This is a genomic window from Syntrophotaleaceae bacterium, assembly GCA_041390365.1.
Taxonomy (GTDB): Bacteria; Desulfobacterota; Desulfuromonadia; order Desulfuromonadales; family Syntrophotaleaceae; genus JAWKQB01.
The window spans coordinates 575,870-691,212 of sequence record JAWKQB010000003.1 but is presented as its reverse complement, the minus strand read 5'-3'; the positions used below and the strand labels follow the sequence as shown (position 1 = coordinate 691,212).

The following is a 115,343-nucleotide window of genomic DNA, read 5'->3' as shown; positions in this document are numbered from 1 at the left end:
TCCGCACGATATCCTCGAATATCTCTTTTGGAAGGTTTACCGGCAGACCTTCAAATATATTCCCTGTCACTGGTTTTTTGATCAAAGCGAGAAGGCCTTACTTATTCATGACCAGGTATCCAATGTCGTTCTCGGCAAAGCAGCCATAATGTAACCGATAAAAAGGGTCAGAGCGGAAACAAGCACAGAAACCAGGGTTTTCACGGGGATTCCACCACCACCGAATTCCTGCCCTGCCCCTTGGCAATGTAAAGGGCCTTGTCCGCCCCGACCAGACACTTATCCACTCCGGCAGCCCCGTCGTACTCGGCCAGGCCGATGCTCATGGTCACATGACACGGCTCTCCGCCACAAATGAATTCATATGCCAGGATTGCGGCACGGATCTTTTCCGCCAGGATCCGTCCTTGCCTGATGTCCGTGTCCGGCAGAAGCAGGAGGAACTCCTCTCCGCCCCACCTGCCCACCAGGTCCTCCCGCCTGACCGAGGAACGAAGCAGTTCCGCGACTTGCAGAAGAACTCTGTCACCCTCGGCGTGGCCATGCCTGTCGTTCACGGATTTGAAATGGTCCAGGTCCCCCAGCAGGAGGCAGAAGGGCCGCCCATGCCTGATCACCCTCGCCACATGGTATCCCATGTGCTCGGTCATGGCCCGCCTGTTGAGCAGACCCGTGAGCGGATCGGTCCGAGCCGCCTCGGCCAAAGCCTCCTGGGCCTTGGTACGCTCTTCCACCTCATGCTGCAGTTGCCGGTTTGCCTCCTCCAGCTCCCTGGTCCTCTCGGCAACCCTGATCTCGAGATGCTGCTTGGCTGATCGCAGCTCATCCTCGGCCAGCCGCTGCTGCGTCCGGCTCTCCAGGAGCCTGTCGGACATCGAGTTGAAAGCCCTGATCAAATCGTCCAGTTCGTCCTTGGAATTGGGCTCGATCCGCTCGTCCAGCCTTCCCTGGGCAATGGCCCTGCATTGGGCGATGAGCAGACTTACCGGGGCCGTGAAGTGTCCTGACAGGATGCGGCTGAACGCGAATGCCAGGATCACCGACGCGGCCAGTGACAACAATCCGGAGAACCTGAGATGTCTGAACTTCCTGGCCACCTCGTCTGCGCGCATGTCGATGCCTACGAGGTAGGCACCCTTGCCGTCCGGCACCGGTGCATAGCCGGAGAGGAATGTCCCCCATTCGTCCTCGTAGACTTCTTCGTCGGCTGATGGCCGGGCAAACCCTTCCATCAAAGCGGGAACCACAGAGGTATATTCCTGTCCGGGCTTTGCCTGTTTCTCGGTTGGGTCCGAATCGATAACGAACTCCACCCGCTCCCCCGTCAACCGCATCACATAGAGGTAGGCGATGTCCGGGTTGGTCTTCCGGAACTCACGCAGCACCTGCAAGGAATGGAGATAGGCCGGGCGCTCCATGTCCTCCGGGGATTGCACATGGTCCAGATCGGAAACATCGACGGCCGTACTGACCAGGGCAACGCTGTTCTTCAGCCTTTCCCGAAGACTGGACATAAGGGATTCAGCGGAGGAGAAATAGAAGTAGGTGCCGATGCTGCCGGAAACCAGGAGCACGGCGAGAATATGGCTGAAGAATAATCTGCGCTGAATCGTGACGAAAAGCATGTGCATTTTCCTGAGGTGCTGAAGCTGGCGATTGAGGCGAGGCTCTCGTTAAACCAAAGACTTACAATTGCACAAGTTCGGACCCTGGTTCAACCTGATCCACATTTTAATCGGCATCTATTTGACACTCCATGACTGCAGAGCTGTTTTATTGACTCCTCTTTCCTTTGCCTTTGCAACAGGTAGCCGAAATATACCAATACAGGCGTAAAGGGCGATACCGAGAGAAAAAACCCCGCCGATAAATGTAATATATCGCCAACAAATTCACGAGGTGCTTCGCCGTTTCCTCCCAACATCGACCAATGCGAGTTAAACGCTGCAAGTCCGATACCAAGGCAAATCAGAACCATGCAGGAAAAGAGCGCAGCCGATCCTCCGTCAATCTAGTGAAAGACCGACAACCGTAAGTTTTTAAAAAGCCGTCTGCCGGATTGATATTCGGGCAGACGGCTTTTGGCTGTCTGGTTCTTCCCCAGCAGGTTCCCTCCGATAATGAAACACAGCTCAGAATTAAACCTCGACTTCCTCTTCTTCTTCGTGTTTGGGGCCGCGTGGCAAGTGAACCAGTTCGGCATCAGCCGCATCGGCGATGAATTTCAATTCGCTCATGCGCAGATGATGCCCCTGAATTTTCATGTCCACACCCAATACTCCTATAAGCTGATAACGCGGAGTTTTGGAGCCATCCACGTACTTTTCGCGTTCCCTGTAAAAAATCTTCCCTGTCATATCGGTCTCCTTTCCGGGCTGAGAATCAGCCCTGAAATGGGTACATAGTCAACCTTATACCGCGCCGGAGACAAATCAATATGAACCGAAATTAAAAGAGGATCCTATGAAAAGACACAGCCGAGAGGACTTATGCTTTCGTACTCGATGCTTCCTTTCTCAATTTACAATTCCCTTCAATCTGAGCGCTTCCATGGTGATTTCCTGCCTGAAGCGGGCGTCTTTCGGTTTGGTGATGACCATATTCATGGCAAAAAACCAGACGCCGTCATTTCTCTCCACGTAACCGACATACCAGCCGATCTGCGGCGTAACCCGCTGGCCCCAGCCGGTCTTCGCCCATAGCGTGTACGAAGGGGCCTTTTCCATTAGCATGATACGGCTCAGGGTATCGAAGGATTCGGAACCGAAGGGGAGTTCCCGGCGATAGACCTTTTTCAAAAATGCTATCTGCTCCATGGCACTGATCCGCAGGTCCCCCTCCAGCCAGAAGGTCGTCACTTCAGGTGCTGGTTCGGCGTTTCCGTAGCCGATCTTCCCCAGGTAGACCCGGTAAGTATCAGTGCCGATGCGTTGCGCCAGTTCCTGAAAAAACCAGACGCATGAAGCCCTGAAGGCCGATTCCAGGGTCTGGTCCCGATTCCAGTCGGCCACCCCCGTATCCTTCCCATCCCACTTCAAGGTATCCTGCTCGGTAATCACCCCCTTGTCGAGGGCAATGAGCGTATTGGGTATCTTGAAGGTCGAGGCCGGGATAAAAGGAGTATCGGCGCGCTCCTGGTTGTGAATAAAGGTTTCGGTGCCCTCGAAATTAGTAATGACAATGGTTCCTGTCACATTGTTTTCATCGAAAAGTCGGGAAAGGGCGGCATCTTCGCAAAAACCGTCGGAAGCCGTGGCGAGGACGAAGGGGAGCAGAAGCAAAAAGGCGGGAAGTCTGATATTCAAGGACTACTCCTCCATAAGTAGTGGCATGTTGGCATCGGTGCAGTCATGCACCTTCATTCCTTCAATCGCTTTCGCAACAATATGACGTCCGGTTACTCATGGCCGAGTTCGACTTGACCGTTGCCTTCCTTACTACCTCGGCAATGAATGCAGACTTCGCGTCCGTGTACTTCTCGCGATTCGATCTGTGGGTGGCGGCCAGCCGCCGTTTCATTTCTGCATAGCGGGCCGCGTCATCAGGATGAGCCCTCAGGTAGTCTCGAAAGGCAAGGCGTGCAGTCACTCCCTCCCCGCTCTCCATGATATGCACGTGGTGCGTTCGCACTCCCTGGAGTGTCTTCCTCTTGACGAAAGCCATATGTTGCCCGAGCCACCAGTATTCCCATGTCTTCTCAATGAAACGCGGTAACATTCGTGGCTTCGCCTGTTCCAGGGAGGGCACCTCGACGAGAACATCGATTACCGGTTTTGCGATCATTCCGGGGATCGCAGTGCTGCCGAAATGCTCGACGCGGCAGACGGTGACATCCCCAAGGTGGTTGCGGAGCCATTCCGCGAACAGGCTGAACTGCTCCGGCCATGCTTCGTCATAATCCACGAGTTCGACGCTGTCGTCGCATCCGGCTTGGCCTGGTGCAACGTATGCGTTGCCAGTCATCGAGAAAGGGCAGTCCATTGGGACGGAAACCTGAGTCCATTCTGCAGGGACGCGAACGATAAACTCGCCAGTGACATCTCGGCCACAGGATGAAGAAGAATGGTCGAGCCAGAGCCACGATACCTCCCGTTGCCACGGCAACGGATCTCTCCTGCACCTGCCATCCAACACGGTGATCTTCTTCTCGTCCAGTTGCCATGCGACCATTCCGTCGGGAACGCCGTCGATTCTGTCGACCTCGATGCCTAGGAAGGTGATCCGAGCCCCATCCGCAAAGCAGTCGAAAGCCACATATCTTGTGAGCTCACCGGTGTTCGGCACTTCCCGCGCCATTCGCGAGAACAGGTCCGCATAGAAGCTGTAGTCCCCGGCAACGGGCGACCCGATCCTCATCCCACCCACAAGCAATATCTTGATTGGACTTCCTGATGGATGCATCCAGCACTCCCAAATCGAGCCTTTTTTAGCCTCTCGTTTTTTCAAAAGTTGAGACGCGACACTTTCTCTGTTTCCCTTGCTTTTAGAAACATCACAAGCTCAGAGGGAGATTCGAAAACAAAATCAGACGCTGCCGCCTCGATCTCGCCCCGGGTTCCATAACCATAGGAAACGATTCCGGTCTTGATGCCGTTTCTTTTCCCGCCAATGACATCATGCACGCGATCTCCCACGATAAGGGTCACGCAGGGATCAAGATTCCATGTCTTGATGATATGGGCCACCAGGTCAGCTTTTTCACACAAACTGCCATCCAATTCGCTGCCGTGGATTCCATGGAAAAACTGCGTCAGGTCGAAATGATCGAGAACCCGAATGGCAAAAACCTCCGGCTTGGAAGTAGCCAGGAACAATCGGAAACCTGATTCTCGAATTTTACGAAGGGTTGGGACAATATCCGGAAAGACATTGTTTTCGTAGATTCCAATTTCCGAGTATCTTTCCCGGTAATGGCGCAAAGCCAATTCCAATAAACCAGTTTCATTGCTTTCGAGCAATTGGCCAAAGGAATCTTTCAGAGGCGGGCCGATGCACCATAAAAGATCCTCTTCAGATGGCGCTTTCCTGCCCAGCCGGGTAAGAGAAAATTGAATACAACGCGTTATCCCCTCTTTAGGGTCAGTCAAAGTACCATCCAGATCGAAAAGCACGTTATGAATCATGGAACTATCTTCCTCCTCAACAATCCGGAATTTATGATTTTTCCGCAACAACAATCAGCCTTCGGCTCGACTCCCTGTCATACGGGGTCATTTTCCAATCCCCGAAGAATGCGACTTTTTCAAAACCCGCTTCGCCCAGCATTTGCCACCACGAATCCTGAAGCCGGATTTTTACACGAATGGTGGAATGGAAGAAATCCGTGCTCTGTTCCGTGTGAATGAAGTCAAAGATATTGATCGTCTGAATGTCGCCGGCGTAATCGATGACAAAGAATCTCGTGTAGTCCCGATTATTGACAACCGGATCGAAACGCAGCGAATTGCGCATGGAAACGTCCGACTGCCCTTGGTCGAAAACAAGGATGCCCCCGGAACGCAGCACCGATTTCATGCTTAAAAGCGCCCGCACGGTCTCGGTATCTTCGAGGGGTTCGTTGATCGCGTTGCTGAGACAGACCACAGCATCGAACTCTGTCTGGAAATGCTTTGGAAGTTCCCGGTAATCGGCTTTCAAAAGGGGGATTTCGGCCTTCGCTTCAATTATTTTTTGCCGGGCCCGCGCCAGCATTGCATCTGAAAGGTCAGACCCCCAGAGGGAGTCAGCCATCCGGTGAAACATGAGCAGATCCTCGCCCGTACCACAGGCACAATCAAGGACCCTGGATACCCCGTATTTCTTGAACAATTCCAGAAAAAAGCGTTCCCGAGCGGGGTTGTTCGAGCTCATCCAATCGTAACGGGCGGCTAATCCTTCATAGGCATCCGCTCCCATTTTTCCTCCTGAAAAAGGGCGCCTATATTTTCCTGGCTCTCCCTTCGGACTGGTTCACTTCCCGGCCTGTTCATGCTTTCTGTTCTCTTATCATTCTCAGCAACCGGACGACCTCCTCCCGGTTTGCCAAACGGTACTTTGTCCCCTGAAAATTGTCGAAAAGCAGCCGGTGATACTTCCTGGAGGCCCTGCTGTCGCGCACTGCATAACAGGATGCCCATTCGAGCAAGGATCGAAAGTTCCGCTCAGCCGACACCGGGTCGAGTTGTTGCGAACTTTCCGAGCCTCGCTTTTCCAGATTTTCCCGACATTCCTCCCACGACAAGTCCATAAAAATCAGGGTGTCTGCGAAGGAAACGAGAGCGTCCGCCAAATGCCCGAACACTCCCTCGACAAGCCAGCCGGGTGAGTCCTGAATTTCTCGAAGACGGGCTTCACATTCATACAAGCTACGGCTGCGATTGTAGCCGCCCGGTTCCCAGAAAATGGCGTCGAGCGCGACATAGGGAATCTCGAGAGCAGCAGCGGCCCTCCTGCCGAGCCAGGTTTTTCCGGAGCCGGAATTACCAATTATGATGACCTTGTTCATGGCCCTGCCGCTCTCTCCGGCCCGAATGGCAGGTCATTGCCTGTTGCAAGGACTCACCAGTTTAGGATTTGTCAGATGGGCCATCGGCAAATTTGACCCCGGCCTGACCCCTCGGAGCCCCCCTTGCTCCGCCCCTCACACGAGCCCACCCCCAGCCAATTTCCCATCCAGTGACCCCCCACTTCAATGGGTGCCTTTGAGCAAGCCTTGTTCTTTTGCCTTCCAGCCGCTAAAACTCACTATCACGAGCAAGTCCCCCTGAGACGGCTTGGCAAATGCACGTACCAAGGCATCCTCATGCGACGTGGCGATTTCTATCCTGCTTTGGTCGACCCCGCCTTTTTTGAACCCGCTCGCCAGAAGCTTGGCAACTTCCCCAGGCCCACGCCCACGCAAGTCTTCCCAGTCGGTGCTGATGTAGCTGTCAAACCTGCCCGAAAGCGCCAGCGCCGTCTCCACGATGAAAGCGTCCGGGCGATTTCCCATAGCCGCGAGCATCAGATGCTTTTTCCCTGAAACTGGGAATAGGGACACAAAACGAGCGATTTCACATGCCGCCTCCGGGCCGTCTGCCCAGGTGATCAACAATTTGTAGGGCAGATGGTCATAAAAATTCATTCGGCCCGGGTTCCCGGCCTCATCTGACCGAAAGCTGCCCAAGCCCGCTCGTATGGTTTGCGCAGAAACATCCAACCCGTAAGTAATGGCTGCAGCAAACATGGCATTGTTGATTGCCGGCCGATATCGACCTCCCCAACTGGCCGGAATATCCAGCGCGGCCATGGCGAGGAGCATTTGGTCGCCCTCATACAACCTGATCATCGCTTCCGCCCCGCTGCCTTCCAGACGAACAGCAACGCCCCCGCTCGACATGTGATCGCGTACAACGGGGCTGTCTGCAGTCATCGTGATCAGACAGGTGCGGGCGGCACGAATTTCCTCCTTTACACCAAGACAAAAAGGATCATCCGCGTTCAAAACCACCATTTTCCGGGCATTGATCACCACCTGTTTTTTTACTTTGGCCAGATCGGCACGAGACTCAACCCCCTTCAGGCCGAGGTGATTGTCGTAAACATTCAGCATCGCGCCGACGTCGTAGCCGGAAAACAGCATCCCCTCATCGATGAGACCGCCTCGTGCAATTTCAAACACCGCTGCATCAACCTGGCGCTCAACCAACAGCCGACTGCCGCGGCGGCCATTAGAAGAATCGCCGAAACGCCGTGGACTGTCTCCCACATAGGTACCCTGAGTCGTGCTCAGCGCGACCGTTTTGCCTGCTTCCCGCAAAATCGATGCAACCATTCGGCAAGTCGTTGTTTTTCCCACGCTGCCCGTTATGCAAGCGGTTGAAATGTGTGGCTTGATCTTCAACGGGAGGCCCAGTTTGCGCGCAAACAGAACCCCTTTTCTATGAATATGTCGAAAAAAACTTTTTTTGGTGGAGTGACTCGCCATGAGTACGACCGTTCGAGACAGATGCAAGATGTGTCTGGGGATTGAACTAAACCAACCCTCTGATATTCAGGCGCCTATAATTTCCTGGCTCCCCCTTCGGACTGTTTCACTTCCCGGTTCACTATCCGATAAAACTCTTCCTTTCCGTATTTCTCCTTCCAGGGAGAGTGTCCGCATCTGTCAATCGCATAACATTTCAAATCGGGGACCACCCCTCGCAGCGGCTCGACCACTCCCTCGACCGGAGTGGTGTCGTTCTTACCATGGATGATCCTGACCGGGCACCTTATCTCACCGGATATTTTCCTGAAAAACCCTTCTTCTCTCAGGCGGTGCGCCTGGGCAAATACCTGCTGGTATTGCCTGCCGTTAGTGCCCACCGCGCTTTCGCTGTTTTCCTCCGTACTCTCGACGCAATAATTGTCAGCCTTTTCGGCCAGCGCTCCCAGGCGGGCAAGATAACTGTCACTGCTTTCTGAAGGTTTTTGCAACAATTTGATCACTTCCCGGTATTCCGTCTGCTCCTCGATCGACAGGGCTCCGAGCCGTCTTCGCTGCAGCTCCGGCAGATATGCCACATCAAAGGCACCGGCGCCGATCAGGAACGCAATTTTTACCACCTCGGGATGCTTATAAGCCAGAAGGTACACGAGCCACGCCCCCCAGGAATGTCCCAGTGCGAACACCCTGTCCGTGCAGTTTTCTTGAATCTGCCGATACAGTTCCTCGACCTGGCCCCACACGCTGATTTCGGTCTGAAACGGCTCGAGCACGGAGCATTTCTCCGACAGCTTTCTCGCCAAGGAAGAAACACTCCCTGGCGCCCCTGGGCCACCGTGCACCACTACATACTCGCAAGGACCTGCTCCGTATTTCCGAAAGTTCATGCTTTTTACTCTCGTACTCCAGCAAAAATGGCGATAATGTCCTGTTTTAACAGTGCACCATTAATTCGCTCAGTCCAGAATTCCCTTCACCCTGAACGCTTCCATGGTGATTTCCTGCCTGAAGCGGGCTTCTTTCGGTTTGGTGATGACCATGTTCAGGGCAAAAAACCAGAGAGGTTTCGGTGCCCTCGAGATTTGTAATGACAAGGGTTCCCGTTACATCTCTTCCTTTGAAAATTGCAGACAGAGCGGCATCGTCACAGAAACCGGAAGAAGCCGAGGAGAGGAGGAAAGAAAAGAGCAGCAGCAAGACGGGAATATCGATCTTGCCGTAAATTCTGTTGTTCACATCCTTGGTCATCCGGAATCTCCTGCCAGAACCATTTGATTCGGGTACAAGTTCTGGAAAAGAAAGCCTGCAAAATAAGTTGGAAAAGTCAGCCTTACCGGACCCTTGGGCAGATCGGACACCAGAAGGCCTTCTTCGATCAGTTGAGAAAGTACTTGGCGGCCGGTACGTTCAGCCAGCCCTGAGACGCGGATGAGATCGCCGCGCGACACTTCACCTCTGGCCAGGACCTCAAACAGCATGTGGGCGGCTTCCACCTTCAAAGGGTGGCCGCCGGGCTTGGGCGGGGGAATGAGTTTTTCGGTTCGCAGGCGGATATAACCTGCGATCCTATCCCTTAACCCGTCAAGATCGAGCAAGCCACCCATATAATCGATCTGGTCCAGACTGGTCTCGAGAAAAAACCGACAGAACTCTACCAGACCCTCTCTGGAGAGATTGCCGCGGCCATCGAGATCGTTTCGTCTTGGCGCGTCAGCGTGGCTCAGACAGGTCATGTAATCATCGCGGCGTCGCGCCAGTCCTCGGCTGATATTCCACAAACCATATCCCGGAAGGGGAAGGCATTTGAGGTAGGCATCGGTGAATAGCCGTGCCGCACGGCCATTGCCATCCAGGAAGGGGTGAATCCACATAAGGCGGTGGTGAGCGGCGCCGGCAGCAATGAGGGGGGTCAAACCGTGATGCTTCGAGATATTGTAAAAAGTTTCGAAGCGGTCGAGAAAAAGACCGATGCTTTCAGGCGGCGGACCGACGTGGCGCCCAACTTCGACATAGCGGGTTCTTAACTGTCCTCCATATACTCGAACCCGCTCTCCTTCCTTTTTGTCCGTCACCCACGTGAACTCTTCAGGCAGTTCCTTATAGAGCTCTTTGTGAATCCAGCAGATGAATTCCCGGCTGGCAGGATTGGTTTCCGGCTGATCGGCGAGGACTTTATCGATCTTTTTCTGGCAGGCGATATGTGCAAGACTTTCTTGCTGCAATTCTCTTTTGGCCGGATCTCTGGAGTAATCCTGCCGCATCGCCTGTTCGATTTCGACAGGATGAGTGCTATGCCCCTCGATAAGATTGGAATAGTAACTGTTGACGATCCGCAGCAAGTCGACAACCGCTGCCTGAGTAAGCGGGTGTAGCCGGCCTCCCAGGGCTGCCGACTTGGCCAAAACACCCCTGGCCATATCCTCCAGAATTTCTCGTTTTTCTGGAAGGAGGGGTTCCATGAGATGAGGGCCGAAAGTCATTTTCCGTTCTTCCTTGCCGATATTAATGACGACTTAACAATAATGCAACTATACAGCATTTCATAATAAACTGAAACACTAGTCTAATAGTATCTCCCTTTTCTGCCGATGTTGTTGCCGATCTTTTGAAGGACAATATCGCCAGCGAAAGCAGTTGAAGCGAAAACTGCATATGCGGCCAGACCTCCAATTAACCCCCGAAGCATTTCGTTTCCTTTCATCAATTTACTTCGTCGAATGAGAATGGTAATCGACTGCGTCGCGCCCGCCAAAAACTAGGTGGATCTTCGTAAAAAGCACTCGACGACCCGTTAGCCCCCATTTCGGGGTCAAAATGCCGGCTCTAAGGGCAAAATAGGGGCTTTATTTGGGATTTTTTCTTTTTAAATCAGCGACCTGCCCAGGTCCGTCCCCAGAAACACAGCTGTGGGACGCTGGTAAGTTATGTAAGTTTTTTAAAAGCTCAGAATTACTTACATAAATTACCAGATGTCCTGCCGATGCCCCCTTCGGTCATGCACTTATTTTTGCTCCTTTTGAAATTTGTAGGTCTGACCCCTCGTGACCCCTGCAAGACCCTCGGCGTCGAGTGAAATGCGACCCAGGACGAGATCAAGCGGGCTGAACGTAAGCTGACCCGCAAGTACCATCCGGATGTGAGCAAGGAGACCGATGCCGAGGAAAAATTCAAGGATGTGGGCGAAGCACTACTCCTTCATAAGTATTGGCACCCAAACAAAAACTTAGGTTTGGCCGCTGATGCAATCTGATCACTTCTGACAAGTTCTAAAAAAAAGATTATCCGCTTGTCTGGGTTTAACATCAGAGGCTTTCAGGTTTAAATGCGGCTACTTATGCAGTAGAAAGGCTGCTGGCTCCTCGTTTTTTTAAATTGCTGAGTCGCGAAAAAAGGCAGCAAGGGTCTGCTGCCTTTAAGGCTACCGCGAAGCGGTTTAATTCAACTGGTTTTTAATGACCGCAGCCAGGTTCAAGGGGCGGCAATGGGATTACGGTAAGCAAAGTATACGGCATTATCACGCATATACACCATTGCTACACCGGACATGTTCACCGACGAAGCCGCATTGGGGTACGAACCTGCATCTATCAGCTCATCGGTGAATGTCAGCCCGTCATCCATCGAATAAGTGATATGAATCTGGCTGTCGGAGGCGGCAGTGCCCACCCGATAGATGGTGTTGTCGCCGTCCACCGTCATGGTCGACTGCAAGGACAGTGAAGAGGTGCCGACGGTGTCCGACTCGCTCCAGGTGCCGGTATTCATATCCCCGATCACCAGCTTGCCGTCACGGGCGATGATCACAATCCGTCCCAGGCGGTCAAAGCAGTAGCCCGCGTGAGAAACTGTGTGCCCCGAATCCACCGCCACTTCGAAGGTTTCCCCGCCGTCGGTGCTGCGTACGTAGAAGACATCTGTCGGTTCATTGACACCTGTGGGTTCCGTTCCCAGGATATAGATATCCCCGTTGAGCGGGTTGATCAGCAGGGCATGCAGCGGATAGCCCATCAGACCAGTAATCGGCGTTTCAAAGGTGACGCCACTATCCGTGGAGCGAATAAAAGTATTGCCACCATTATCCACCGAAGCGGATTGCGGGGCGTCGCCGTCATTGGCAGAGATGTAGACGTTGGCGCCCATGGCGGTGATGTGCTTCTGCTCAGACAGGGTGCCGGCCTCGCCGATCACCACTGGCGTCTGCCAGGTATCCCCGCCGTCGCTGGAACGAGTCACTTCCATCTGCCCGTTGGCGTTGGGGTAAGCGATGAAGACATTGTCTTCACCGCTGCAGCTGATTTCTGGCTCAATCTGGTTGGCGACATTCACTGGCAGGCCGGCGGCCGCGCGCACCAGAACGCTGGGTTCGAAGCTAGCGCCGCCGTCGGTGGAGCGTGAATAGTAGATGCCGTCCTCCGCCGCGGGGCTCGCCGACATGATCGCCGGAACCTTCCAAACCTCATGAATCACCCCCGTTTCACTGACAACGATGTTGTTGGACATGTCGGTCCTGCCGATGGAGGCACCGGCAATATCGCTGACCAGAACGCCGGTGCGCTCGACAAATTCGATCTGGATGGTGGTAAAGGTGATGACGGTCTCTTCATCCACCCCTTCAATGGCCCCCGCGGGGAGGGTCAGGGTGTACTCTCGAGCCTTCTCCAGCAAGGGCACCGGGTCGACCAACATATCATTGCCGCTGACACTGACGGTGACCGGAACATTCGTTACACCGGTCATCAGGGTTACGCCGCTGATGTCCCCGAGGACCGCCGTCTCGGCACAGGTGACGATTATGGTCTCAGTGATGGGAACGTCCATATCGGCGTCCGCCGGCGACACGCTGACAATACTATTGCCAACGGTTGGCGTATCGCTTCCATCGCCGTCGCTGCTGGAAGAACCACCGCCGCAACCGGCAGGCAGTAAAAGCAGACCCAAAAGCAGACTGACACCGGCCATTCTCAATAGCGTGCGAAACTCCCTCATCTCTTACCTCCTTTTTTGATTAAAGTCACCGGAGGGGACAAGTGCCTGAATAGCCCTTAAGCCCCACTTGGTCTCATTAATACGAAGCCCTTTTACCACTCATTTATTAAAGCGTCAACAGGATATAATCTGTCGCAGCAGGAACGCCGTTTACTCGGCGCCCCCTGCACAGATTCCGGCGTGGGGCTTTCCCGCACCGGGCCCGCACCGGTGGACCGACGCCGTTCTTGCGCTTTCGGGTTACCGAGGGAGCCTCGACATCGGCAAAATCCGAACATTGAAGTTCCACACCCTGGGAGGTTTCATAAGCCATCACCGCCTGGCGGTCGGTAAGCACATAGAAACCAAGCAAGGGGGTCAAACCTACAAATTTCAAAAATATTCGGCTCGCTCTTGATCCTTTCAATCGTTTTTCCAGGCTGGATCAGATCCCATCCGATCTTGCATCCATTGTGCTCCGTTTGAAATTTTTAGGTCTGACCCCTTGAAAGGGACCCCGCGAATCGAGAGGGGCATAGATACAAAATCTGCCTCCATGCGAATTGCGGCGGAAATAGACGGACGGTCAGCGTAAGCGAAAACAATGATCGGTTTGGAACTGACAATATCGCCGGCGAAAGCAGTTGAAGCGAAAACTGCATATGCGGCCAGACCTCCAATTAACCCCCGAAGCATTTCGTTTCCTTACATCAATTTACCTTGTCGAATGCGATGGGAATCGGCTGCGTCGCGCCACCAAAAACTAGGTGGAACTTCGAGAAAAAGCACCAGCGACCCGTTAGCCCCCATTTCGGGGTCAAAATGCCGGCTCTAAGGGCAAAACAAGGGGTTATATTTCCAAATTTCTTTTACAAACCAGCGACTTGGGCGAGTAGACCGGTTTCTTCCGATGCTATAGGTTGATGTTTGTTTTCTCTGTTTTCCGCCTGGTTTCCCGGCGGTGCCACATCATCTCAACCATACACCGGTTGGCCCCGGCCCCTCTCAGAACCGTGCGTGCGCTATTAACGCACACGGCTCCTCACATGGCCGGCTTCACTGAGTGTCCGAACATCCTGACCTTGATTCTCGGCTGAGGTAGCGGGAACCGCTCCAGCATCTCGCAGAACTTTTCCCAACTGAGACAGCCTCTTTTGCCGCGCCGATTGAGCCACTTGAACAGAAGCTTCTTCACTTCCTCTTCGAATCTCTTGATCCCTCGAAGATTATCCGTGACGCCGTAATAGGCGTAGTGGCCTTTCACTTTGGCTTTGGCTGTCTCCCACAGGTCCGCAGTCTTCAGGGGTCTGGCTTTCTTGAGCCATTCCTTGAAGGCTTTCAGCTTGGCGGTGAACCTCTTGCGGGCTGTGTCCCGCTTCATCCGGAATCCGGTGCCGTTCCTCTTGGTGCCGCAGTAGTGGGTGAAGCCGAGAAAATCGAAGGTGCCCGGCTTCTCCCCCCTTGCTTTGGCGTTCTGAACGGCGTACCGCCCAAACTCCACCACTCTGGTCTTGGTCGGCTCCACTTCAAGGCCGAACTTCGCCAGTCGCATTCTCAGCTCCCGCCGAAATCTCTCCGCATCCAACTGGTATTGGAAGCAGACGACGAAGTCGTCGGCGTAGCGGATCAGGCGCGCTGTGCCGGTGCAGCTCTTGCGAAAGACCTTTTCGAACCAGAGATCGAGTACGTAATGAAGGTAGATGTTGGCCAGCAGCGGTGAGATGACGCCGCCTTGCGGGGTCCCCTGGTCACTGACCGTCACGTTTCCATCCTCCGCCACACCCGCCTTGAGAAAGCGCCTCACCATGCGCAGGACACGCCGGTTGCCGATGCGATGCTCCAAGAATTTTATCAGCCATTCCTGGTTCACGTGGTCGAAGAAGCCCTTGATGTCGGCCTCGACGATGTGATTCACCGCGCCGTGCTCCACTGTGTCGCTCAAGGCTCTGAGCGCCTGGTGACAGCTGCGGCCGGGCCGGAATCCATAGGAATCGTCTAGGAAGTCCTGCTCATAGACCGTTTCCAGGATCCGGACGAGTCCCGCCTGGACGAGCTTGTCCTCCAGGCACGGTATCCCCAAGGGGCGTAGTTTGTCGCTGCCCGGCTTCGGGATGTACTTGCGCCGGACAGGCTGCGGTCTGTACGCCATGTGGTGCAGCCTCTCGACCAGCTCTTGCAGATTGGTGTCGAGGTTCTCAGCGTACATCTCCTTGGTCAGATTGTCGATGCCAGCAGCGGCGTTCTTGCGTAACCGCTGAAAGCACCCCCGCAGGTGTTCCTCGTTCATCAGGTGATAGAGGCTGGTGAATCTGAACGAGGGCTCCTTGCGGGCCTTCTCCGCTATGCGACGCAATTTCGTTATCACCGCTTCCCCGCTGCTGTGAGCGGTCGGTGTTGCCTCACGCCGCGCTTCCATGTGTGGCCCCCTTCCCTCCGACGGCATTACCCGCCCTCAACGGTACTATGGAGCCATCCGACTCCCTGCGCTTCGTTTGCCTTCCTCCCTCTTCGGTTGTCCGGCATACTCCCTTTCCGGAAGAAAGCACAGGGCCTCCCGGGTTGCCACATAATCCCAATGTCAGACATGCCATGGTCACTGACCCCGGGGAAGTGAACACACCCTTGCCATTAGCGGTTGTGCCCATATTGACTTCCGTCACCAAGAACTGCGTCGTCCTTCCCAATGCGTCGTTTACGGGGCTCAATCCCTTCAACCTTTCGGCTTACGGCCTGCCTGCTTGCTGTCCTACGCTTAAAGCAGGGTGTTACCACCATGCCTCCAAGGACTCGCTACCCGGTGGTTGGCCAACCTTCCGGGGCGGGCATCCCACCCGCTGGATTATGCGACCTTGCCCGGCCGCACTCCAGGTCCGACCCCAGAGATCCTCAACCTACCAAACCCGACATTAAGAATCTGGGATTCCGGATCAGGTTCACTCAAGGAGTAGCTAAAGGCTAGAGAGTCTTCGCTAAAGGTGAAGATATCGCTGGAGCTGCTGGTCGGTTCAGAAGAGTCAGAACCCCCTCCTCCGCCACCGCATCCGTTGAGAATAGAAATTGACAAAAGACCGATAAGGCCCCATTTCAAAACACTGAACACACTACTTTTCACTGTTCCCCCCTTAGTGGACGGGAAATACCCACCGAAACCAAAAACAAAAGCCGCCCGCCGGATAGAAATCCGACAGACGGCTCATGGCTGTCGATTGGGCCTTCCCCAACATGTTCCCTCCGTTAATTGATATCAAATAGAAACAACGGATCATCGCGCCTTGTCTCCCGACAGGCCGACGGACTCGGCTATTCCGGCCAGTTCATCAACCAGGGCGGTGTTCCGTCCTTCGACGGCAGGCCCGGTAAACAGCCATAAGGAAAAAAAGGGGACATCCATGATAAGTAAAGTCAAGTAAAAAAACGAAGATTTCCCTTAACCTCGCGGAAGCCCTCCGGCTCATTTCGCCCGGTGTCTACTCCGACGCCTTTAGCACAGTCGCCCAAACATGAACGTGACTAAATTCCGAAGCCGACGACTCTATGTAATCGTCAATCGTTACCAAATTTCCACCCATCTTGCAGGCCTTATCGCGCAATTCAACATAAGCATCTTCCAGAGAAGCACGCCCGCCGAAAAACAGATTCCTTTGAACATGCGTTTCCAACTTCCCTAGAGTCTCGCAGGGGACATTTGGCGCGTTCGATTTTTCAGTAATTCGAACTACACATTGCTTTGGATTGATCGGGTCTGCGGACCCGAGATTGGTGACCTTGGTTTTAGTGCTGCAACCAGACAGAACGAGCAGCAAAAGTATCCATGTCGCCAACAAGGCAACTCTCATCTTGACCTCCAAGAAAACAGATATCGAAATGGAGCGAGTGCCTTGATATGCCACCCGCCCTCGAATTTATTTGGAAGCCATGGCCACTATCTGATCGATTATCTGGCATGACCACGCCTTTTGCCCCGCACCACCTACAAAACCGGTCTTAGTGGCAGCCGTGACAAAGGTCCTGTTGCCCGGGATTTCTTGCAGTGTAATGAAGAGTTCTTCTCCTCCGCTCCCCACAAAAAGGCCTACGTGCCTGTTCCGCTGTGCCTTCAGGAATGTGTCTTTTTCCTCAATTATGGTCGAATCTAGGGCCGCCAGGACCTTCATGCTAATTTCTCTCGCTTCTACAATATTTTTGTCCAACAGAACTGCCGCGTCGTAGCACCCCTCGGCATTGGTGGATATGTTGGCCGTATAAGTATCATTGTAAGCGTAGCTACTCTCTCGGACCCCGGCACAGGATGCAAGACTGATTGCGACGCCGATTGCGGCCCCGACATGAAACAACCTCCTGGTTGATTGCATTTTTTTTCTCCTGTTTCAATGAGTTGATCAACTTAAGAAGCACTTCTCTCGAAAACTTTTTGTGTTATGGTGTCTGGGGTCAGACCACGCCAATAGTTCTATTTGAGCTTGATTACTTAAACAAGGTGAATTCCTTTTTCTTTTTTTGTTGAAAGACTAAGTTCGATCGAACAGTTTCCCCGTTTGGAAATGCCTCAATGATCATTGTGAATTGTTTACTGGTTGAAATGAAACCACCGCAAGCCCTCATGCTGCCATTTGTTATTTCGTATGTATCAGCTATCAGTCTACCGTTAGAGTCCGTCCAAAAGGATCCCCGAAACTCTGCACCTTTGCTAATTGTTAACTTTCCGTTATAACCGGTTAGTATTACTTCAACCAATTCGTTGGGCATATTTGTACTGAAATAAAATTTAGTATCAAAACCTTTTGCTTCCACAAAATCAATCTTATAATCACTTGCATGGCAATTGAAACAAGTTAAGATCAGAATAAATACCAAAAAGAAAGTTTTTGATTTCATAGCTCCTCCAGTTTTAGCTTCTTTTGTTTTAATTTATAAGTAATTGAACTTAAGGGATAAATATTGATGAATACCTGCAAAAAATACTTAATATATTGATTAAAGTATGGCAACCCACAGCTCGTATCGCAACCGGAATGGCTGCCCATCCTTCACGTTTTATACAATCTGGATAAAATCCGAAAACCAACCCCAAAATACAAAAAAGCCGTCTCCCGAATAAATATCCGGCAGACGGCTCCTGGCTGTCGACTGGGTCTTCCCCACCATGTTCCCTCCGGTATTGATACCAAATAAAAACAATGGATCATAAATACCGGCAAATAAGAACTGCTGTCAAATATTTTAATGTTTTCGGATCCAGGCTTCCTCAAACAGCACCTTGCGGTTCTTAACCTTTTGTATACGCCGCAGGACTCCTCTGGACCGAAACCATGAAAACTCTTCCCTCCCAGGATCAAAGCCGCCCTTTGCGGCGCAGCCACCCCTGATAATCCCGCCCCATCTCTTCGATATCCTCGAGCTCGCGCTTGGGGATGCGCTCCTGGCGCGCTTTGGCGAAAAGTGCCGCTACCCGTTCGGCTTCGGCGCACGCGGTAAAGCCGGTATCGAAGGTTGAATTGATGTCCATACCCCCGTCGCCGGTCATTTGACGCACGCAGTAACCGCCGAAAATGACGTCACCGACGCCGTTCTTGCGCTTTCGGGTTATCGAGGGGGCCAAGACATCGGCAAGATCCGCACACTCGAGTTCCACGCCCTGGGTGGTTTCATAAGCCGTCACCGCCTGGCGGTCGGTAAGAACATAGCTGCGATGGCGCGCCCGGCGCACCGATAACCATGGAAAAATGATGAGCAGCACGAGGTTGAAGGCAAACAGGAGCAGAATGGCGAGAATCGGCAGGGTCAGGATAAAACCCCACAGGCTGAATTTTCCGTTCTGAATATCGCTGCCTATCCCAACGACCATGATCAGCAGCATCCATGTCAGCACGTACAACCCCATCCCGGCGGATAACGTGTATAGAATAGCTTGCGCCCAGGTGCTTTGTATCGTCGAGGGCATTATGTCCGCCCAGGCCGCACGGGGGATGGGCTTGCCGGCCCACAGCACCCGCTCTCCCGGATACAGAATCGGCTTCAGCGCCTCTCGTACCGAACCGGAAAGTATGGCGAGCTTTTCGTCATGGGTGGTTGGGACGGAAGCATTTGTCATCTGCATGTGCCTTGCTTTCAATGTCAAATTTTCACAATTTCAAAGGCCGACATCTCAAACGAGCAAGAATCATGCGATGTTCGAAATATTCGTGATTACACTGCTCCTCGTGCTTGACGGATTTCACCTTTTACCGATGAGCCGCAGGAAATCCTCGAAGGGGCTGAAACCGACCAGGATTCTCCCCTCGCAGAGGTGGGTCGGGACGGCGGTGATCCCCATCTCACCGGCCCGACGCCAGTCGGCCTTAACCGCCGGCGCATGGCTCCTCGTTTCTAGAACGTCGCGCGCCTTGTCTCCCGGCAGGCCAACGGACTCGGCTATTCCGGCCAGTTCATCGACCAGGGCGATGTTCCGCCCCTCGACAAAGTAGGCCCGGTAGACCGCCCTGCGGAAAGGATCGCCCTGTCCCTGTTCCTCAGCCCACTTGCCCAGCTCCTGGGCCCGCAGGCTGTTGCAGGTGCGGCTTCGCTCCGCCAGCGGCAGTCCTTCCTCGGCGGCCAGGTTCAGCAGTCTCACCTGCATGGACCGGATCATCTCCTCCCGTCCCGGAAAAAGCTCGAGCAGCTCCATCCCTTCTTCCGGAACTTCCGGATGGAGCGGAAACACCCTCCAGCGCAGCTCGATATTGTATTCGCACTGCAAACGATCGGTACGCACGGTACCGAGATAGCACCAGGGTCAGATGTAGTCGAAAAAGATTTCCACAATGGCCTGTGTCATGACCTCTCTCCACGTCTGCTTGGTATAGCCCAATTAATCATTTTCAATCGTCAAAGAATCAATAAATCGGAGTATTTAGGTACTTCCCCTTCCCTTAAGGGGAAAATCTTCTGGCCATGTGCTTATTGTAGAAGAAATTTCCTCGCGTCCAAGTACCACGCAAAGGGAATTCGTCAAAAGGCGACGAATTTAATGCCTTCGCCTTGATAGGGGGGAAAAATGGTTTATCCATAAGGCTAATGAATTGGTGAACCCGCCTGAAAAAATTCACTATTTCTAACTTTTAATACTGTGACAGCCATCATTTCCAGTCGTTTCCGGGGCTGTTTGATTTATCTGCTTTTTGGAGGCCAACCGATGCAACACCCCCTGCGAGAATTGAAAATCCTCTTCGTAATTCTGGCTCTAGCCCTGGCCGTGACAGGATGTGGAGGCGGAGGCGGAGGATCCGATGACCCCCCACCCGCTACCGATCCCGATCCGCCCCCGGTGACAACAGCTATCCCCACCGCACCCACAGGGCTTCCTGCCTTGGTGCCGGATGCTGGCGGCCTCTCAACAGGCTTTAATGTTTCACCACTCAGTGGAACACCAGCGCCGGCGGGCGTGGGTAGCCGCGTCGCCCCCGTTCCGCAGCCGGTCCCCGAGGCCGGAGCATTTACCATCATCGATCAGGATGCCGCCATTCGCCTCGGCAAGGCACTTTTCTGGGATGTACAGGTGGGAAGCGACGGGCAGATGGCCTGCGCCAGCTGCCACTTCAGTGCCGGAGCCGACAACAGGAGGACCAATACCGTTCATCCTGGCGTGGATACTGTTTTCGACATAGTCGTAGCGCCCGGGCAAACCCTGAGCAGTTTCTTCACCTTCAGTGCAGACACGCTCCTCGCCGGTTTTGATGACAGGGTCGGTTCCGGCGGTGTTTTCAGTCAGGATTTCATCAGCCTGCCTGCCGATCTTGACGATCCGGTGGAGGTCTGTGAGCCCATAGTGCATCCGGATGCCGCCCAGGCCACTTTCGGCACTGCCAACCGGCTTGTGACAGGTCGCAACGCTCCTACTGTTCTTGGTGCCGTTTTCTACCTTGACAACTTCTGGGATGGCAGAGCCAGTCAGGATTTCAACGGGGAAAACCCTCTCGGTAACGGCTCCCGGGTCGCAGCGCTTTCCAGCCTCGCCTCCCAGGCTACGGGACCCCCCTTATCGGATGTCGAGATGTCCTGTGCAGGCCGCGATTGGGACGATATCGGCGCCAAGATGGTCCTTCGCACCCCGCTGGCCTTTCAGCTGGTGGCTCCCACGGACAGTGTACTCGGCCCGCTTTCCAATGCTCCCGATAACGGCCTTACCGCCGGCTTCCCCGATCGGGCGCTCACCTACGCCGACCTGATCGCCGCCGCCTTCGGCACCAACGGCCTCACCGGCACTGAAGCCGTCGATTTTTATATCGACGAATTTGCGAATATCTGGGGACAGGCCCTGCAGGCCTACCAGGCAACCCTGATTCCCAATCGCACCCCCTATGACCTTGGAACCCTCTCCCCTACTCAGCTCGTCGGGCTGGACGAACTACGCAATGGCAGCAACTGTTTTGATTGTCATGTCGAACCGGAATTCAGCGATGCGACGGTCCGTGTCATAAACTTGAGGGGCGGACCGAATACACCAAAGCAGATCGGGGGAAATCCCGCGGGAGATCAGGGCTTTCACAATATCGGCGTTTCTGTCACTGACGATGATCTCGGCCGATCGGACAGCCCGGGAGGGGTTTACAACTCCTCGGAATTCAACGACGGCGCTTTCAAAACGCCGGGTCTGCGGAATCTGATTCTTACCGCCCCGTTCATGCACAACGGTTCCATCGCCACTATTCTCGACGTGCTCGATTTTTATGATGGGCAAGACCAGGTGGCCAACCCCGAGATCAATCCGCTCTCTCAGGACGGCGTCAGCGGTGGCCGTGAGGCTGAAGTCGTCGACTTCCTGACCAACGGTTTGCTCGATTGCCGTGTTGCGAACAACGTCGCCCCTTTCGATCATCCGGAACTGGTCATCCCGAACGGATCGACTTTACCGGCAGTTGGGGCAGCAGGCAACGGTACGATTTGCCCGTAACATCCATCACCGCCCCTAGGGCAAGGGGCAGGCTGCTGAGCCTGCCCCTCATTTATGCGAAAAGCCCCGTCGGGAGAAATCCCAACGGGGCTTTTCGCATTGCAGCTATCTGCTTGATACCATTAATTGATCTGGACGATGGCTCCGTTTTGAACCTGCAGGAGGAACAGCACCTTGCGGGCATCCCCTTCGAGGTCGAAAGAGGTGGCTCCGGTGACTCCGGGGTAATTCCGCACGATACTCAGGGCATTCCGCAAGTCTTCGCGGGACCGGGTATTCGACCGGCCGGCCAGGGACAGAATGATGCCGGCGGCGTCATAGCCCTGGGCCTCGAGAATGCTCGGTTCTTCACCATAGGTTTCGAAGTAGCGGTTGACGAAATCCTTGACGAAGGGGTAGTCGCTGTGCGGGAAAAAGCCGTCGACGAAAACGGCTCCCTCGATAGTGCGTCCGCCCCGGCGAAGCAGTTCCGGCGAATTCCAGCCGTTGATGCCCAACAGCTGTACACCCCGCAGTCCGTAGAAAGGCAGCTGGGGCACGATCAATCCGACCCGCTCGGCTTGATCGGGAATGAACAGGGCCTCGAAGGGGAGTTTCGGGTCTTCCTCCACAGGTTGTTTGTCATCACTCCCGCGCTTTTCATCGGGAGCGTTCGGGTCTTTCCCTTTGAGCAGCTTGATCTGGCGGCGGAAATCGGTTGCCGTTTCGGGGTAGGTCTGCTGCGCCACGACCCGACCGCCATGGGCCTGGACCTCACGGATGAAGCTGGCGGTCAGATCCTGGCCCAGCCGGTTTTCGGGTGCGAGAATGGCAAACCTGGTCAGGTTGCGCTCTTCGACAGCATAGCGGGCCAAAGCCAGGGCCTGCTGCTCATTGGTCAAAGAGGTGCGAAAAACATAAGGACCTGTTTCGGGTAGCCCCCTGTGTTGCGAAAGGGTGAGCAGAGGGACTTTTTCAAGTTCGGCCCGTTCGGCTGCGGAGGCAGCGGCGTGTCCGGTGAGGGGACCCAGTATCCCCAAAACCTGCTCTACGTTGGCCAGTTCGGAAACGGCCCGGGCACTGGCTTCGGGATCGGCGGCACTGTCTTTGAAAATCAGCCGGACAGCCTGTTCGCCGTTCACCTGCTCGCGTGCCGCCAGTTCGATGCCCCGTTGCACCAGCTTGCCGAAGGCGGCATATCGTCCGGACAAGGGCAGAATGACTCCCACGGTGCGGTTCGGCATCTCGCTTCCGGCCAGGCGTTCACGCAGCTGCACAGCCCTGTCCCGACCTGGGAAGTCGCCGGGCTCCTGCAGCACCTTGACCACCTCGCTCAAAGCCTGATAGGTCTGTCCGGCCCGGAAATAGCGCTCCGCCCTTTCCAGTCCGACTTGCTGGGCAAGGGGCGACCCCTCGAAGAGAAAGGCCGCTTCAGCGAGCTGGTCATCGCTCAATTGATTGGCTATGAGATCCCCGGCCTGCTGCAGGTAGTGGGCCGCCGAATCCTCGTCGGCCGCGAGCGGCAGGGCTCGAAAATAGAAAAACAGGGATTCCATCCACCGTCCCAGATAGCGATGACCATCGGCCAATGCCTCAAGGTATTTGACTCGGTCCCGCGGCGCCAGTTCCACTTCCTCCAGCGCCTTGAGCTGGGCGATCCCCTGTTCGACCCGTCCGACCTTTATTTCGGCCATCCCCTGAAGCAACTTGAATTCAGGGCCGCGGCGGTCAGGGGGAATTCGTTTGAGAAGGGCAAGGGATTCCTTATGCTGTCCCCTGGCTGCATGGATTCTTGCGAGAACCAGGACCGCCTGCGCGGACCGGGGGGAACTGGAATCGGTCGAAACAAACCGGGTCAGCGCATCGAGAGCCTGTTCCTCCTCTCCCGACTGGTACAGGGACATACCACGGGCAAACAGATCGCCCGTCGTATCCATGGAAAGTTCGGCAGCAAAGGCGGCCATCGAGACGAACAGGAATGCAGCGAGAATGCCGAGGATCGGCAGAAAGATCCGCCAATTCACCTGCGAACCGGCGGCACGTTGAACCTGGTTCAATTTTGCCAATACGCCCTCCCCCCTGGTTTCGAAACCTGCACGAAACCGGTTATATCATTCAAACAATTCCTTGACCTTTTCCAGAAAGCTTTTACCCATCGGGTGAACATCCTCGCCCCCCTCCCGGGCGAACTCTTCGAGAAGCTCCTTCTGTCGCGCGGTGAGACGGGTCGGCGTCTCGACTCTCAAAACCACCAGTTGATCTCCCCGGCTGTAGCCATGAAGAGATGGAAAACCGATGTTGTTCAACTGGAGCACCTTGCCCGACTGGGTTCCGGCCGGAACCTTGAGGGAGATCTTTTCCTCCAGAGTCGGGACTTCAAGTTCGCAACCCAGTGCCGCCTGGGTAAAAGAGATCGGTATTTCACAGATGATGTTCTGACCATCCCGCTGGAAGATCGGATGGTCCTTGACGGAAACAACCACGTAGAGATCGCCGGGCGGTCCGCCCTGAATCCCGGGCTCCCCCTCGCCGGTCAGTTTGAGCCGGCTGCCGGTTTCCACCCCCGCGGGAATTTTCAGGGATATCGACTTCTTCCCCTTGATCCTGCCCGTGCCCCTGCAGTCCGTGCAGGGCTGATCGATGATCTGTCCTTCACCGTGACACTCGGGGCACGGCCGGGTGAGGGAAAAGAAACCCTGCTGATACCGGACCTGGCCGGCTCCACGGCAGACCGGACAGATCTTGGGAGAGGTCCCGGGTTTGGCACCCGAACCGGCGCACGTGCCGCAGGGCTCGTGGCGGGGGATCTGAATGGTTGTTTCCACCCCGAAGGCCGCCTCCTCGAAGGCTATGGTCAGATTGTAGCGCAGGTCGTCTCCCCTGCGCCCCCGGGTGCGCCGACCGGTCCGGCCGCCGAAGATGTCGCCGAAAATATCGCCGAAGATATCTTCGAAGGGGCTGCCTCCGAAACCGCCGGAGGAAAAGCCTCCGCCACCCAGACCGGCGTGACCGTACTGGTCATAGGTCACGCGCTGCTGGGCGTCGGAGAGGACCGCATAGGCCTCGCTGAGCTCCTTGAAACGGTCTTCGGCCTCATTGTCCCCAGGGTTCTTGTCAGGGTGATACTTCAATGCCAGGCGCCGATAGGCCTTTTTGATTTCGGTTTCGCTGGCATTGCGATGAACCTCGAGCACTTCGTAATAATCACGTTTTTCCAAAACCCGGTTCTCCCCGCGGTGGTCTGCCTGCCCTGCTGCACGACCTGTAACAACGGCAAAAGGAGCCGGGGTTTTCCCCGGCTCCCGACATTATGGATATGGTTTATTTTACGAGATCAATCTTTTTTGTCGTCGACTTCTTCAAACTCGGCATCCACGACCCCTTCTTCGGAAGGACCGGCAGCGTCGCCCGCTGCACCAGCTTCCCCGGCAGCGCCTTCGGCGCCCTGCGTCTGCTTGTACATGGCCTCGGCCAGCTTGTGGGATGCGGACGCCAGAGCTTCAATCTTCTGCTTGATCTCTTCGGCGTCGTCCCCTTCCACCGCCTTTTTCAGGTCGTCCAGCGCCTTCTGGATATTCGCCCGAGTCGCTTCGTCGACCTTGTCCCCGTGCTCCTTGAGGGACTTCTCAGTGGTGTAGATCAAGCCATCGGCCTGGTTGCGTGCCTCAACCGTCTCGCGCTTCTTCTTGTCTTCGGAGGCATGGGACTCGGCATCCTTGACCATCTTGTTGATCTCTTCCTCACTGAGACCGGAAGAGGCGGTGATGCGGATCGACTGCTCCTTGCCGGTGCCGAGGTCCTTGGCGGAAACATGGAGAATGCCGTTGGCATCGATATCGAACGCGACCTCGATCTGCGGTACGCCACGGGGAGCGGGCGGTATGCCCACCAGTTCGAAGCGGCCGATGGTCTTATTGTCGGCGGCCATCTCCCTTTCACCCTGCAATACATGTACCGAGACAGCCGGTTGATTGTCGGCCGCAGTGGAGAAAATCTGGCTCTTCTTGCAGGGAATGGTGGTGTTTTTCTCGATCAGCTTGGTCATGACGCCGCCAAGGGTTTCGATTCCCAGGGAGAGCGGAGTGACGTCGAGCAGCAGGACGTCCTTGACCTCGCCTTTGAGAACGCCGCCCTGGATGGCCGCACCGATGGCCACCACCTCATCGGGATTAACCCCCTTGTTGGGAATTTTGCCGAAGATCTCCTTGACCTTGTTCTGAACCGCGGGCATGCGGGTCATGCCGCCGACCAGCAATACTTCATCGATATCGGAAGCGGAGAGACCGGCATCCTTCATCGCTGTTTTGCAGGGTCCCACCAGTTTTTCCAGCAGCTCGCCGACGATGCTTTCCAGCTTGGCCCGGGTCAGTTTGATGTTCAGATGCTTCGGCCCGGACTGGTCGGCCGTAATGAAGGGCAGGTTGATGTCCGTCTCCATCGAGGTGGACAGCTCGCACTTGGCCTTTTCACAGGCCTCCTTCAGACGCTGCAGGGCCATTTTGTCCTTGCGCAGATCGATTCCCTGGTCTTTTTTGAACTCGTCGGCCACGTAATCGATGATCCGCTGATCGAAGTCCTCGCCGCCGAGGAAGGTGTCGCCGTTGGTCGACTTGACCTCGAACACACCGTCACCCAGTTCGAGAATGGAGATATCGAAGGTCCCACCGCCAAGGTCGAACACGGCGATCTTTTCCTCGCCCTTTTTGTCCATGCCGTAGGCCAGGGAGGCAGCAGTCGGCTCGTTGATGATGCGCAGCACGTTGAGGCCGGCGATTTTACCGGCATCCTTGGTGGCCTGGCGCTGAGAGTCGTTGAAATAGGCGGGCACGGTGATGACCGCATCGGTCACCGGTTCGCCCAGGTAGTCCTCGGCGGTCTGCTTCATCTTCTGCAGAACCATTGCGGAGATTTCGGGCGGGCTGTACTTTTTGCCGCGCACCTCGACCCAGGCGTCGCCATTATCCGCCTTGATGATATGGAAAGGACTGATCTGGATATCCTTTTTCACCGCCTCGCTGTCAAACTTGCGCCCGATAAGACGTTTGATGGCGAAAAGAGTGTTTTCCGGATTGGTCACCGCCTGGCGCTTGGCCTGCTGGCCGACCAGCCGTTCACCGCTCTCAGTAAAAGCCACCATGGAAGGGGTGGTACGGGATCCTTCGGCATTGGCGATGACGACAGGTTCTCCGCCTTCCATTACCGCCACGCAGCTATTGGTGGTTCCCAGGTCTATGCCTATGACTTTGCCCATGTCTCTCTATCCTCCTTTGAGTATCCTTCTCGTATTTCTTTATTTTTGTATCTGGTTATCCTCTTCGCTCCGATGAATTTCATCAGGGTCGCTATCGGTATCGACGTCGAATCGGGCTTTTCGATTTCGACCCCATACCGATCGCGAACGAGGAAGCTTGATTCCAAAGATTCGCATCAACTCGCGTAAAGGGAACCAGATTTTGATTTCTTGGCAGAACCGCTATCCGCCGCTGCTTATTCTCCCGGCGGAGCCTTGGCTACCAGCACCAGAGCCGGGCGCAGCAGCCGATCGTTCAGAGTGAAGCCCTTCTGCATCTGCTGAACCACTGTATTCGGCGCATGCTCGCGGCTTTCCAGCTGGCCCATCGCTTCATGCCAGGCGGGATCGAAAGGCTTGCCGACAGACTCCACGGGGACGACCCCGAACTTCTCCAAAACCTTGTGAAACTGATCCAGCGTCATTTCAACGCCTTTGAGCAATCCCGCTGCATCGTTTTCCGCGCTTTCCTTGGAATGGGAAACCGCCCGCTCCAGGTTGTCAAGGATCGGCAGAATTTCGCGCAGCAGGTTTTCGTTGGCAAAGCGGGCAAGGTCTTCCTTTTCCCGCTGCATACGCTTGCGATAGTTCTCCAGCTCCGCCCGCTCCCGCAAATAAAGGTCCCAGTTCCTGGCCGACTCGGCCCGGGCGGTTGTGAGGGCTTCTTCGAGATCCGCCGTCTTCTCCTCCGCGGCCTTCTCCGCCGCCTCCTGGGAAACCGGAGTTTCCCCCTCGGCGCCTTCGGGGCGGGGATCTTTCTGATCGTTCCTGTTATTCTGTTCCACCATTTATTTCTCCTATTCCTAATCAGTGCTCAGCATGTCGCTTACCAGGCGTGCAGTATAGTCGACCAGCGGGATGACCAGCGAATAGGGCATTCGGGTCGGTCCGATGATTCCCAGGGTGCCGGTGGTACCATGGTGATTCGAATACGAGGCAGTGACCAGACTGCATCCTTCGATTTCACTGTACTCGTCGTGACTGCCGATAAATATCTGTACACCTTCGACCTGCTGGGTTTTGTCCAGCAATTCGATCAGCAGGCTTTTTTGTTCAAAAGCTCTCAACAACCGCCGCATCTTTTCGAGGTCGGCGAACTCGGGCTGTTCCAGAATATTTGATGTGCCCTCGATAAAAACCTGGCCACCGAACTCTTCCTGCAAAGCCTGACTCGACAGCAGCAGGGCCCGGCGCCGCAGCTTGTCATAAACGGCCCGTTCCTGGCGAATTTCTTCGGCAATCCTGACCTTTATCTGCTGAATGGTCAGGCCGGAAAATGCTTCGTTGAGGTAATTGGTCGCCTCATCCAGCTGACTTCGATTGAGAGGCTCGTTTACTTCAATCAGCTTGTGCTGGATAATTCCCGCCTGTGTCAGGAACACCACAAGCAGACGCGTGGGCCCCAGAGAAACGAACTCAATCCGACGAAAAACCGTGCTGGTGAAACGGGGCACCATGACGATACCTGCATATCGGGATGCCGTGGACAGGAGACGCCCGGCCTCCCGAAGTCGCTCCTCCGTCTGGAGATCACGAAAATGATAATGTTGGCGTATCTGCTCCCGTTCCTCGAGGGTCAGCTCCCTGACATGCAGCAGGCTGGCCAGATAAAAACGGTAACCTTCTTCAGTCGGTACCCGCCCGGCCGAAGTGTGGGGCGAGTAGAGGTACCCCATTTCTTCCAGGTCCGCCATAACGTTGCGCACGGTGGCAGGAGACAGGTTTATCCCCTGCCGACGGGCAACCGCCCGGGAACCTACCGGTTCTCCAGAAGAGGTGTAGTCCTCGATGATGGCCTGGAGGATCTGGCGACTTCGCTCGTTCATTTCACCGCTCATCGCTGTTCAACCTCAAACCGAAACCAACCTTTTGTCGATACATGCCATATCCGACCGGAACAAACCGGTCTCTTTCGCATGTTAGCACTCCTGCAACCGGAGTGCCAACGGAGCACAACATAACAACGGCCCCCCCCTTTGTCAAGGGCGCCCAGGGAAGAAAAAAGGCTAGAGAAAAGCCTCGATTAGATGATCGTAGATGAGCCAGCCGGCAAGATCCAGACACCATCTTCCGTCCAGAAAAACCAGGTGCGAACCGCAACGGGCAACGGCTTCCGGGAAGGCGCTGGCAACCCCTTGGCCGAACTGCCGCATGAAATCGGCTTCCCCTATCCCCTCGGAGGTTCGCAGCCCGAGATAAATTGTTTCGGCCATCGCCCCCTGCCGGTCGAAGTCCTCCAGCTTCTCGGCGGGATCTTCGCCTCGGTCCAGCCTCAGGGAATATTCATTCAGGTCGGGGGGCGCCGCCCAGCGCTGTCCCCATCTTTCCGCATCAAAGGAGTGAGCCCCCGCCCCGATCCCCAAATAGGCTCCACGCCGCCAGTAAACCAGGTTGTGTCGGCATTCGTGCCCCGGCAGGGCATAGTTGGATATTTCGTAGTGCCTGTATCCGGCCGCGACCAGACGATCGTGGATGGCGAGGTAGAGCTCACGGGATTCTTCCTCGTCGGGCAGGGGGAGACCGCCGCGATGGTGCAGGTGATAAAAAGGGGTGTCCTCCTCTACCGTCAACCCGTAACAGGACAGATGCTCCGGCTCCAGAGCCAGTATGGCGTCCAGTTCGTCAAGCAGCTGCCGGCGCCGTTGACCGGGCAGACCGAACATCAGGTCACAGGAGAGGTTGGCGAATCCGGCCCGGCGGGCATCCCGAAAAGCCGTCACCGCCTGCTCGGGGGTATGGCGGCGTCCCAGTCGGTTCAAAAAGGTGCCGTTCAGCGATTGTATTCCGATCGAAAGCCGGTTGAGGCCTGCCGACCTGAACCCCTGCAGCTTTTCCAGATTGACCGTTCCCGGATTGGCTTCAAGGGAGATTTCGGCATCGGCGGAAATCCCGGGCGCCCGACTCAGGGCAGCGATGATGGCTGCCAGGGCTTCAGGGGTCAGCAGAGAAGGCGTGCCCCCTCCAAAAAACAGGGTGGAAAGCCGATTCTGCAGCAGGCCTCGGTCGATAGCCAGGGCCAGGTGCCGCAGCAGAAGCTCCGGATAGCGGCGTAGCTCCGTTTCATGTTCAGCCAGGGAAAAAAAATCGCAGTAAGGGCACTTGCTGAGGCAGAAAGGGACATGGATGTAGAGAGAGGAGATGGCGGCCGGCGGCAAGGGTCGCCCGTTGCGGCACGGCTCCTGCGCCTCGAGGGAAGGGTTACCGTTCAATCGTCCACCACCCATATGGTCATGCCTTCGGCTTTCTGGATCAGATCCCGGGAAACGCTTCCCAGAACCGCCTGCTTCATCTTGGACAGTTTTCGCTTGGCGACAACGATGGTGTCGCACCCGAGCAGGGTTGCCTGGTCGAGAATGTCCTGCGCAATTCCCCGCTGCAGCGGCCGGGATTCGACCACCACCCGCTCTGGCGGAAAGCCGCGGACGGTCAGGATGCGGGAGGCCTCGTCCATGAACTGCCGGACCTGCGCCACCTCCTGTGAGTGGTCCTCGTCACCATGCAATTCAACGCTTTCGGGACCCATCAACTCCTGAAATGCATTCTCGTTGCAGGGGACTCCGGTCAGCACGGCAAAAAGAAAAACGCTGCAATCGGGCAGGCGAGGGACAATAGCGGCGGCATATTCGACCGCCTGCTTCGACGGCAGGGAACAATCCAGGGCGATCAGCAGCTTTTTCACTCATTCCTCCCTCCGGAATGTCAGCGTCTGCCCTTATATTTTCACAACGGAAATCCTTCAAGTCCAGAGGGCTACCCCAAGAAAAACAGCACGGTCATAAGGGACAGAAAGAGGACGGCCAGCAGAACACCGACGCCTATCGGGTAGCTGCCGCTGATGCTGCGCTGCAGAATCCGCCTTTGCACTTCCGGCTGGACCGGTCCGGCTCCCGCGAGCCGGTTTATGAGCCGAAGCCCTGCCAGCTGAAAATGTCCTCCGGGCTCCTCGAAAAACCGGGCCAGCAGGCTCGGCAGCCGTTTTCCCAGTTGTCTCTCGCTCCAGGCGTTCAGGCTGTTGAAAAACCAGTCTGTCAGCGAATAGGCGAGGCGGGCGCCGCGACGATAAAACCAGTCCACATCGAGATTGATGGAGCGGCTCTCGAAGGGGTAGAGCTTCCATCGCAGCAGAAGTACGAAACCGACCGCAACAAAGAACAGCTGCTGCAGCTTTGCCAGCACGTGCGCCGCCGTATAGGGATGCAGCGACATCGGATACGGCATTATGCGGGACCAGAGAGCGGGCCAGACCCCCAGCAGAATGCACAGCAAGGCGGCGCCTCCCATGGCCAGCAGCATGTGAGGCGGGGCTTCCTTGGGACGCAGCCCGGCATCTCGGCGGAAAAAGGCGACATAGGGGATTTTTATCCCCGCGTAGAAGATGGTTCCCGCTCCCGCCGCCAGCAGGGCGAGGTATACCCAGCTCTGCTTGTGGCTATGAACCAGCGCATCGAGCAGCATTGACTTGGTGATGAAGCCGCTGAACAGGGGAGCGGCGGCAATCGATGCGGCGCCTATCAGGTAGAAGACCGCGGTCAAAGGCATGGTGCGCCAGAGACCGCCCAGATCGGTCGCCTCGATTTTTCCGGTCCGGAACAGCACGGCGCCCATGGCCATGAACAGCAGGCTCTTGTAAAGGATGTGGGCCCAGGCGTGGCATACGGCACCGTTGATGGCCAGTTCGGTGCCGATGCCGATACCGACAACCATGTAGCCGACCTGGCTGATCAGGCTGTAGGAGAGAACCCGGCGCAGGTCGTTTTCCATGATGGCGTAAAAAACGGGAAAGACAGCCATGAGGGCGCCGATCCAGATCAGCGCCTCGGTTCCGGCGAAAGTCCGGGCCAGCACGTAGACCGCGCTCTTGGTAGTGAAGGCGCTCAGAAAAACGGTGCCGGCAATGGTGGCCTCGGGATAGGCATCGACCAGCCAGGCATGGAGCAGAGGCCAGGCACAGTTGAGCCCGAAGCCGAGAAAGATGAGCAGGGTGCCCGGCGCGCCGAGACTCATGGCGCCAAGAGCGATATCCCCGGTGGCGCCATAATGACTAATGATGCCGGTCAGCAGGCAGAGGCCTCCGGCGGCATGAACCAGCAGGTAGCGGAAGGCCGCCCCCCGGGACCGGGTGGTGCGGCGGGCGGCGATAAGGAAGGTGGCGGCAATGGTCAGCACTTCCCAGCAGACGAACAGGGAAAACAGGTCTCCGGCGAAGACGACACCCTGGGCTGCTCCGGCATAGAGCAGGGCCACCGCGTAATGGCCGCACTCCTTGTGATGCAGGGAAAAAACAAGTCCCAGCAGGGTGATCAGGTGAAAAATGGTGCCGAAGGAGCGGGACAGGGCATCGACTTTTACAGGCACCAGGTCGAGCCCGATGAAGGCGATACGGCCGAAACTGCCATCGGGCATCGCCCAGAGCAGCAGAAGCCCCGCTACAGGCACCAGCAGGGCCGCGGCCTTGAGAAGGCGTCCTCGCAGACCCGACAGCAGCAGGCATCCGGCAACGTAGAGCAGCACCGGAGGTATGACAACATCAGCGATCATAGTAATCCTCGTCCCTCCTCAGCAGAGGGCGTACCAGGCATCTGGCGGCCAGCACCAGCAGCAGGCAGGAAACCAGGCCGATAGCGGCATTGAATCCGAACCATTCGTCCCAGCCGAAATAGCCGTGCAAATGGAGCGGAATTTCCAGTGCCAGCAGAGCAGCCAAAAACAATGCAAAAATTGTCAGAAGAGGCCGGAAACCCGGTTTTTTTCTCTCTTGTTGCATCGATCGACACCGTTTCTTGAAAATTGATCGGTCCAGACCACAAGCGCCGGCCCGGTCGAGCTCCCGCTACCCCCCCAGGGCCTGCCGCACCAGTTGGAGAAGAATGCCGGGAAAAAAGAACAGCACCAGAGACAGCAGTGCCGTGATCACAAGCGGGATCAGGCAGAAGAGCGGCGCCTCCCGGACTTCCGCTATGCTTTCGCTCTGCGACTCGGCAAAAAAGCCCCGATAGACGATGGGCAGGAAATAGGCGGCGTTGAGCAGAGAACTTGTCAGCAGCACCAGGACCAGTACCATTTGCCCGCTGCCGATAGCCCCCAGCAGCAGATTCCATTTGCTGATAAACCCGCCCAAAGGCGGCATGCCGATGATGGACAGGGACCCTAGCAGAAAAGCCCCATAGGTTACCGGCATGCGGCGGCCGAGGCCGTCCATTTCGCTGATATATTTTTTGTGACTCGCCACATAGATCGCCCCGGCGCAGAAAAAGAGGGTGATCTTGCCGAAAGCGTGCATGGCGATATGCAGCAGCCCGCCGCTCATGCCTGCCGCCGTAAGCATTCCCGCACCGAGAACCATGTAGGAGAGCTGACCGACAGTGGAGTAGGCCAGTCGCCGCTTCAGATTGTCCTGGGTGAGGGCGACCAGGGAGGCAGCCAGGATGGTCACCGAGGCCACAGTGGTGATCAGCATGCCGAAATCGAGGTCCCGGAGCAGGTCGGGGCCAAAGATGTCGATGATGACCCGCAGGATGGAGAAGACTCCCACCTTGACCACCGCCACGCCGTGCAGAAAGGAACTGACCGGCGTCGGGGCGACCATGGCAGCGGGCAGCCATCCGTGCATCGGCATGAGGGCCGCCTTGGCGAAACCGAACAGGAACAGCACCAGCAGCAGAGCCAGGATCTGCGGTGAAGCCTTGCCGGCCAGAATGCCCCCGGCGGTGAAATCGAGGGTGCCGGTCAGCGAGTAGATCACAACCATCGCCGGCAGGACCAGGCCGATGGAGGTTCCGAGGATATAGGTCAGGTATTTGCGGCCCGAGACCCGGGCTTCGCCATTCTGTTCATGGGTGACCAGCGGGTAGGTGGAAAGGGAAAGAACCTCGTAGAACAGGTAGAGGGTCAGGAGGTTGGCGGCAAAGGCCACACCGATGGTGGCGGAGATGGCTACGGCAAAAGAAGCGAAATAGCGGGTCTGGTCGTGCTCCTGCAGGGAGCGCATGTAGCCGATGGAGTACAGGGAGGTGCAGATCCAGAGAAAGGAGGCGACCAGGGCGAAGAACAGGCCCATGGCATCCACCCGGAATTGAATCGGTACGCCGGGGATCACTTCGGCCAAAGTCCAGACAAAGCTCCCGCCGGCCAGCACGTTCGGCAGCATGGCCGCCACCAAGCAGAACTTTCCGATCGCAGCGAGCAGCGTCCAGGATTCCCGCAGGTTCGGTTTCCGGTCGGACAGAAGAATGGGAACGGCAGCCAGCAGGGAAATGCCGATCGCCGCCAGCGGCAGGATTGAATTTAAACTAGCCATTGAATCGGCGCTCCTTACAGCTTCATGGCGCAAATCCCGCCGGCAGGGCGAGACGGATCACATTCGCGACCAAGGGACCGCTGCCGACACCGACCACGAGCAGGGCTACGGCCGACAGCAGCAGGGGAGTCAGCAGCATCCCCGGCGCCTCTTCCTTCTGCAGGGAAGCGGCGGAATTCCCCTGGGCCGGCTTGAAAAAAGCGGCTTCGATGATTCGGAAAAACAGCAGAGCATTGACAAGGCTGCTGATCAGGAGGGCCGCCACGAATTCACCGTGTCCACCTTCTAGGGCACCGAGGATCAGGTACCATTTGCTGAAGAAGCCACAGGTCGGCGGAATGCCGATCATGGAAAAAGCGCCGACCGTAAAGGCGGCCATGGTCAGGGGCATGCGCCGGTAGAGACCCTGCAGTCGGTCGAAATCGAGGCTGCCGGTGCGATAAATGATGGCTGCCCCGGCCAGGAAAAGGCAGAGGGTCATCAGGGCGTCGTTGACGATATGCAGGATGGCGCCGGTCATTCCGGTACTGTTGGCCAGCCAGACGCCTCCGACCATGTAGCCGACCTCGGCGACCAGGATATAGGTCAGCATCCGCCGCAGGTTCTTCTGTGCCAGGGCCAGGGAGGAACAGCAGACGATTCCCAGCGCAGCGGCCCAGACAATCCCCGACTGGACTCCGGGATGAGCGATGAAAATATAGTCCGGCGAAAAGATTGAGAACATGACCCGGATCATGAGATAGATGGTCACCTTGGTCATGAGCGGGGCGATCATCACCCCGGCGCCCGTCGGGGCCTGGCTGTAGGCGTTGGGCAGCCAGACGTGCAGCGGGAAAAAGGCCATCTTGATCCACAATCCGACCAGCAAAAAGGCGAAGGCGGTGGCGATGGCCGCGGGAGCCTCGAGACCCGGCAGAATGCGGGCAATGTCCGCCATGTTCAGGGTGCCGGTAAGGATGTAGAGATAGCCGACCCCCAGCAGATAGAAACAGGCGCCGATGGAGCCCATGATGATGTAATTGAAGCTCGACAAAGGAGCCCGCCCCTTGCCCATGGCGATAAGGCCGTAGGTGGTGATCGAGGTGATTTCGAGCAGCACGTAGAGGTTGAAGGCATCCCCGGTCAGCACCAGACCGAGCAGTCCGGCTATGAGAATCAGGTAGAGGGTGAAAAAGAGATGTTCCCGCCCGGGCAGTTCCTGGGCCACGCTCTTCAGGGCGCTGCAGGTTGCCAGCAGCGCCACACCCGAGACCAGGAGCAGCATCAGGGCACTCAGCGGGTCGACCACCAGTTCGATGCCGAAGGGGGGCTGCCAGTTGCCGACCGTGTAACGATATGCGCCTTCCCGCAGCACCCGCAACAGGGTCAGCAGGGCACCGATGGTGGAAAAACCGAGAGCCCCGATGGCCAGAGGGCCGATCCAGGCGCGGGAAAGACGCCCGAGCAGGTTGACGGCGAAGGCGGTCAGCAGAGGCGCAGCGAGAACGTAGAGATGCAGATTGGCGGAGGTCATCGGTCGATCTTCTCCACGATTTCATCCTCTTCCAGAGTGCCGTAGTGGCGATACAGCCTCACCATGATCGCCAGCGCGACCCCGGTCACGCTCACCGACACCACGATGGCGGTCAGCATCAGCACATGGGGCAGGGGATTGACCACTGTAGCCGCATCGATGCCGTGGCTCAGGGCTGCGTGCTTGTCGACGATGGGGATGCCGCCGCCCCGTTTGACCCCGATGGAGACGTAAAAAAGGATGATCGCGGTCTGGAAGATGTTCATTCCGAGCAGTTTCTTTACCAGATTGCGCTTGCCGATCATGGCATAGAAGCCGATCATCATCAGCAGCACGTAAAGCCAGTAGTTGTATTTGGCAACGATTTCCGCCAGCAGCTGTTCCATTTCAGAGCCCCTCGTCCATCCCGCCTCCGGAACCAAGATCCCAGAAAAGCGAGGCCATGATGCTCATGACGGCGATGCCAACCCCCACTTCCACCACGAAAATCCCCATGGATCGCCATTCCACGGCGCCGAGGGGAATGATGCGGTTCAGGGCTGAATAGTCGAGAAACAGGCCGCCCAAAAGGGCGCAGAGCACGGCCGTCCCGGTATAGATCAACACACCAACGTTGCCGAGGATACCGTTGACCCGCTCCGACATGAAGCGCAGCGAGGTCTGCAGGTCGTAGGCCAGCGCCAGCAGGATAAAGGAGGCGCCCAGCACCACCCCTCCCTGGAAACCGCCCCCCGGGCTGTAATGGCCGTGAACGATAATGTAGAGACCGAACAGCTGGATGAAGGGAACCAGCAACCGCACGGATGTGCGGATGATCAGATTTTCGCCCACGATCCGGCCCCGGGCCCGCTGCTGGAGGATTTTCATGTCTTCTGCCTCCTCAAAATGCTGATCACCGCCAGTCCGGCGCAGTAGATGACCACCGTTTCGAACATGGTGTCGTAACCGCGGTAATCGCCGAGGATGGCGGTAACTATATTGGGAACGTGGGTTTCCTCAACCGACCGCTGAATGTAAACCGGCGAGACATGGGTACTGGCGGGGGAAGCCGGATCGCCCCATGGCGCGAAATCCTTCGTTCCGTAAAGCAGGACCACGGCGGTGGCCAGAGTGGCAAGAAAAGCGAACGCTTTCAATCCTTGCTCCTTCGTGTAGTACGGAAAATGGCGGCAATGAAAAGGACGCTGCTGATGCCCGCACCCACCGTCGCCTCGGTAAAGGCCACATCCACAGCACCCATTTCCGCCCAGAGAAGACACATGAGAAAACTGTAGACACCGAAAATCACCACCGCCCCCAGCAGGTCGCGGATGGTGATGGCCGCTACGGCGCAGACCGCCACCAGGGCCAGAATGAGCAGGTCCAGTTCCCAGATCATTGCTGTTTGTCCTTCCGGGTCCAGGGTTCGACGCCGATGATCAACGCCGCCTCGGTCACCGCGTGAGTGGCCGTTGGGCTGGCGACGAAGACGAACGCGGCGATGGCCAGAATCTTCAGGCTGACCAGCAGGTTGGCGGGGGAAAAATCGATCAGGTTGTAGAGGGCGATGCCGAAAATCACCAGCACCGCGGCCAATGAGTCGCATTTCCCCGCCGCATGCAGCCGGGTATAAAAATCGGGAAATCGTAGAATACCGAGTACGGCCACCGCGAAAAAGAAGATTCCCGTCAGAATGAGAAACCCGGAAACCCAGAGCATTTCCTGTAACCTTTCGGAATTTTGGTTCGGCTAATGGAAGGGCGTATCCTTGCGCCGCAGGAAATACTTAGCGGCGCCCAAGGTCGCGATAAAGTTGAGCAGGGCATAGGCGATGGCAATATCGACGAACATCGACACATTATTGTAGAGTACGCCGATAATCAGCAGCAGCACGGTGGTCTTGGTGCCGATCACGTTGCCGCCGAGAATCCGGTCGAGAATGGTCGGACCGTAGACCACACGCACCAGGCAAAGCCCCATCAGCAGAAGCAGGGCGATCCCCGAGCCGATAAAAACTGAGTCCATCATTTTACTGGTTCCAGGGCTTTACCCACCCGGCGTTCCATTTCCCCGGGAAGGGATTCGGCAGCGCTGCGGGTCAGGGCATAGACGGTAAACTCGTCTTCATGGATGTCGACGGTAATGGTGCCGGGAGTCAGGGTGATCGACTGGGCAAAGGTCACTTTGGAAATCGGGCGTTTCAAAAAAGTCTTGAAGCGGAACAGCTGGGGATCGATGAGGTCCAGCATCCGGGGGTGCAGAACGATGTAGGCGACCTGAATGTTGGCGATGACAATTTGCCAGAAAAGCCACGGGAAGTAGAGAAACAGGCCAAAAGGTCCTTTGACCCAGAAGCGCTTCTTTTCCCCATAAAAAAGAAGTTCATGGCTGAGCAGGGTGACCAGCAGACAGCTGATGATCCCCAGGGACAGATGAAAGGCATCGAACATGCCCGACATGATGACCCAGAAGGCCAGCATGGTAATGAAGGTTGCCACTTTCGCCATGGAAACGATGGTATCCCAAGAATAGCTTCGGAAATTCGAACACCGAGGAGGCCGGAAGCAGAAGTGAGGTCGCCCGACCCCTGTCGGTCGAGGATTTTTAGCACGCTTTGAGTTCAAGGGTCAAGCGCCTCCTGCCCTCTGCGCGATATCGTATACTCCTTCCTTGCCAATCTTTTCAAGGAGATTGGATGCCGGGGGCGAGACATCTCTTCATTGCCCCATCCGGCGGGCTGGTTTATAATCGGGAATCTCTTCTTTATTCAAATCCGCCGTCAGGCGGGAATCGCCCAGGATGAAACGCCATGACTGGAACAACGACAGCCGCAGCCGTGCAGTTCCCCATTGCCCCGGGGCAGGTCGAAAAAAATCTTGACCAGGCACTCGCCGCCCTGCACCGCCTGGGTTTACGCAAGGTGCGTCTGGCGGTGCTGCCCGAAATGTGGAGCACCGGCTTCGATTACCGCTCTCTGCCGGACGAAGCGGAAAAAACCCCGGCCGTACTGGAACAGATCGCGGACTCAACCAAGCGTCTGAACATGGTCGTGGTGGGATCTCTGCCGGAAAAGGTTGACGGCGCCCTTTTCAATACCACTTTCGTTGTCGATGACGGCCGGGTGGCAGGGACCTACCGCAAAATGCACCTTTTTTCTCCCATGGGCGAACATCTGCATTTTCAGGCGGGAAGCCAGATTCTCGTGGTACCGACCTCCGCCGGTCGGCTCGGCATGGCCATCTGTTACGACCTCCGTTTTCCCGAACTGTTTCGGCTCCTGACCCTGTCCGGAGCGGAGATCATCTGCCTGCCCGCCGAGTGGCCGGCTCCCCGGCAGGAGCAATGGCGGACCTTGATCAAGGCGCGAGCCATCGAGAACCAGCTCTTCCTGATAGCGGCCAACTGCTGCGGTCGTCAGGGCCGATTCGACTTTTTCGGCATGAGCCTGATCGTCTCGCCGCAGGGGGAGATCCTTGCCGAAGCGGGAACCGAGGCTGAGGAGATCACGGCCGACCTCGACTTCGCCGCCATGCGCGACTACCGGGAAAAGATACCAGCGCTCAAGGACCGCAGGGCGGATGTTTACGGAAATCTTCCTTGAAAAAAACGGGCGTTTGGGACGATTGATTCCGTCATCCGAAAGTCAAAATCCGGGAAAAACCTTTTGGGTCGAACGCAGATCAAGAAGGATTTACGCAGATAAGGCCAAAACCGATTATGATTTCATCCGCCGTTATCCCCAGTTATCTGCGTTCAATAAAGACTGCATCGCAAAATGTCATTCCCGAGGCGATTTTGATCGGGAATCCAGCCGTTGAATCCTGGATGCTCAATAGAAACACTTGGGCATGACGGAGTGAATTTGCGGCTTTCAGGTGTTCACATCCATAGTCGCATCAAACCCCTATTCCTCAAGGGCCTGGGCGGAGCGGCGGTACGCCGGCGGAACCTCGTCGAGACTGTCGGCGAACTGCAGAACGCCTTGCCGGTCGACATAAAGGTAGGATGTTTTCCTGTCTTTCGAGCTCTGCTCGAGGATCGCCTCCACGGTGCGGTTGCGCTCCTTTTCGCAAGGGACCGGCCCGGAGGAAGGCCGGGTGGGTCGGGGGACGGGCATTGGCGAGGGCCGGCCACCCAGCAGGCGGGTTCGGAAATCCCGGTAACATTCCTGGAAGTTCCGGATCAGCGGACGATCCGCATCAAGATGAAGCAGAGCCTGATCGGCCGCCACCACCAGAACCAGGAACACCGCTGACCAGAGGGCAAACCGGACCAGGGGCCGGCGGGCTTTTTTTCGGGACTTTTTCTTCATGGAACCCCTCGAAGAGAATCACAGACGGCGGGACCTTAATCCAGCCAATGCCGAGGGACATATTAAAGAATCGGGAATCGCCAGGCAAGGACTTCCATCCCGGAGGTCATGGGAAACTGCTGCAGGAAACGCAAGCCCCATGATAAACCCGAGATGGTCGATTGCCGGGTTCACATTTATCCCTTGCTGTGCTATATAATTGAGCCGTTTATCGCCATTCAAGGAGTTTTTCATGAACAAAACCGCATACGATGTCATTATCATCGGCGGCGGACCCGCCGGTCTGACCGCCGGACTCTATACCTCCCGGGCCAAGCTCGACACCCTGCTGGTCGAACGCATGATCGTCGGCGGCCAGGTCATGACCACCACCAAGGTCGAAAACTATCCCGGTTTTCCAGGGGGCATCGACGGTCCCGAACTCGTGGCCCGATTCCAGGAGCACTGCCAGGAATTCGGCCTTCAGGTCACCAGCGGGGAGGTTCAGCAGCTGATCGACAAGGGCGACTACAAAAGTGTCATCGTCGACGGCGAGGAATACCGCGCCCGGGCGGTCATCGTCACCACCGGCGCCGAACCGCGCAAGCTCGGCATTCCCGGCGAAAAGGAGCTTGCCGGCCGCGGCGTCTCCTATTGCGCCACCTGTGACGGGGCGTTTTTTCGGGACGTACCCGTCGCCGTCATCGGCGGCGGGGATACGGCGGCGGAAGAGGCGATCTTTCTCAGCCGTTTCGCCAGCAAGGTCTACCTCGTCCATCGCCGGGACAAACTGCGGGCCACCAGCGTGCTTCAGGAGCGGGTCCTGGCCAATCCCAAGATCGAGGTGGTCTGGAACAACGTCCCCGAGGAAGTCATTGGCGACAAGCGGGGGGTTTGCGAGCTCAAGATCAGGAACAAATTGACAGATGAGGTCTCCTCTCTGGCCGTCGAAGGGGTTTTCTTCGCCATCGGCGTCATCCCCAAGGCCCATTTTCTGGCAAACGTTCTCAAACTGAACGAGGAAGGCTATATTCTCACCGATACGGAAGGCCGCACCTCTCTGCCGGGGGTTTTCGCCGCCGGCGATGTGCGCAGCAAAATGCTGAAGCAGATCGCCACCGCAGTCGGGGACGGAGCCGTGGCGGCGATCGCGGTGGAGAAATATCTGGAAGGATTTTAAAGGACAGCAGGGACAGCAGGGACCTAAAGGACTGAAAGGAAGGCAGGGCAGGATAGTCATTTTGTTTTGGTGATGGAATTTCCGTTGGCCAGGGGGGACCATGCTTGCCAAGGTGCTGTCCGGAGCATTGATCGGAATCGACGCCTATCCGGTGGAGGTCGAGGTGGACATCGTCCAAGGGCTTCCCCAGTTCGCCACCGTCGGCCTTCCTGACGGGGCAGTCAAGGAGAGCAAGGACCGGGTCAAAGCAGCCATCAAGAATTCCGGCTACGAATTCCCTGTCCGCCGCATCACCATCAATCTCGCCCCCGCTGACATTCGCAAGGACGGCGCGGCCTTTGATTTGCCGATGGCCATCGGCATCCTCGCCGCGACCGGGGTCGTTCCGAGCGATCGCGCCGCAAAATTCGCCTTTCTCGGCGAACTGAGCCTGGACGGATGCATCAAACCGGTCCGCGGCGCCCTTCCGGTCGCCGTCGCCGCCCATCAATGGGGCCTCGACGGGCTCATCCTGCCCCTGGAAAACGCCCGTGAAGGGGCCATTGTCGAGGGCCTGACCATTTACGGCATTTCCGACCTCGGTCAACTGGTCGATTTTTTGAACGGCCGGCAGGCGGTCGAACCGTGCCGGGTCGACGCCGCCGAGCTGTTCGCCCAGGGCTCGATTCACGACGTCGATTTTGCCGAAGTGAGGGGGCAGGAGCATGTCAAGCGGTCCCTGGAGGTAGCTGCCAGCGGCGGTCATAATCTCCTGATGGTCGGCCCTCCCGGCAGTGGTAAGACCATGCTGGCCCGGCGTTTGCCCACCATCCTGCCGGATATGGGTTTCGCCGAAGCTCTGGACACCACCAAGATCCATTCAATCGTCGGCCTGCTGCCCCGCCAGGACGCCCTCATCTCCACCCGCCCCTTCCGCAGCCCCCACCACACCATCTCCGACGCCGGACTCATCGGCGGCGGTACGATGCCGAAACCGGGTGAAGTCTCCCTGGCTCATCACGGCGTGCTGTTCCTCGACGAACTGCTCGAATTCAAGAAAAACGTGCTGGAGATGCTGCGTCAGCCTCTGGAAGACGGTCAGGTCACCATCAGCCGTGCCGCCACCACCCTGACCTATCCCGCCGACTTCATGCTGGTCGCGGCCATGAACCCCTGCCCCTGCGGCTACCTGGGTGACCCCCTCCATTCCTGCACCTGCACCCCGCTGATGGTCCAGCGCTATCGGCGGCGCCTCTCCGGCCCACTGCTGGACCGCATCGACCTGCATGTGGAAGTGCCGCGCATCAGCCACAAAGAGCTGTCGGAGGATGAAGAGGGCGAAAGCAGCGCCGCCATCCGTGCCCGCGTGGAGCGGGCACGGGAGATCCAGCGGGAACGCTTTGCCGGCAGCACCACCCTCTGCAACGCCGCCATGAAACCCCGACAGCTGCGCAAGTTCTGCGCCCTCGACGAAGCCGGGCAGCAGCTGATGGAAATGGTCACCGACCGCCTCGGCTTCTCCGCCCGCACCTACACCCGCCTCCTAAAAGTCGCCCGCACCATCGCCGATCTGGCCGAAAGCGAACAGATCCAACAATCCCACCTGGCCGAGGCAATTCAGTATCGGAGCCTTGACCGGCGGACGCAATAGGGGCTCACTCCCCAATGATTGCAGCTAAAGGGACTGTATAATCGATTGAGGCCCAGGATGCGAACTACCTCGATTCCCCTCGACCAATCCAATTCTGGTATTCTTCGGGCTGCAGCAACCTTCGGTTGTCTTGAAACCGGGCGAAATGATGGTTTCAAGCCCGTTTTCTGGTTTGCAAACTGAAGATGTAGGAATGCTTGACTTTAGGAAAGAGGGAAAAGGATTTCATGGATACACTGAGTCACAGTGAAATTACAGCGCTGTTTCTGGCTTTAGGCCTTTTGCTGGCCTCTGCCCGGTTGCTCGGTGAAATGGCGCTGCGTTTCAACTTGCCGTCTGTGCTGGGCGAAATCCTGGCCGGAGTCTTGTGGGGGCCGACTCTGTTCGGCGCCCTGGCTCCCGACTGGCATGGTTTCCTTTTTCCCATGACTGGCGGAGGGGCTTTGGCTTTCGAGGGCTTGACCCTCCTGGCTATCGCTCTTTTCCTGCTGGTGGCCGGGATGGAAGTCGATCTTTCCACCATCTGGCGTCAAGGACGGGCTGCCATCAACATCGGCATCGCCGGGATGGTCGTCCCTTTCACACTGGGTTTCGTCGCCTCCTGGTATCTGCCGGGACTCATGGGTATGGAGGAGGGCGCGGAACGGCTGGTCTTCGCCCTCTTCATGGCCACCGCCCTGTCCATCTCGGCGCTGCCGGTCATTGCCAAGACCCTGATGGACCTCAACCTCTACCGAAGCGACCTGGGTATGCTCGTGGTGGCGGCGGCGGTACTCAACGATCTGGTGGGCTGGATCGTCTTTGCCGTCATTCTCGGCATGCTGGGGGCGGATCCGGATGCGCTGGGAATCGGTCGGACCATCTGGCTGACCCTCGGTTTCGCCCTCATCGTCCTGACCGTGGTCCGCTGGGCCTTCAACCGTGTGCTGCCCTGGATTCAGGCACACACCAGCTGGCCCGGCGGAGTCCTGGGTTTGGCCCTGTCGCTGGCTCTGATTGCCGCCGCTTGCACGGAATGGATCGGTATACATGCTATCTTCGGCACCTTTTTGATCGGTGTGGCCATGGGTGATTCACGCCATCTGCGGGTGCGCACCCGGGCCACCATCGAGCAGTTCGTGTCCTTCATCTTTGCGCCCCTGTTTTTCGCCAGCATCGGCCTTAAGGTTGATTTCCTCGCCAACTTCGATCTTCTTTTGGTGCTGATCGTCCTGGTCATCGCCATTGTCGGCAAGGTGGTAGGTTGTGGCCTGGCCAGCCGCCTGAGCGGACTCTCCCGACGAGAGTCCCTGGCGGTTGGCTTCGGCCTCAATGCCCGGGGCGCCATGGAGATCATTCTCGGCCTGCTCGCACTGCAATACGGTTTGATCAGCGAACAGCTTTTCGTCGCCCTGGTGGTCATGGCTCTGGCCACCTCGCTGATGAGCGGCCCTTTCATGCAGCGCCTGCTGCACCTCAAAAAACCCCTGCGATTTACTGACTTTCTCAGCTCGAGGGCCTTCGTCCTCAAACTGTCCGCCTTTTCCCGGACCGAGGCCATCGAGGAGCTGGCCCAGGCTGTCGCCGAGGATGCCCTGCTCGACGGAGAAACGATTGGACGCCGTGTGCTGTCCCGGGAAGCCCTCATGCCCACTGGACTCGGCAAGGGGGTGGCCGTGCCCCATGCCCGTCTGCCCGGACTGGTCAAGCCGGTGGTTGCGGTCGGTCTGTCCCGTTCCGGCATCGACTTCGATAGCCCGGACGGCACCGCAGCCCATGTTATCTGCCTGATACTCACCCCGGTCATGGACGAAGGAGCCCAACTGGAGATCCTGGCTGACATTGCCCGTACCTTCAAGCCCCCGGAAATCAGGGACAAGGTCCTCGGCGTGGCCGGTTTTACAGAATTTCTGGCGCTGGCGCGCAGCGGAGACCAACCGAACTAAGTAAGGGGACGGAGTCAAGTTGTCAAATATCAAAAAATTTACCCGTCGCCCCAGCTTCATACCAAAGGTTAATCCTCTTTCTTCAGCCAACAAAGCTTCTCTGCGATCGAGCCACCTAGTACAGCTGTCCGGCTGATTCAGGAGTTCCCTTCCGGCCCTGCCATCCGGCCGCAGGTGCGGATTCAATCCCCGTCCGTCTCGTCCGTACCTTTCCGTACATTGATTTCCGAGAGAAGGCGACAATGCCGCAAAATACACCGAAGTTTTCGGTTTTTCTCTTTACTGAAAAGCCGGTCATTTGTTAGATTTCGACCAGATGCGATGGCGGGTCGGTTTGTTGTGCATTTAAGGCAGTCGGGTTGTTGGAGGGATATTATGAATAAGCCTGCGAGGCCACTTTCCATAAATGGGGTGGCTTCTTTTTTTCTTCCCCCTGGGTAAAACCTCGACCCTGATTTCTCTATCAAGTTGTATACCGTCTCGATGTTTTGGAGACAGCTTGAATATTTTTTTGGGTGGACTGCACTGAAAAGGTACTTCAATGGCTTCATTAAGGAGAGAGAAAGGAGATGAGTATGCCTGGAATCGGCTCAGCAGAATTAATTCTCATAATCCTATTGATTCTATTAATCGTATTTCCCTATTGGAGGATTTTTTCCAAAGCAGGTTTTTCAGGATGGTTGAGTATTACAATGATTATTCCCTTACTCAACATTGTGGTTTTATTTTATTTGGCCTTTGCGGAATGGCCAGTGCTTAAAAATCTCAACAATAGAAACAAGCCTTAAATTTTTCACGAAACTGAAGCTGTGAACAAAGCCTTATTGGAGGAGAAAAGGAGGTGGGATATGACCGGTAAGATTTTTATACTCTTTATTTTGCTTGCATGGGCAACAATGGGATCATCGACGGTAATCGCAGGCGGAGCGGGAAAATCGCCGGAGTGTATCGGCAACTGTGGCCGGGAGCTGTCCGATTGCACGAGCGGTTGCAGGCCGAACGCAGAATGTTTTGACCGGTGCAAGCAGATTTCGGCATTGTTTGTTGATGACATCCTCGAATGCCAGAACAATTGTGCTGATGAAATTTCAACGTGTGAAGATTTATGTTTGGCATACAACAAAGACTGTGTCGAAAATTGCCCTGAGAAGAACGAATAATACACAAACAATGGAGGTCATTATGAAAAATTTGGTTTCCAAATTGGTTATGTTGTCTATTTTCCTTTTATTTTCCCCTCTTCATGCAATTGCTGATTGTGCTGAAGACTGCGTCAATGATTGTGACGGTAAAACCGGCCAGGCCTACGAGGATTGCATGGTGCCATGCCTCCAGGATTGCCAGAAGTACGATCCGTCGGATGTTCCGGATGTCCCGGAACCGACGCCTGTGGAAGAGCCTGAAGAAGAATAGGTCTCTCGAGGATTGCCTGTGATACGGAGAGTAAAAAGCCAGATACTGTGGTCATCCCTTGTGGTGGCCGCCTTGTTGTCTATTGTCCAGAATGCTTCTGCCGACATGGGACAGATCCACGCGAGTGATGCTGCCATCCGGGAGAACTCGCAGAAGGCGATCATTCTTCACAATGGAATCGAGGAGGTCCTGATCCTCGGCACCGACCTCAAAGCTGACCGGAAAACAGCCGTCCTTCGCTTCATCCCCTTCCCTTCCGAGCCCCGGATCATGAAGGCCCCGGACGCGACCTTTGATGTCCTGGCCGAGGTGCTGAAGAAACACCGCCTGCAGTTCCTGATGGCCAGCAAGGGCGGCGCAACGGCAGGCGCACCTGTCGAATTGCTCCTTCACGAAAAACTTGGCTCACACGACATGACCCTCATCAAGGTGAACGATGCCGTGCATTTCAGGGCGTGGGCGAACACCTATTTCAAAAGGAAGGGGCTTCCCACAAAAGCGGAATACGCCACTGCCGAAGCGATTGTGGACGATTACGTGAAGCGCGGCATTCCGTACTTCGTCATCGATTATGTCGAGGTTACCGAACAAACGCGTTTCATCGAGCCGGTTGCCTACCGGTTCGCCAGCAAGAGTCTCTACTACCCGCTCAAAACCTCGAATACCTTTGGGGGCAAGGGGGCCATTGAACTGGTTCTGCTACTGCCGGGAACGCTTTGCGAGCCTTCCCTTGGGGCTTACGACACCTGCCTCGGCCTTCCTGCGTTCAATCAGCACGTGCAGGTCAGCACTTCGGCCGCCGTGCCTGTCGACGATCTCGCAGGGATTTATCCTGAATCGGAAGCGTTTTTCGGCGGCCGCCAGGTCTTCATGCAGATGGTCAGCTACCAAGGCGATTATTCCTTTGAAGAGGATGTTTTTGAGGACCCGGGCAAAGCGATCCCCAGCGCTTACGGCTATGCCGAAGAGCAGCACGGAAACCCGTGGCTGCTGCCTGTGGAGCAGATTGTGAGGGATCTCGAGCAGGGGAGCCACGACGCACCAACCCTGCAAGACCCTCGCTGCGCGCTTCAGCCCGATCCAGGCCCGTGCAAGGGGCTTTTCGAGAAGTTTTACTTCGACACGGCTGAGGGGATCTGCAAGACCTTCTTTTACGGGGGCTGCCAGGGGGTTGTTCCCTTTGATACCAGGGAAGAATGCGCGGCCGTCTGCCTTGGGGAGCAGAAGCACTCAGAGCCCAGAGACGGGGAGAAGCCAAGATGACACACAAGGGACAACTGACGCCGGGTGGACAGACGGTTCTGCAAGCAAAAATCGGCATCGTCGTGGTCGCATTTTTTCTGTTGTTCGGGCTGGTGTTCGGCTTTGTCGTCCTGCAGGAGACTCCCGACTCGGAAGGCAGCCTGAAACTCCTCATCGGCCTGTTCTTCCTGATCTGGGTCGTGGCCTGCCTCGGGATCATCGTCTTTTACACCAGGCTGATGTCAAAACGGGGATCCCCAACCGACAACTCCCTTGTCGATATTCACCTGGAAAGCACGGCCGGATTCGATGAGCGCCTGCGTGCCCTGGAGGCCCTGAAAAGCGATGGCCTGCTCTCCGAAGAGGAATACCGGGCCAAACGCGAACAGATATTGAAGCAGCCCTGGTAACGGCATGCGGATAATCCAGATGGGAGAGGAGCAGGGAAGTATGGGCGGAATCGGGAGGTTGAACAGGTCTCTGGGCTGGAGCAGGCTCTTCCTGCTGGTGTTGCTTACCGGCATTCTTGCACCAACGCTTGCCGTTGCAGAACCCGCCCTCTTGAAGGGATCCAAACCGATAACAGTCGATCCCTATTTCTCCTGCGTCATCCCGGCCGACTGGTCCGAGGGAAACTCTTACGCCGGCTCCGCGCTCTCACCGGAAGAAAAGAAGGTTTTCGGAGTCGAATTTTCCAAGTATTCCTGGGGCCCGGTGCCGATGAGAATTTCCGTGCACTACTATGCCGAGGGGAATCTGCTGCACTCCACACCGGAACTGTACATCGCCCGCAAGGCCCATCCGGTTGTTGAACAGGCCGGCAAGTACAGGTACGGGGAACTGTTCGATACCGTCGTTGACGGACGGCCCGCCAAAACATTCATGCGGCCGTATTATCAATTCGTTTCAGCGGAACCGCTGCTTCCCGGCTCTTCGCAGGATGACCCCAAGGATGACGCCAGAGTCTACGAGGGGAGGGAAATGATGGCGCGCAAGGAGCCGCTTGTCGAGCGCTACGTGGTCGTACCAGCCGATTCCGGCTTTTATGCCCTTGTTTATTCGGCCCCGGACGACCATTTCGAGGAGTTCCTCGGGGTCTTCGATGGCCTCTTGGACACCTTTAACCCTTTGCGATGAGGGGGGGGAAAAGAGACACCATGGGTAATTTCCTGCGGAAGGCCGGTACGGAATTGAGGCAGTTGCCGCTGATGCTCGGCAAACTGCTCGGAGGTCTGGCAGCGGTCATCGGGATCGGAATGGCGTCCTGGGTTGCGACCCACGGGAAAGACGGGGATGTCTGGCTGCCGTTTCTGGCAGGGGTTGCAGGGCTTGCGGTCTTCGTGGTGTCGGCGAGGCGGCTGACCAGACGCGCGGCTGCGGCCAAAGCGCCTCCGTCGTCTCCGGGCGAGATGAAGCGGTCGAATTTTCTGGCCTGGTTGTTGCTACTGCTGCTTCTCGTGGTCTTTCTGCTTTGCATCAAGTTATTCCTGCAATTAACCGGGACCCGGCAACTCTTGGCACCCAAGTCAGTAACTATTTCGGAAAGCGAATCGCAATGCCAAAGATAATGAAAATCATACTGGTCATTGTCGTTATTGCCATCGTATGGGGAATGCTGGCCTCGATCGATGCCGGGCCGGCCGGTTTCGGGACGATTCTGTCCTTGCTGGCCCTGCTGGATGTCGTCACCGGTGAGTTCAAAGGGAACAACAAGCTGGTCTGGCTGATCGTCGGCCTGGCTGGGTTGTTCTTTGCCGCCGTGGCCATAGGCAGTGTCATGATGATGGCACCCACAGCGAGCGGCAAACAGCCTCTTTATGCCATGGCTACAGTTGTCGCTCTGCTTCTCCCAATCGCGTATTTCCTGTTCGGCAGGGGACAGAAGGCTGCAGGAAAAAAGCAACCGAGTGAGAATTGAGTAATCATGAAATACCTGGTCATCATTGGCCTGCTCATTCTCCTGCCTGCCGTCGTGCAGGGCGTCCCGTCCGTGGGCGAATCGATGCTTGTCGAGTGCCGGACGCAACTGGAGATGTGGCGAAACGACCGCGTCACTCCCGGGCTGGCCCAAAAGGCCATGCAGATGGAATGCCCGGACCCTTACGCGAGAGTCATGCCTGTTTTCAAGAGGACACCCTCTTCAAGCCCAAGCGGCAGCTATGAGAGTTATGGGGGACCCCGGGACGACGAGGAGAGCGCGCGCCGGGAGAGGGAAAGACAAGAGAGAGAGGGGCTCGAAAGGGAGCGGCAGCAGGCCTTCGACAAGGCAAAGCAGGAGTTGCTGCACTCCATCAAGGGGGGCAGTCCGGGGACCTCCGGCCTGGGGCTGAAAACCTCCGGATCGGCCGGTCAGGGGCTGTCTCTCAAGTCCGGAGCGCCGCCGGTTTCCCCTTCGACCGCTCAGACCACCACCGCCGTTCGCCAGGAACAGGATGCCTTCGACAGGATGCAGGCTGATTGGCTGCGCAGTCAGCAGGAATTGATCCGGCAATCCGTTGCCTACGACAGCAAGTGGCGCAACGAAGTGCTGGCCTCCATCAAGGCGATCCGTGTGCCGAATCCTGCGACTCGTCCTAAGGAATTGGATGATCTGCGCCCCGGTGATGTGCTCCTGATCGGACCGGATGACTCTTTCATTGCCGGTGCGATCAAAAGGGCAGATCCCCTCTACCGGGCGCTCGATTCCCTGGTCGCCAGCAATGTCTCCAGCGAGGATTTGAGATACGGGAAGGCCTCCCATGTCCTGACCTTCGTCCGAAAGGTCAGGGAAGAGCTGCTCTTCCTGGACCATACCAGCGAAGGGAGCCGGATTCTCAACGAGGAGGAGTTGATGCGCAGGTACTGCAACCGCCCGGTTTACATCGCCAAGCCCCAGGCGAAAGTCGATGGCAGGAAACTCTGGGAGATTGCCCGGGAGGCCGCACTGCAGAAAAAGTCGGATTACGGTCTGCTGGGCAGCAGCGTGGTGTGCTCGGAGCGGGCTGCGATCGCGGTGGCCAAGGCGACCGGCGTTGCCATGGACAAGGAGCAGCATGTTTTCGGCCTTGGGGCCGTTGATATCACGCCGGCCGACTTTTTCGACGACAAGCATGTCGGCAAATTCTTCCTGGTGTCGACCCAGCCCATAATCCTGAGAGGGAAATGAGACATGCGAGGTTTGGCCCTTTTGATGACCGTGACGTTGTGCCTGGTTGGCTTTGCTGTTCCAGCCTTTGCGCAGGTGCCCGTGAACGAACAGGCGCGGCGCCACTTCGACCGCGGCACAGCCGCCGTAGAAATAGCGGAGTCACAAAGCGATTTTGCAGCTGCGGCCAGGGAATTCGAGGAAGCTGTCCGCTTGGCTCCAGAATGGCCGGAGGCCTACTACAATCTCGGCCTGGTTCGCGAGAAGCTCGAGGATCTTGAAGGTGCCATCTCCAGCCTCAACCGCTACCTGGAACTGGCACCCGGTGCTGCAGACGCCGCAGCGGTCCGAAGCCAGCTCAACAAGATCGAGTACAAACGGGACAAGCGCGGCGAGATGAAAAATTTTTTCGATATTCTGGCACGACCGATTCATACGAAGAGGTTGGTGAATGAAACAGGTTCCTGTCAAAAATGGACAAAGGATATGGTCGTGTCAGGCAATAAAGTCATAATTGTGAATTCGTTGAAACAAATGTATAATTCCAAAGAAATACGTAAGTGGGCAGAAGATTATTTCGATGTTCAGTTCGATAATAAAAAATATAATTACAAAGCGATACACTATAAGTGTACAGCAGAAACATCGAGAGGTTTTAAAACGGATCCGTATTGTCCAACAAACTACAGTGTGAGTGGAGAAATAGTATCCTTGGATCCGATCACTTTAAAGGAAGATATTGTTGTTTTTGATAAAATGATTCCGCACAACAATGGTAGATGCAATCAGGTTTGGGAGATTCATGAATAAAAAAAGTGAGAAACAATGGTGAGAATTTTCTTCGCGACTCATGCCCTTTGTTTCGTTATTTTCTTCAGTGCGCTTGGCACAGATGCCATCGCAGCCGTGAGCGATCAGGCCCAGCGCCACTTCGATCGCGGCACGGCAGCGGTGGAAATGGCTGTATCAGAAAGCGACTTTGAAGTCGCCGCCGGGGAATTCGAAGAGGCAATCCGCCTAGCTCCAGACTGGCCGGAGGCTCACTATAATCTTGGCCTGGTTCGCGAGAAGCTCAATGATCTGGACGGCGCCATCTACAGCTTCCGCCGCTACCTGGCCCTGGCACCTCAGGCTGGCGATGCCGCAGCGGTCCGGAGCCAGATCAACAAGGTCGAATTCCGTCGGGAAAAGCTTGCCAAAGAAGCCCAAGTTCCCACCTTGCTTGACGGAACCTGGCGCGGCTTCATGTCCTTCTGCGGCGGCAGTCGCAGCGAGCTTCGTTTCTACCACTGGGGGGGAGGTGAAGTCTCTGTGGAACTTCCGGTCAACTGGAATGCCGATCCGGGGGTCGCCACTGATCCGAAGAGGGTCGCTGTTGAAACAGAGGGAAGGCAAGTCAGGTTTTCCTTCCGCAGCAAGTCTGTGGTGCCAGGTATCGGCACATATTACTGTGACATTGAGTATGATTTGAGTCTTGTCGAGCCCGGCATTCTGAAGGGCGTCATCAAGCAGAAAGACGCTCCGGGCAGGGAAGTTATCCTGAAAAAGCGGTAATCCACTCGACGAAAGAAGTATACATGGCCGAGAAGACGGCTCCACCCCCTCTATGAAGCCGGGCAGCGGCTGATGAAAGTAGGCGCCGACCGTTTCGGCTTCTCCGCCCCCACCTACACCCGTCATAACGCCACCTTCAATTACTGGGGTGGCTTTTTGTTATTCGCACCCGTCAAAAGAGGCTTGATTTTTGATTTTGACCTCTTGGACGAAGTGATTTTATGGCAAGTGTAATACCGACTGATTTTCTAAGAGCTGTCGGACTTGAGGAATCAGCAGTAGATTCAGCCAACGTCCGACCTTCTCCTGGACATGGGTCAAACATGTTATATTATTGATTAACAAATACGCGCCGAACTTTTGCGTTGGGCTTTAGAAACTTTAAGGTGCGCGTATACAAGGAGGCAGAAATGTTAAAATACTTTTTTCTAGCATTACTGGTCTCGACTTTTTTCGTCTTTGGGTTCAATACAAACTCGATGGCAGCGGTTCAAACCGAGGAATCCAAGGTTTTGATCAAATGCTCTACCTGCGGGGTTGAATTCACCTCGATGCCCCTGGCTGAGCAGCACATGAAAACCAGTCAGGACCATGCATCGGCACACCCGTTGATCAAATGTTCCACCTGCGGAGTGGAATTCACTGCGCAGGCCGGCCTGAAAAAACATCCGCAGGTGAATGCCGATCATCAGGGCACTCCGCTAATCAAATGCTCCACCTGCGGAGTTGAGTTTACTTCTCCGGAGAGTTGAGGTCACTGTTTTCCGGATGAAAAGCGGGCGGAGAGTGTTACAGCACTCTCCGCCCTTTTTGCTTTCGGTCGCTTCATATAGCCCTCCACCCAGTATATTTCCAGGACAATTTACCGTTTATCGCTCGGTTTCTCCACTTCGCCCTGATGATTATGATATCAGGATGCCCATAATTCTTGACCTGTGCAGGGTCTCCGGGTAGATTGGCGATACCAGCGTTTCAAATGGATTTTTTGGAGGGAACCATTGCACGGACCCCTTAAAGCCGACGTACGCCTGCCTAACCACTGCCGCCGCTGACATAGCGGCCAGTGGTTTTTTTGTTAATGAGATGCATCCTTTTCCGCTGAGCGAAGGAGGGTTGTTGGATGGGAAAAAACGGCAATTCTGGCAAGGACTCGCCTCCCGGCCACCTTCCGACGGCAGCCGGCCGGGAGACCGCGCTCGAAGAGGATCTAGACTCAATTTTTGCCATCGTCAAGGCCAAAACCGGCCATGATTTCTGCTCCTACAAAAAGAGCACCGTCCTTCGGAGGATCGAGCGGCGGATGGCGGTGAACGATCTGAAGGAGATGAAACAATACGTCGCCCTGCTTGAGGCCAGCGACCAGGAGCCCCGGGCACTCGGGCAGGAGATCCTCATCGGCGTCACCAGCTTCTTTCGCGATCCGGAGGCGTTCGAAACGCTGCGTCGCAGGGTTATCCCCCGGCTTTTCGACAGCCGTGACCCCGAGGATCCGGTGCGCATCTGGCACGCCTGCTGTGCAACCGGCGAAGAGGTTTATTCCACCGCCATCCTTATCAGCGAATACCTGCAGGAGAAGCGGATCGAGGTGAAGGTGCAGATCTTCGCCACGGACATCGATGAAGTTGCCATTGCCCAGGCCAGAACGGGGTTGTATGCCGACGATATCGCGGCCGACGTGGGTGAGGAGCGGCTCAAGGCCTTTTTCAGCAGAGTCGACGGGCGCTGGCAAGTGGCCAAGAAGTTGCGGGAGATGGTCGTCTTCGCCCATCACAGCCTGATCAAGGACCCCCCTTTCTCGCGGCTGGACTTGATGGTCTGCCGCAACTTCCTCATCTATCTCAACCCCGACATGCAGCAGCGCCTCATCTCCCTCTTTCATCTGGTGCTTAAACCGCAGGGCTGCCTCTTCCTGGGAGCCGCCGAAACCGTCGGGCGCTGCTCCGATCTCTTTGCTCCCCTGGACAAAAAATTGAAATTCTTCCTTCGCCGGGAGGGGAGCCGCCGTGAAGAAGCGGCTTTCCTTTTCAAGGTGCCGACTCGCCCATTTCTCCGGCTGGAACCGGCGAGAGCTGCATTGGACCGCACTGAACTCAATCCCGGTCAGATCGCGGAAAAGCTCCTTATGGAGCGCTACTCTCCCCCTTTTATCGTCGTTAACGAAAACTGCGACACGGTTCACGTCTCCACCCGGGGAATCCGGTTTCTCGAGGTGCCGGAGGGCGAACCGACCCGAAACCTTCTGAAAATGGCCCGGGAAGAGCTGCGCCCGGCACTGCGGGCGGCGATCTACAAGACTTTCAGCGAGCAGAAGCCTGTTGCCTTCCGTGGAGTCAAGGTGGCCTGCAGCGGGGAAACGGAGACGGTAAACGTACTGGTCGAACCCCTCAGGTCCTCGACACCTTCTGAACGCTTGGCAATGTTGGTTCTGGAACCGGGACTTTCACCGGCGGAGCCTGTCAGTATGTCATGCGAGTTAATTGATGGCGCGTCGAATGAAGAACTGGTCCGTCAGCTGGAGGAGCAGCTTCACATCACCCATGAGCAACTTCAGGCGGTCGCTGAACAGCTCGAAACCTCGCAGGAAGGCTTCATGTCGGCCAACGAGGAATTGATGTCGGCCAACGAGGAGCTTCAGTCCACCAACGAGGAGCTGGAATCCTCAAAAGAAGAGCTGCAATCCCTGAACGAAGAGCTGGTTACGGTCAATTCGGAGTTGCAGGGGAAGGTGGAGGAACTGGACAGGGCCAACAGCGACATGGAAAACCTGTTCATAAGTTCGGAGATCGCCACCATCTTTTTAGACCGGCAGCTCACCATCAGGCGCTTTTCCCCGGCGATGTCCTGTATTTTCAACCTGATTCAAACGGATGTCGGCCGCCCCTTCCGGCATTTGTCGGGCACCATCGACTGGGCCGGTCTGCCGGAGGACGCCCGAACGGTGCTTGCATCCCTGGACCCGGTGGAACGGGAGGTGGCCTCCGTGGACGGCCAAAGGCATTTCCTGATGCGGGTGCTCCCCTATCGGACCACTGAAGGCAGTATCGACGGGATCGTCGTCACGCTCGTCGATATATCCGATCGGAAGCGCGCCGAGGACCAGATCCGGAGCACGGCCCTGTTCCCGGAGGAGAACCCTTTCCCCGTTCTGCGGGTGAATGCCGATGGCGCCTTGCAGTACGCCAATCGGGCTTCGGAGCCCCTGTTGAATCAATGGCAATGCACCCTCGGGGGAATGGTTCCGGAGTTTGTGCGAGAGGAGCTGGAGGCGGCTCTGAGAACCGGAAAGAACCGGGAAAGGGAAATTCGCTGCGGTACGCGCGTTTTCTCCTTCGCCTTCGCGCCGATTCCCGAACGCGGCTACGTCAATCTCTATGGCCGCGACATCACCGAGCGCAAACAGGCGGCACTGGAGCTCCAAAGGCTCGGCCGGCAGCGGCGGCTGGCCCTGGATGCCGCCCGTCTGGGGTGGTGGCACTACGATCCCGTCACACAAGTCGCCTCCTGGGACAAGCGCTATAAGGAAATCTTCGAAGTTACCGGCTACCAGCGCCCCAACGACGAAATCCTCGCCCGCATTCACCCGGATGACCTGCCCTTGGTCTGGGCCAAGGTGGAGGCGGCCCTCGATCCGGTCAGCCCGCAGCCTTACAAGGCGGAGTACCGCATCAACCTCCCGGACGGCTCTGTGCGCTGGATAGAAGCCCATGGCATCGCCACGTTCGAGGGCGTCGGCGAGGCCCGGAAGGCGACAAGTTTCGTCGGCACGGTCGCGGACATCACCGAGCGCAAGCAGGCCGAGGACAAGCTTCAGAGCAGCCTGCAGCGATTCGAACTGCTGGCAGAGACCGCCGAAGAGCTCCTGCGGACAACCGACCCCCAAAAGGTCGTGGATGCGATCTGCCGCAGGGTCATGGAACAGTTGGGCTGCCATGTCTTCATCAATTTTCTGGTAGATGAGCAGCCCGGAAGACTGCGCCTGAACGCCTGTGCCGGCATTCCCGAGGAGGACGCCCGGCGGATCGAATGGCTCGACTATGGGGTCGGGATCTGCGGCTGCGTCGCGCGGGACGGCTGTCGCATTGTCGCCGAACATATTCCCACCTCCAGGGACCAGCGCACCGAACTGGTCAATTCCTGCGGCATCAAGGCCTATGCCTGTCATCCGCTGCTGGGTCCTGAAGGACAGCTTGTCGGCACTCTCTCTTTCGGAACCCGCAGCCGCGAAACCTTTAGCGAAGACGATCTCTCCCTGATGAAAGCCGTAACCGACCAGGTCGCGGTGGCCATGATCCGGATGAAAAACAAACAGGCCCTGCACGCAAGCGAGGAGCGATACCGTCAGCTTGTGCAGCAGGCCAACAGCGCCATCATTCGCTGGACGCGGGACGGGACAATCACCTTCTTCAACGAGTATGCCCAGGCTTTCTTCGGTTATCGGGCTGAGGAGGTGATCGGCAGGAACGTAGGCCTGCTCCTGCCCGAGCGGGAGTCGAGCGGGGCCGACCTGACCAAACTGGTGCGGGAGATCGTGGATCACCCGGAACGCTATCGGAGCAACCGCAATGAAAACCTGCGCAGGGACGGCCGCCGGGTCTGGATGAACTGGACCAACAATCCGATCCTCGATTGCAACGGCGAGGTGGCGGAAATCCTGGCCGTGGGCAGCGACATCACCGACCGCAAGCAGGCCGAGGATGCCCGCGAAGCCACGGTCGAGATGCTGCGGATCTGCAACATGGCCGCCGACACCCGGGAACTGATGCGCCGCCTCACCGCCTTCTTTCAGCGATTCTGTGGTTGCGAGGCCATCGGGGTGCGCCTGCAGGAGGGGAGCGATTTCCCCTATTATGAAACGCGTGGTTTTCCGGAAGAATTTTTGCGTACCGAAAATTCCCTCTGCGCCGTCGATGAAAAAGGGAAACTGAAATGCGACCAGAACGGACACCCTGTTCTCGATTGCATGTGCTGCCAAGTCCTTAACGGAAACTTCGACCCTTCCCAGCCCTACTTCACCCCCCGGGGCAGTTTCTGGACCAGCCGTTCGTCACAATTGAGGGTGAACAGCATCGATGCAGGACGGGCCAGAACCCGCAGCCGCTGCACCGGCAAGCGTTTCGAATCGGTGGCCATGATCCCTCTTCGCCTGCACGGCAAGACCCTCGGCCTGTTCCAGTTCAACGACCGGCGCAACGGGCGATTCACCGCCGAAACTATCGCCCTGCTGGAAAATATGGTCGATTACGTGGCCGTCGCTCTCGCCAAACTGAAAACCGATGAAGCCCTTGAAGAGTCGAGCCGGTTCAACCAGCAGATCATCAACAGCGCCGGGGAGGGTGTCATAGTCTTCGATCGCGATCTGCGTGTCCAGGTCTGGAATCCCTACATGGAGCAGTTGTCCGGGGTGCCGGCCAGTGAAAATCTCGGCCGTCATCCCGAGACATTGCCGTTTCTGCAGGAAACGGGATTGATCGAGCGGCTCGAGTCGGCCAGGGCCGGAAAAACGCCGGCTCCTCTCGAATTCAGGCTGAACTCCCCGGCCGGCTTCTCGGGCTGGTGCCTGGACACGAGTGCGCCCTTGCGGAACACCAAAGGGGAGATCATCGGCGTCATCAGCACCGTCCAGGACATCACCGAACGCAAGCGCTATGAAGAGGAGCTGGAATATCAGGCCAGCCATGACGCCCTGACCGACCTGGCCAACCGCAACCTGCTGGCCGATCGACTGGGGCAGAGCCTGATCTTCGCCGATCGTTCCAAGAGAATTGTGGCCGTCCTGCTGCTCGATCTCGACCGTTTCAAGGTGATCAACGACAGCTTGGGGCACAGCCAGGGCGACGACTTGCTGCGGACTGTTGCAGCCCGCCTGAATCATTGCGTCAGAGCCGGTGATACCGTGAGCCGCTTTGGCGGGGACGAGTTCGTCATCGCTCTGGCGGAGGTAGCCGAGTTGGACGATGTCGGCCTGATGGCCAAACGAATCCGGGACGCCCTGGCGGAACCGGTTCGGCTGGAGGGGCATGAGCTCCGAGTGACGGCCAGTATCGGCATCAGCCTTTATCCCAAGGATGGCGCTAATGTGGAGACCCTGCTGCGCCATGCCGATATCGCCATGTATCGAGCCAAGGAGGAAGGGGGGGACTCTTTCCGCTTCTTTGCGGAAGACATGAACTTGAGAATTCAGGGAACCCTGGAACTGGAGACCGACCTGGCCCGGGCCCTGCAGCGAGGCGAATTCGCCCTTCACTATCAGCCGAAAGTGGAAATAGGGTCGGGCCGGATCGCCGGATGCGAGGCCCTGGTGCGGTGGCGCCACCCTCAGAAGGGTCTAATCCCGCCGGGCTCCTTCATTCCTCTGGCCGAGGAGACCGGGTTGATCGTTCCCTTGGGAGAATGGGTTCTGCGGGAGGCCTGCTTCCAGGCCAAGGCCTGGCAGGAGAAGGGGCTGCCAATTAAAGTGGCGGTCAACCTTTCCGCCCGCCAATTCCGCCAAACCAGTCTGATCGAGCAGGTGCGGACGATTCTGGAGGAAACAGGACTGTCTGCGGATATGCTGGAACTGGAACTCACCGAGAGCATGATCATGCACGACCCCGCCGGCGCCGCCGAAACCATGCGTCACCTCAAGAAACTGGGGATCCGCTTGGCCCTGGACGATTTCGGCACCGGCTATTCAAGTCTCAACTACCTGCGGCGCTTCCCTGTCGATCACCTCAAAATCGACCGCTCCTTCATCACGGACGCAACCCACGATGCCAGCGCCGCAGCCATGGTCGCCGGTGTCGTCGCCATCGCCCGCAGCCTCGGCATCAAGGCGGTCGCCGAAGGGGTCGAAACCAGAGAGCAGCTCGATCTGCTCGCGGGCTGCCAGTGCGACGCTTACCAAGGTTATCTCTTCAGCAAGCCGCTCCCGCCCGACGAGTTCGCACCTCTGCTTTTTAGGACTGCAGACCGGTGTACGAATTGAGTCTGATCGTGCCCGGCACTTTCCCGGCCTCAGCACAAAACCTTTGCCGATGCCGAAACCGGACCTGGTTTTTTCTCGTTACCCTAAATTTAAGTGAACATGAGAAAGGCAGCACTGGTTATGCTGCCTTTCTCCACAGGAAGGTTCCATTTAAGGCTTATGCTTCTGAGGGGGTGTTGAACTCGTAACCGCAGGCCGGGCATTTCACGGTCGCACCATCAGAACTCCTGGTGCCTGTCGTGGCGCAGCCTGCAAGCAGAAGAGCGGCCAGGATCATTCCCACTAATGCTTTGATACGTTTCATTTTTGCCTCCTTTTTAGGGGTCTGAAACTATTATATCGACTCATCCAACCATTTGAATATTACAAATAGCACTTTTAATGCCAAATGATATTCTAAGGAAAACCACTAATTAAAACAAATACTTAGACTATGATTTGGGGTTTTTTTATGAATAGTGCGGGGTTGGCTGGAGACTATTCTATTCCCGCATGAAGAATATTCTTTTCACAATGACGTTGGGCCTTTTCTAAGAACCTTAAAATTAAAAAAGGCAGCACGACAGGTGCTGCCTTTCAAAACGGAGCTGCTCACTCTGACCATAAATCCTTATTTTTGTCGCTCCTTCAGCCCATAGCGGCAGGTTACCACCGGCAAAGCCCTTTATCCGGCCTTTTCCATCGCAACGGCGCAGAGTTTGAGTTCAGGGACCTTGGCCAAAGCATCGAGGCTGTCGGATGTCAGAACGTTGATGTCGCTCGAATGGAAGGTCGTGAACAGCGTTCCTTCCGGCACCCGGTCGGTCACCTGAACCTTTATCTCGAACCTGCCCCTGCGGGAACGCAGCTTCACCTTGCCGCCGTCGACGATCCCCAGCCGTTCCGCATCGGCCGGGTTGACCTCCAGAATATCCTCCGGCGCCAGGTTGAAAAGCGCCTTCGATTGGCGGGTGCAGGCTCCGGTATGGATATGATACAGCTCCTTGCCGGTGATCAGCATAAACGGAAACTCTTCATCGGCCTTCTCCGCCGGCGGCTGGTACTCGGCCGGGAAAAATTTCCCTTTCCCGGTGTCGGTCTTGAAGGTTTGCCCCCACATGAATTCGGTGCCGGGATGATCCTTAGTCGGGCAGGGTATCCGCAGTCCCCCCTCTTCGAGGCGGTCATAGGAAATGCCGCCATAGCTTGGGGTCAGAGAGGCGATCTCGTCCATGATGTCCGCCGGAGACGCGTAATCCATGGCATAGCCCATCCTCCGGCTGAGTTCGCGGATGATCTCCCAATCCGGCCTGCTCTCCCCGACCGGATCGATGACCGCCCGCACCCGCTGCACCAAGCGGTAGCCGCTGGTAAAGGTGCCGTCCTTTTCGGCAAAGGAGCTGGCGGGCAGGACCACGTCCGCGACCTCTGCTGTTTCGGTCAGAAACATGTCCTGAACCACGAGAAAATCCAGGGCGTCGATAACCTGTCGGGCTTTCCCCAGGTTGGGGCTGTTTCGCAACAGGTTGTCTCCCACGACATACAGGCCTTTGATATGGCCGTTGCCGAGCGCCATGTCGGATTGGGTCAGACCCGGTTTGCGGGAAAGGGGCACGCCCCAGGCCTTTTCGAATTTTTCGGCGACCTGCGGATTGTCGACCCGCTGTCCCCCCGAATAGGCGACCGGGGAGCAACCTGTATCACCGGCACCCGGTCCGTTGCTGTGCTTGCCGATGCCGTTGACGCCCGTGCCGGCCTTGCCCAGGTTTCCGGTCAGCAGGGCCAGGTTGCAGAGCGCGGCCACATTGTCCGTTCCTCGGGTGTTGTGGATAACTCCCATGCCGTAGAACAGGGAGGCGCGCTCAGCTCTGCCGTAGAGCCGGGCCGCGGCGATGATCTGTTCCTGGGGTACGCCGGTGATCTCCTCCACCTTCTCCGGCGGGTAGTGCGCCACGACCTTGCGCAATTCGTCCATGCCGGAGGTTCTTTCAGCGATGAAACCGGCATCCTCGAGCCCCTCCGCCAGAATCACGTTCATCATGCCGTTGATCAGGGCAACGTCCGTTCCCAGCCTGGGCCGCAGCCAGTGATCGCTGTAATCGACGAGCTCGATCCGTCGGGGGTCCACGACGATGAGCTTGACCTTCCCTTCCTTCAGTTTCCGTTTCAGCATGTCGCCGAACACCGGGTACATCTCGGTCATGTTCAGGCCGGTCACGAAAACCACTTCCGTTGTTTTGAGGAGCCTGGGCGAATTCGTCGCCGGCCCGGCGCCGAAGGCCCTGCCGAGCGCCACGCCGCTGGGCGAGTGACAGAACCGGACGCAGAAATCGATATTGTTGGTGCCGATGGCGGCACGCATGAATTTCTGGAAAAGATAATCCTCCTCGGTGGTGGTTTTTGCGGAAGCGATGCCGCCGAGCGCGTCGCTGCCGTATTTCTCCTTGATCCTCTGGAAATTTGCGGCGACGTAATCCAGGGCCTCGTCCCAGCCTGCCGGTTCGAGTTTTCCGTTTTTCCTGATGAGCGGAGTCGTCAGACGATTGGGACTGTTGACGAAATCGAAACCGAATCGTCCTTTTACGCAGAGGTGGCCCTGATTGTCCGTGTTCTCCTTCTCCACCCCATAGGCCCGAATCAGCTTGTTGTCCCTGGCCCAGAATTCTATCTGGCAGCCGCCGCCGCAATGGGTGCAGGTCGTCTGCACCTTTTCGACCTCCCAGGTACGGCCCTGCGAGCGCGCCAGCTTCTCCGTCAGCGCCCCGGTCGGGCAGGCCTGGAGGCAGGCGCCGCAGGATTTGCAGTCGGTTTCGCCCAGGGGTTCGCGCAATCCGGCATTGATGGTCAGACCCGGCCCGCGATCGGCAAAATCGATGATCTGCCGATCGGTGATCTCGGAACAGGCCCTGACACAGCGACCGCAGAGGATGCAGCGATTGGGGTCCCTGACAATGACCTCGCTCGATTCATCCAGGGAACTCACCTCCTGGTTTACCGGAAAGCGGATGCTCTTCACATCCAGCCGATACGCCAGTTCCTGCAGTTCGCACCGGCCGCAGCTTTCACAGAGAAGGCAGTTGTGTTCGTGTTCGGACAGGATCATTTCAAGGTTGAGCCGACGAAACCGGTTGATTTCTTCGTCTTCCGTCGTCACCTTCATTCCGTCCGTTACCTTTGTGGAACAGGAGGGCACCAGCCCGCGCATGCCCTCTACCTTGACCAGGCAGAGCCTGCACACCCCCACGGAACTCAGCCCCTCTTTATGGCAGAGATGGGGAATCGGGAAGCCGTTTTCCTCACAGGCGTTCAATAGAACCGAACCTTCTTCCGCGATGCAGGGTTTGCCGTTGATGTGTATAGTGACCATGATCCGTCCCTCGATTCTAGAGAACGCCGATGGCGTCGAATTTACAGACATCCTTGCAGAGACCGCACTTCACGCATTTGGCGAAGGAAATCCGGTGTGCCTTGCCGATCTCACCCTCGATGGCATTTTCCGGACAGACTTTTTTGCAGACCCCGCAGCCGACGCATTTGGTTGCATCGATGGAAAACTGAATGAGCGGCTTGCACACTCCGGCGGGACATTTTCTGTCCTTTATGTGCGCCTCATATTCATCCCGGAAAAAGCGCAGGGTGCTTAGGGTGGGGTTGGCCGCCGTCTGCCCCAGAGCGCACAGCGAGGTCTTTTTGATGCAGTCCGCCAGACCGACGAGGCTCTCCAGATCCTCCATCTCGCCTTTGCCGTCGCTGATTTTTTCCAGATAATGGATCATCAGCGGCAGGCCCCTTCTGCAGGGAACGCACTGTCCGCACGATTCGTCCTGATCGAACTGAAGGAAAAACTTGGCCGCGTCGATCATGCAGGAGTCCTGATCGAGGATGACCATCCCCCCGGAACCCATGATGGAGCCGATACCCTGCAGGGATTCGTAGTCGATGGGCAGGTCGAGATGTTCCTCGGGCACGAACCCACCCGAAGGTCCTCCCAACTGCGCGGCCTTGAACTCCTTGCCGTTGGGGATGCCGCCGCCAATGGCATAGAGGATGTCCCGCATGGTGGTCCCCATGGGGACTTCCACCAGACCACTGTTCATGATCTGCCCCGTTAGGCAGAATACCTTGGTGCCTTTTGTCGTTTCCGAGCCGAGTGAACTCCACCACTCCGCTCCCTTGCGGATGATCAGGGGGATGTTGAAAAGGGTGCCGACATTGTTGATCACCGTCGGCTTGCCGAACAGACCTTCGATGGCGGGGAAGGGGGGACGAATCCGCGGGTTGCCGCGCTTCTGCTCGAGCGAAGCCAGCAGGGCCGTCTCTTCCCCACAGACAAAGGCCCCGGAGCCGAGAAACAGCTCGACGTCGAAATCGAAGCCGCTGCCCAGGATGTTCTTCCCCAGAAAGCCGTATTCCCGGGCCTGGGCAATGGCCTGTCTCAGGGTCTCCACGGCCAGGGGATACTCGGCCCGGATATAGATATAGCCCCGGCTGGCGCCGATGACATAGGCGGCAATCGCCATCCCTTCCAACAGGGCATGGGGGTTGCCTTCCAGTTCGGCCCGATTCATGTAGGCACCGGGATCCCCTTCGTCGGCGTTGCAGACAAGGTATTTCTGGTCTCCGGCGGCATTGCGGGCGAATTCCCATTTTCGGCCCGTCGGGAACCCGGCGCCGCCCCGCCCCCTGAGACCGGCGGCCTTCACTTCGTCGAGGATCTCTCCGCTATCCCTCTGCAGGGCCATGGCCAAAGCGGAATATCCGTCATGAAAGAGATAATCGTCGATGCGCAAAGGATCCACTTCACCAAGCAACTCCGTGACCCTGCGGACCTGTCTGGTGAAAAAGGGCATATCCAGGTCGATCCGGTACTTTTCGAGGATCTCGTTTTTCTGCAGATGGCTGCGCACCACCTCGGCCGCTTTCGCTCCGTCGAGATATCCGTAGACGGTGGAATCGTGTCCCTGCCGAATGGATATATACGGCTCGATGAAGCAGCAGCCCATGCAACCATGTTCCAGAACCAGGACATCGTCCCTGCCGCAGGGCTCGATCTCTTTCCGCACGGCGTCCAAAACCTTACCGGCGCCGGAAGCAAGTCCGCAGGTCGACCCGTAGACGATGATCTGTGTCTTTTCCGAATCCGCTGCTTTGCTTGCCGAAATCTTTTGTCGCAGCAGTGCCAGATCTTCAAATGTTCGTATCTGCATGGCCATACCTCTATTTGTATTTTTCAAGCACGGAGGGGATTGTTTCGGAGGACAAGCTGCCATAGACATCGCCGTCGACGGTCATCACCGGACCGATGGCGCAACAGCCAACACACCTGACCTCCTCGAGGGAAAACCTTCGATCGGTACTGGTTTCGCCCGGATCGATGCCGTATTCGGCCTTGATTTTTTCGATCAGCTTCCCGGCCCCCCGCACATAGCAGGCGGTGCCCATGCAGACGCGGATCTGGTGCCTTCCGGGAGGGTTTTCCTGGAAAAAGTTATAGAAACTGACAATGCCGTGAACTCTGCTTGGCGGAAGATTCAACTCGCGGGCGATCATTCTCTGCGAATCCCGGGAAACATATCCCAGGCTGCGCTGAACCTCCTGAAGAATCGGGACCAGATCATTGACGTCTCTGCTGTGGCTGGCAATAATGTCGGCTATACCGTGATCCGTTTCCATAAGCGCTTGACCTTTCATGGACCAATGGATGAGGGAGCTACCCCGCCTTGAATAGCACTCTTGATGCCAGCGACCGGCCGAACGCAAACTTATGTAAAGTATCAGGGACTTAAGGGACCTGGTGGCATAAAACAGGAAGTTCCTGCTCATGATTTTTTGAAGAATATTCTCTCCTCAATGAAGAATATTCTTCATATCTGAAGGCAACAAGGGTGTATGATCCGTAGTAAAAGGGGCCGGAACCGAAGTATCCAGAGGGGAACAGTTCTTGAAATGAATTACCGGAAGGCCTCTCAATGCTTCTTCGTTTTTGTGGTTCTGAAAGGGGTTTTTTGACAAGTTTTTCATCCAAACCTCAAGGGGGAGTTGACCTCGTGAACCAATCCGCCGGTTGTCCGATAGACAAAGAGCCGCCTTTTCAGTCTGCGGCAAAAGATGACCTGTCTTCCAGCATGGAAGGCATCGGGCAGCATCTTCCTCAGGGGAGACGGCTTTTTGTACTGGTGTTTTTCATCGCCGGAATCACCCTGCTCCATTATCTAACGCCCCTTGACCTTCCCAAACCCCACTGCGTCTATCAGAGGCTCTACTACCTTCCGCTGATCCTTGCTGCCTTCTGGTATGGGTTTCGGGGTGGAATGCTCTGTGCGTTCATCGTGACCGTCGCCTACCTGCCCTTTCTTCTCTATCCCAAATCGACATGGGCTGCCTTGACCCTGGAACAGTACCTGGAAATTCTTCTCTACTACGTCGTCGGCGGCGTCACCGGGTTTCTGTCCCAGAGAGAACGGATGCAGGCCTACCGGCTGCGGCAGACGGCCTTGGGCCTGGAACAGTCCTATGAAAAGCTGAGCCGTCAGTCGGAGCGCATCAGCAATATGGAGGGTCAGCTGCGCAAATGCGAACGGCTTTCCACCATCGGAGAGCTCTCCGCCGTTCTCGCCCATGAAATTCGCAATCCCCTGGGTTCCATCCAGGGGACGGCGGAAATTCTCAAGGACGATTTCCAGCCGGGGGACAGAAAATACGAGTTCCTGGAAATCATGGTGCGGGAATCGAAACGGCTCAACAGGGTGGTGGAGGATTTCCTGCGCCTGGCGCGGCCGCAACCGGTTCTGATGGGGTGTTGCGACCTCGCCGAGGAGCTGCACAATGTCATTTCCCTGTTAACCTGCGAAGCCAAAAAGAGGAAGGTCGCCTTTGAGTGCAGAATCGATCCCATGCCCACCATAGCCGGAGATCCGGAACGGCTGCGCCAGGCATTCCTGAACATCGTTCTCAACGGCCTGCAGGCCTCCCCGGAAGGCGGCGCAGTGACCATCACCATGAGACGGGAAGAGCCCGCGCCCGGCGGAACGGCCTGGGTGGAACTGGTCTTTTCGGATACGGGGCCGGGCATTCCCATCGAGGCGAGGGACAAAATTTTCGAACCCTTCTTCACCACCAAGGAAGGCGGAACCGGGCTGGGCCTGGTGACCACCCGCAAAATCATCGAGGCCCACGGCGGCAGCATCACGGTGGAGAATTCACCGACCCAGGGAGCTGCCTTCCATATCCGTCTGCCGGGCAAGGGTTGTGAAAAATGAAAGAAAAAATCCTGATAATCGATGATGATCCTTCCTTCCGTCGGGTTCTGGGGTACAACCTCCAGGAGGAAGGATACGAAGTCCATGCAGCGGTCTCTGGAGCCGAAGGCTTGCGGGAGTTTGACGAACACCAACCGCCCCTCGTCATCACCGACCTGAAGATGCCGGGTATCGACGGTTTCCGTGTGCTGCGGGAGATCAAGGAACGCTCGCCCGACACGATCATTATCATCATGACCGCTTTCGGCGCCGTCGACACCGCCGTCGAGGCGATGAAGCTGGGAGCCTACGACTACATCACCAAACCCTTCAACCGGGACGAATTGAAACTGGTGGTGCGCAAGGCCATCGAGGTTTCCAACCTGTCCCGGGAAAACCGCCAGCTCAAGGATCGGCTGACGGAAAAGATCGATTTCGAGAATATCGTTGGCATTTCCCCGGCGATGGAGAGAGTTTTCAATATCGTGCGGAAGGTTGCCGACACGGAGGCGACCATTCTGATCACCGGTGAATCCGGAACCGGCAAGGAACTGGTGGCCAGAGCGATTCACCTGTTGAGTTCCCGCAAGGCGGCGGTATTCACTCCCATCAACTGCGCGGCAATCCCCAGGGATCTTCTCGAAAGCGAGCTTTTCGGCCATGTCAAAGGCGCTTTCACCGGAGCAACCGCAGACAAGACAGGAAAATTCAAGCAGGCAGACGGCGGCACCCTCTTTCTCGACGAGGTGGGAGAGCTTTCTCTCGATCTGCAGCCCAAACTTCTGCGCGCCCTGCAGGAAAGGATCGTGGAGCCGGTCGGAAGTACCAAATCGATCCCTGTGGACGTTCGGGTGGTGGCGGCCACCAATCTCGACATGGAAGAGGCGATGAAAAACGGAAATTTCCGCGATGACCTCTATTACCGGCTTTCCGTCATCCCCATACATATTCCGCCCCTGCGGGAGCGGAAGGAAGATATTCCGTTGCTGCTCAAACACTTTGCCATGAAACACAGCAGGGAAGACGTCGAGTTCGACCGGGAGGCCATCGCTGCCCTCACGGATTATCCCTGGCCGGGAAACGTCCGGGAACTTGAGAATACGGTTCAACGGCTGATCATCATGCGGGAAACTGAGACCATTCGCCGCGCCGACCTGCCGGAGAAGATCCTGTGCGGGACAAAAGGCTCGAAAAACAAGGTTGTCAATATCCCGGTCGAAGGCTATCCGTTGGAGCAATTGGAGAAGGAGGTGGTGATCGAAGCTTTGGAGCGCAAAGGATGGAACCGGACGAGTGCCGCTGAATTCCTGAAAATCCCGCGGCATATTCTGCTCTACCGGATGGAAAAGTACGGCATCACTCCACCGGGAAAAGAGTGACGCCCAGGAAACCTTCTGGTCATCGGAGCGGCCTTTCCCTCGCTGGAAGACCTGTTGCCCTTGACGGACGGGGCAATCGTCGGCAGCTTTTTCAAATGCGACGGGGTGCTGAAGAACCCGGTCGACACCTCCCGGGTCAAAAAATTCATGCAGGCGGCCAGGGCTGTCAGACAGGGTGCTTGAAAAACCATCCGGAACAATTAAATTGGTGAAGAACAAAGAAAAGGAATTCAGGCATCATGTCGGGATTTGTCGAACTGTTCGTCACTTTTTTTGTTCAGATGTTCATCATCGTCGATCCGATTGTCGGGGTTCCGGTTTTTCTTGCCATCACTCCCGACAAAAGCCGCGCAGAACGTCGCAGTATGGCCTTTCGCGGCTGTCTTGCAGCCTTCGGGATTCTTGTTTTCTTCCTGCTCGCCGGTTCCCCCCTGCTCGGTCGCCTGGGAATCACCGCTCCGGCCATCCGGATCTGCGGTGGAGGGCTTCTGTTCTTCATCGGCCTGGAAATGCTGTACGGGCGCAGGAGCGGGACCGAAACAAGCTACCGCGAACAGCGCCTTGCCGAGAAGAAGGAGGACATCTCCATCACCCCACTCGCCGTCCCTTTGCTGGCCGGACCCGGGGCCATAACCACCGCCCTGATTTTCGCCGACAAGGCGCAGAGCTTTCCCCATTATCTGGCCCTGCTGCTCGCTTTGGCCGCGGTCTTCGGCGCCACGTTTCTTTTTCTGCGTCAGGCCGACCGCTTCATGAACCTTATCGGTCCCCTTGGAAGCACCATTCTCGCCCGGGTCATGGGTCTGGTGCTTGCGTTTCTCTCCGTCCAGTACGTCATCGACGGGATTGCCGCGGTTTGGCCCGGAACCTGATTCCTTGCCATCGAACCTGGTCCCGATTCGGTCTTCGCGAAAGAAGGAATTACCGATGAAAATCAAGATTCAATATTGCGCCTCCTGAGGGCAACAGGAACGGGCAGCGGGTCTCGCTGCAGAACTGAGGGAGACAATTCCCGGCATTGATATCGAGCTTGTCGCCGGCCGGCAGCCTGGCGAATTTGCGATCTTCGTGGACGACAGACAGGTGTTTTCACGCCTGGAGCAGAGACGCTTTCCGGAGATGGAGGATCTTATGGAGATTTACCGGATGTGGACAGGCATTTATCCGGATTTCCCGGATTAGTCGAGGGTTCATCCGGAAACTCCGGATGGGAACGGATCGCGTATGCCGAAGGAAAAACCAATATCCAATTATCTGCGGTCCTGCCACAGAACGTCACCTCTGTTCCCGTAAAGCGGCTATCCGCTCTTCAAGGGGCGGATGGGTCATGAACAGACGGCGGATTCCCCGCGCCCTGGTTCCCGAAATCCCGAAAGCCGCCATCTGGTCCGGCAGGGGAGCGGTGGGCGTACCCTGCAGGCGCTGCAAGGCAGCGATCATCTTCTCCCGGCCGGCAAGGGAGGCGCTGCCGGCATCGGCACGAAATTCCCTTCTGCGGCTGAAATAGAGCACGACGATAGTAGCGAGGATGCCGAACACCATCTGGGCCAGGAAAGCCGTGACGAAAAACGCCGGTCCATGGCCACGCTCGGTCTTGAACACGATGCGGTCGACCAGATATCCCACCACCCGCGAGAGCACGATAACGAAGGTGTTGACCACCCCCTGAATCAGGGCCAGGGTGACCATGTCGCCATTCGCCACATGGCTGACCTCGTGGGCGAGCACGGCTTCAGCCTCCGCTTCATTCATGTTTTGCAGCAAACCGCTGCTGACCGCCACCATCGCCCGGTTGCGACGCATTCCGGTGGCGAAGGCATTGACGGTTGGTGAATTGTAGATGGCGACTTCCGGCATGCCGATGCCGGCCTGTTGGGCCTGGCGCTGTACGACATTGACCAGCCAGGCTTCGGTATGACTGGCCGGGGTCTCGATGACCCGGGCGCCGGTCAGGCGCTTGGCGGTCCATTTGGACAGGGCCAGCGACAGGAAGGAGCCGCCGAATCCGAAAACGGCCGCAAAGATCAAAAGATTGTACAGATCGAGCCCGACCCCCTGCTCGTCCAGAATACGGTCGACCCCCAGCAGGCTCAGCACGACGCCGAGCACCATGATGATGGCCAGGTTGGTCACGAGAAACAGCAGAACGCGCTTCATAGAATCCTCCATGATGGAAATATCACGGGATATTTTAACGTTAATTGCAGGTTTTTCCAGAGTGAGAAGTGAGGAGGAAATTCAAAATACCAGCCGGATACCGACCCCGATACCGACCCCGATACCGATACCGATACCGATACCGATACCGATACCGAAAAAAATTTTAGCGCAGAAGGGGCTGATCGAAGGTACCGATAAGACGGAACTGGTAGGAGCCGTCGGCGGCAGGCTTTTGGGTCAGGGCGAGCAGTTCCCCGATCTCCCGCAACTGGGAATCCGCTTTGAGAGTGGCCGTCAGGCGCAGGTTGCTGGTTTCCACCGGTTGCCGAAAAACTATCGAGCCCTTGCCATCGACCAGAATGGCCCCCCCGGTAAGACCCAACCGCTCCACCTGCAGAATAGTTCCCTGACCTTTTCCTTCCATCTGAAACTGGCCGAGTTGCAGAATCTCGGGCCCGAGGCCGAGGGACTGAAGGCCGGTCAATTCCAGATTTTCAAATTGCGCGCTGACTATCGATTCCCCTTCGGCCGGAAAGGGGTAGGTTCCCTCCAGCCGGACGTCCCCGGCAACGCCTCCCAGAACCAGGGAGCCGCTTTCGCTGAGGGGGAAGGAAAACCGGACCTGCTGCAGGTTGAGGGCCAGCTTGCCGTCGGCCCCCACCGATCCTTCCGCCGTTCCCTGATTCAGCCGCCCGGAAAAGGAAAATGCCCTTCTTCCAAAAAGAAGACTGCTCCACACCGGCTTCACCCGCAGGGAGTCGATCTTGAGGTCCGTGAAAAGCCCGGGCATTTCCGCCCGAATGTTGCTGAACTGCATCTGCAGCGGGAATACGAAATCCAACTCGGCAATCCGGACATCGGCACCGTACTGAGCGGCCAGCTCATTCTCGATCCGATACTTCAAGGGATCCGTCGGGAAAAACCAGATGATACCGAGAAGGAACGAGGTCAGCAGGAGCGCCGTCAGCAGAATAGTGTAACCTTTTCCTTCCGTCGGCAGGGTCCAGTTCCGCGGGATTCTCGCCAGAATATTGTCCATTCGGTTTTTCATGCTTTTTTCCGCAGCGTGGAGATGTCCAGTGTGACGTCCAGAAGCTCCATATTCGGCTTCCGGCTTCGGATCTGCAGCGTGGTGATGTTGAGCGGCACCTCTGCCGCTTCGATTTCATAAATGAGGCGGACGACCTGCTGAAGGCTGATTTTTTCCAGCTTCACCTCAAGGGCTGTCTCCTCGTAATCCCCTTGCCGGGTCGCCGGTTTGGGACGCATGAACACCAGGTTTTCCCTGCCGGCAGCTTCCTGGACCTTCTGTTCGACAAAGGAAAACAGAGAAAAGTTGACCGCCTGGGATACCTTCCTCTCGGCCGCCGCCACGCGTTCCTGAAGATCGAGAATCTCGGCTTTCAAAACGGCCATTTCTCCGACCTGCTTCTGGCGCTGGGCGATCTTCCGGTCGAGATTGGCCATCTGATTTTTGTAGGGAGCGATGCCCCCCCAGTACAGGATGGCCAGAAAAACAAAAGCGATACCCAAGCAGACAAGGATTTTCTCCCGCATGTTGAGGCGATTGAACTTGTTCATAAGGCGGCTTATCATGATCCCGACGGTCCCCCCTTAAGCGCAAACTGAACCCGGAAGTTGACGTTCTGACCGTCCAAACTCATTTTGGCTTCTGATATTTCAACATTGCCGAACTGGTTGGATCTTCTCAGATTTCCGCTCATCCGATTGACGTCCTCGAAGGATTTGGTAGTCCCTTCGAGACGGACGAAGTCCTGATTGTACTGATAAGTCCTCACCTCGAGATCCGGTATGTCCTTAAGCCGTTCCGAAATTTCCTTCAATACGTCGAGAGGCGACAGGTTGCCGGACACCCTGAAAATCGCCGCCCTCTTTTCCAGCTCCTGCAACTGGCTCTGCATCTGCAGGGGTGCATCGACGATCAGTTTCGAGTTGGGGAAGGTGTCCCGATAAGCGTCCCGCACCTGCCGGTCCAGCTGGGACAGGATGCCGGCTCTGGAGACATAATTGATGCTCAGGGCGGTAATCAGGACAACCAGAGCAAGTGCGGCAATGGCACCGGAGAAAACCAGCTGTTTTTTGAGGGAAGCCCAGTCGTTTTTGGAGGCCAGGGGACCCTGGCGGAAGTTGAAGGTGGCCCGGGAATCTCCCAGGCAGGCCCCGACTGCCATCAGAAGCGCCGGGATAAATTTCCTTTCCGGGGCCGAACCGTCCAATGCGGGAAAAGGCTCGTCAACCACCCGGTAACCCTGTTTCTCCAGAAAATGGATCAGTTCCGGCCCTACCCGCGATCCGATCAGGCAAAGAGGGACTTCCTGACCCGCCCCCGCATGCCGGAAAAACAGACACTGGATATGGATGAATTCCTGAATGACCTCGATCGGAGTCTCTGTGGAAACCGGCTGCAGACGATAATCGGCAATCCTGCCATCCTCGACCTGAGCGACGATCGTTTCCTCCCGTCCGGCACAGACCAGCAGACAGTTGTTCAGGTCCTGGTCCAGGCCTGCGACATAGGCAAAGGGGGCCAGATCGAGGACATGCAGAGGCACCCCCGCCTTCTCGAAAGGCTCGACCAAACCCTCCAGAACAGCCAGGGGCATCGCTGCGGTGGGCACCTGATACTGGCCGTCCGCTTGCAGAACTGGCTTCTGGAAACTCGTCAGGTGGTCCGACAGCTCCACCGGAACATGGCTTCCCAGTTCAAAGGGGATGGCCTGGGAAATCTTTTCGGAATCGGCAAAGGGGAAACTGAGCCGCCGGAAAAACCCTTTGCCGGCGGAAACCGCCAGGACCGTTTTGCGTGCCCGGGGAAGGTCTTCCGCAAAAATTCTCCTCAGGAGGGCGATCAGTTCCTCTTCGCTGGAAAAGGATTCTTCGATCAGGGCCTGGACCCGCAGGGGTTCGTGCCCGGAATCGAGCGCCGCCACCCTCAGGCAATCATCGCTGAGATCAACACCGACAAAAAGGGGAGCCATGTGTCTAATGCACCTTGAATGATAGGAGTTGGTTTTTGTCTTTCTGAATGACGGCCTGAATCCTTTTCCCTGCATCGCCTATTCCGGCCGTCGAATTGACATGGTAAAAATTGCTCCTCACGTCAATGTGCGGCCTGATGGAAAAGTAGATCTCCTCCTGCAGGCCGGGGACGTCCTTGACCTCGGTCACCTGCTTGAAAGGATTTGTCTCCCGGTATTCGACAATATTAGAGGCGGCCTCCCGGGTCATTTCGCTGCTCAAAGACATCAGAACTTCCGGACCGGCGGTATTGACGTTAATTCTTTCGCTGCCATAAAGGGTCAGATTCGACCCGATCTTGTCGATGACATCTGCGGAAAATCCTCGAATCATTGCCAGTTCAGCCAATGAATCGAGCTTGCCGTTCTTGCAGGCATAGCCTTTTTCCCGCACATAGTATTCATCTTCGGCTCCAAAGGGCCTGGGATCGCGATCGGGGTCCATCCAGTCGATCAGGGCGTCGGTCAGCTCTTCACCGTCGGCGATTTCCAGCTGCTCGAAAAACCGAAGGAATTTGTCCCTCAGGGAAACATTGACATTCCCCAGATTCGTGACCAGCCGGTTGACGTCCAGTTTTCCCCCGAGATCCTCGATCCTGATGGAGACGGCTCCATCCGCTACCCCCAGGTTGTCCCAGGACTGCCCCCACATCTCGTCGGAGGAATCATATCCGTTGTTATCGGTCTGCAGCATCATCCGACCGGCCTGCACCCCCCCCTTGGCCAGATAGTAAGCCTTGGTGCCGTCGCGAAAGGTTTCCGCCAGACGCATCTGAACGAAGGTTGCAAACGAAAACTCCACAATCAGCGACGTGAGCAGAACGACGATGACCAGAACCGGGAGGAGAACCATCCCCTTTTCGTCTTTTTTGGTCGGATTCATCATCAGCCCCCTATCAGCGGCCTGCGGCCAGGGGAATATCGACCTTGGTGGAAAAAGGCATGATGTCGTTTCCTGTCCTGATTCCCAGGGTGACTTCCACCAGCCGGGGCAGCTTTTTCTCGTCCCCGGCGTTCCATTTTTCGAACCAGGCGCCATTGCCGTAAAACCGGAAACCCAGTTCTGCGACATCGGACAGAATCAGATATTTTGCATCCTCCCCGTCCGCAGCCCGTTCCCCGGTCGCGACGGCCCGATAGAGAATTTTCCGGTCCTCGGCCTCTGTTTCCAGGACATAACGTACGGTCGTCATGGCGGCCGCCTCCATGCCGACAACTGTTTCCAAGGAGGTCGTGAAGGTCAATTCCTTGAATTTATTGTCCTCGATGGTGCAGATAAAGTTGGTTCCGGCGCGGTTCGCCTCCCAATTCGCCCCCCGGAGTTCCCGGCCCAGACGATCGAAAAAAACTCTCGCCTGATGGATCTGGCGGCTCGACTCTTCCACTCTGGCCCTGGCGCGGCTGTTGCTGCTGAAGACTCCGTAGATGGTCGCCATCAGAATCGCCGTGATGGTCACCGCGATCATCACTTCCAGCAGCGTCAGACCCCTTTGATCACGCAAGGCGGGCATTTACCTTTCCATCAGAAACGAGGTGATATCGACCGAGCGGGTAGCGTCCTCGTTGTCCCAGGTGACGGAGACAACAACCATTTTCACCGCTTCCAGCGGTGTCTCCTCATATCGGGCGGTCCAACTGAAAGCCTGGAAGGGCTCCTCGAACCGGCCCTCCGTGTCCACGAAACTCAGGATGTTATCCTCGGCCTCCAGTTCCAGCCGGTTCATTTCCTGCTGAGCCAGAAGGGTCGCGGTCGTCACATTTCTCAGCTTGTCCTGCGCCTGCAGACAACGGTTGCTGAGCCCCAGCAGAGCGGTCAGGGAGATGCCGACAATAGCCACCGCGATGGTCACCTCCAGCAGGGTGAAACCTCTGGAATCAGAATTCATGATAGCCTTCCCGGATGTCCGTGGCCCCGGTAAAGGGGTTGAGCCTGAGGGTCAGGTCTTTCGTCTCACGGGAAAGGTGAATAATGCTTTCTTCCAGATAGCCGCCGGGGAAAAAGCGGATGGTGGCGCTTCCGGTGGAAAAGGATCCCCTGCCGGCCACGCGGATGTCCTTGATCCTGACCCCCTCGGGCAACGCCAGCCTGCTTTTCCAGGTTTCCAGCTCCACCGTCTGGCGGTCGCTTTCCACCACCATCACCCCCAAACGGTTTTCCGCAAACTCCAGGGACAGCCGATGCTCCAGACCGCTGATCGCCGCTTCGTTGAATAAAAACTGCACGGTGCCGGCGATGCGGCGGGCCGACCAGGCCAGGTCGTCACGGCCGTAATGGCTAAGGACCGGAACCGTAAGGGACGCGAAAATGCCGATCAGCAGGATGACGATCGTCAGTTCCCACAGGGTGAAGCCCTTCTGGTTATTCAAGTTCCCAGCTGTTGATGTCGGCATCTTTCCCCTCGCCGCCCACCTCTCCATCCGCCCCCAGACAGATGATGTCGAAATTGTCGTGAACCCCGGGCGACAGGTAGACATACTCTCCGTTCCAGGGATCCAGCGGAATTTTTTTCACATAGCCGTCCTCAGGATACTTGCTGGGAATTCTGCCTGTCACCGGCTTGACCACCAGCGCCTGCAGGCCCTGCTCGGTGGACGGGAAGTAGCCGTTGTCGAGCTTGAACAGACCGAGTGCCTCCTCGAGAGCCTTGATGTCCAGAGTAGCTTTGGTGCGCCGGGCCTCGTCAGGCCGGTCGAGCAGACGGGGGGCGATAAAGGTGGCGAGGATGCCTAGAATGACCACCACAACCATGATTTCGATCAGGGTGAAACCCTTCTGGTTTGCATATGTGCGTCGTGCCATTGTCCTGTAACTCCTTAAGGTATCGCCAAAAGTCATTCCCGAAACGATTTTGATCGGGAATCCAGCCTTTCAGATCCCTGAAAAATGGATGCCCGATAGACCCATTCGGGCAAGACGATGCGAACGTGTCAAACTTGCGTTATCATCCGATCCCCTGGCTGGCCTGGAAAATCGGCAGCAGGATCGCGATCACGACAAAGCCCACCACCACCCCCATGACCAGTATCATCAGAGGCTCCAGCAGCGAAAGCATGGTCGTCAGGGTCATGCCGACCTGCTGTTCATGGGATTCGGCCACCTTGTGCAGCACGCCCTCGAGCTCCCCGCTCTTTTCACCGATAGCCACCATCTGCGCGACAATGGGCGGGAAAAGCGCCGTTTGCCGCAGAGGAGCGGCCAGACCTTCCCCTTCCCGAACGCTCTTGAGAGTGGTATCGAGCACTTCGACCAGCAGACCGTTGCGAAACAGATTGCGCACGATCTCCAAAGCCGTCAGTAACGGCACCCCGCCATGCAGCAGGGTGGCCAGGGTGCGGGAAAAGCGGGCGGTGGCGAGGTAAAGGTTCAATTTGCCGAACAGCGGAACGTTCAGCGCAGCGCGGTCCCGCAGCTCCTTGCCCCTGTCAGTCCTGAGGAAGCGGAACAGGGCATATCCGAGACCTGCTCCGACCAAAACTATCTGCCACCAGTAGGCGGAGATGAAATTCGTGGTTTCGATCAGCAGCCAGGTGGGCAGGGGCAGGGTCTGCTCCAGGTCGTCCAGCATCTGCGTCACCTTGGGGATGACGTAGACGAACAGGAAGGACAGGACGAAGACCCCGACCAGGGTCATCAGCAGGGGGTAGGCGAGAGCGGCCTGCACCTTTGAGCGAAGCCGCGCCTGTTCTTCCAGAAAATCCGCGAGCCGGTCGAGCACCTGCTCCAGCCGTCCGGTATTTTCCCCCACCTGCACCATGCTGGTGAACAGCTTGGAGAAGAGGTGTTGATTCTCCAGAGCCTGGTGAAAGGACTCCCCGGCGATCACGTCCTGGCGCGCCCGGTTGAGGGCCCGGGCCAGGACCGGATGGTCCAACTGCTCACCCAGGGACCGCAGGGCCTCGTCCAGGGGCAGACCCGCTCCCAGCAGAATGGCGAGCTGGCGGGTGGCGATGGCGATCTGCAGTGCCGGAACCTTGCGCCAGGTCAGCTGGCGCCAGGAAAGCCGCCGACCATGGCTTTCCCGTTCCTCCCGCAGGCTGGAAGGGAAGATCCCCTGGCTGCGGAGTTTCTGGATGACCGCGCTTTTCCCGGGGCCTTCGATCAGGCCGCTGACTTTTTTCCCGACCGCATCGAAGCCGGAATATTCGAAGAGCGACAAAACCTTAATCCTCCTGCGTCACCCGGATGACCTCCTCCAGAGACGTTTCTCCGAGAAGGGCCTTCCTCAAGCCGTCGGCCCTGAGAGTCCTCATCCCCTTATGCACCGCGGACAATTTGATGGTGGCCGAATCCTTTTTCTGCAGCAGCATTTCCCGGGCCTCTTCGTCCACCGGCAGCAGCTCGTAGAGACCGGTCCTGCCCCGGTAGCCGATATTCATGCAATCATTGCAGCCGACACCGCGATAAAACACCATTTTCTCGGAGGATAGGCCTTCCTTTTCCAGTTCCTGCAGCAACTCGGGCGGGGGTAGCGTCTCCTCGCGGCAGGTGGGGCAGATTTTTCTGACCAGGCGCTGGGCGAGGATACCGACGATGGACGAAGCAGCGAGAAAGGGCTCCACCCCCATCTCCACCAGCCGGGTCAGGGCGCCGGCCGAGTCGTTGGTATGCAGGGTGGAAAAAACCATATGACCGGTCAAAGCCGACTGAATGGCGATTTCCGCCGTCTCCCGGTCGCGTATTTCACCGATCATGATGATGTCGGGGTCCTGGCGGAGGATGGAGCGGAGGCCGTTGGCAAAGGTCAGGTCGATCTTGGGATTGACCTGGATCTGCCCGACTCCGGCAAGCTGGTATTCGATCGGGTCCTCCACGGTGATGATGTTTTTTTCCCTGGAATTCAGCCGGGTCAGGGCGGCGTACAGGGTTGTGGTCTTGCCGGAGCCGGTGGGACCCGTCACCAGAAAGATGCCGTGCGGTTTGCCGATCATCTTTTCCACCTGGCCGAGCAGGTCTCTGCCGATCCCCAGCTCCTCGAGGCTGAGGATGCTGCTGCTCTTTTCCAGCAGTCGCAGGACCGCCCGTTCTCCGAAGGCGGTCGGCAGGGTGGAAACACGCACATCCACATCTTTGCCGGCGATCCGCACCCGGAAACGTCCGTCCTGGGGCAGACGTTTTTCCGCGATGTTGAGATTCGCCATGATCTTGATGCGGGAGACCAGTCCGGCATGCACATTTCGCGGCGGGCGCAGGACATCGTAAAGGACGCCGTCCACCCGATAGCGGATGACCAACTCCTTTTCAAAGGGCTCGATATGCACGTCGCTGGCCCTTTGTTTGTATCCCTGAGTGATCAGGCTGTTGACGAACCGGATCAGGGGAGCCTCGTCGGAGATATCCAGCAGGTCCGCCGGCTCCAACGTAGCGCCGAGTTTGTCTCCCAGGTTCCCTTCGATCTCCTCGATGACCTCCTGGGAATTCTCCGCCTGCTTTTCCACATGCCGGTTCAGGGCGGCGATAATGTCCTCCGCCGTCGAGAGAATGATTTTGATCGGCTCGCCCGTCACTACCGAAAGATCATTGAGTGGCTGGGTCTCCATCGGATCCGCGACGGCGACCAGCAGTCTGCCATCTTTCTTTTCCAGGGGCAGCAGCAGATTTTTCCGCAGAAACGCAACCGGAATGTTTTCGAGGCATTTTTCCCAGAAGAGACCCTCCGGAATCTTCTCCAGGACCTCGAGCCGCATCTGCTCAGCCAGGGCCTGGGCCAGAACTTTTGGGGAAACCGCCTTTATTTCCAGCAGAATCGATCCCAGCCGCCTGCCCCCTGAATTCCGCTGCTTTTCCAGCGCGGCCTGCAGGGTCTTTTCAGACACCCCATGGCGCTCCCGCAGGATCCTGCCGAGCGAGCTCTGCATATCCTGGTGGAACTCCGTGCTCTCTGTCAGGTCTTGGACTTTCACTTTTTCCCTCAGTAGTGTTCAAGAGGTCCGGTCGGCGTTTCGGTACTCTTCGCCGGCCCTTCCAGCGACAACATCTCCTCCAGGGCCTCAGTCCCCATCTGCAGCCGGTGCATCAGTGCCTGGTTTTTCATGGTGATGTTTTTCAGGTCGCCGGCATTGTTGATGATCTTGGGCGTAATGAACACCATGAGATTTGTTTTCTGCTCGGTCGTGTTCTTGCTTTTGAACAGCCAGCCGAGACCGGGAATGTCCCCCAACAGGGGGACTTTGGAAACGTTTTCCTGAGTATTGGTGCCGATCAGCCCTCCCAGAACCACCGTCTGGCTGTCCTCGGTCAGCACCGTATTCCTGATCAGCCGTTTGGTCCAGGTTGGACCGTTGACGCTGTTCAGGGTCCCGGCTACCAGATCGGTCATCTCCTGAAAAACGTCCAGCCGGATCAGGTTCCCCTGGGTGATCTGGGGAGTGAAGCGCAGAGTCAGGGCGACGTCCTGCCGTTCGATCGTCTGGCTCTGGGCCAGACCGGTGGACCCGGTGTCGGTGAGAGTGCCGGTGACGATGGGTACGTTGGCACCCACCACGATTTCCGCCTCTTCATTGTCAGAGGTCAACAGGCGCGGCGCGGACAGGATATTGACGTCACCGGTCACCTTGGACAGGTGAAGCAGGGCGGAAAAAGCGGGGATGGTGATCTCCTGACCGTCCAGCCCAGTTACCGTGATGGGATTGAACAATCCGCCCAGCATCAGACCTTCAACCGAGCGGGCCAGAAGCCTGGGAATGGAGGTTCCGGTGACGGGCGTCAGGTCGGAAAGGGACACATTGCCGTTGTTCAGGTTCGAGGTGCCGAAGATCACGCTTTCGCTGCCGACATCGGCGCCCCCTTGCAGGGAGACGCCCAGGTCGCGGGTGGCGTCGAGGCTGAGCTCCATGACCAGGGCCTCGACGTAAACCTGCTTGCGCAGGATGTCGAGCCCCCGAATGAGCTCCTCGATGATCTCATAATCCGCGGGCTGCGCATTGATGATCAGGGAATTGGTGGGAATGTCGGCGGTAATGAAGGTTGCCCCGGCCCGCCCCTGGCCGCCCTGGCCGGCGGCGGTGTTGCCCGTCATCGCAGGCGCGCCGGACATCAGTTCGTTCAGGGTCTTGGCGAGGGTTTCGGCATCGGCGTTTTCCAGGTAGTAGACATGGATGTTCGACTGTCCGGACTCCCTTTTCTGATCCAGTTTGCGGATCCACTCCCTGATCGTCTCCAGTTCGGACCCGGAAGCCATGACAATCAGCGAATTGGTCCGCGGATAGGCGAGAATTTTTCCGCCGCCGGTCTGGGCGATCCTCCGCTGCCTCCGGGCAGCGGCCGCCGCCGAACCGTCCTGCTGGGATTCCTCGAGCATCTGGTTGCAGATGCCGGCAACCTCCTCCGCCGATCCCTCTTTGAGGGGGATCACTTCGAAGGTGCCGAGCTTGCCGGAAATATCCAGCTCCCGGATGATCTTCACCAGGCGATCGATATTGGCCGCGCTGTCGGTCACCACCAGGGTATTCGTCGGGGCATAGGCCACCACACTGCTGGTCTTGGGAATGAGGGGGGCGAGAACGGTGGTGGCAAGAATTCCGGCATCCACGTTTGTCAGGGGGATCAGCCGGGTAACGTACTGCTCGGACACCCCTCTGCCCACCGGCAGGCTTTCCTCCTTGGCGGTGCGTGTCGAAACGATCTTTTGCACACGTCCGGAAGGGACCACGGTGAAGCCCTTCTGGTTCAGAACGGCCAGCAACAGGTCGTAGGCCTCATCTACCGTGATTTCCTGGGGGGAAATCAGGGTGACCGTTCCCTTCAGCGTATTGTCGTAGACGAAATTTTTTCCCGTCAATTCACTGATGGTTTTAACGAGGGCGGCCAGTTCGACGTCCTTGAAGTCAAGGGTGACCCGTTCGTCCTTCGTTTCCTGGGCAGCAACCGTCTGCCCTTCAGCCCAGAGACCAGCGGATGAAAAAAGCAGAAAAAGCGCAGCAATCCAGACTGTTTGCCGTTTCACCTGTCACCCCTCCTATTCGACTTCATATTCGAATTCCAGGTTTTCATTTTCCCGTTGCAGAACCAACGAAATCTTCTGGGCTTCTCGCAGTTGCTGATAGATCTGCAGTCCTTTTTCGGCGCTGTCGAGGGAGATCCCGTTGACCTCCCTGATCACGTCGCCCCGCTTCAGCCCCAGGTTCCAGAACAGGGACTGAGGCCGGACCATCACCACACGAAACCCCTCGATCTGCCCTTCTTTCCCCTCCGGGACCAGGCGGGCCTGTTTCATGATCTCATTCATGTTGTCCTTGGCGTTCTGAGCCGTCTGGCTGCCTATGATCCAGCGGTTTTCTCCGACCTCCCTGACATCACTCATGCTGTCGCCCGGAATCGGAGCTGGTGCGTCGGAACCGGTCGCGGAGGGGGAAGATCCGTCCAAGGTCACCTCGTAGATCCTTCCGCTCCCATCCCGTATCCGAACAAGGTCGCGAAGAACTTCCTGCAGGATGCCACCGCCGGGAATTTCCCCGCCCGAACGAACGATATGCTCTTCATTCCTGATCAGGAAAACGGCTAGAGGGGAATGACGGGCGGTCACTGTTCCCAGGAGCGTGAGATCCGTCCGACCCGGTTTCCCCTCCTGCCCGGAACCATCCGCGAGGGAGAGACCATCCGCTTTGTTGCGTGCCTGCGGATCGAACAGGTTATTGGTCAGAACCGACTGATAGGCGTAAAAAGGGGGTTTTCGCCAGGAAAGGCTTTTCTGTCGCGTGGCCGCTTCCATTGACGGCTTCTGCCCGGCCAGATGAAGACCAACCAGAGTGGCCAGGAGATAGCCTGCAGCCAGGCCCAGGAGGATAATCAGAACAAGATTGAGAAGGCGGATATGTTTTTTTTCCAGACCGAAAAACATCAGACCCCCTCCTGCATATTCAATAGAAGGCAAATGCGAGCTTTTCCTGCAAAAATGACCCCATCATCAGTTCAGGCATAACAGGCGGCAAAATCGAAAAGCCTTTCAAAATCCGTGAATTTGATCATCAGGGGCAGAATACAATTATTTTTGCATTTAATCCACAAAATCCTTAAAAGCCTTCCGGAGGTCTCCCGTTGGCCTCAAGGAGACAAAGACTCCCATTACGGCACGGGCGCCGGAAATCCCGGCGCCCGTGGTCGACTTGTATCCAGTCCCTGTGACTCAGAGACCGTCAGTTCACGCGCTTGATGAAAGCCACAGCGCCCTGGCGGCCCACAACCAGGGGTTCGACATCATTATTGAGGTTAAAGGCCTGGCTTTCCACAGCGAAAACGTTGGCCGGAACGGTGCCGCTCCAGACCGCCGCAATCGGAGTCGCACCAGTCCAGCCGGCGATGCGGCTGTTTTCATTGACGGCCACGGCGCTTCCCGCTGCTGCCAGTGAAACAGGAGCTGCGGCCACCCCCGCATCATTCACTGTCCAGGAGACGGGGGAGAGGGCGATATCAGACTCGCCAACCACCAGCCGGTTGCCGTTTACGGCATAGGCGATGTGATCCTCACCCAGGCTCGATGCCGTGTAGGTCGCCCCATTATTGACGGAGCGCCACAGGACGGCATGGAGAATGTTATCACCGTCGAGGGCTTCGCCAACCACCAGGATTTCATCGGTTGTACCGACACGAGCCACTCCATTGGCCGCGCTGAACTGGCTCAGGACTCCCCCGACCGCAAAGACGTTGACCGGGAGGGCAACGGGAGCGTTAAAGCCTCCGGCGCCATCAGAGACCCAGACAACGGCGCGGGTAGTCAGGGCCGCATCCTGGGCTTCGCCGACAATCAGGTCGCCATTGGCACTGATGTCCAGAGCCCGGCTGTTGCCGGCAGCCGTCAGGCCGTCAAGCTGGGTTGGGGTGCTGGACCCGGCCGGCCAGAAGACGGCGACCAGGGCAGTGGTGGCCGTGGAGGACTGACCGACGGCGATTCCGGTCTCATCCAGGGCAAAAGCGGCACTGAAGGAGCCGGTGATTGGATCGAGCGCCCGCGGGGTGATGGCCGCGGCGCCATTGGAATCAACGACCACCTCCCAAAAGGCCGCCGAGATGGGCGCTCCCGGTGTGATTTCGGCAAACCCGATGACTTCGTTGCTACTATTGATATCCACAGCATTGGTAAAATTCGCGGTCACCGTGGCGCCGGTGGCATCGACGGCCTGGGTAATGCTCGCGCCCGCCCCCTCCGGAGTCAAGGCACCCGCCGGGGCGCTGTCGCCACCGCCGCCGCCCCCGCCGCAGCCGGTCAGGAGCACCGGCAGAACCAGAAGGCATCCAAGTATATTAGCCAGTTTTTTCATATCTATCCTCCTTCTCAGCGCACTTGCAGCGCCTGGTTGACGGTCTCGTTGCCGGTTGAGGAGACGATGGTCACGGCGGTGATGTTGGTGGTGGCCGTTCCGCGGAATCTCCAGCGGCCGGTGTCACTGACCTGGGCAGTGCCGAGAACAGCACCCGCGGCGGTATCGCCGGCATGGAAAGTGAGAATGGTACCAGGGAAATTACTGGTCCCTGTAATGTCGAGCCGCAGGCGACGAGTGTCGAAACGCGCCCGGTCGACGGTGATGGTTTCCACGGGGATAACCGTGATCACAACTTCCGCCGGGGACGAGGTCAGCACCTGAGTATCAATGGTCTGGGAAATCTGATAGGTCAGGGTATCGACCCCACCCGCCTGAGCCAGAGTGGTATCCGGGGTATAGATAATGGCGCCGTCACCGTTGACAACGGCGGTTCCATCAATCGGGTCGATTACCACCGCGACCGTCACCGGAACACCATCGGTGAACGTGTCGTTGGCCAGGACATCGATGATATAGGGCGAGGGATCCGCCATATTGAGGGTCACGGCATCAGCCGCCGCAATCGGCACGTCGGGGCTGATGTTGAATTCGAAGGTCGCGGGGTCGAAGACCTTACCCGACACCACCCACTGGTCGGTCTGGCCGATAATCTCCCACTCGCCGTCCTCGACCGTGCCACTGACCAGGCGCTCGACACGGAAAATGTTGCCATTCCAGCCACCGGTAACGGTATGAGGGATGTTGGGGTTACCGACATGGTAGCTGTACAATCCGGTTTCCAGATTCTGGGTCACCAGATCCTGCACCGGGTAATCGGCACCCAAAAGCGTACCAGGGGCAGCCGGATTTTCGAAATTATCCCAAACGAGGAACTGCGGACCGATAATGCCGTAGAGGGCGCCAATGAATGCTCCGTCCGGATCGGCCAGGTTGGAGATGCCGATGTCGGAGGTAAAGCGGACGCGGTCCAGTCGATCCGGATCGCCTTCGAGGATGCGCTCGCCATAGGGGTGGGTCACTCTATAAGTGGCTACCGGCGTATCGGCGTCGAAATTGAACCGGATCCGCTCACGGGCAAAGGAGATCTGGTTGCCGTCAACCATTTCTTCAGCGCCACCGAAGGTCGACTCCAGGGCGAATTCGATAAAATAGGAATCGTCTCCCACATCGATGGTGGCCGCGGCGAAATACCAGAACCCCTCACCGCCGGTCATGAGGGCGGTCTGTACAGGATCCGTGGGAATAATCGGATCGGAAATGCACATGGCATCGCCGGGAGGGCAGAGGGTCAGCTGGATTCCGCCCTCGAAGACCGGCAACTGGGTCACCGGATCGATGGCCTGCTCCCCGGTATTGGTATCGATAACCGGGACCGCTTCCTGATACCAGTGAGGATAGCCCAGGGAGTAGTCGTCACTGTAATCCTCTTCCCCTGCAACCTGGCCGGTGGAAGGGGTGACAAAGAAATTTTCCCGGTTTACCGGTCCAACGGCAAACAGGTTGGGGACCGGCGCGTTGGCATAAACGTAAAGGTTACCATCATCCACTATGTCATTGACCTTGCCCATGATGGACCACAGGTCGGTTTCGACAACATCGCCACCCAGGCCGTCGAGGTTGGATCCCTCGGGACCCTGGACACGGAAGACGTTGTTGTTCAATCCGCCGACCACAGGGCTGAGAACATTCGGGTCACCGATGTACTGCTCCAACACCTCTTCTGTCGGTTCCCCGGAAACGGGGTCGACGGCAAGGACCTGCAGGTCGGGATTGGTATCGAAGTTTTCCCAGGTCAGGTAGGGGCCGATGGGGCCGGTCAGGGTCCCGCGAAACGCGAGAGCCGGGTCGAGGAAGTTGGCCGATCCGATATCGGCGGTCATGTTGATGCCGTCGGGCTCGCCGTCCAGATCCTCATCCCCCACCTCGAACACCACGGAAGTTGCGGAATAAGGATGGGTGATGGTGTAGGTGCCGACTACCGGGGTGTCGATCCGGATACGGGTCCGGGCGAAGGTAATCTGCTGGCCGTCAATCGGCTCTTCAGTCCCGCCATAGGTGCTTTCAACGGCGAATTCGATGGTCGCGTCACCGACTGCCCCATTGAGACCCAGGGGGATTGAGGCAACGGCCATATAATAGAAACCTTCTCCCGTAACGAACGGCGGGTTGGGGTCGAGCGGATCCCCAATGCAGAACTGGGCCGCGGCGGTGGCAAGCCCCGCCGGTGGCGGAACGCACAACTCCAGTGCGACGTCACCGTCCGTGTAAAAAGCCGGATAGCCATGGGGTGTAATGGGGTCGCCCAGATCGGTCAGGACTGCCCCGGCGGGTGCCGCCCCGATCCAGCTCAAAGCCAGGATCAGTGTGGCGACCATCAACTTAATTCTCGCTGCCATGATAAAATCTCCTTTTCTCCAAATGGAACAACACTTGCGGCCGGTGCTTTCGTTCAGCCGTTTTTGGCCTGATTAGCTTTGGTCCTTATGGTGAAGCCGGTGTGGCCACGAAGGCCTGGGTTCCGGCGATGCCAACAATCTGCCGGTTGTCGTTGATGCCGTAGGCCTGGCTGAAGGTGGCCAGGGTCAGCCTCTGGTTGTCCGCAATGTTGACAGCGTTCCAGATGGTGGCGTTGTCGGTGCCCGTGTTGGCATTGACGTAGCCGACCATCCTGTTGTTGTAATTGATGGATTGAACCGAGGTGGCGGCAGGCAGAGTTGACTTGACCGTGCCGTCGGGATTCCAGACCATGCCGAACACGTCCGCTCCCACCTCGGCCTCACCGACAATATTGCCGGACAGATCGACGCCGAAAGCCACGCTGCCCGTCTGACCGGTTATCTCCGTCAGGGGCAGGGGAGCCTGACCGGGGGTAAAGACACCTCCGGCACCCGGAGTCCAGACCACCGCCTGGACGGCCCCGAGGGCGTTGAGCGACTCGCCCACCACGAAACCGGCGTCATTGATGAAGTACGCGGCGCTGAAGGCCGCCGGATCATTACTGAGGTTGCCCAGAATGATCGGATCGGCCCCGATTGCCGGCCAGTACACGGCATTAGTGCCGCTCCCGGCCTCGCCGACGATTTCACCATTGGCGTTCATGGCATAGGCGGCCGAGTTCCCCGCCGGCAGCCCGACCGTACTCAGAACCTGCGGAGTCGTAGTGCCGGCGGGCCAGTGAACAGCCAGAATATTGCCGAGACCGTCCTCCGATTCACCAACCGCCGTGCCATCCGGATTGATGCCGTAAGCAGCGCTGTAAAGGGTGGAATCGCCACCGAGAGGATCGAGCTGTTCAGGAGCGGCGGCAGGAGCAGCCGCGTCCCAACGAACTCCCTTGATGATGCTTGTGGCGTCTTCGCCGTAACCGACGGTCATACCCGTCGGATTGATGGCGATGCCGGCGCTGAAGCTGCCGCCGGTAAGATTGGCCAGAATGGCCACGTCGAACACGGTGTCTGCAACGCTGACCTCGCCGCCGCCGCCACCGCCACCGCCGCCACCGCAGGCAGTGAGAGATAGACTGACAGCCACCGTGAGGCCCCTCAGAATCAGTCTCAGGCTTTTCATCATCGTCTCCTTTGTCCTTATTCCTGATTGCATTCCTTCTATTTCATCAAACCCTTAAGGCTGGTAATGGAACTGAGTGCTGGACAGACCGTCCGGGGCCAGGAAGGGCCTCAGAGGCGGCAACCCCTGGGCATTTCGCCCCAGTCCACCAACGGCCGGAATTTCCAATAAATTGTCGCTCAGTACGCGGCTTCGCTTCGGATTGCCCGGGACCCGGTCGAGATGACCGTCGGCAACGAACAGCTGGGGATGGTCGAAGGGGGCCATTTCCCAGCGGACCCGCTCATCGGTCAGGGAGAGGAGGAAATCCACCAGTTCCTCCTGACCTTCTTCATTGCCGCGCAGGGAGCCGATGGGTTGAATCGCCGGATCCAGGTTTGCGATATTTTCTGCCGGGAAGTTGCCTCCGCGGGTGTAGAAATCGACCACCTGCATCAGAGTCACCATGCTCCCGTTATGCATGTAGGGACCAGTGAGCTCAACATTGCGCAGCCCCGGGGTCTTGAAGGCGCCGTTGACCGCCTGGCGGGTATTGAGGTCAACCTGGTCCGGGCAGATGGTGGGAGGATCAGCCAGAAAATCGTTGATACATCCCGGCTGGGCAACGGGGTCGAAGGGCAAAGTATTTCGCTCAAACCACTGCCCGGTGAAGGAAATGGGCAAGCTCTGGCCATTGATCGTCACCCGACCGCCGCGTCCCGAATCGTCGGTCGTGGGCGCCACCCCGATGTTATAGAAGCCGATGTCATAGTTGCCCAGGCTGTTGTCCGCCATGGCCATCAGCTCGATGAGTCCAGGCTCACCAGGGGCTTTGGCAAAGGTGATGGAGGCGCCGGTCAGTTCCGGCCCGATATGGCAATCGAGGCAGCCGGCTCCGCCGGACTGGAAAGTTCCCCAACCCCGTTGCGCGCTCGGGCTCAGGGCCCCGATATCACCAGCCAGAAACCGGTCGAAGGGGCTGTTGTTGGCCACAAGGGTGGCTACATAGGACTGCACGGCAAGACCGAAAAACAGGGGGAAATTGTGCTCGATTTGACTGTATCCGTCGATGACTGAGGAGCTGTTGTAGAACTCCGGGCGGAAGGCTGCCTGGATCATGGCCTGATAGGTGGTATTCAGACCTTTGCCGGAGGAATGGCGAGCCCCTCCCAGAAGGCTGTCCTGGGGGTGGACATCCTGTCCGGCCAAAGGACGCAGGGACAGCATCTTGCGTCCGATATCCGGCCAGGTGCGGCCGATCCAGGACATTTCCAGGGTGTCGAGTGGTGGCCCCAGGGCCTGGGAGGCAACACTGGAATTATCCAGGGCATAGGGGTTGTTGAGCAGGTTGTCGACCAGGCTGACGGGCGTGAGTGTGCCCCCCTGGTTGATGTGGACCACCGCCTGCTGATCCATGATGCCGAAAATATTCACCCCGTTGAAAAAGTGGTTGGCTCGTCCGTTCCAGTTGTTGGCGAAGTTGAAGACAGAGTTGATGATGGAAGGAGCATTGCGCCGTGTGGCGCCACGAACATTGCGTCCATGAAGATTGAAAACGGGGTCGGGCTCCGAACGGGCAGGCTCCCGGGGAAGGCCTTCGACGATCCCCAGGGAACGGCTTCTGTTCACCCCCTGGCTGCCGGCCCGATCGTCACGCACGGTACGGGCGGAATCCGGGTCGTCCGGCGCAGCGAAGCTGACGAAGGGAAAGTCATTTGTTCCTATCTGATTGTTGACCCGAGACCCGTTGTCGAAAGTGCCGTTCGCCCCCGGATTCAGCGTGTTGCGGGTTCGGCCGTCCGCACCGGCATGGAAGTGGCAACTCGCGCAGGCCATCTGGCCGTCACTGCCAAGCTGCATGTCCCAGAACAGCGCTTTCCCCAAACGTCGGGCGGCAGTGCGGTCGGCCACGAACTGGTTTAGATTGACAGGTTCTGGCACGACCACCGTATTGAGGGGGGCGGGATCGACGGCCGAAGCCGGAGCGGGAGCGAGCATGACCAGCGCCAGAGGTAAGGCTGCCAATAACACCAGGTGACGGGTTCGCATTTTCTTTGTCTCCTCATTTTCCATCAATCCATAGAATGACTGTTGCATCAGTTCAACGGGTTGATCGTCACTCATACAAACGCAGCACGTTTCTACCTGAAACGCACATCCCTTCCGAAAGTCCGCACCCCATTGGCCGATTCGGCGCTGACCCCGGGCAGGGGTCCGGGCCCGGACTGGAAGGCGGGACCGCTGAAGCGCCAGCGGCCATCGGGGGTCACTGTGGCGCTGCCGATAACAGGGCGGAACAGTTGACCGCGAATATCGCCAGTCGGAAGATCCAGTGTGTTGACAATGACATAGCAGTCACCGCGCAGAATGGCATCGACGGCATCGGCAAAGGAGCTGATGCCCCTGTCCGGGCGGGGCTGCAGGTCGAAGGTCCCAAGGGTACTGTTCAGGGGGCTGACGAAGGGAAGACCGAACAGCCCTTCGAACAGGGTGAAAATGACCGGCCCGTCTTCATTGGGAGCACCCACATTCAGGGTGATTCGGGTGGCGGAAGACGCAAGCTCCGCCGAGACCAGGTACTCGATGGTGTTTTCGCCGATGCGCAGGGCCACGCTGCCGTCGGAGCCACTTGTAACCGGTGGAACCTGGCCTGCGGCCTCCGGTGTGAGCAAAGCGCGCGGTTCGGCGAAGAGGTTGATCGTGTTGTTCTGGCTTTCAGTCGTGGTGCCGCTGATCAAGTATCTGCCGGTTCGCATACGGAAATCGGCGCGTTCCACCTGCAGATCTTCCACCACGACCGTCACGGTGGCCGGCGGCGAAATCAGGCCGCCGGTATCCTGCACCACGTAATCAAAAGAGTCAGTGCCGGTGAAGTCCGAGGGCGGAATGTAGATGAACTCTGCCTGCCCGGTCTGAATGGGAATGATGCGGCGCACCGTACCCCCCATGGTCGTGGGCAATACGGCTGTCAGAATCGGCATGCCGTTGTTGTTGAGCACCGGCCCCCCGGTCACCGGATCAGCCACGACGACCGCCTGAAGATTGACGCCGTGCACGTTTGAGTCGGAAACGGGATCGAGAAGGTTGGGGTCGGCGGGGAAAACATTGATGGAAACAGGGCGTCCTATCGCGGTTCCGACAGTGATGTCGTTCGCTGTGGGAGCCGTATTGGGTCCATCATCGAAAATCTTCCCCATCACCTGAAAGTTCGTCATGGTGACGATATTGTCAGGTGTCCCGTCAATGGCGCCGGCATCCAGGGTAAAGCCGACCGGTGGATTGAGCAGCTCAATTTCAAAGAAATCGACGCCACCCAAGCCTCCGGTTATCGGTTGAAACACCTCTACAAGTCCGGGGGCGAAGGGCAGGCCGATATAAGCCGTGCCGTTCACGCCGACAACGGGGCCGCCGGTAAAAGTGGCGGGATCAAATACGTCGTCGGACGGAACCAGAAAGGGACCGACGGTGGCCCCGTTGCTGTTGACCACCCCGTCATCAATCGCCGGATTGAGGCCCGGGGGAGCCACAAAATTAATCTGGTTCCGCATGGAAACCAGAAAATTCTGGACATCCAGAATCCCCAGGTCCTGAGTCTGGTTGATGGCGCGGGTCCCGGGAGTGGCGACCTCATAATCGAAGCTGCCGAAGGGGTGGGTCACTCTGTAGGTGCCGGCCACGGGAACGTCGATGCGCAGGCGGATGCGGCTGAAAACCAGCTGGCTTCCGTCGGATGGCCCCCCTTCATTGGCGAAACCGGCTTCCTGGGCCAAAGTCAACAGGGCTCCGTACTCAAGGCCGTCGCTGCTGATATAGGTATCGGCAAACACCGCCGACCAGTAGAGCGCCTCCGACCCGAAATTGCCGGGGAAGGACACCGGGACACCGGCCAGAGGAGCAGCGACCTCGCAGGGATTTACCGTGACACCGTTGTTCAGCAGGATCTGGCGGTCCAGGCAGAGTTCCAGTTGCAGGCCGGTCCCATCCTCATACCAGAGGGGGAACCCGTTGGCGAGACTGACTGCCACCTGGGTTGGATCACCAGCAGGAGGTATGTCGTTGGAGACGAAATTGAGGGCGGCGGCCGCCGGGGTGGAAAGGCAGAGGCCCAAAAAACAGGCCGTGAGAAAAACCTCCATCCTTAATACAAAATCAAAGTTTTTCATGACACATTCCCGTAAGCAGAAATGACCCGTTAGGGATCAGGCCGTTGACAGTCGTGATGCGGCTCACTGTCAATCTCGTGAACGGCACCTCCACGGATATCGACCTTGGCGCACCCACCGACCGTCAGCGGTCCGTCCACTTCGTCGAATTCGGTCCCGGGACTGGCAACAACGGTCTGTCCACCGATGATCCAGGTGCCCAGCAGGCCTTCCGGCATGGATTCAACCCATCCATAGAAGCGGACCCGGTCTTTTTTGTCATCCCGAGCCTCGCCATGACTGGAAAACCCTGCAACCGCGATAGCCAGCATAAGTGCTGTCAAAAGGATTCGTTTCATACGGAATCTCCTTTCAATCACCACGACATATTTGAAATATTTAAAACCGGCCTGCTTTGGTTCTCGGCATGGCCAGCCTGTCGAAATAGCAAGAGAAGTGATTATTTATATTTGAATCGGATGGCATAACCACCGAGAAAGGAGAAGTTCAGTGTCGCTCCCTGGGGGACTAAAAACATAAAAATAATTAACCATTTCAAGAAAATTAAATAAAATAAAACCTGAGCAGATGCTGAAACTTTCTCAAATGTTAGTAAAATGGAAGGAATGCCCTTGTTACCTCTGCCCATTCTTCCCATCAGTAGTGCATTAACCCTATTAATCTTAATACTGACAGGACAATTGCCCTTGTCAAATATTAATTTTTTCTTTAGATTTAGCTCCAGTGAATCACAAACTATGCGGTTTTTATCTTTATTTTGCATAAAATAAATAGGTTTTACTTTTCATTAATAGTCTAAACCACACTGTTTAAATATGCAATTCAGCTCACTGTTTTTTCGAGCTTTTTTGTTCCTTTAAACCGCTCCGCAACGATAAATTCCCGATTTCATTTAAAAATCGAAAAAATTATAATTTTCTGGGTTTTTGAATAAAACATCGTGCATGTCCGAAATTCAAATCTCACAAAGGAACTTTTCGGGCTCAAATTTTGCTTAATTACAAGTGTTCATTGGGTCAAACGCACAAAAACTGCCCGAAAAGATTATTTTCATTTACCGGAGTTTTTCGACATTTACGAGCAAGACCCGTCGGATCTGGTCCTGCCGTGAAACTTTTGGTCGAGGCGTGAAAACAATTTTCGTCCCTTGCATGGGCGATATGCCCATTTACTTCAGGAGGTACTCCATGCAGCCAGTCACTCGTGCCCTTTTGATCCTTTTCCTGCTTTGCCTGTTCCCCTTCGGCGCCGTTGCCGATGAAAACATCTCCCTTAAACTCAGCTATGTCTTTCTGTCCCCCGACGGCCAATTCGCGTCTACGGAATCGGGGACCATCAATACCGAAATCGACCTGGAGGACGACCTGGACTTCGACGACAGCGAGGAACTGACGGCCGAGGCAGCCTTTCAGTTCGGTTCTTTCCGGCTTGCCGTGGGCTACCTGCCCCTCGATTTCTCCGGCACATCCGTTCTGGACAGGACCATTATTTTCGAGGGCGAAGTCTTTCCGATTTCCGATACGGTCAAAGGGGAAATAGACATCGACATCTACGATGTCGGATTGACCTGGAATCTGCTCAACCTCGACGATCTTCCGGTTCGCATCCAGGCCGGGCCCGAGTTGTCGGTCAAGGTTGTGGATGGCGAGGTCAGCCTTTCTAGCCAGACCAACAACTTCCGCGAGAAAATCTCCGGTACCATTCCGGTTCCGACCATCGGATTGCGGGCCAGACTCGGCATTGCCGACTACCTGGCACTGATCGGCCGGGCAGGATACATGAGCTACAGCGACAACAGTTTCCTGGATGCCGACGCCCAGATCGAGTTCTCCCCCCTGCCCATGGTTGGAATCTTCGGCGGCTATCGCTACCTGGATCTGGACGTGGACGAATCGGACCTTTTCATCGACGCTACCTTCTCCGGTCCCTATGCAGGAGCCTTTCTCCGCTTCTGATCCTCCTTCATGGGGTGTACAAAAACGGCCCCGGGACTGGGAATCCCGGGGCCGTTTTTTTTGCGCCAACGCTCACAGACTCTGTCGAATCGCTCTTTCGTGCACTGTTTTTCGCCTTCGGCTTGTCTTTTTCCAATCTGCGAAAAATTTTCTTATAAATTGAAGCTCCATTTTCCTATAATGGACACTGCAGACCCTGTATGTTTCAGAACAACCGGAACTTTTCTAAGGCAATGCCTTATGCATCGAAATCCCGATCATGAAAAAGAAACTTGCTTAATCCCTCCATCCGATTCTGCCTCGTCAAACAAATGCCTCAACACTACAGGCCTCCATCAGGAATTCATCGACCTTTTGCCGGACCCTGTTTTTTTCAAGAGGATGGATGGCGTCTACCTGGCATGCAATACCGCTTTCGAAAACCTGATGGGAGTGCCACGGGGAGAGATTGCCGGAAAAAGTGACGGTGACATCTTCGCACCCGTCTTTGCTCAGCTCAATCGCCGCCACCACGCTCGATTGGTGCAGGAAAAACTCGCGAAGCTTCAATATGACGGCATTCTCGCAGCCAAAGGCGGAAGCCGACGGGAAGTGGTCATTCAGTTATCCCTCTTCCGGGCATCAGACGTGGAATGCGTGTTCGGCATCCTGCAGGACATCACCGAACGGAAACGCAATGAAATATCGCTTCGGGAAAAGAAAAACCAGTTACACAGTATTGCAGACAACATGCTGGACCTGGTCAGCGAAGCCGATCAGCAGGGCTTTTTCCGCTACCTCAGTCCTTCCCATCAGTCTGTACTTGGCTTCGCCCCCGAGAGCCTGCTAAATACCTGGCTGTATGATCTGATGCATCCCGAGGATCTGGAGCGGATGCGGATCGTTTTTCAGGACATGCTGCCCGCTCTGGAAACGGTCAAGTCGCAATTCCGTTACCGTCACTCCAAAGGCTACTATATCTGGCTGGAAACCATCGCTAAATGCACCAGGGACAGTTTAAACCGCATCACCGGAGCGGTGTTCGCCAGTCGGGACATCACCGAACGCAAAAGGGCCGAAATGGCTCTGGTCAGCGGCAAGGAGCAGTTCCGCTGGGTCGCCGACAACATGCTCGATCTGGTCAGCACTGCCGACCAGAACGGTTCTTTCACCTATCTCAGCCCCTCCCACAGGGAAGTCCTGGGCTTTTCTCCCGAAACCCTGATCGGAACCTGCCTCTACGACCTGATGCACCCGGAGGATCTGGAACGGATGAGGACCGCGTTTCAGGAAACCTTGCCGGAGAAAAAAAAGGTTCGGGAAGAATTTCGCTATCGTCATGCCGACGGCCACTATGTCTGGCTGGAGACCATCGGCAAATGCATCACCGAAGGCTTGCGGGTGACGGGCGCCGTTTTCGCCAGCCGTGATGTCAGCGAACGCCGGCGCGCTTCAGAGGCGCTGCGGGAGGTCAATCAAACACTGCAGGCGACCATTCAGGCGTCGCCACTGGCCATTTTCGTGTTGGACACCCAGGGCCGCATCCAGCTCTGGAATCCGGCATCCCAGCAGATGTTCGGCTGGACGGAGCAGGAAGTGCTGAACCAGGACTATCCGCTGGTGCCGATCGGGCTGGAAAGCGAATTCAGCCGGAACCTGGAACGGATGAACCGGGGAGAGCGTTTCTACGCTCAGGAAACCAGGCGCCGGCACAAGGATGGCAAACTGCTGGACATCAGCTTTTCGACGGCGCCTCTTTGCGATCCGAAAGGGGATATCATCGGGACGGTAGGCGTTCTGGCCGACATTACAGAACGCAAGCGGACCGAAATTGCCCTGCGGGAAAGCGAGCAACTGTTTCGCAGCATTTTCGAACAGAACGAGGACCCCGCCTTTTTGTTCAACCCGACGAATCTGGCCATTCTCGACGCCAATACTGCCGCAACCAGGCTGTATGGCTACAGCAAGGAAGAACTGCTGGGCGGCGGACTGGCGATGCTGATGAAACCGAAGATCCTGGCCGCCTTTGCCCAGAAACTTTCGGCACAGAAAGAAGACTCGAACCGCGAAATGGTGTGGGGTTCCGATTCTCCGCTGCATACACTTGACAGCCGGGGGGACAGGATCATCGTCACGTTTCGCGGCCGACTGCTCCGCTCCAGGGGCCAGCAGTACCTCTACGGCACCTTCCGGGACATCACGGAAAAACTGCGTATTCGCAAGGAACAGGCCGAATTGCAGGCCAAACTGATTCAAGCCAACAAGATGACCGCCATCGGCACCCTGGCCTCCGGCATCGCCCATGAAATCAACAATCCCAACAACTATCTGCTGTCCAGCGCCCAGTACCTGGAGGAAGCCTGGCCGGATATTCAGCGCCTGCTGCAGGAACCGACCGCGAACAGGCCGGATCTGACCTTCGGCGGGCTGCCCGCCGATGAGGCCCTCAAGGATATCCCCCAACTCCTTCACAGTCTCATTGAAGGCTCGCGGCGCATCCAGAACATCGTCACCAGCCTCAGAGACTTCTCCCGCCAGGACGATGGTTCGGCGCACCGCCCCTGCGACATCAACAGGATCATCGAAGAGGCGCTGATCATTCTCGGCAACAAAATCAGACAGAATACCGACCACTTTGCCTGCAACCTGGCCGAGGGACTGCCCCCGGTCCTGGGACATTTCCAGAAAATCGAACAGGTCGTGATCAACCTCATCATCAACGCCCTGCAGGCCTTGCCCGATCGTCAGGCCGGCGTGTTCGTCAGTACGATCTTTCAGGAGAAACCGCGCTCCATACTGGTGAGGGTAAGGGACCAGGGCGTGGGGATATCCCCCGATATCCGGGGACGGATTCTCGATCCTTTTTTCACGACCCGGCAGAAAACCGGCGGGACCGGCCTCGGCCTCTCGATCTGCTATTCGATCATCAAGGACCATCAGGCCACCATCGATTTCGATTCACAAGTCGGCGTCGGCACGGTTGTCACCGTAACCTTTCCGGCACTTTAACCTCTTTCCGATGATTCACAGAGTGCTAGCGATCTTCATCATCAGGAGGGGGTGAAAGAATCGAGCGGCCCTCGTCAAAATGTTGCCGACGCACCCCTGCAAGTTTCGTTGCTTTTCGAAAAAACCTTTCTCTTCTCTCTTCTCCGCAGTTTTCACCTGATTTTCCTTTTTCCGTAGCGAGGGCTCCTGTCTCTCATTGCACCCCACGGCGCACCCTGATTCCTCATTACTAAATGTAGAATCGATTTAATTCTAAACACTTAAATTCAAATTCCAGCCCCGGCACAAGCTTTGCTCAATCAGCATCCTCAGCCCGGATAGTCGTGTCCTTTGGAGGGAAAAGCATCAGCGCACTGAAAGGAAAGATCATGAAAAAGCACTCTTTATGGCGGGTCCTTGCCATCAATCCAGGATCAACCTCGACCAAAGTGGCCCTTTTTGAGAACGAGGTTCCGACACTCCAGGACACTCTGCGCCATGAGGCAGAAGAGCTGTCGGCTTTTCCGAACATCCCCTCGCAGTTCTCCTTTCGCCTTGGCACCGTTTTGAATTGGCTGAAGAGCAACGGGGTCCGGATTGAAACACTGGATGCAGTAGTCGGCCGGGGAGGCCTGCTGGGACCGCTGGAAAGCGGGACTTATCCCGTCAACGAGGTCATGCTGGAAGAGATGAGGGCGGTCGGTCAGCGGGAACATGCCTCCAACCTGGGAGTCCTTATGGCCCATGAGATAGCCGGGATCGCGAACATTCCTGCGTTTACCGTCGATCCGGTAACTGTGGACGAGCTGCACGATCTCGCCCGGGTTTCGGGACTGGCGGGAATCGAACGGCGGAGCATCTCCCATGCCCTGAATATCAAAGCGGTCGCCCGCAGGGGCGCTGCCGAACGCTCTGCCTGCTACGAAGACCTGAACCTGATCGTCGCCCATCTCGGCGGCGGCATTTCCGTCACCGCCCATCAGAAGGGAAGGATGGTGGATGTCAGTGGCGGACTGGACGCAGGACCCTTCTCTCCCGAAAGAACCGGCAGCCTGCCCCTGCTCGATGTGGTCGAGCTCTGTTTTCAGGGCGCGGCGCTCGGCAAGGCAGAGATCAAGAGAAAGCTGATTGGCCAAGGCGGACTGGTCTCCTACCTGGGAACCAATTCAGCCATTGAGGTCGGACGACGAATGCGGGAAGGAGATGCCTCGGCCCGGCTGGTTGCCGAAGCCATGGCTTATCAGATCGCCAAGGAAATCGGCGCCATGGCCGCTGTTTTAAAGGGTGATGTGGATGCGGTCATCCTGACGGGAGGAGTGGTCCACTGGCAGGAGTTGGTGGAGTGGATCCGGGAGCGGACCGGTTTTATCGCTCCGGTGTGGGTTCACCCCGGCGAAGACGAAATGCTTGCTCTCGCCCAAGGCGCCCTGCGGGTCCTCCGCGGGGAGGCGCCGGCGAGATCCTATACCCAAACCGCCCCGGTTCCAGACCCAAAAACAATCCTTCAAGGAGCTGTCGAAAAATGAAAACTGCCAAAAACGTTTACGAGCTTCCAGTCAACGAAGTTTCCCCGGTTCCGGTTCTCTGCTCGATCCCCGACGGTACGGGCAACCCGGCTCCGCTGGGCCTGCTGGGATTCGGCCTGACCACCATCCTTGTCAACCTGCATATCGCAGGGCTGTTTCCCAACGACAGCATGATTCTCGCCATGGGCATCTTCTACGGAGGTTTTGCCCAGATTCTGGCCGGGATTATGGAATGGCGGAAGAACAATACCTTTGCCGCCACCGTTTTTACCTCCTACGGACTGTTCTGGCTGAGCTTCATCGGGCTGATGGTCTTCCCGCAACTCGGGCTTGGCGCCCCGCCCGGCATCCCCTCGCTGGTCGCATATCTGGTGCTCTGGGGCACCTTTACCCTGGTCATGTTCGTCGGCACTTTCCGGCTCAACAGGGCGCTCCAGATCACCTTTGCGCTGGCGGTCATCCTGTTTTTCGGCCTGGCCGTCGGCGATGCCCTGGGAAGCTCCCTGATCAGATCGGCGATCGGCTTCGTGGGCATTCTGTGCGGGCTGTGCGCCGCCTATACGGGCGTGGCCCAGGTTCTCAACGAGGTCTTCAACCGAGTCCTTCTGCCCCTGGGTCCTGTTCACCGTTGACCCGGGAGAAATCGGAAAAGAGAGAGCCATGAACTGTTACCGCCTATTGAGTTCGCAAACCAAAGCCATCATCGTGCTGGAGGGGCTGGCCGGCCGGGCAGCGAAGGACATCTGCCGGGAATACAACATCACCGAGTCGCAGTATCGCCGCTGGCGGCAGCTTTTTCTGCGGCTTTCCCCCCAGGTTTTCGAATGGAACCGAGGGGAGCAGAGGGAGAAACCGGGAAAGCGGGCCGCTCAAGCGAAAAGAAAAACCAGAAAGGAGAAACCGACATGCCGCATCTCCAACAGTACCGCAGCAAACTGACCCCCCCGGAAGAGGCGGTCAAAATCGTTCGGCCCGGCGACTGGGTGGATTACGGCTGGTGCCTCGGCCATCCGGTGGCGACCGACCGGGCCCTGGCGGCCAGGGCCGGCGAATTGTCGGACGTCAAGGTCAGAGGCGGCGTCACCCTGTGGATGCCGGAAATCTGCCGCATCCCGAATCCGGAGCGGCATTTCACCTGGAACTCCTGGCACTGCTCGGGAATCGACCGCAAAATCCTCTCTTCCGGCTGCGGCTTTTACGGCCCCATGCGCTATTCGGAGCTGCCTCGATTCTACCGGGAGAGCATCGAGCCCGTCGACGTCGCCATGTTCCAGGTGACACCCATGGACGAGCACGGCTATTTCAACTTCGGCCCTCAGGCCTCCCATCTGATGGCGGTTTGCGAGCGGGCCAGACATATCATCGTGGAGGTCAACCGAAACATGCCCCGCTGCCTGGGTGGCAGGGAGGAGGCCATCCATATCTCGCAGGTCACGCACGTCGTGGAAGGGGACGACCCGGTTCTGGCCGAACTGCCTTCGGCTCCTCTTTCCGAAATCGATGTCCAGGTCGCCCAACTGATCGTCGAGGAGATCCCCGACGGCGCCTGCCTGCAGTTGGGAATCGGCGGCATGCCGAATGCGGTCGGCAAACTGATCGCGGAGTCGGATCTCAAGGATCTCGGCGTGCATACGGAAATGTATGTGGATGCCTTTGTCGAGATGTCGCTGCGGGGAAAAATCAACGGGTCGCGCAAGAACATCGATCGATACCGCCAGGTTTTCTCCTTCGCCGCGGGCAGCCGGATACTGTACGATTTTCTTCATGACAATCCGCAGATCATGAGCGCCCCCGTCGACTACTGCAACGATGTGCGCAACGTCGCCCTGATCGACAACTTCGTCTCCATCAACAATGCCGTGGAAGTCGACCTGTTCGGCCAGGTTTCATCCGAATCGGCCGGATTCCGCCAGATCAGCGGCACCGGCGGCCAGCTCGACTTTGTCCTGGGGGCCTATCTTTCCAGAGGGGGAAAAAGCTTCATCTGCCTCTCCTCGACCTATGACAAAAACGGAGAGGTCCGATCCCGCATCGTGCCGACCCTCGCCCCCGGCAGTATCGTCACCGACAGCCGTTCCTGCGTGCATTGGGTGGTGACGGAACACGGCAAGGTCAACCTGAAGGGGAAGAACACATGGCAGCGCGCCGAGGCGCTCATCTCCATAGCCCATCCCGATTTTCGCGACGAACTGATCAAGGCGGCGGAGAGAATGGGCGTTTGGAGAAAAGCCCTTCGCCGGTAGGGGCGCAACGTTTCTTGCGCCAGTCCGCTATGTTGCACCCCCTTCCTGCTAACAACATGCTTTCGGAACGAACTAACTTGCTGTTTTAATTGATTAAAATGACATTCCCGAAAATGGGCACATTCCCTGCTCTCCGGTTGGCATGGAGGCGGAAGCGCCGAAGATCTTCCTGGTTGAACGATACCCCACACCCGTTACGCCCTGAACGAGCTTCCCGGTTGAGCCTCCGATTACCGGGTCGGGAAGGCGTCCCCCCTGATCTCCCGGTCAGGGGGACGCCTTCTCGTCAAACCTGATCCAGGAGAAACTCATGCAGTTGATTGATACTATCAAGCAAAGAGCCCGAACCAACCTGAAAACCATCGTGCTGCCGGAAAGTTACGATGATCGGATGCTGCATGCCGCCGGCCGGATAGCCCGCGAGGGGCTGGCAAGGGTCGTTCTGCTTGGGGATCCCGACGATCTGTGCCAGAGGGCGAAAGCCCTGGGCGCCGACTTGACCGAAGTCGCTCTGCAGTCCCCCGCGGACGCTTCCCGACTGGCCGGCTATATCGAAGAGCTGGCCTCCCTTCGCCGGCACAAAGGGCTGACTCGGGAACAGGCAGCCAGCTTGCTTCTGGCGCCTGACCATCTGTTTTTCGCGGCCATGATGGTTCACAGGGGAGATGCCGACGGTGCCGTAGCGGGCGCCTACAACAGCACCGGGCAGGTTCTGCGGGCCGCCCTCCAGACCATCGGCACCGCGCCCGACATCCGTACCGTCTCGTCCGTCATGCTGATGGCGACTCCCAGGCAGGACTTGGGCGAGAACGGCATTCTGCTGTTTGCCGACTGTGTTGTCAATCCCCGGCCGGATGCCCGGGCATTGGCCGAAATCGCCGTAACCACTGCCACAAGCTGCCGCAACCTGTTGGGGGTGGAGGCCCGCGTTGCCCTGTTGTCCTTCTCCACCATGGGCAGCGCAGAACACGAAGAGGTCGACAAGGTCCGGCAGGCCAAGATCATCGCCCAAACCCTGGCTCCCGATCTGATTGTCGACGGGGAATTGCAACTGGACACCGCCATCATTCCCCAGGTCGCCGCAATGAAAGCTCCCCAATCGCTTATAGCCGGTCGGGCCAACACCCTGATTTTCCCCGATCTCAACAGCGGCAATATCGGCTACAAACTGACCGAAAGGATTGCCGGGGCCCGGGTGGCCGGGTTAATGGTGCAGGGTTTGGCGAAACCCTTCAATGATATGTCCCGTGGATGTTCCGTGGAGGACATCGTCAGCACCGTGGCCATGACCTCCGTACAGGCCGGCAAATAGGCAGGCGGCGAAAGGGTCGGGAGAACTGTAGAAAAAAAATGCCGCGCCGTGTAAAGTGGGGCTGGCTCTTCGAAAGGAATCCAGGAGCCTGTCGTGAAAAGGGGGTGGGCATGGCCATTGGTTGCGAAGACCAGGCGGTTTTGCTGGTAGATGACGAACCCAATATTCTCTTCAGTTCCCGAATGCTTCTTCGCAGCGCCGGAATTCGGGAAGTGGCGACTCTCGATGACAGCCGTCGGGTGATCCCTCTTCTGGCCGAGCGCGATTTCGGAGTCATCGTGCTCGATCTCTTCATGCCGCATATTTCCGGTCAGGAACTGCTGACGGACATCTGCATGAAGTATCCTCATATTCCGGTTCTCATCATGACCGCTTCGGACGAACTCGACCTGGCGGTCCAGTGCATGAAGAACGGTGCACACGATTATCTGGTCAAACCGGTCGACAAAACCCGGTTCATCACCACCATTCAACGGACCCTGGAACTTCGGAATCTGCGCAAGGAAGTGCATCTCCTCAAGGAGCAACTGCTTTCCGATCAACTGGAGCGCCCCGAAATTTTTGCCCCCATCATCACCTGCAACAGCAAAATGCGCGCAATCTTCCGTTACATGGAAGTGGTGGCCCGATCCCGCCAGCCGATTCTGATTACCGGGGAGACCGGCGTCGGCAAAGAACTGTTCGCCAAGGCCATCCACCAGTTGAGCGACCTTCCCGGCAAACTGGTCTGCGTGAATGTGGCGGGACTGGACGACAACCTGTTTTCCGATTCTCTGTTCGGGCATGAACGGGGCGCCTTTACCGGAGCCGACCGCCCGCGAGCCGGTCTCATTTCCCAGGCCGGCGGGGGCACGCTTTTCCTGGATGAAATAGGCGATCTGAAAGAGGCGTCCCAGGTCAAGCTGCTGCGCTTGCTGCAGGAGCAGGAGTACTATCCGATCGGGTCCGACGTGCCCCGCAAAAGCGATGCCCGGATCGTGGTCGCCACCAATCGGAATCTGCAGCAAATGATGACCAGGGATCTGTTCAGAAGCGACCTCTATTACCGGTTGTGCACCCATCACATCCATATCCCGCCTCTTCGCGAGAGACGGGACGACATCCCCTTTCTGCTCGACCACTTCATGATCAGGGCCAGCCAGGAATTCCGCAAAAAGCCTCCGGCTGCCAATCCCGAACTCCCGCGACTCCTCGGAACCTATGCTTTTCCAGGAAATATCCGGGAACTGCAGGCCATGGTGTACGATGCGGTGGCCCGGCATCAGAGCGGCGTCCTTTCCATGGAGAGTTTTAAAAACGTCATCGGCTGGGATCAGGCCGGGACGCCGGCCAGCGGCAACCAGGAAAAACCGGATGCCGAAAGCCTTCGGAACCTTTTTGGTCGTTTTCCGACCCTGAAAGAAATGAATCTTCTGCTGGTCTCCGCGGCCATGGACCTGGCCAAGGGCAACCAGGGCATCGCTTCCTCGCTTCTCGGCATCTCCCGCCAGGCGCTGAATCAACGCCTGAAGCGGCAGGAGGAGGCGACAGAAGGGAGTGCCGAGCCTCTCTAGAACCTTCCTCCACATTTCGCCGCTCCCCGCGGCCGTCTTTCGGCAGCTTTCCGCGCCCTTTTTCTTCTTTTTTCAAACCTGCCGAGCGTCCTCCAGATCCGGAACGGTGAATTCCGTCGGATTCCTTCAATCTATCTTGCCGACCATCAATCTTTCTTTCTTCCTCATCAGAAAGCGAATCAGGCGAGCCTGCATTGCAGGGTTGTTTGAGAATCCGTTTCATGAGCAGGGAATGTTGCACCCAAGGGGTTCGCTCCGAACCTGAAGACTCTTTACAACTCATTGTTTTTTCAAATATTTTATAATTTTTTCGACTTGGTATGCTCTCTGCTCTCGGGGTGAATGGTCGTCGGCTGGCCGGACAGGCCGGCCTGCCTATCAATCACGCATCAAAAAAGGAGAACGTGTCATGGGAGCAATGCCAGAACAGGTTTACAGCTTTTTCATGCCCACCACCTCGCTGCTGGGCAACGGAGCGGTCAAGGAGATCGGCAAACAGGCCAGGATTCTTGGCGGCACCAAGGCCCTGATCGTGACCGACAACGGTCTGGTCAAGCTGGGAATGGTCGATATGGTCAGAAAACTGCTCGAGGAGGTCGGCATTCAGGTGGTGGTCTTCGACGGCGTCGAGCCCAATCCCACCGACATCAATGTGCGCGACTGCCTGAAAGTCTGGAAGGACAACGGCTGCGATCTTATGATCACCTTTGGCGGCGGCAGTTCCCATGACTGCGGCAAGGGCATGGGGATCATGGCTACCAGCGGCGGCGACATTCGCGACTGGGCCGGCATCGACACCCTTCAGGCCGATCTTCCCCCTTACATTTCGATCAACACCACTGCGGGGACCGGCAGTGAAATGACCCGCTTTGCCGTGGTTACGAACACCGACACCCACGTCAAGATGATTTTCGCCGATGCCCGCCTGACCGCTGATGTGGCCATCAACGATCCGGCCCTGATGGTCGGCCTGCCCCCGGCCCTGACCGCCGCCACCGGCATGGACGCCCTGACCCACGCCGTCGAGGCCTATGTCACCACCCTTCTTTCAAATCCCATCACCGACTGTCTCGCCCTGGAAGCGATCCGCATCATCGGCAAATGGCTGCGCAAAGCGGTCGCCAACGGCTCCGACATGCAGGCTCGCGACGCCATGGCCTACGCCGAATACCTGGCCGGGATGGCCTTCAACAGCGCCGGTCTCGGCATCGTCCATTCCATGGCGCACCAGCCCGGCAGTCTCCTCGGCAAGCCCCATGGGGTCTGCAACGCCATCTGCCTGCCAATCGTCTGCGAATACAATCTCATGGCCAACGCCGAAAAGTATGCCAAGGTGGCCGAGGCTTTGGGGGAAAACGTCGAGGGATTGAGCACCATCGAAGCGGCCGAAAAGGCCGTAGCCTCCATTCGCAAACTCTCCAGGGATATCGGCATCCCCACCGGACTGGCTGAAATCGGCGTGACCGAGAAGGATATTCCGATCATGGCCGAAAACGCCCTGAAGGATGTCTGCACCCTGTTCAACCCCCGATCAGTCAAACTGGAAAATTTGAACGAGCTTTACAAGAAGGCCATGTAAAACGACGCGGGGCGTTAAAAACGCCCCGTTTTCACATTCAATGGATTTTGGAGGCAGGCAATGAAAAACCTTTTTCTTCTCTGCGTGATGGCGGCAATGGCGTCTGTTCCGGACTTTGCACGCGCTACGGACCCCCGGGACTATATCCCGCTGCCGTCCGGTTCCATGCTTTTCTGCACCTACCTGCAGCACACCACGGGGCACCGGTTCAAAGTCGATGACGAGGTGGTTTCCAACGACTTCAACCTTTCGCAGAATCTGGTCATTTTCCGTCCGGTATACTATACCGACCTCGGCCCCTTCACGGTCGATCCCCAGGCCCTGATCATCGCCGGCGAAGCGAGTCTCGACGGCGACATTATCGCCGACACCTCGACCTCCGGCATCGCGGACCCGGTTCTGCTCATGACAACCTGGTTCGTCAACGATCCGGCAAACAAGCTCTGGTTCGGCTGGACCCCCTACCTGACGGTTCCCATCGGAGAGTACAGCAAGAAACGGCCCTTGAACCTGGGGACGAACCGCTGGGCGCTGAAAAACGAGCTGGGACTCGTCAAGGGGTTCGGTCCCTTCTACATCGATCTGGTGGGGCATGTGACCTGGTTTGACGATAATGACGAGTTCTGGAACGGGACCGAGGAAGTGACCAAGGAGCAGGACCTGCTCTATGGTGCAGAGGTTCATCTCAGCTACGATATCCACCCCCGCTGGTGGGTCGGCCTGAGTTACTTTTACGCCAACGGCGGGGAAACGGAAATCGACGGGGTGGACCAGAAGGACGATCAGGACAACCATGCTCTGATGTTCACTTCGGCCTTCGGCATCGGCGACCATTACCAACTGCTGTTTCAGTATCGCGACGATTTCGGAGTGAAAAGTGGGACGGAAACCAAGTCGATTCAAGCCCGATTCTGCATGTTCTTCTAGAGGCGGCGGAACAGTGTGGGAGCTTGCGACAGGGCTCGATTACAGATCTGTGCCGGCTCCCACACAATATTTGGATGTGATCCTCCTCGGCGACCTTCCTCTTCGCAAGGTTTTTTGGAATTACCAGACCCCTGGCGTCCTCCAAAGGAGGGAATCCTACGGGTTTCTATGGGCATGAAGAGCATGCCGCACCAGGAAATATCCCGCACTAAGGCCAATGATGATCGCCGCTATGCCGAAGAGCATCTCGGGTGTCTCTTCTTTGTAGTCCAGCACTATGATCTTCCTGGACACGGCCACCAGCGCCACCAGGATGACGACCTCCGCATGAACCCTTTCCTCCTCCAGGTAGGCCTTGATACTTTCGAGAAGTTCCAGTCCGATCAGGACCATGAGGAAAAACGAGAAAACCTCCAGCATCTCCTTGGTATTGAGCAGGAAAACCGGCGGCTCCCGAAGCTGCTGGACCAGGACGAATCCCAGCTCGATGGTGGAGACGAAGATAGCCACCATCATCAGACCGAGCAAGGCGAAAACAATAACCTTTTCAAACATTTTAAATATCTTGTTCAAGCAGTCCCTCCTTTCTGGTTCAATGCAAACCGTCAAGCGCCCGCAGGAAGAGCTTTCGTTCTGGTTTCGGCACGCCGGCGCAGCCACTTTTCGAACCCGATCACAGCGTAAATGATCAAACCGCCCGACAGAATCCAGATCCAGTCTTCGATTGCGAGCGGAGCGGATCCAAACATCACATTCATGGCGGGAGCATAAGTGAACAGCAACTGCAGCAGGGCCATGGAGGCGACCCCCAAAAGCAGCGGCCGGTTTGAAAAAACACCCAGCTTGAACATGGAATATCGCAGGCTGCGGCAGTTGAAAAGATAGAAGAGCTGCCCGAAGATAAACATGTTGACAGCCATGGTGCGGGCTTTTTCCAGATTTTCGCCTTTCAACAGGCTCCATTCGAAAAGACCGAAAGCCCCTATCAGAAGCATCAGACTCACCAGACCGATCCGGAGGATGAGTTCTCTGGTGAGCACCGGAGTTTCAGGGCGGCGGGGAGGCCGCTCCATGATTCCCGGCTCCTTTCCTTCAAAGGCCAGCATCAGGCCGAGCAGCACGGCCGTGGTCATATTGATCCAGAGAATCTGTACCGGTTTGACGGGCAGGGCGATCCCGAAGAGTTTGGCCACAAAAATCACCAGAGCTTGCCCGCCATTGGTCGGCAGCGTCCAGGTGATGAATTTGATCAGGGTATCGAAAACCGCGCGGCCCTCTTCGACCGCGGCCTCGATGGTGGCGAAATTATCATCGAGCAGTACCATATCCGCAGCCTCTTTTGCGACTTCGGTTCCACCAGCCCCCATGGCGACACCGATATCGGCTCTTTTCAGGGCCGGTGCGTCATTGACACCGTCCCCCGTCATCGCCACGACATGACCGCTGGTCTGAAGGGCTTCGACAAGTCGCAGTTTCTGTTCAGGAGCGACCCGAGCAAACACCGATGCCCTTTCCGCCGTTTCAATCAACTCCTGGTCGGATAATTGGGACAGATCCTGGCCTTTGAAAGCAAAATCGCCGATGGCGCGGCTCGGGTCGGCAATCCCGATCTGGCGGGCGATCGCAGCGGCCGTGACCACATGATCGCCAGTAATCATCTTGACTTGAATACCCGCTCGTCCGCAGGCGCGGACGGCATCGATCGCTTCCTTTCGCGGGGGATCCATCATGGCCTGTAGTCCCAGGAAAGTCAGCCCTTCGCTCACATCCGCATGAGAGACAGAGCGGTTGGAATTGTTCAGAATTTTTTTCGCCAGGGCCAGGACCCGCAATCCCTCTCCGGCCAGACCTTCGGCTTCCCGGTGAATAATGGCCCAGTCCAGCTTTTCCAATGACCCGCCTTCACCACAAGCGTCTTCACATCGCTGCAATACCCGTTCGACCGAACCCTTCAAAAAAACGACCTTTTCCCCGTTGGCTCCGATCGAGTGCAAGGTGGCCATGTATTGATGCTCGGATTCGAAGGGGAGGGTATCCAGCCGCGGACACTGCTTTTCAAGCTGATCCCGGTCCAGTCCGGCCTTCACGGCAACAGTCAGCAGAGCCGCTTCCGTCGGATCCCCCTCGTAGGTCCATCGCCCTTCTTTTTCGACCAGGCGCGAATCGTTGCAGAACAGGCCGGCCTCGAGGCATTCCAACAGTGCCGGCAGGGATTGGGCCTTTACTGCCGTGCCCGTTCGAACGATCTCTCCAGCCGGGGAATATCCTCCACCCGTTACCTCGAAATGGCGTCCCCCGGCATAAATCTGCTGAACCGTCATCTGGTTCTGTGTCAGGGTTCCGGTCTTGTCGGAGCAGATGACCGTGGTACTGCCCAGGGTTTCAACGGCCGGCATTTTGCGGATAATGGCGTTGCGTCTGGCCATTTTTCCGACGCCGATCGCCAGCATCACGGTCATGGCCGCGGGCAGACCTTCCGGTATGGCCGCAACCGCCAGCGCAACCGCCGCCATGAAAGTTTCCAGTATGGTTCCGCCGTGGAGCAGGCCGACCAGAAACGTCATTCCCGCCATAACAAGAATGACCCAGAGAAGCAGGCTGCTGAAGTGCCCGATTTTTTTCGTCAGGGGGGTTTGCAGGACTTCGGCACTGGTAATCAGCTCGTTGATCCGGCCGATCTCCGTACCGTCTCCCGTGGCCACAGCGATCCCCGTTCCCGTTCCATAGGTGACGAGGGTCGAAGAATAGGCCATATTGGCGCGATCGGCCAGCGCGACCTCCGCAGGCAGGCTTTCATACTGTTTTTGCACCGGAACCGATTCCCCCGTAAGGGCCGATTCATCAATCTGCAATTCCCTGGCGCTGATCAAACGGAGATCCGCGGGAACCTTGTCGCCGGACTGCAGAAGCACCAGATCGCCGGGCACGAGTTCCGAAAACGAAACCCTCTGTTTTTGTCCGGCCCGCACCGCCGTTGCCTGGCCCTCCATGGAAAGGGCCAGAGCCTCGATCGCTCTGAGCGCCTTGGCTTCCTGAATATAGCCGATGACGGCATTGACCAGCACGACCCCGAAGATGACCGCACCATCCACCCATTCCCGGAGGAGTAAAGTGATGATGGTTGCCCCCAGGAGGATATAGACCAAGGGCTGATGAAACTGCTGCAGAAACAGGACTAGGGGACTTTTTCTTTTCTGCCGGGTGATCCGGTTCGGTCCGAAATGCTCCTGCCGATGGGTGACGGCAAAGTGATCGAGCCCCTTTTCAACGTCGGAGTCGAGCAGTGTGACTATCTCCTCCGGCGGCAAATGATGCCAGTGCCTGGAGAGCAGGGTCTCCATAATGCAGCCTCCGACTGAAAGATTAATTGTTCTTCCTGGCGGATAAATATACAGCACGACCATGGAATTACCAGAAGCTGCGCTCATTTTCCTCTTATATCCAGCCTCTTCATGATTTATAATTCGAAAAAATTTACTCAGAAATTTACAATCAGCAAGGAGAAAAGGCATTTATGGCCGACGATGATACGGAACAGAGGCAAGAGCATGCCTGGCTGGAGAAATGGTCGTTTCTGCTGACACTGATCCTGGTGACAGTCCTTTTCTTTTTCCTTCTCAAACCCTTTTTCGCAGCCATTTTCTGGGCCTGCCTGATAGGCCTCATCTTTTATCCCGTTTACCGGCGGTTTCTCAACCTCTGGGGATACCGGCCCAACCTGGCCGCGATTGCCACTCTCGGTGTATGTCTAGGCATCGGTATCGTTCCGGCGCTGTTCGTTCTCGGCTCCTTTTTCAAGGAAGGCGCCGAGCTGTACCAACGCCTTCAGACCGGGGAGTTCGATCTGGGGGAGCGCATCGAACAGATCAAAACCGCATTTCCCGCAGTTCAGTCCTTGCTGGAGCGCTTCAACATCGATCTGACCATGATCAGAGAACAGCTGTCCGGAGCGGCCCTGACCGCCAGCCAGTTTGTCGCCCAGTATGCCGTGCAGGTCGGGCAGAATGTCGTGCGGTTCTTTGTCAGCCTGGGTCTGATGCTCTATGTGGCCTTCTTCCTGCTGAGGGACGGGAATAAGCTTGTTGCCCTGCTGGTTCGCGCCCTGCCGCTGGGGGACCGCAGGGAACAGCTGCTGTTCTCCAAGTTTGCGGAAGTGGCCCGCGCGACCATCAAGGGCAACCTGGCCGTCGGGGTCGTTCAAGGCTCTTTGGGAGGAATCATTTTCTGGATTCTCGGTATTCCCGGAGCTTTCCTGTGGGGAGTGGTGATGACCGTGCTGTCCCTGATCCCGGTGGTCGGGGCCGGGCTGATATGGATGCCGGTCGCGATTTACCTCATTGCGGTGGGTCATTGGGGAAAGGGTCTGATCCTGATTGCTTTCGGCGTAGGGGTGATCGGCCTGGTCGACAATGTTCTGAGGCCGATTCTGGTGGGGCGGGATACAAAACTGCCCGACTACATCGTCCTGCTTTCGACTTTAGGCGGCTTCGCCCTGTTCGGCATCAACGGATTCGTCATCGGACCCCTCGTTGCTGCCCTGTTTGTGGCCTTCTGGGGAATTTTCATCCGGGAATTCTACACGCCGCAATCCTTGGCCTCCACTGAAGAGATGTCCGGGGAAGGTGCAGGTTCGGACGAAGAGGTTTGATCCTGTAAGCCAACCTGCGCCCAACCGGAGGCCGGACTCGGCGCCCGGCCCCGTTGCCTTTCGGGCGCCGCCCTGTTGGTGCGCCCTCAATGGAGGCGGCGTTCGGTCTCCTCTCGAGCTGCTTCTTTGCCTGCCTGAAGGGCTGCCTCGGCCGTTTCCATCTGTTCGCGGCCTTTTTCCTTCGCGTGTTCCAACGCCGTGTCCCGCGCTTCTCCCATCAGCCGGTCCTCCCGTCGCGTGGAGGGGATGAGGGCACCGACCAGGGCACCCACGGCCAGACCGACGCCCGCCATCAGAATGGGATGCTCATGGCTCATATCGACCATACCGGATTTCATATGCCGGCCGCGATCCTGGACCCTGTGCCCGATTTCACCGGCACGCTCACGGGCCGTTCCCATTTTTTCACCGACAGATGATCCTCTCTCATGCATGCTTTCCCTCGCTTGAGCTATTTTGCCCTGCACCTGCTCCCCGACCTGGTGAAATTTTTCGCTCACGGCCTGCCTGGCATCACGGATCTTGCGGCCCGCACTGCCGCTCCTGTGGATTCGGGGTGCTCTGTAGCGGGAACTTCCGGAGGATGCCATGAGCCATGCGATGCCGATTCCGGTCAAGGTTGCGGGCAGGGGGTTGTCGCGCAGGGCTGAGCCCAGGTTGTTTGCAAATTCCTTGGGCCCGCCCGGCAGGCGGTGAATGGCCCGGTCCAGAAGCTCTCCTGGGGAAAATCTGCGTTCGAGAGCTCGAAGAGTCTCGTCCATTTCCGACCGGATGGTGCGTATTTCGCCTTCCAGTTCGGACGTGCTCTTTCTGGAAAGATCCCCGACCGATTCAGAAGTGCGGACGAAATCTTCTTCCCTCAGTTCTCTGCGGGCCCTTTCCTCTTGTTCGTCTCTTCCATTCATATTTATGTACTCCTTATATGGTGCTTGGCAAAAGATTTATCCTCGCGCATGGTGTCCATCGTTCTCTGTGGAACCAGATTCCGCGCCTTGAGGTTGCTTCGCCCTTTCTGCAGCATGATCACCCCGATCACCAGGACTATCAGACCCACGATCAGAGCGGCCAGCCAGGGCTCCAGCACTTGAGCCAGGGCGTAGACGGCCGAAAAGAGAAGAACGATGATACTGGCGAAAACGACCATTCCACCAACGGCCAGGGAGGTGATCCCGGTCTTTGCCTGGTGGGCCTTTTCCGACATCTCCGACTTGGCCAGTGCCACCTCATGACGGACCAGTGAGGTCATTTCCCGGCTCAGTTCGGAAAAGAGATTGGCCAGCGACCGATCGTCTCTGTAATTTGTCTTTTCCATAATGTCCTCCTATATGTGAAACTCCTCTTCCTGCTCCTCAAACGCGCTCTTCCTTTGAGAGGTGACCATCTCTTCCCGCACCTCCATTTTTTCGGCGTACCCGGGTTCGGTGTTTTCGGCCGAACTTTTGAAGAAACGGGCCGCCAAAAAGCCGAGAGCTACAGCTCCGCCGGCCACCAGAGCGGGCTGCCGCCGGGCCAGGTCCACGACCTGACGCCTCAGCCCATCCAGGTCCCGCTCTCTGAGGTCATGGGCAAAATCCTGAATCCCCTTTGCCGCCTGCCGGGTGTACCGGGCCGTGTTCGACTGACCTTCCTCTTCCAGATTCTTCGCAGTTTTTTCGATCGCGTTTGCAATCCCCTGGAGGAATTTGGCCACGGAGCCTTTCTGTTCGCTCAACAGCGACTCCCCTTTTCTGCGGAGATCCTCCTGGAATTGCTGCGCCTCCTGCCGAACGGGTTTCCTTTCGCCTGTCCGGGGGACGCCGACCGAGGTTTCGCCGGTTCCTAAATTTCTGTCGTCAGCCATATATGCCACCTCCTAATTGGTGTAAGTGCCCTTTTCTTCGTTGTTTTTCTATTAAAACCTAACAAATTGGCCAGACCTGTCAAGAGGTCGACCCAGATTCCAGCCAAGCTTACCGCCTTGCTGTCGATTTCCCTCTTGCGGTTTCCGCCCTCCTCGCTAAATTTATAGAACATTTGGTGCCACCTGTTTCAATCTGGTTTTTCGTGGCCTTGTCTTCTTTGTCCGATTTATTCAGGAGCAGAAAGGTGAGGTTTTATGAAAATTGCCCAGGTTGCACCGCTATACGAAAGCGTTCCGCCGCAGTGCTATGGCGGCACCGAGCGCGTTGTCTCCTATCTGACTGAAGAACTGGTGCGCCAGGGTCATGAAGTCACCCTGTTTGCCAGCGGAGATTCGATCACCTCCGGCTCTCTTGTTCCCTGTTCTCCCCGCGCTCTTCGGCTGGACAAGACCTGTATCGATCCTCTGGCCCATCACTTCTGCATGCTGGAAAGGGTTTTGAGGAAAGTGGACGAATTCGACCTTGTTCACTTTCACATAGATTACCTGCACTTCCCTTTCACCCGGCATCTTGGGTTTCCCCACCTCACGACACTGCATAGCCGGCTGGATCTGCCCGACCTGCGCCCTCTCTTCCGAGAGTTCAGGGACATGCCTCTGGTTTCCATTTCGAACGCCCAGCGGATCCCCCTGCCTTGGGCCAACTGGATTGGTACCGTCTATCACGGCCTGCCGGAAAATATTTATCGATTCTTTCAAAAACCTGGAAACTATCTGGCATTTCTTGGTCGGATTTCACCGGAAAAGCGCCCCGACATGGCCATTGCCATCGCTCGCCGGGCTGGTATGCCGCTCAAGATTGCCGCGAAAATCGACAAGGTCGACAGAGAGTACTTCGAGCAGAAAATCCGGCCGTTGCTAAAGGGACCGTGGGTCGAATTTGTCGGTGAAATCAACGATCGGGAAAAAGAGGAATTTCTGGGCAATGCCCATGCCCTGCTTTTCCCCATCGACTGGCCGGAGCCCTTCGGACTGGTCATGATTGAATCAATGGCCTGTGGCACCCCGGTTATCGCTTTTAGAAAAGGGTCGGTTCCGGAAGTCATGGAGAACGGCCTCACCGGCTATGTGGTCGAGGATCTGAAAAGCGCGGCGCTGGCGGTCGAGCAGATCTCCAGCCTTGACCGCAGCCGGTGCCGAAGGATTTTTGAGGAACGCTTTTCAGTCAGCAAGATGGCTCAGGACTATCTGGCCCTGTACCGGCAACTCGAGCTCGAGCAGGAAGAGTGGCCCATCGGATCTTTCCAGGCAAAGGAGACCCTGACCTTCGTCAACAAGCGGCCCGCCCCGCCTTCCGGAATATTTCGCGGCGACCCGCGAAACATGTAGGATTGTGCCATGCTGGATGCAGCAGACCACAAGGACGATTATCATATTCAGGCCGCTACGGCTTCCGCCGATGAACGGACCCGTGTCCTTAAACAGGGGGAGACGTTCGCCGTTTTCGACAGCCGGGGGGATATTTTGCCTCTGGGCAGGGGAGAGCAGGGTCTTTACCATGAAGGAACCCGCTTCCTGTCCTACCTGGATTTCCTGGTGGAAAACCAGCGGCCCTTGCTGCTCAGTTCCACCGTCAATGAGCGGAACGAACTGCTCACAGTGGACCTCACCAACCCGGATCTGATCATCGCCGGAGATCGGGAAATCCCCCGAGGCAGTCTGCATATTTTCCGTTCGAAATTTTTGTGGAAAAATACCTGCTTCGAGAGGATAAGATTGGCCAATTTCGGACTGGGTCCGTTGTCGCTTTCCTTTTCCCTGCAATTCGACGGGGATTTCAGGGATATTTTCGAAGTCAGAGGGGTTCAGAGAAAGAGACGGGGGCAGCGAAAAGAGGGTGATGTCCGGGGGAATGAAGTCGTTCTGCCCTACCAGGGGCTGGACGGAAGGGAACGCAGGACCGTTTTAAGATTTTCTCCCTCGCCTGAACACATTTCTCCAAGCGAAGCGGTTTTCTCCCTTCAACTGGAGCCCCAGGAATCGGCGAGCTTCTATCTGACCATCTGTTGCCAGATTCAGGAAGACCGTCCGGAGCATCCCGATTACGAGGAGTCTTTCACCGCCTCTCTGAAGAGACTGGAGCTTTACCGTTCGGAACTTTGCGAAGTGAAAACAAGCACAGGGCAGTTCAACGGGTGGCTCAACCGTTCCATGGACGACCTGCATATGCTATTCACCGAAACCGGCCAGGGCGTTTACCCCTATGCCGGTGTGCCCTGGTACAGCACCGCCTTCGGCCGGGACGGCATCATCACAGCGCTTCAGATGCTCTGGATCAATCCCCGCATTGCGCGCGGGGTGCTGAACTTTCTGGCTGCCAATCAGGCGACGGAGGAAATACCTGAAAGCGATGCCGAGCCGGGCAAAATTATCCATGAAACCCGTTTGGGTGAAATGGCGGCACTGGGCGAGATCCCTTTCGGTCGCTATTACGGCAGCGTCGATTCCACCCCCCTTTTCGTCATGTTGGCCGGCGCCTATTATGAACGGACCGCAGATCGTAACTTTATCGAAAGTCTATGGCCGCATATCCTCCAAGCGCTGCACTGGATCGACACCTATGGCGATAAGGACGGGGATGGCTTCGTGGAATATCTTCGTCATTCCTCGACCGGCCTGGTTCAACAGGGCTGGAAAGATTCCTGGGATTCGGTGTTCCACGAGGACGGCACCATGGCCAAGGGTCCCATCGCCTTATGCGAAGTGCAGGGATATGTCTATGCAGCCAAGCGGCAGGCGGCCGCGATGGCGGAAATGTTGGGGGAAAAGGACCAGGCTACGATTCTGCATCAGCAGGCCGCCACCCTGCGGGACAAATTTCAGAAAGTCTTCTGGTGCAGCGATCTGAACTCCTACGCCCTGGCGCTTGATGGAGCCAAGCGCCCCTGCCGAATTCCCAGTTCCAATGCCGGACAATGCCTGTTCACCGGCATCGCCTCCCCAGAACAGGCGGCCCGATTGGCCCGGCAGCTTCTTTCCCCGGCTCTATTCAGCGGATGGGGCATCCGCACCATTGCCGAAGGAACAGCCAGATACAATCCCATGGCCTACCACAACGGCTCCATCTGGCCCCATGACAATTCCCTGATCGCCCAGGGATTGGCTCTTTACGGTGAAACCAGGAAGGCTCTCCAGGTCTTCGAGGGCATGTATCACCTGGCCAACAACGTCGACCTGATGCGTCTGCCAGAGCTCTTCTGCGGCTTCAAACGTCTGCCGGCCCAGGGTCCGGTTCTTTACCCGCTGGCCTGCTCGCCCCAGGCCTGGGCGGCCGGCACGGTTTTTCTCCTGCTGCAGGCCTGCCTGGGGCTCACCATCGACGCCCGGACCAGCCAGATCCGATTCTGGCACCCAGTACTGCCTCCTTTTCTGGACGAGGTCGTCATCCGAAATCTGAAGATCAGGGAGGCATCCGTGGACCTGTCCATAACCCGTCACCCGACAGATGTCGGCATCAATGTCCTGCAGCGGGATCCGGGAATCGAAGTCGTCGCCATAAAGTAGGTCCCGAAGTTGCTGTCTTCCTGGGACGCCCTCCTTCATATTCCAAAGGAAGACCGTGGATTGAAGGGAAGATCCTGCTCCATCCGGCGATACAGCTCCCTGGCTTTGGGGCTGTCGGCCGGCGGCAGGGCAACCTGCAGTACGGCATAGAGATGACCTGGAGGTTTGGCCGGCAGACCCCGCCCTTTAAGACGCAGAATGCGGCCGGTGCCGGATCCTGCCGGGATTTGCAGATCAACCACCCCTTCC

General features: G+C 57.1%; 101 protein-coding genes and 1 pseudogene (1 of these 102 cut by a window edge). 34 read left to right on the top strand and 68 right to left on the bottom strand.

Translation table 11 applies throughout. The annotated features are described in order from the left end of the window. Positions 1 to 200: 200 nt before the first annotated feature. The 19 genes and pseudogenes from R2940_15485 to R2940_15395 form a co-directional block, all read right to left on the bottom strand. The gene (locus R2940_15485; GenBank protein ID MEZ4601191.1) at positions 201 to 1,625 is read right to left on the bottom strand and encodes a diguanylate cyclase; all 1,425 of its coding nucleotides are present in this window, start codon (positions 1,623 to 1,625) and stop codon (positions 201 to 203) included. A gap of 513 nt (positions 1,626 to 2,138) precedes the next feature. Next, entirely contained in the window at positions 2,139 to 2,357 is a 219-nt protein-coding gene (locus tag R2940_15480) for a hypothetical protein (protein ID MEZ4601190.1), read from the bottom strand. A gap of 159 nt (positions 2,358 to 2,516) precedes the next feature. Then, positions 2,517 to 3,305 carry a class D beta-lactamase gene (gene blaOXA / locus R2940_15475; protein MEZ4601189.1) on the bottom strand — a complete coding sequence of 263 codons (789 nt, stop codon included), beginning with the start codon at positions 3,303 to 3,305 and terminating at the stop codon, positions 2,517 to 2,519. A 61-nt stretch (positions 3,306 to 3,366) separates the two neighbouring features. After that, the gene (locus tag R2940_15470) at positions 3,367 to 4,401 is read right to left on the bottom strand and encodes a GrpB family protein (GenBank protein ID MEZ4601188.1); all 1,035 of its coding nucleotides are present in this window, start codon (positions 4,399 to 4,401) and stop codon (positions 3,367 to 3,369) included. A gap of 41 nt (positions 4,402 to 4,442) precedes the next feature. Next, entirely contained in the window at positions 4,443 to 5,123 is a 681-nt protein-coding gene (locus R2940_15465) for an HAD hydrolase-like protein (protein ID MEZ4601187.1), read from the bottom strand. Between the two features lie 31 nt (positions 5,124 to 5,154). Then, positions 5,155 to 5,895: a methyltransferase domain-containing protein gene (locus tag R2940_15460; protein ID MEZ4601186.1), complete on the bottom strand. Its 741-nt coding sequence runs from the start codon at positions 5,893 to 5,895 to the stop codon at positions 5,155 to 5,157. A gap of 70 nt (positions 5,896 to 5,965) precedes the next feature. Further along, the gene (locus R2940_15455) at positions 5,966 to 6,484 is read right to left on the bottom strand and encodes a hypothetical protein (protein MEZ4601185.1); all 519 of its coding nucleotides are present in this window, start codon (positions 6,482 to 6,484) and stop codon (positions 5,966 to 5,968) included. Between the two features lie 183 nt (positions 6,485 to 6,667). Continuing rightward, positions 6,668 to 7,945 (bottom strand): Mur ligase family protein, encoded by a 1,278-nt coding sequence (locus R2940_15450; GenBank protein ID MEZ4601184.1) that lies wholly within the window; start codon positions 7,943 to 7,945, stop codon positions 6,668 to 6,670. Positions 7,946 to 8,019: 74 nt separating this feature from the next. Further along, positions 8,020 to 8,748 (bottom strand): alpha/beta hydrolase, encoded by a 729-nt coding sequence (locus tag R2940_15445; protein MEZ4601183.1) that lies wholly within the window; start codon positions 8,746 to 8,748, stop codon positions 8,020 to 8,022. A gap of 130 nt (positions 8,749 to 8,878) precedes the next feature. Continuing rightward, the gene (locus tag R2940_15440; GenBank protein ID MEZ4601182.1) at positions 8,879 to 9,193 is read right to left on the bottom strand and encodes a hypothetical protein; all 315 of its coding nucleotides are present in this window, start codon (positions 9,191 to 9,193) and stop codon (positions 8,879 to 8,881) included. Then, a complete protein-coding gene (locus R2940_15435) occupies positions 9,190 to 10,425 on the bottom strand; it encodes a Fic family protein (GenBank protein ID MEZ4601181.1) in 1,236 nt (411 codons plus the stop codon). Before R2940_15435 ends, R2940_15440 begins: the two co-directional genes overlap by 4 nt. A gap of 988 nt (positions 10,426 to 11,413) precedes the next feature. Then, a complete protein-coding gene (locus R2940_15430; protein MEZ4601180.1) occupies positions 11,414 to 12,931 on the bottom strand; it encodes an Ig-like domain-containing protein in 1,518 nt (505 codons plus the stop codon). 1,021 nt (positions 12,932 to 13,952) lie between these two features. Beyond that, complete coding sequence (gene ltrA / locus R2940_15425) at positions 13,953 to 15,326, bottom strand: group II intron reverse transcriptase/maturase (protein ID MEZ4601179.1); 1,374 nt, start codon at positions 15,324 to 15,326, stop codon at positions 13,953 to 13,955. 846 nt (positions 15,327 to 16,172) lie between these two features. Next, positions 16,173 to 16,316: a hypothetical protein gene (locus tag R2940_15420; protein MEZ4601178.1), complete on the bottom strand. Its 144-nt coding sequence runs from the start codon at positions 16,314 to 16,316 to the stop codon at positions 16,173 to 16,175. Positions 16,317 to 16,377: 61 nt separating this feature from the next. Continuing rightward, positions 16,378 to 16,746: a hypothetical protein gene (locus R2940_15415; protein MEZ4601177.1), complete on the bottom strand. Its 369-nt coding sequence runs from the start codon at positions 16,744 to 16,746 to the stop codon at positions 16,378 to 16,380. Between the two features lie 66 nt (positions 16,747 to 16,812). Next, positions 16,813 to 17,262: a hypothetical protein gene (locus tag R2940_15410; GenBank protein ID MEZ4601176.1), complete on the bottom strand. Its 450-nt coding sequence runs from the start codon at positions 17,260 to 17,262 to the stop codon at positions 16,813 to 16,815. 112 nt (positions 17,263 to 17,374) lie between these two features. Continuing rightward, positions 17,375 to 17,785, bottom strand: a complete 411-nt coding sequence (locus R2940_15405; protein ID MEZ4601175.1) for a hypothetical protein — start codon at positions 17,783 to 17,785, stop codon at positions 17,375 to 17,377. A gap of 457 nt (positions 17,786 to 18,242) precedes the next feature. Further along, entirely contained in the window at positions 18,243 to 19,007 is a 765-nt protein-coding gene (locus tag R2940_15400) for a hypothetical protein (protein MEZ4601174.1), read from the bottom strand. A 117-nt stretch (positions 19,008 to 19,124) separates the two neighbouring features. Further along, positions 19,125 to 19,670, bottom strand: a pseudogene (locus R2940_15395) (DsbA family protein). Between the two features lie 411 nt (positions 19,671 to 20,081). On the opposite strand from R2940_15395, the gene R2940_15390 reads away from it, so the two are divergent. Next, positions 20,082 to 21,839, top strand: coding sequence for a cytochrome c peroxidase (locus tag R2940_15390; protein ID MEZ4601173.1), 1,758 nt, complete (start codon positions 20,082 to 20,084; stop codon positions 21,837 to 21,839). A gap of 122 nt (positions 21,840 to 21,961) precedes the next feature. Here the strand turns inward: R2940_15390 and R2940_15385 are convergent, their stop codons facing one another. The 18 genes from R2940_15385 to R2940_15300 all read right to left on the bottom strand — a co-directional run bounded on the left by R2940_15385 (position 21,962) and on the right by R2940_15300 (position 38,404). Continuing rightward, the gene (locus tag R2940_15385) at positions 21,962 to 23,884 is read right to left on the bottom strand and encodes a penicillin-binding protein activator (protein MEZ4601172.1); all 1,923 of its coding nucleotides are present in this window, start codon (positions 23,882 to 23,884) and stop codon (positions 21,962 to 21,964) included. 45 nt (positions 23,885 to 23,929) lie between these two features. Then, positions 23,930 to 25,036 carry a molecular chaperone DnaJ gene (dnaJ, locus tag R2940_15380; protein MEZ4601171.1) on the bottom strand — a complete coding sequence of 369 codons (1,107 nt, stop codon included), beginning with the start codon at positions 25,034 to 25,036 and terminating at the stop codon, positions 23,930 to 23,932. 116 nt (positions 25,037 to 25,152) lie between these two features. Next, positions 25,153 to 27,069 (bottom strand): molecular chaperone DnaK, encoded by a 1,917-nt coding sequence (dnaK, locus tag R2940_15375; GenBank protein ID MEZ4601170.1) that lies wholly within the window; start codon positions 27,067 to 27,069, stop codon positions 25,153 to 25,155. Between the two features lie 236 nt (positions 27,070 to 27,305). After that, the gene (gene grpE, locus R2940_15370) at positions 27,306 to 27,896 is read right to left on the bottom strand and encodes a nucleotide exchange factor GrpE (GenBank protein ID MEZ4601169.1); all 591 of its coding nucleotides are present in this window, start codon (positions 27,894 to 27,896) and stop codon (positions 27,306 to 27,308) included. A 15-nt stretch (positions 27,897 to 27,911) separates the two neighbouring features. Continuing rightward, positions 27,912 to 28,934 carry a heat-inducible transcriptional repressor HrcA gene (hrcA, locus tag R2940_15365; protein ID MEZ4601168.1) on the bottom strand — a complete coding sequence of 341 codons (1,023 nt, stop codon included), beginning with the start codon at positions 28,932 to 28,934 and terminating at the stop codon, positions 27,912 to 27,914. 180 nt (positions 28,935 to 29,114) lie between these two features. Continuing rightward, entirely contained in the window at positions 29,115 to 30,317 is a 1,203-nt protein-coding gene (gene hemW, locus R2940_15360; GenBank protein MEZ4601167.1) for a radical SAM family heme chaperone HemW, read from the bottom strand. Beyond that, on the bottom strand, positions 30,314 to 30,787 hold the full coding sequence (locus R2940_15355) for a universal stress protein (GenBank protein MEZ4601166.1): 474 nt from the start codon (positions 30,785 to 30,787) through the stop codon (positions 30,314 to 30,316). Before R2940_15355 ends, hemW begins: the two co-directional genes overlap by 4 nt. 71 nt (positions 30,788 to 30,858) lie before the next feature. After that, the gene (locus R2940_15350; protein ID MEZ4601165.1) at positions 30,859 to 32,646 is read right to left on the bottom strand and encodes a Na(+)/H(+) antiporter subunit D; all 1,788 of its coding nucleotides are present in this window, start codon (positions 32,644 to 32,646) and stop codon (positions 30,859 to 30,861) included. Continuing rightward, the gene (locus R2940_15345; GenBank protein ID MEZ4601164.1) at positions 32,636 to 32,872 is read right to left on the bottom strand and encodes a hypothetical protein; all 237 of its coding nucleotides are present in this window, start codon (positions 32,870 to 32,872) and stop codon (positions 32,636 to 32,638) included. Before R2940_15345 ends, R2940_15350 begins: the two co-directional genes overlap by 11 nt. Before the next feature lie 66 nt (positions 32,873 to 32,938). After that, complete coding sequence (locus R2940_15340; protein MEZ4601163.1) at positions 32,939 to 34,405, bottom strand: monovalent cation/H+ antiporter subunit D family protein; 1,467 nt, start codon at positions 34,403 to 34,405, stop codon at positions 32,939 to 32,941. A 22-nt stretch (positions 34,406 to 34,427) separates the two neighbouring features. Then, positions 34,428 to 35,918 carry a proton-conducting transporter membrane subunit gene (locus tag R2940_15335; protein MEZ4601162.1) on the bottom strand — a complete coding sequence of 497 codons (1,491 nt, stop codon included), beginning with the start codon at positions 35,916 to 35,918 and terminating at the stop codon, positions 34,428 to 34,430. Then, positions 35,915 to 36,304, bottom strand: coding sequence for a cation:proton antiporter subunit C (locus tag R2940_15330; GenBank protein MEZ4601161.1), 390 nt, complete (start codon positions 36,302 to 36,304; stop codon positions 35,915 to 35,917). Before R2940_15330 ends, R2940_15335 begins: the two co-directional genes overlap by 4 nt. A 1-nt stretch (position 36,305) precedes the next feature. Then, positions 36,306 to 36,785, bottom strand: a complete 480-nt coding sequence (locus tag R2940_15325; GenBank protein ID MEZ4601160.1) for a Na(+)/H(+) antiporter subunit B — start codon at positions 36,783 to 36,785, stop codon at positions 36,306 to 36,308. Beyond that, complete coding sequence (gene mbhE, locus R2940_15320) at positions 36,782 to 37,054, bottom strand: hydrogen gas-evolving membrane-bound hydrogenase subunit E (protein ID MEZ4601159.1); 273 nt, start codon at positions 37,052 to 37,054, stop codon at positions 36,782 to 36,784. The genes R2940_15325 and mbhE overlap by 4 nt, the downstream gene beginning before the upstream one ends. Beyond that, positions 37,051 to 37,296, bottom strand: a complete 246-nt coding sequence (locus R2940_15315; protein ID MEZ4601158.1) for a hydrogenase subunit MbhD domain-containing protein — start codon at positions 37,294 to 37,296, stop codon at positions 37,051 to 37,053. The genes mbhE and R2940_15315 overlap by 4 nt, the downstream gene beginning before the upstream one ends. Continuing rightward, positions 37,293 to 37,616 carry a monovalent cation/H(+) antiporter subunit G gene (gene mnhG / locus R2940_15310; protein MEZ4601157.1) on the bottom strand — a complete coding sequence of 108 codons (324 nt, stop codon included), beginning with the start codon at positions 37,614 to 37,616 and terminating at the stop codon, positions 37,293 to 37,295. The genes R2940_15315 and mnhG overlap by 4 nt, the downstream gene beginning before the upstream one ends. 30 nt (positions 37,617 to 37,646) lie before the next feature. Next, a complete protein-coding gene (locus R2940_15305; protein MEZ4601156.1) occupies positions 37,647 to 37,925 on the bottom strand; it encodes a monovalent cation/H+ antiporter complex subunit F in 279 nt (92 codons plus the stop codon). After that, positions 37,922 to 38,404 carry a Na+/H+ antiporter subunit E gene (locus R2940_15300; protein MEZ4601155.1) on the bottom strand — a complete coding sequence of 161 codons (483 nt, stop codon included), beginning with the start codon at positions 38,402 to 38,404 and terminating at the stop codon, positions 37,922 to 37,924. Before R2940_15300 ends, R2940_15305 begins: the two co-directional genes overlap by 4 nt. Before the next feature lie 302 nt (positions 38,405 to 38,706). On the opposite strand from R2940_15300, the gene R2940_15295 reads away from it, so the two are divergent. Next, a complete protein-coding gene (locus R2940_15295; GenBank protein MEZ4601154.1) occupies positions 38,707 to 39,498 on the top strand; it encodes a carbon-nitrogen family hydrolase in 792 nt (263 codons plus the stop codon). A 303-nt stretch (positions 39,499 to 39,801) separates the two neighbouring features. Here R2940_15295 and R2940_15290 read toward each other — a convergent pair whose 3' ends face one another. Continuing rightward, positions 39,802 to 40,209, bottom strand: a complete 408-nt coding sequence (locus tag R2940_15290) for a hypothetical protein (GenBank protein MEZ4601153.1) — start codon at positions 40,207 to 40,209, stop codon at positions 39,802 to 39,804. A 232-nt stretch (positions 40,210 to 40,441) separates the two neighbouring features. On the opposite strand from R2940_15290, the gene trxB reads away from it, so the two are divergent. The 14 genes from trxB to R2940_15220 all read left to right on the top strand — a co-directional run bounded on the left by trxB (position 40,442) and on the right by R2940_15220 (position 52,490). Further along, positions 40,442 to 41,368, top strand: coding sequence for a thioredoxin-disulfide reductase (gene trxB / locus R2940_15285; protein MEZ4601152.1), 927 nt, complete (start codon positions 40,442 to 40,444; stop codon positions 41,366 to 41,368). 100 nt (positions 41,369 to 41,468) lie between these two features. Then, positions 41,469 to 42,998, top strand: coding sequence for a YifB family Mg chelatase-like AAA ATPase (locus R2940_15280; GenBank protein MEZ4601151.1), 1,530 nt, complete (start codon positions 41,469 to 41,471; stop codon positions 42,996 to 42,998). A gap of 227 nt (positions 42,999 to 43,225) precedes the next feature. Next, positions 43,226 to 44,923, top strand: a complete 1,698-nt coding sequence (locus R2940_15275; protein MEZ4601150.1) for a cation:proton antiporter — start codon at positions 43,226 to 43,228, stop codon at positions 44,921 to 44,923. A gap of 848 nt (positions 44,924 to 45,771) precedes the next feature. Continuing rightward, positions 45,772 to 46,083: a hypothetical protein gene (locus R2940_15270; protein ID MEZ4601149.1), complete on the top strand. Its 312-nt coding sequence runs from the start codon at positions 45,772 to 45,774 to the stop codon at positions 46,081 to 46,083. 22 nt (positions 46,084 to 46,105) lie between these two features. After that, positions 46,106 to 46,336 carry a hypothetical protein gene (locus R2940_15265; GenBank protein MEZ4601148.1) on the top strand — a complete coding sequence of 77 codons (231 nt, stop codon included), beginning with the start codon at positions 46,106 to 46,108 and terminating at the stop codon, positions 46,334 to 46,336. 18 nt (positions 46,337 to 46,354) lie between these two features. Next, positions 46,355 to 47,599, top strand: a complete 1,245-nt coding sequence (locus R2940_15260; GenBank protein MEZ4601147.1) for a DUF2330 domain-containing protein — start codon at positions 46,355 to 46,357, stop codon at positions 47,597 to 47,599. After that, positions 47,596 to 47,988 carry an SHOCT domain-containing protein gene (locus R2940_15255; GenBank protein ID MEZ4601146.1) on the top strand — a complete coding sequence of 131 codons (393 nt, stop codon included), beginning with the start codon at positions 47,596 to 47,598 and terminating at the stop codon, positions 47,986 to 47,988. The genes R2940_15260 and R2940_15255 overlap by 4 nt, the downstream gene beginning before the upstream one ends. Positions 47,989 to 48,028: 40 nt before the next feature. Then, complete coding sequence (locus R2940_15250; GenBank protein ID MEZ4601145.1) at positions 48,029 to 48,715, top strand: hypothetical protein; 687 nt, start codon at positions 48,029 to 48,031, stop codon at positions 48,713 to 48,715. Positions 48,716 to 48,735: 20 nt separating this feature from the next. Next, positions 48,736 to 49,146: a hypothetical protein gene (locus R2940_15245; protein ID MEZ4601144.1), complete on the top strand. Its 411-nt coding sequence runs from the start codon at positions 48,736 to 48,738 to the stop codon at positions 49,144 to 49,146. Beyond that, a complete protein-coding gene (locus R2940_15240; GenBank protein MEZ4601143.1) occupies positions 49,134 to 49,496 on the top strand; it encodes a hypothetical protein in 363 nt (120 codons plus the stop codon). Before R2940_15245 ends, R2940_15240 begins: the two co-directional genes overlap by 13 nt. Positions 49,497 to 49,502: 6 nt before the next feature. Further along, a complete protein-coding gene (locus R2940_15235) occupies positions 49,503 to 50,723 on the top strand; it encodes a hypothetical protein (GenBank protein ID MEZ4601142.1) in 1,221 nt (406 codons plus the stop codon). Positions 50,724 to 50,726: 3 nt separating this feature from the next. Beyond that, positions 50,727 to 51,512, top strand: coding sequence for a tetratricopeptide repeat protein (locus tag R2940_15230; GenBank protein ID MEZ4601141.1), 786 nt, complete (start codon positions 50,727 to 50,729; stop codon positions 51,510 to 51,512). A 15-nt stretch (positions 51,513 to 51,527) separates the two neighbouring features. Beyond that, positions 51,528 to 52,256, top strand: a complete 729-nt coding sequence (locus R2940_15225; protein ID MEZ4601140.1) for a tetratricopeptide repeat protein — start codon at positions 51,528 to 51,530, stop codon at positions 52,254 to 52,256. A gap of 72 nt (positions 52,257 to 52,328) precedes the next feature. Next, complete coding sequence (locus tag R2940_15220; protein ID MEZ4601139.1) at positions 52,329 to 52,490, top strand: hypothetical protein; 162 nt, start codon at positions 52,329 to 52,331, stop codon at positions 52,488 to 52,490. Positions 52,491 to 52,690: 200 nt separating this feature from the next. Here the strand turns inward: R2940_15220 and R2940_15215 are convergent, their stop codons facing one another. Continuing rightward, a complete protein-coding gene (locus R2940_15215) occupies positions 52,691 to 52,945 on the bottom strand; it encodes a hypothetical protein (protein ID MEZ4601138.1) in 255 nt (84 codons plus the stop codon). Between the two features lie 431 nt (positions 52,946 to 53,376). Here R2940_15215 and R2940_15210 point away from each other — a divergent pair, with 431 nt between their 5' ends. Beyond that, positions 53,377 to 59,220 (top strand): EAL domain-containing protein, encoded by a 5,844-nt coding sequence (locus tag R2940_15210; protein ID MEZ4601137.1) that lies wholly within the window; start codon positions 53,377 to 53,379, stop codon positions 59,218 to 59,220. Positions 59,221 to 59,377: 157 nt separating this feature from the next. On the opposite strand, the gene R2940_15205 is transcribed toward R2940_15210, so the two are convergent. The 4 genes from R2940_15205 to R2940_15190 form a co-directional block, all read right to left on the bottom strand. Beyond that, positions 59,378 to 59,524, bottom strand: a complete 147-nt coding sequence (locus R2940_15205) for a hypothetical protein (protein ID MEZ4601136.1) — start codon at positions 59,522 to 59,524, stop codon at positions 59,378 to 59,380. A 360-nt stretch (positions 59,525 to 59,884) separates the two neighbouring features. Continuing rightward, positions 59,885 to 62,566, bottom strand: coding sequence for a formate dehydrogenase subunit alpha (fdhF, locus tag R2940_15200; GenBank protein ID MEZ4601135.1), 2,682 nt, complete (start codon positions 62,564 to 62,566; stop codon positions 59,885 to 59,887). 16 nt (positions 62,567 to 62,582) lie between these two features. Beyond that, complete coding sequence (locus tag R2940_15195) at positions 62,583 to 64,406, bottom strand: NADH-ubiquinone oxidoreductase-F iron-sulfur binding region domain-containing protein (GenBank protein MEZ4601134.1); 1,824 nt, start codon at positions 64,404 to 64,406, stop codon at positions 62,583 to 62,585. 10 nt (positions 64,407 to 64,416) lie between these two features. Continuing rightward, positions 64,417 to 64,872, bottom strand: a complete 456-nt coding sequence (locus tag R2940_15190; protein MEZ4601133.1) for an NAD(P)H-dependent oxidoreductase subunit E — start codon at positions 64,870 to 64,872, stop codon at positions 64,417 to 64,419. Between the two features lie 374 nt (positions 64,873 to 65,246). Between R2940_15190 and R2940_15185 the strand changes: the two genes are divergently transcribed. Genes R2940_15185 through R2940_15170 form a run of 4 tightly spaced genes read left to right on the top strand, consistent with a single transcriptional unit; the run spans position 65,247 to position 68,688 of the window. Then, positions 65,247 to 66,458, top strand: coding sequence for an ATP-binding protein (locus tag R2940_15185; GenBank protein MEZ4601132.1), 1,212 nt, complete (start codon positions 65,247 to 65,249; stop codon positions 66,456 to 66,458). Next, the gene (locus R2940_15180; GenBank protein ID MEZ4601131.1) at positions 66,455 to 67,816 is read left to right on the top strand and encodes a sigma-54 dependent transcriptional regulator; all 1,362 of its coding nucleotides are present in this window, start codon (positions 66,455 to 66,457) and stop codon (positions 67,814 to 67,816) included. The genes R2940_15185 and R2940_15180 overlap by 4 nt, the downstream gene beginning before the upstream one ends. Before the next feature lie 15 nt (positions 67,817 to 67,831). Further along, complete coding sequence (locus R2940_15175; protein MEZ4601130.1) at positions 67,832 to 67,999, top strand: BtpA/SgcQ family protein; 168 nt, start codon at positions 67,832 to 67,834, stop codon at positions 67,997 to 67,999. Positions 68,000 to 68,055: 56 nt separating this feature from the next. Next, complete coding sequence (locus R2940_15170; GenBank protein MEZ4601129.1) at positions 68,056 to 68,688, top strand: MarC family protein; 633 nt, start codon at positions 68,056 to 68,058, stop codon at positions 68,686 to 68,688. Between the two features lie 403 nt (positions 68,689 to 69,091). On the opposite strand, the gene htpX is transcribed toward R2940_15170, so the two are convergent. From htpX to R2940_15075, 19 genes are all read right to left on the bottom strand, one after another. After that, positions 69,092 to 69,973, bottom strand: a complete 882-nt coding sequence (gene htpX, locus R2940_15165; protein MEZ4601128.1) for a protease HtpX — start codon at positions 69,971 to 69,973, stop codon at positions 69,092 to 69,094. Between the two features lie 166 nt (positions 69,974 to 70,139). Beyond that, on the bottom strand, positions 70,140 to 71,027 hold the full coding sequence (gspN, locus tag R2940_15160) for a type II secretion system protein GspN (protein MEZ4601127.1): 888 nt from the start codon (positions 71,025 to 71,027) through the stop codon (positions 70,140 to 70,142). Beyond that, positions 71,024 to 71,557: a type II secretion system protein GspM gene (gspM, locus tag R2940_15155; protein MEZ4601126.1), complete on the bottom strand. Its 534-nt coding sequence runs from the start codon at positions 71,555 to 71,557 to the stop codon at positions 71,024 to 71,026. Before gspM ends, gspN begins: the two co-directional genes overlap by 4 nt. Positions 71,558 to 71,568: 11 nt before the next feature. After that, positions 71,569 to 72,975, bottom strand: coding sequence for a type II secretion system protein GspL (gene gspL, locus R2940_15150; GenBank protein ID MEZ4601125.1), 1,407 nt, complete (start codon positions 72,973 to 72,975; stop codon positions 71,569 to 71,571). A 4-nt stretch (positions 72,976 to 72,979) separates the two neighbouring features. Beyond that, positions 72,980 to 73,897, bottom strand: a complete 918-nt coding sequence (gspK, locus tag R2940_15145; protein MEZ4601124.1) for a type II secretion system minor pseudopilin GspK — start codon at positions 73,895 to 73,897, stop codon at positions 72,980 to 72,982. Between the two features lie 13 nt (positions 73,898 to 73,910). Then, positions 73,911 to 74,525 carry a type II secretion system protein GspJ gene (locus R2940_15140; GenBank protein ID MEZ4601123.1) on the bottom strand — a complete coding sequence of 205 codons (615 nt, stop codon included), beginning with the start codon at positions 74,523 to 74,525 and terminating at the stop codon, positions 73,911 to 73,913. Then, the gene (locus R2940_15135) at positions 74,526 to 74,900 is read right to left on the bottom strand and encodes a prepilin-type N-terminal cleavage/methylation domain-containing protein (GenBank protein ID MEZ4601122.1); all 375 of its coding nucleotides are present in this window, start codon (positions 74,898 to 74,900) and stop codon (positions 74,526 to 74,528) included. Further along, complete coding sequence (locus R2940_15130; GenBank protein MEZ4601121.1) at positions 74,890 to 75,381, bottom strand: prepilin-type N-terminal cleavage/methylation domain-containing protein; 492 nt, start codon at positions 75,379 to 75,381, stop codon at positions 74,890 to 74,892. Before R2940_15130 ends, R2940_15135 begins: the two co-directional genes overlap by 11 nt. Further along, positions 75,374 to 75,814 carry a type II secretion system major pseudopilin GspG gene (gene gspG, locus R2940_15125; protein ID MEZ4601120.1) on the bottom strand — a complete coding sequence of 147 codons (441 nt, stop codon included), beginning with the start codon at positions 75,812 to 75,814 and terminating at the stop codon, positions 75,374 to 75,376. Before gspG ends, R2940_15130 begins: the two co-directional genes overlap by 8 nt. Before the next feature lie 142 nt (positions 75,815 to 75,956). Next, on the bottom strand, positions 75,957 to 77,171 hold the full coding sequence (locus R2940_15120; protein MEZ4601119.1) for a type II secretion system F family protein: 1,215 nt from the start codon (positions 77,169 to 77,171) through the stop codon (positions 75,957 to 75,959). 4 nt (positions 77,172 to 77,175) lie between these two features. Next, positions 77,176 to 78,915 (bottom strand): type II secretion system ATPase GspE, encoded by a 1,740-nt coding sequence (gene gspE, locus R2940_15115; GenBank protein ID MEZ4601118.1) that lies wholly within the window; start codon positions 78,913 to 78,915, stop codon positions 77,176 to 77,178. Between the two features lie 8 nt (positions 78,916 to 78,923). Continuing rightward, complete coding sequence (gene gspD, locus R2940_15110) at positions 78,924 to 80,957, bottom strand: type II secretion system secretin GspD (protein ID MEZ4601117.1); 2,034 nt, start codon at positions 80,955 to 80,957, stop codon at positions 78,924 to 78,926. A gap of 12 nt (positions 80,958 to 80,969) precedes the next feature. After that, entirely contained in the window at positions 80,970 to 81,851 is an 882-nt protein-coding gene (locus R2940_15105) for a PDZ domain-containing protein (GenBank protein MEZ4601116.1), read from the bottom strand. 295 nt (positions 81,852 to 82,146) lie between these two features. Beyond that, positions 82,147 to 83,268: a hypothetical protein gene (locus R2940_15100; GenBank protein ID MEZ4601115.1), complete on the bottom strand. Its 1,122-nt coding sequence runs from the start codon at positions 83,266 to 83,268 to the stop codon at positions 82,147 to 82,149. A 14-nt stretch (positions 83,269 to 83,282) separates the two neighbouring features. Then, complete coding sequence (locus tag R2940_15095) at positions 83,283 to 85,667, bottom strand: Ig-like domain-containing protein (GenBank protein ID MEZ4601114.1); 2,385 nt, start codon at positions 85,665 to 85,667, stop codon at positions 83,283 to 83,285. Positions 85,668 to 85,752: 85 nt separating this feature from the next. Then, positions 85,753 to 86,838 (bottom strand): hypothetical protein, encoded by a 1,086-nt coding sequence (locus R2940_15090; GenBank protein MEZ4601113.1) that lies wholly within the window; start codon positions 86,836 to 86,838, stop codon positions 85,753 to 85,755. Positions 86,839 to 86,892: 54 nt separating this feature from the next. Beyond that, entirely contained in the window at positions 86,893 to 88,866 is a 1,974-nt protein-coding gene (locus tag R2940_15085) for a cytochrome c peroxidase (GenBank protein ID MEZ4601112.1), read from the bottom strand. Between the two features lie 92 nt (positions 88,867 to 88,958). After that, positions 88,959 to 90,980, bottom strand: a complete 2,022-nt coding sequence (locus tag R2940_15080; GenBank protein ID MEZ4601111.1) for a CHRD domain-containing protein — start codon at positions 90,978 to 90,980, stop codon at positions 88,959 to 88,961. A gap of 29 nt (positions 90,981 to 91,009) precedes the next feature. Continuing rightward, positions 91,010 to 91,318, bottom strand: a complete 309-nt coding sequence (locus tag R2940_15075) for a hypothetical protein (protein ID MEZ4601110.1) — start codon at positions 91,316 to 91,318, stop codon at positions 91,010 to 91,012. Positions 91,319 to 92,167: 849 nt separating this feature from the next. On the opposite strand from R2940_15075, the gene R2940_15070 reads away from it, so the two are divergent. The 10 genes from R2940_15070 to R2940_15025 all read left to right on the top strand — a co-directional run bounded on the left by R2940_15070 (position 92,168) and on the right by R2940_15025 (position 105,042). Continuing rightward, positions 92,168 to 92,935: a hypothetical protein gene (locus tag R2940_15070; protein MEZ4601109.1), complete on the top strand. Its 768-nt coding sequence runs from the start codon at positions 92,168 to 92,170 to the stop codon at positions 92,933 to 92,935. A 9-nt stretch (positions 92,936 to 92,944) separates the two neighbouring features. Then, positions 92,945 to 95,923, top strand: a complete 2,979-nt coding sequence (locus R2940_15065; GenBank protein MEZ4601108.1) for a PAS domain S-box protein — start codon at positions 92,945 to 92,947, stop codon at positions 95,921 to 95,923. Positions 95,924 to 96,291: 368 nt separating this feature from the next. Further along, on the top strand, positions 96,292 to 97,428 hold the full coding sequence (buk, locus tag R2940_15060; GenBank protein MEZ4601107.1) for a butyrate kinase: 1,137 nt from the start codon (positions 96,292 to 96,294) through the stop codon (positions 97,426 to 97,428). After that, complete coding sequence (locus R2940_15055; GenBank protein ID MEZ4601106.1) at positions 97,425 to 98,060, top strand: acetate uptake transporter; 636 nt, start codon at positions 97,425 to 97,427, stop codon at positions 98,058 to 98,060. The genes buk and R2940_15055 overlap by 4 nt, the downstream gene beginning before the upstream one ends. 28 nt (positions 98,061 to 98,088) lie before the next feature. After that, complete coding sequence (locus R2940_15050) at positions 98,089 to 98,367, top strand: helix-turn-helix domain-containing protein (protein ID MEZ4601105.1); 279 nt, start codon at positions 98,089 to 98,091, stop codon at positions 98,365 to 98,367. Further along, positions 98,334 to 99,671: a butyryl-CoA:acetate CoA-transferase gene (locus R2940_15045; protein MEZ4601104.1), complete on the top strand. Its 1,338-nt coding sequence runs from the start codon at positions 98,334 to 98,336 to the stop codon at positions 99,669 to 99,671. Before R2940_15050 ends, R2940_15045 begins: the two co-directional genes overlap by 34 nt. Before the next feature lie 310 nt (positions 99,672 to 99,981). Beyond that, complete coding sequence (gene pta, locus R2940_15040) at positions 99,982 to 100,983, top strand: phosphate acetyltransferase (protein ID MEZ4601103.1); 1,002 nt, start codon at positions 99,982 to 99,984, stop codon at positions 100,981 to 100,983. 110 nt (positions 100,984 to 101,093) lie between these two features. Further along, positions 101,094 to 102,536: a sigma-54 dependent transcriptional regulator gene (locus R2940_15035; protein MEZ4601102.1), complete on the top strand. Its 1,443-nt coding sequence runs from the start codon at positions 101,094 to 101,096 to the stop codon at positions 102,534 to 102,536. 409 nt (positions 102,537 to 102,945) lie between these two features. Continuing rightward, positions 102,946 to 104,115, top strand: coding sequence for an iron-containing alcohol dehydrogenase (locus tag R2940_15030; GenBank protein ID MEZ4601101.1), 1,170 nt, complete (start codon positions 102,946 to 102,948; stop codon positions 104,113 to 104,115). A gap of 60 nt (positions 104,116 to 104,175) precedes the next feature. Next, the gene (locus tag R2940_15025; protein ID MEZ4601100.1) at positions 104,176 to 105,042 is read left to right on the top strand and encodes a transporter; all 867 of its coding nucleotides are present in this window, start codon (positions 104,176 to 104,178) and stop codon (positions 105,040 to 105,042) included. Between the two features lie 156 nt (positions 105,043 to 105,198). On the opposite strand, the gene R2940_15020 is transcribed toward R2940_15025, so the two are convergent. Further along, complete coding sequence (locus R2940_15020; GenBank protein ID MEZ4601099.1) at positions 105,199 to 105,615, bottom strand: phosphate-starvation-inducible PsiE family protein; 417 nt, start codon at positions 105,613 to 105,615, stop codon at positions 105,199 to 105,201. A gap of 32 nt (positions 105,616 to 105,647) precedes the next feature. Further along, entirely contained in the window at positions 105,648 to 108,383 is a 2,736-nt protein-coding gene (locus tag R2940_15015; protein MEZ4601098.1) for a cation-transporting P-type ATPase, read from the bottom strand. Between the two features lie 173 nt (positions 108,384 to 108,556). On the opposite strand from R2940_15015, the gene R2940_15010 reads away from it, so the two are divergent. Next, positions 108,557 to 109,690, top strand: a complete 1,134-nt coding sequence (locus R2940_15010) for an AI-2E family transporter (GenBank protein MEZ4601097.1) — start codon at positions 108,557 to 108,559, stop codon at positions 109,688 to 109,690. Between the two features lie 86 nt (positions 109,691 to 109,776). Here R2940_15010 and R2940_15005 read toward each other — a convergent pair whose 3' ends face one another. The 3 genes from R2940_15005 to R2940_14995 are packed head-to-tail and all read right to left on the bottom strand — an operon-like array spanning position 109,777 to position 111,530. Further along, complete coding sequence (locus R2940_15005; GenBank protein ID MEZ4601096.1) at positions 109,777 to 110,595, bottom strand: DUF3618 domain-containing protein; 819 nt, start codon at positions 110,593 to 110,595, stop codon at positions 109,777 to 109,779. A 2-nt stretch (positions 110,596 to 110,597) separates the two neighbouring features. Continuing rightward, positions 110,598 to 111,002, bottom strand: coding sequence for a phage holin family protein (locus tag R2940_15000; GenBank protein MEZ4601095.1), 405 nt, complete (start codon positions 111,000 to 111,002; stop codon positions 110,598 to 110,600). Between the two features lie 9 nt (positions 111,003 to 111,011). Beyond that, complete coding sequence (locus R2940_14995; protein ID MEZ4601094.1) at positions 111,012 to 111,530, bottom strand: hypothetical protein; 519 nt, start codon at positions 111,528 to 111,530, stop codon at positions 111,012 to 111,014. A 255-nt stretch (positions 111,531 to 111,785) separates the two neighbouring features. On the opposite strand from R2940_14995, the gene R2940_14990 reads away from it, so the two are divergent. Then, the gene (locus R2940_14990) at positions 111,786 to 112,919 is read left to right on the top strand and encodes a glycosyltransferase family 4 protein (GenBank protein MEZ4601093.1); all 1,134 of its coding nucleotides are present in this window, start codon (positions 111,786 to 111,788) and stop codon (positions 112,917 to 112,919) included. Positions 112,920 to 112,928: 9 nt separating this feature from the next. Then, positions 112,929 to 115,094 (top strand): amylo-alpha-1,6-glucosidase, encoded by a 2,166-nt coding sequence (locus tag R2940_14985; protein MEZ4601092.1) that lies wholly within the window; start codon positions 112,929 to 112,931, stop codon positions 115,092 to 115,094. A gap of 35 nt (positions 115,095 to 115,129) precedes the next feature. On the opposite strand, the gene R2940_14980 is transcribed toward R2940_14985, so the two are convergent. After that, positions 115,130 to 115,343 carry the end of a DnaJ C-terminal domain-containing protein gene (locus R2940_14980; protein MEZ4601091.1) on the bottom strand. Its footprint extends 725 nt past the window's final position, so 214 of the gene's 939 nt are visible here — the last part of the coding sequence; its start codon lies off the right edge, out of view; it ends in the stop codon at positions 115,130 to 115,132.

Coding starts and splice junctions, on each gene's coding strand:
- R2940_15460 (MEZ4601186.1), bottom strand. CDS start 5,895: ATGGGAGCGGATGCCTATGAAGGATTAGCCGCCCGTTACGATTGGATG.
- R2940_15050 (MEZ4601105.1), top strand. CDS start 98,089: ATGAACTGTTACCGCCTATTGAGTTCGCAAACCAAAGCCATCATCGTG.
- R2940_15450 (MEZ4601184.1), bottom strand. CDS start 7,945: ATGGCGAGTCACTCCACCAAAAAAAGTTTTTTTCGACATATTCATAGA.
- R2940_15415 (MEZ4601177.1), bottom strand. CDS start 16,746: ATGAGAGTTGCCTTGTTGGCGACATGGATACTTTTGCTGCTCGTTCTG.
- R2940_15240 (MEZ4601143.1), top strand. CDS start 49,134: ATGCCAAAGATAATGAAAATCATACTGGTCATTGTCGTTATTGCCATC.
- R2940_15055 (MEZ4601106.1), top strand. CDS start 97,425: ATGAAAACTGCCAAAAACGTTTACGAGCTTCCAGTCAACGAAGTTTCC.
- R2940_15215 (MEZ4601138.1), bottom strand. CDS start 52,945: ATGATCGGCATTCACCTGCGGATGTTTTTTCAGGCCGGCCTGCGCAGT.
- R2940_15455 (MEZ4601185.1), bottom strand. CDS start 6,484: ATGAACAAGGTCATCATAATTGGTAATTCCGGCTCCGGAAAAACCTGG.
- R2940_15340 (MEZ4601163.1), bottom strand. CDS start 34,405: ATGGCTAGTTTAAATTCAATCCTGCCGCTGGCGGCGATCGGCATTTCC.
- fdhF (MEZ4601135.1), bottom strand. CDS start 62,566: ATGGTCACTATACACATCAACGGCAAACCCTGCATCGCGGAAGAAGGT.
- R2940_15235 (MEZ4601142.1), top strand. CDS start 49,503: ATGAAATACCTGGTCATCATTGGCCTGCTCATTCTCCTGCCTGCCGTC.
- R2940_15095 (MEZ4601114.1), bottom strand. CDS start 85,667: ATGGCAGCGAGAATTAAGTTGATGGTCGCCACACTGATCCTGGCTTTG.
- R2940_15070 (MEZ4601109.1), top strand. CDS start 92,168: ATGCAGCCAGTCACTCGTGCCCTTTTGATCCTTTTCCTGCTTTGCCTG.
- R2940_15100 (MEZ4601115.1), bottom strand. CDS start 83,268: ATGAAAAAACTGGCTAATATACTTGGATGCCTTCTGGTTCTGCCGGTG.
- R2940_15090 (MEZ4601113.1), bottom strand. CDS start 86,838: ATGAAAAGCCTGAGACTGATTCTGAGGGGCCTCACGGTGGCTGTCAGT.
- R2940_15105 (MEZ4601116.1), bottom strand. CDS start 81,851: ATGTTTTTCGGTCTGGAAAAAAAACATATCCGCCTTCTCAATCTTGTT.
- hrcA (MEZ4601168.1), bottom strand. CDS start 28,934: ATGAACGAGCGAAGTCGCCAGATCCTCCAGGCCATCATCGAGGACTAC.
- R2940_15030 (MEZ4601101.1), top strand. CDS start 102,946: ATGGGAGCAATGCCAGAACAGGTTTACAGCTTTTTCATGCCCACCACC.
- R2940_15400 (MEZ4601174.1), bottom strand. CDS start 19,007: ATGCAGATGACAAATGCTTCCGTCCCAACCACCCATGACGAAAAGCTC.
- R2940_15325 (MEZ4601160.1), bottom strand. CDS start 36,785: ATGAAAATCCTCCAGCAGCGGGCCCGGGGCCGGATCGTGGGCGAAAAT.
- R2940_15225 (MEZ4601140.1), top strand. CDS start 51,528: ATGGTGAGAATTTTCTTCGCGACTCATGCCCTTTGTTTCGTTATTTTC.
- R2940_15255 (MEZ4601146.1), top strand. CDS start 47,596: ATGACACACAAGGGACAACTGACGCCGGGTGGACAGACGGTTCTGCAA.
- R2940_15005 (MEZ4601096.1), bottom strand. CDS start 110,595: ATGAATGGAAGAGACGAACAAGAGGAAAGGGCCCGCAGAGAACTGAGG.
- R2940_15470 (MEZ4601188.1), bottom strand. CDS start 4,401: ATGCATCCATCAGGAAGTCCAATCAAGATATTGCTTGTGGGTGGGATG.
- htpX (MEZ4601128.1), bottom strand. CDS start 69,973: ATGAAGCGCGTTCTGCTGTTTCTCGTGACCAACCTGGCCATCATCATG.
- R2940_15405 (MEZ4601175.1), bottom strand. CDS start 17,785: ATGAAATCAAAAACTTTCTTTTTGGTATTTATTCTGATCTTAACTTGT.
- gspL (MEZ4601125.1), bottom strand. CDS start 72,975: ATGGCTCCCCTTTTTGTCGGTGTTGATCTCAGCGATGATTGCCTGAGG.
- R2940_15135 (MEZ4601122.1), bottom strand. CDS start 74,900: ATGAATTCTGATTCCAGAGGTTTCACCCTGCTGGAGGTGACCATCGCG.
- R2940_15315 (MEZ4601158.1), bottom strand. CDS start 37,296: ATGATCTGGGAACTGGACCTGCTCATTCTGGCCCTGGTGGCGGTCTGC.
- gspN (MEZ4601127.1), bottom strand. CDS start 71,027: ATGAAAAACCGAATGGACAATATTCTGGCGAGAATCCCGCGGAACTGG.
- R2940_15075 (MEZ4601110.1), bottom strand. CDS start 91,318: ATGAAACGAATCCTTTTGACAGCACTTATGCTGGCTATCGCGGTTGCA.
- R2940_15010 (MEZ4601097.1), top strand. CDS start 108,557: ATGGCCGACGATGATACGGAACAGAGGCAAGAGCATGCCTGGCTGGAG.
- R2940_15085 (MEZ4601112.1), bottom strand. CDS start 88,866: ATGCGAACCCGTCACCTGGTGTTATTGGCAGCCTTACCTCTGGCGCTG.
- trxB (MEZ4601152.1), top strand. CDS start 40,442: ATGAACAAAACCGCATACGATGTCATTATCATCGGCGGCGGACCCGCC.
- ltrA (MEZ4601179.1), bottom strand. CDS start 15,326: ATGGAAGCGCGGCGTGAGGCAACACCGACCGCTCACAGCAGCGGGGAA.
- R2940_15140 (MEZ4601123.1), bottom strand. CDS start 74,525: ATGCCCGCCTTGCGTGATCAAAGGGGTCTGACGCTGCTGGAAGTGATG.
- grpE (MEZ4601169.1), bottom strand. CDS start 27,896: ATGGTGGAACAGAATAACAGGAACGATCAGAAAGATCCCCGCCCCGAA.
- R2940_15230 (MEZ4601141.1), top strand. CDS start 50,727: ATGCGAGGTTTGGCCCTTTTGATGACCGTGACGTTGTGCCTGGTTGGC.
- R2940_15485 (MEZ4601191.1), bottom strand. CDS start 1,625: ATGCTTTTCGTCACGATTCAGCGCAGATTATTCTTCAGCCATATTCTC.
- R2940_15350 (MEZ4601165.1), bottom strand. CDS start 32,646: ATGATCGCTGATGTTGTCATACCTCCGGTGCTGCTCTACGTTGCCGGA.
- R2940_15435 (MEZ4601181.1), bottom strand. CDS start 10,425: ATGACTTTCGGCCCTCATCTCATGGAACCCCTCCTTCCAGAAAAACGA.
- R2940_15335 (MEZ4601162.1), bottom strand. CDS start 35,918: ATGACCTCCGCCAATCTGCATCTCTACGTTCTCGCTGCGCCTCTGCTG.
- gspM (MEZ4601126.1), bottom strand. CDS start 71,557: ATGAACAAGTTCAATCGCCTCAACATGCGGGAGAAAATCCTTGTCTGC.
- R2940_15015 (MEZ4601098.1), bottom strand. CDS start 108,383: ATGGAGACCCTGCTCTCCAGGCACTGGCATCATTTGCCGCCGGAGGAG.
- R2940_15410 (MEZ4601176.1), bottom strand. CDS start 17,262: ATGCAATCAACCAGGAGGTTGTTTCATGTCGGGGCCGCAATCGGCGTC.
- R2940_15220 (MEZ4601139.1), top strand. CDS start 52,329: ATGAAAGTAGGCGCCGACCGTTTCGGCTTCTCCGCCCCCACCTACACC.
- pta (MEZ4601103.1), top strand. CDS start 99,982: ATGCAGTTGATTGATACTATCAAGCAAAGAGCCCGAACCAACCTGAAA.
- R2940_15440 (MEZ4601182.1), bottom strand. CDS start 9,193: ATGACCAAGGATGTGAACAACAGAATTTACGGCAAGATCGATATTCCC.
- buk (MEZ4601107.1), top strand. CDS start 96,292: ATGAAAAAGCACTCTTTATGGCGGGTCCTTGCCATCAATCCAGGATCA.
- R2940_15195 (MEZ4601134.1), bottom strand. CDS start 64,406: ATGCAGATACGAACATTTGAAGATCTGGCACTGCTGCGACAAAAGATT.
- R2940_15025 (MEZ4601100.1), top strand. CDS start 104,176: ATGAAAAACCTTTTTCTTCTCTGCGTGATGGCGGCAATGGCGTCTGTT.
- gspK (MEZ4601124.1), bottom strand. CDS start 73,897: ATGAATCCGACCAAAAAAGACGAAAAGGGGATGGTTCTCCTCCCGGTT.
- R2940_15345 (MEZ4601164.1), bottom strand. CDS start 32,872: ATGCAACAAGAGAGAAAAAAACCGGGTTTCCGGCCTCTTCTGACAATT.
- gspG (MEZ4601120.1), bottom strand. CDS start 75,814: ATGGCACGACGCACATATGCAAACCAGAAGGGTTTCACCCTGATCGAA.
- R2940_15210 (MEZ4601137.1), top strand. CDS start 53,377: ATGGGAAAAAACGGCAATTCTGGCAAGGACTCGCCTCCCGGCCACCTT.
- R2940_14985 (MEZ4601092.1), top strand. CDS start 112,929: ATGCTGGATGCAGCAGACCACAAGGACGATTATCATATTCAGGCCGCT.
- R2940_15265 (MEZ4601148.1), top strand. CDS start 46,106: ATGAAAAATTTGGTTTCCAAATTGGTTATGTTGTCTATTTTCCTTTTA.
- R2940_15330 (MEZ4601161.1), bottom strand. CDS start 36,304: ATGGAACAGCTGCTGGCGGAAATCGTTGCCAAATACAACTACTGGCTT.
- R2940_15270 (MEZ4601149.1), top strand. CDS start 45,772: ATGACCGGTAAGATTTTTATACTCTTTATTTTGCTTGCATGGGCAACA.
- R2940_15065 (MEZ4601108.1), top strand. CDS start 92,945: ATGGGGTGTACAAAAACGGCCCCGGGACTGGGAATCCCGGGGCCGTTT.
- R2940_15000 (MEZ4601095.1), bottom strand. CDS start 111,002: ATGGAAAAGACAAATTACAGAGACGATCGGTCGCTGGCCAATCTCTTT.
- R2940_14990 (MEZ4601093.1), top strand. CDS start 111,786: ATGAAAATTGCCCAGGTTGCACCGCTATACGAAAGCGTTCCGCCGCAG.
- R2940_15180 (MEZ4601131.1), top strand. CDS start 66,455: ATGAAAGAAAAAATCCTGATAATCGATGATGATCCTTCCTTCCGTCGG.
- R2940_15465 (MEZ4601187.1), bottom strand. CDS start 5,123: ATGATTCATAACGTGCTTTTCGATCTGGATGGTACTTTGACTGACCCT.
- R2940_15035 (MEZ4601102.1), top strand. CDS start 101,094: ATGGCCATTGGTTGCGAAGACCAGGCGGTTTTGCTGGTAGATGACGAA.
- R2940_15190 (MEZ4601133.1), bottom strand. CDS start 64,872: ATGGAAACGGATCACGGTATAGCCGACATTATTGCCAGCCACAGCAGA.
- R2940_15245 (MEZ4601144.1), top strand. CDS start 48,736: ATGGGTAATTTCCTGCGGAAGGCCGGTACGGAATTGAGGCAGTTGCCG.
- R2940_15300 (MEZ4601155.1), bottom strand. CDS start 38,404: ATGGCGAAAGTGGCAACCTTCATTACCATGCTGGCCTTCTGGGTCATC.
- R2940_15275 (MEZ4601150.1), top strand. CDS start 43,226: ATGGATACACTGAGTCACAGTGAAATTACAGCGCTGTTTCTGGCTTTA.
- R2940_15290 (MEZ4601153.1), bottom strand. CDS start 40,209: ATGAAGAAAAAGTCCCGAAAAAAAGCCCGCCGGCCCCTGGTCCGGTTT.
- dnaK (MEZ4601170.1), bottom strand. CDS start 27,069: ATGGGCAAAGTCATAGGCATAGACCTGGGAACCACCAATAGCTGCGTG.
- R2940_15045 (MEZ4601104.1), top strand. CDS start 98,334: ATGCCGCATCTCCAACAGTACCGCAGCAAACTGACCCCCCCGGAAGAG.
- R2940_15170 (MEZ4601129.1), top strand. CDS start 68,056: ATGTCGGGATTTGTCGAACTGTTCGTCACTTTTTTTGTTCAGATGTTC.
- R2940_14995 (MEZ4601094.1), bottom strand. CDS start 111,530: ATGGCTGACGACAGAAATTTAGGAACCGGCGAAACCTCGGTCGGCGTC.
- R2940_15480 (MEZ4601190.1), bottom strand. CDS start 2,357: ATGACAGGGAAGATTTTTTACAGGGAACGCGAAAAGTACGTGGATGGC.
- R2940_15280 (MEZ4601151.1), top strand. CDS start 41,469: ATGCTTGCCAAGGTGCTGTCCGGAGCATTGATCGGAATCGACGCCTAT.
- R2940_15295 (MEZ4601154.1), top strand. CDS start 38,707: ATGACTGGAACAACGACAGCCGCAGCCGTGCAGTTCCCCATTGCCCCG.
- R2940_15205 (MEZ4601136.1), bottom strand. CDS start 59,524: ATGAAACGTATCAAAGCATTAGTGGGAATGATCCTGGCCGCTCTTCTG.
- R2940_15250 (MEZ4601145.1), top strand. CDS start 48,029: ATGGGCGGAATCGGGAGGTTGAACAGGTCTCTGGGCTGGAGCAGGCTC.
- R2940_15390 (MEZ4601173.1), top strand. CDS start 20,082: ATGCAACACCCCCTGCGAGAATTGAAAATCCTCTTCGTAATTCTGGCT.
- R2940_15305 (MEZ4601156.1), bottom strand. CDS start 37,925: ATGATGGACTCAGTTTTTATCGGCTCGGGGATCGCCCTGCTTCTGCTG.
- mnhG (MEZ4601157.1), bottom strand. CDS start 37,616: ATGCTCTGGGTTTCCGGGTTTCTCATTCTGACGGGAATCTTCTTTTTC.
- R2940_15430 (MEZ4601180.1), bottom strand. CDS start 12,931: ATGAGGGAGTTTCGCACGCTATTGAGAATGGCCGGTGTCAGTCTGCTT.
- R2940_15080 (MEZ4601111.1), bottom strand. CDS start 90,980: ATGAAAAACTTTGATTTTGTATTAAGGATGGAGGTTTTTCTCACGGCC.